At 67.7% G+C, this 83,499-nt stretch carries 69 protein-coding genes and 1 pseudogene; 45 read left to right on the plus strand and 25 right to left on the minus strand.

Annotated features, from left to right (window positions below):
• The 4 genes from M7H19_RS14410 to M7H19_RS14425 form a co-directional block, all read right to left on the minus strand.
• Positions 1-356: ATP-binding cassette domain-containing protein (locus M7H19_RS14410; protein ID WP_298181577.1), on the minus strand; the 356-nt coding region annotated here is incomplete at its 3' end.
• A complete protein-coding gene (locus M7H19_RS14415; protein ID WP_298181580.1) occupies positions 353-1,324 on the minus strand; it encodes a MetQ/NlpA family ABC transporter substrate-binding protein in 972 nt (323 codons plus the stop codon). The genes M7H19_RS14415 and M7H19_RS14410, both read right to left, overlap by 4 nt.
• A 314-nt stretch (positions 1,325-1,638) precedes the next feature.
• Positions 1,639-3,960 (minus strand): glycoside hydrolase family 3 N-terminal domain-containing protein, encoded by a 2,322-nt coding sequence (locus M7H19_RS14420; protein WP_298181583.1) that lies wholly within the window; start codon positions 3,958-3,960, stop codon positions 1,639-1,641.
• Positions 3,957-5,012: a LacI family DNA-binding transcriptional regulator gene (locus M7H19_RS14425; RefSeq protein ID WP_298181586.1), complete on the minus strand. Its 1,056-nt coding sequence runs from the start codon at positions 5,010-5,012 to the stop codon at positions 3,957-3,959. Before M7H19_RS14425 ends, M7H19_RS14420 begins: the two co-directional genes overlap by 4 nt.
• 159 nt (positions 5,013-5,171) lie before the next feature.
• On the opposite strand from M7H19_RS14425, the gene M7H19_RS14430 reads away from it, so the two are divergent.
• From M7H19_RS14430 to hisS, 5 genes are all read left to right on the plus strand, one after another.
• Positions 5,172-6,479, plus strand: coding sequence for an extracellular solute-binding protein (locus M7H19_RS14430; protein ID WP_298181589.1), 1,308 nt, complete (start codon positions 5,172-5,174; stop codon positions 6,477-6,479).
• A gap of 89 nt (positions 6,480-6,568) precedes the next feature.
• Positions 6,569-7,411: a sugar ABC transporter permease gene (locus M7H19_RS14435; protein WP_298181744.1), complete on the plus strand. Its 843-nt coding sequence runs from the start codon at positions 6,569-6,571 to the stop codon at positions 7,409-7,411.
• A gap of 2 nt (positions 7,412-7,413) precedes the next feature.
• Positions 7,414-8,241 carry a carbohydrate ABC transporter permease gene (locus M7H19_RS14440; RefSeq protein ID WP_298181746.1) on the plus strand — a complete coding sequence of 276 codons (828 nt, stop codon included), beginning with the start codon at positions 7,414-7,416 and terminating at the stop codon, positions 8,239-8,241.
• Positions 8,242-8,303: 62 nt separating this feature from the next.
• Positions 8,304-8,882, plus strand: a complete 579-nt coding sequence (locus M7H19_RS14445; RefSeq protein ID WP_298181748.1) for a hemerythrin domain-containing protein — start codon at positions 8,304-8,306, stop codon at positions 8,880-8,882.
• A 280-nt stretch (positions 8,883-9,162) separates the two neighbouring features.
• The gene (hisS, locus tag M7H19_RS14450; RefSeq protein ID WP_298181592.1) at positions 9,163-10,461 is read left to right on the plus strand and encodes a histidine--tRNA ligase; all 1,299 of its coding nucleotides are present in this window, start codon (positions 9,163-9,165) and stop codon (positions 10,459-10,461) included.
• A 58-nt stretch (positions 10,462-10,519) separates the two neighbouring features.
• Here the strand turns inward: hisS and M7H19_RS14455 are convergent, their stop codons facing one another.
• Positions 10,520-12,061, minus strand: coding sequence for an MDR family MFS transporter (locus M7H19_RS14455; RefSeq protein WP_298181750.1), 1,542 nt, complete (start codon positions 12,059-12,061; stop codon positions 10,520-10,522).
• Between the two features lie 154 nt (positions 12,062-12,215).
• Here M7H19_RS14455 and M7H19_RS14460 point away from each other — a divergent pair, with 154 nt between their 5' ends.
• A complete protein-coding gene (locus tag M7H19_RS14460; protein ID WP_298181597.1) occupies positions 12,216-12,833 on the plus strand; it encodes a TetR family transcriptional regulator in 618 nt (205 codons plus the stop codon).
• Between the two features lie 98 nt (positions 12,834-12,931).
• Here M7H19_RS14460 and ilvA read toward each other — a convergent pair whose 3' ends face one another.
• On the minus strand, positions 12,932-14,245 hold the full coding sequence (gene ilvA / locus M7H19_RS14465; protein WP_298181600.1) for a threonine ammonia-lyase IlvA: 1,314 nt from the start codon (positions 14,243-14,245) through the stop codon (positions 12,932-12,934).
• A gap of 270 nt (positions 14,246-14,515) precedes the next feature.
• On the opposite strand from ilvA, the gene M7H19_RS14470 reads away from it, so the two are divergent.
• The 3 genes from M7H19_RS14470 to M7H19_RS14480 all read left to right on the plus strand — a co-directional run bounded on the left by M7H19_RS14470 (position 14,516) and on the right by M7H19_RS14480 (position 18,042).
• Positions 14,516-16,588 (plus strand): acyltransferase family protein, encoded by a 2,073-nt coding sequence (locus M7H19_RS14470; protein ID WP_298181752.1) that lies wholly within the window; start codon positions 14,516-14,518, stop codon positions 16,586-16,588.
• 101 nt (positions 16,589-16,689) lie between these two features.
• Entirely contained in the window at positions 16,690-16,956 is a 267-nt protein-coding gene (locus M7H19_RS14475) for a GlsB/YeaQ/YmgE family stress response membrane protein (protein ID WP_298181603.1), read from the plus strand.
• A gap of 117 nt (positions 16,957-17,073) precedes the next feature.
• Positions 17,074-18,042 carry an NADPH:quinone oxidoreductase family protein gene (locus M7H19_RS14480; protein ID WP_298181606.1) on the plus strand — a complete coding sequence of 323 codons (969 nt, stop codon included), beginning with the start codon at positions 17,074-17,076 and terminating at the stop codon, positions 18,040-18,042.
• Positions 18,043-18,096: 54 nt separating this feature from the next.
• Here M7H19_RS14480 and M7H19_RS14485 read toward each other — a convergent pair whose 3' ends face one another.
• The 3 genes from M7H19_RS14485 to M7H19_RS14495 form a co-directional block, all read right to left on the minus strand.
• Complete coding sequence (locus tag M7H19_RS14485) at positions 18,097-19,638, minus strand: arylsulfotransferase family protein (RefSeq protein ID WP_298181608.1); 1,542 nt, start codon at positions 19,636-19,638, stop codon at positions 18,097-18,099.
• A 243-nt stretch (positions 19,639-19,881) separates the two neighbouring features.
• The gene (locus M7H19_RS14490; protein ID WP_298181610.1) at positions 19,882-20,112 is read right to left on the minus strand and encodes a hypothetical protein; all 231 of its coding nucleotides are present in this window, start codon (positions 20,110-20,112) and stop codon (positions 19,882-19,884) included.
• Between the two features lie 176 nt (positions 20,113-20,288).
• Positions 20,289-21,551, minus strand: coding sequence for an FAD-binding oxidoreductase (locus M7H19_RS14495; RefSeq protein WP_298181612.1), 1,263 nt, complete (start codon positions 21,549-21,551; stop codon positions 20,289-20,291).
• Positions 21,552-21,686: 135 nt separating this feature from the next.
• On the opposite strand from M7H19_RS14495, the gene M7H19_RS14500 reads away from it, so the two are divergent.
• Positions 21,687-23,225 (plus strand): PucR family transcriptional regulator, encoded by a 1,539-nt coding sequence (locus M7H19_RS14500; protein ID WP_298181615.1) that lies wholly within the window; start codon positions 21,687-21,689, stop codon positions 23,223-23,225.
• 18 nt (positions 23,226-23,243) lie between these two features.
• On the opposite strand, the gene betT is transcribed toward M7H19_RS14500, so the two are convergent.
• Positions 23,244-25,385, minus strand: coding sequence for a choline BCCT transporter BetT (gene betT, locus M7H19_RS14505; RefSeq protein ID WP_298181618.1), 2,142 nt, complete (start codon positions 25,383-25,385; stop codon positions 23,244-23,246).
• A gap of 181 nt (positions 25,386-25,566) precedes the next feature.
• On the opposite strand from betT, the gene M7H19_RS14510 reads away from it, so the two are divergent.
• The 11 genes from M7H19_RS14510 to M7H19_RS14560 all read left to right on the plus strand — a co-directional run bounded on the left by M7H19_RS14510 (position 25,567) and on the right by M7H19_RS14560 (position 42,075).
• On the plus strand, positions 25,567-27,036 hold the full coding sequence (locus M7H19_RS14510) for an aldehyde dehydrogenase family protein (RefSeq protein ID WP_298181620.1): 1,470 nt from the start codon (positions 25,567-25,569) through the stop codon (positions 27,034-27,036).
• 175 nt (positions 27,037-27,211) lie between these two features.
• Positions 27,212-27,589 (plus strand): PASTA domain-containing protein, encoded by a 378-nt coding sequence (locus tag M7H19_RS14515; protein WP_298181623.1) that lies wholly within the window; start codon positions 27,212-27,214, stop codon positions 27,587-27,589.
• Positions 27,590-27,790: 201 nt separating this feature from the next.
• The gene (locus M7H19_RS14520) at positions 27,791-29,449 is read left to right on the plus strand and encodes a GAF domain-containing protein (RefSeq protein WP_298181626.1); all 1,659 of its coding nucleotides are present in this window, start codon (positions 27,791-27,793) and stop codon (positions 29,447-29,449) included.
• A 113-nt stretch (positions 29,450-29,562) separates the two neighbouring features.
• Positions 29,563-29,871 carry a hypothetical protein gene (locus M7H19_RS14525; RefSeq protein WP_298181629.1) on the plus strand — a complete coding sequence of 103 codons (309 nt, stop codon included), beginning with the start codon at positions 29,563-29,565 and terminating at the stop codon, positions 29,869-29,871.
• Between the two features lie 379 nt (positions 29,872-30,250).
• Entirely contained in the window at positions 30,251-30,472 is a 222-nt protein-coding gene (locus M7H19_RS14530) for a lipopolysaccharide assembly protein LapA domain-containing protein (RefSeq protein ID WP_298181632.1), read from the plus strand.
• Positions 30,473-30,524: 52 nt separating this feature from the next.
• Positions 30,525-31,382, plus strand: a complete 858-nt coding sequence (locus M7H19_RS14535; protein ID WP_298181635.1) for an MEDS domain-containing protein — start codon at positions 30,525-30,527, stop codon at positions 31,380-31,382.
• 223 nt (positions 31,383-31,605) lie between these two features.
• A complete protein-coding gene (locus M7H19_RS14540; RefSeq protein WP_298181638.1) occupies positions 31,606-32,796 on the plus strand; it encodes an RtcB family protein in 1,191 nt (396 codons plus the stop codon).
• Between the two features lie 208 nt (positions 32,797-33,004).
• Positions 33,005-33,841 carry a PRC and DUF2382 domain-containing protein gene (locus M7H19_RS14545; RefSeq protein ID WP_298181641.1) on the plus strand — a complete coding sequence of 279 codons (837 nt, stop codon included), beginning with the start codon at positions 33,005-33,007 and terminating at the stop codon, positions 33,839-33,841.
• A gap of 425 nt (positions 33,842-34,266) precedes the next feature.
• Positions 34,267-35,532 carry an MFS transporter gene (locus M7H19_RS14550; protein ID WP_298181754.1) on the plus strand — a complete coding sequence of 422 codons (1,266 nt, stop codon included), beginning with the start codon at positions 34,267-34,269 and terminating at the stop codon, positions 35,530-35,532.
• Between the two features lie 195 nt (positions 35,533-35,727).
• Positions 35,728-36,330: an NAD(P)H:quinone oxidoreductase gene (wrbA, locus tag M7H19_RS14555; RefSeq protein WP_298181644.1), complete on the plus strand. Its 603-nt coding sequence runs from the start codon at positions 35,728-35,730 to the stop codon at positions 36,328-36,330.
• A 246-nt stretch (positions 36,331-36,576) separates the two neighbouring features.
• Positions 36,577-42,075, plus strand: a complete 5,499-nt coding sequence (locus M7H19_RS14560) for a carboxyl transferase domain-containing protein (protein ID WP_298181647.1) — start codon at positions 36,577-36,579, stop codon at positions 42,073-42,075.
• 43 nt (positions 42,076-42,118) lie between these two features.
• On the opposite strand, the gene M7H19_RS14565 is transcribed toward M7H19_RS14560, so the two are convergent.
• Positions 42,119-42,721, minus strand: a complete 603-nt coding sequence (locus tag M7H19_RS14565) for a TetR/AcrR family transcriptional regulator (protein WP_298181649.1) — start codon at positions 42,719-42,721, stop codon at positions 42,119-42,121.
• Positions 42,722-42,874: 153 nt separating this feature from the next.
• Here M7H19_RS14565 and M7H19_RS14570 point away from each other — a divergent pair, with 153 nt between their 5' ends.
• A complete protein-coding gene (locus tag M7H19_RS14570) occupies positions 42,875-43,567 on the plus strand; it encodes a hypothetical protein (RefSeq protein WP_298181652.1) in 693 nt (230 codons plus the stop codon).
• 260 nt (positions 43,568-43,827) lie between these two features.
• Here M7H19_RS14570 and M7H19_RS14575 read toward each other — a convergent pair whose 3' ends face one another.
• On the minus strand, positions 43,828-44,736 hold the full coding sequence (locus tag M7H19_RS14575) for a sulfite exporter TauE/SafE family protein (RefSeq protein ID WP_298181655.1): 909 nt from the start codon (positions 44,734-44,736) through the stop codon (positions 43,828-43,830).
• Positions 44,737-44,982: 246 nt separating this feature from the next.
• Between M7H19_RS14575 and M7H19_RS14580 the strand changes: the two genes are divergently transcribed.
• From M7H19_RS14580 to hpnH, 9 genes are all read left to right on the plus strand, one after another.
• Positions 44,983-46,185 carry an ROK family transcriptional regulator gene (locus tag M7H19_RS14580; protein WP_298181657.1) on the plus strand — a complete coding sequence of 401 codons (1,203 nt, stop codon included), beginning with the start codon at positions 44,983-44,985 and terminating at the stop codon, positions 46,183-46,185.
• Between the two features lie 157 nt (positions 46,186-46,342).
• Positions 46,343-47,305, plus strand: a complete 963-nt coding sequence (locus M7H19_RS14585) for a universal stress protein (RefSeq protein ID WP_298181660.1) — start codon at positions 46,343-46,345, stop codon at positions 47,303-47,305.
• Between the two features lie 459 nt (positions 47,306-47,764).
• Complete coding sequence (hpnC, locus tag M7H19_RS14590) at positions 47,765-48,667, plus strand: squalene synthase HpnC (RefSeq protein WP_298181663.1); 903 nt, start codon at positions 47,765-47,767, stop codon at positions 48,665-48,667.
• Positions 48,664-49,530: a presqualene diphosphate synthase HpnD gene (hpnD, locus tag M7H19_RS14595; protein WP_298181666.1), complete on the plus strand. Its 867-nt coding sequence runs from the start codon at positions 48,664-48,666 to the stop codon at positions 49,528-49,530. Before hpnC ends, hpnD begins: the two co-directional genes overlap by 4 nt.
• Positions 49,527-50,906 carry a hydroxysqualene dehydroxylase HpnE gene (gene hpnE, locus M7H19_RS14600; protein ID WP_298181669.1) on the plus strand — a complete coding sequence of 460 codons (1,380 nt, stop codon included), beginning with the start codon at positions 49,527-49,529 and terminating at the stop codon, positions 50,904-50,906. Before hpnD ends, hpnE begins: the two co-directional genes overlap by 4 nt.
• Positions 50,903-51,910, plus strand: a complete 1,008-nt coding sequence (locus tag M7H19_RS14605) for a polyprenyl synthetase family protein (protein ID WP_298181671.1) — start codon at positions 50,903-50,905, stop codon at positions 51,908-51,910. The genes hpnE and M7H19_RS14605 overlap by 4 nt, the downstream gene beginning before the upstream one ends.
• On the plus strand, positions 51,907-53,805 hold the full coding sequence (gene shc, locus M7H19_RS14610) for a squalene--hopene cyclase (protein ID WP_298181674.1): 1,899 nt from the start codon (positions 51,907-51,909) through the stop codon (positions 53,803-53,805). Before M7H19_RS14605 ends, shc begins: the two co-directional genes overlap by 4 nt.
• A gap of 2 nt (positions 53,806-53,807) precedes the next feature.
• A complete protein-coding gene (locus M7H19_RS14615; protein WP_298181677.1) occupies positions 53,808-54,440 on the plus strand; it encodes a hypothetical protein in 633 nt (210 codons plus the stop codon).
• Positions 54,437-55,447, plus strand: a complete 1,011-nt coding sequence (gene hpnH / locus M7H19_RS14620) for an adenosyl-hopene transferase HpnH (RefSeq protein WP_298181679.1) — start codon at positions 54,437-54,439, stop codon at positions 55,445-55,447. Before M7H19_RS14615 ends, hpnH begins: the two co-directional genes overlap by 4 nt.
• A 6-nt stretch (positions 55,448-55,453) precedes the next feature.
• On the opposite strand, the gene M7H19_RS14625 is transcribed toward hpnH, so the two are convergent.
• The 3 genes from M7H19_RS14625 to M7H19_RS14635 all read right to left on the minus strand — a co-directional run bounded on the left by M7H19_RS14625 (position 55,454) and on the right by M7H19_RS14635 (position 58,914).
• The gene (locus M7H19_RS14625) at positions 55,454-56,194 is read right to left on the minus strand and encodes an SDR family NAD(P)-dependent oxidoreductase (RefSeq protein ID WP_298181681.1); all 741 of its coding nucleotides are present in this window, start codon (positions 56,192-56,194) and stop codon (positions 55,454-55,456) included.
• A 9-nt stretch (positions 56,195-56,203) separates the two neighbouring features.
• On the minus strand, positions 56,204-57,460 hold the full coding sequence (locus M7H19_RS14630; RefSeq protein WP_298181682.1) for a WS/DGAT domain-containing protein: 1,257 nt from the start codon (positions 57,458-57,460) through the stop codon (positions 56,204-56,206).
• A gap of 221 nt (positions 57,461-57,681) precedes the next feature.
• A complete protein-coding gene (locus M7H19_RS14635) occupies positions 57,682-58,914 on the minus strand; it encodes a PucR family transcriptional regulator (RefSeq protein ID WP_298181683.1) in 1,233 nt (410 codons plus the stop codon).
• Positions 58,915-59,330: 416 nt separating this feature from the next.
• Here M7H19_RS14635 and M7H19_RS14640 point away from each other — a divergent pair, with 416 nt between their 5' ends.
• Genes M7H19_RS14640 through M7H19_RS14660 form a run of 5 tightly spaced genes read left to right on the plus strand, consistent with a single transcriptional unit; the run spans position 59,331 to position 64,225 of the window.
• On the plus strand, positions 59,331-60,140 hold the full coding sequence (locus M7H19_RS14640) for an ABC transporter ATP-binding protein (RefSeq protein WP_298181684.1): 810 nt from the start codon (positions 59,331-59,333) through the stop codon (positions 60,138-60,140).
• Positions 60,137-60,904, plus strand: coding sequence for an ABC transporter ATP-binding protein (locus tag M7H19_RS14645; RefSeq protein WP_298181687.1), 768 nt, complete (start codon positions 60,137-60,139; stop codon positions 60,902-60,904). Before M7H19_RS14640 ends, M7H19_RS14645 begins: the two co-directional genes overlap by 4 nt.
• Before the next feature lie 40 nt (positions 60,905-60,944).
• Positions 60,945-61,823: a branched-chain amino acid ABC transporter permease gene (locus M7H19_RS14650; protein ID WP_298181690.1), complete on the plus strand. Its 879-nt coding sequence runs from the start codon at positions 60,945-60,947 to the stop codon at positions 61,821-61,823.
• Positions 61,824-62,897, plus strand: a complete 1,074-nt coding sequence (locus M7H19_RS14655; RefSeq protein ID WP_298181692.1) for a branched-chain amino acid ABC transporter permease — start codon at positions 61,824-61,826, stop codon at positions 62,895-62,897.
• Positions 62,894-64,225 (plus strand): ABC transporter substrate-binding protein, encoded by a 1,332-nt coding sequence (locus tag M7H19_RS14660; protein ID WP_298181694.1) that lies wholly within the window; start codon positions 62,894-62,896, stop codon positions 64,223-64,225. The genes M7H19_RS14655 and M7H19_RS14660 overlap by 4 nt, the downstream gene beginning before the upstream one ends.
• A 5-nt stretch (positions 64,226-64,230) precedes the next feature.
• Here M7H19_RS14660 and M7H19_RS14665 read toward each other — a convergent pair whose 3' ends face one another.
• The 4 genes from M7H19_RS14665 to M7H19_RS14680 all read right to left on the minus strand — a co-directional run bounded on the left by M7H19_RS14665 (position 64,231) and on the right by M7H19_RS14680 (position 70,092).
• Positions 64,231-65,379 carry a cysteine--tRNA ligase gene (locus M7H19_RS14665; RefSeq protein WP_298181696.1) on the minus strand — a complete coding sequence of 383 codons (1,149 nt, stop codon included), beginning with the start codon at positions 65,377-65,379 and terminating at the stop codon, positions 64,231-64,233.
• Positions 65,380-65,486: 107 nt separating this feature from the next.
• Positions 65,487-65,996, minus strand: coding sequence for an ATP-binding protein (locus M7H19_RS14670; RefSeq protein ID WP_298181699.1), 510 nt, complete (start codon positions 65,994-65,996; stop codon positions 65,487-65,489).
• A gap of 180 nt (positions 65,997-66,176) precedes the next feature.
• Positions 66,177-69,044, minus strand: coding sequence for a patatin-like phospholipase family protein (locus M7H19_RS14675; protein ID WP_298181702.1), 2,868 nt, complete (start codon positions 69,042-69,044; stop codon positions 66,177-66,179).
• A 619-nt stretch (positions 69,045-69,663) separates the two neighbouring features.
• The gene (locus M7H19_RS14680; protein WP_298181705.1) at positions 69,664-70,092 is read right to left on the minus strand and encodes an Hsp20/alpha crystallin family protein; all 429 of its coding nucleotides are present in this window, start codon (positions 70,090-70,092) and stop codon (positions 69,664-69,666) included.
• A gap of 268 nt (positions 70,093-70,360) precedes the next feature.
• Between M7H19_RS14680 and M7H19_RS14685 the strand changes: the two genes are divergently transcribed.
• Positions 70,361-71,350, plus strand: coding sequence for a DUF3048 domain-containing protein (locus M7H19_RS14685; RefSeq protein WP_298181707.1), 990 nt, complete (start codon positions 70,361-70,363; stop codon positions 71,348-71,350).
• A gap of 42 nt (positions 71,351-71,392) precedes the next feature.
• On the opposite strand, the gene M7H19_RS14690 is transcribed toward M7H19_RS14685, so the two are convergent.
• From M7H19_RS14690 to M7H19_RS14700, 3 genes are all read right to left on the minus strand, one after another.
• A complete protein-coding gene (locus M7H19_RS14690) occupies positions 71,393-72,331 on the minus strand; it encodes a universal stress protein (RefSeq protein ID WP_298181710.1) in 939 nt (312 codons plus the stop codon).
• Between the two features lie 129 nt (positions 72,332-72,460).
• On the minus strand, positions 72,461-73,198 hold the full coding sequence (locus tag M7H19_RS14695) for a site-2 protease family protein (protein WP_298181712.1): 738 nt from the start codon (positions 73,196-73,198) through the stop codon (positions 72,461-72,463).
• Positions 73,195-74,205: a glyceraldehyde 3-phosphate dehydrogenase NAD-binding domain-containing protein gene (locus M7H19_RS14700; protein ID WP_298181715.1), complete on the minus strand. Its 1,011-nt coding sequence runs from the start codon at positions 74,203-74,205 to the stop codon at positions 73,195-73,197. Before M7H19_RS14700 ends, M7H19_RS14695 begins: the two co-directional genes overlap by 4 nt.
• A gap of 148 nt (positions 74,206-74,353) precedes the next feature.
• Here M7H19_RS14700 and M7H19_RS14705 point away from each other — a divergent pair, with 148 nt between their 5' ends.
• Together M7H19_RS14705 and M7H19_RS14710 are read left to right on the plus strand one after the other, a co-directional pair.
• On the plus strand, positions 74,354-75,292 hold the full coding sequence (locus M7H19_RS14705; protein ID WP_298181717.1) for a universal stress protein: 939 nt from the start codon (positions 74,354-74,356) through the stop codon (positions 75,290-75,292).
• Positions 75,289-75,768, plus strand: a complete 480-nt coding sequence (locus M7H19_RS14710; RefSeq protein ID WP_298181720.1) for a universal stress protein — start codon at positions 75,289-75,291, stop codon at positions 75,766-75,768. Before M7H19_RS14705 ends, M7H19_RS14710 begins: the two co-directional genes overlap by 4 nt.
• Positions 75,769-75,787: 19 nt before the next feature.
• Here the strand turns inward: M7H19_RS14710 and M7H19_RS14715 are convergent, their stop codons facing one another.
• Positions 75,788-76,237, minus strand: coding sequence for a universal stress protein (locus M7H19_RS14715; RefSeq protein ID WP_298181722.1), 450 nt, complete (start codon positions 76,235-76,237; stop codon positions 75,788-75,790).
• Positions 76,238-76,565: 328 nt separating this feature from the next.
• On the opposite strand from M7H19_RS14715, the gene M7H19_RS14720 reads away from it, so the two are divergent.
• On the plus strand, positions 76,566-77,336 hold the full coding sequence (locus M7H19_RS14720) for a hypothetical protein (protein ID WP_298181724.1): 771 nt from the start codon (positions 76,566-76,568) through the stop codon (positions 77,334-77,336).
• Positions 77,337-77,391: 55 nt separating this feature from the next.
• Entirely contained in the window at positions 77,392-79,128 is a 1,737-nt protein-coding gene (locus tag M7H19_RS14725; RefSeq protein ID WP_298181727.1) for a GAF domain-containing protein, read from the plus strand.
• Positions 79,129-79,136: 8 nt separating this feature from the next.
• Here M7H19_RS14725 and M7H19_RS14730 read toward each other — a convergent pair whose 3' ends face one another.
• Entirely contained in the window at positions 79,137-79,796 is a 660-nt protein-coding gene (locus M7H19_RS14730; RefSeq protein WP_298181730.1) for a response regulator transcription factor, read from the minus strand.
• 178 nt (positions 79,797-79,974) lie between these two features.
• On the opposite strand from M7H19_RS14730, the gene M7H19_RS14735 reads away from it, so the two are divergent.
• Entirely contained in the window at positions 79,975-80,958 is a 984-nt protein-coding gene (locus tag M7H19_RS14735) for a nitroreductase (RefSeq protein ID WP_298181732.1), read from the plus strand.
• A gap of 31 nt (positions 80,959-80,989) precedes the next feature.
• Here M7H19_RS14735 and M7H19_RS14740 read toward each other — a convergent pair whose 3' ends face one another.
• Complete coding sequence (locus tag M7H19_RS14740) at positions 80,990-81,733, minus strand: SDR family NAD(P)-dependent oxidoreductase (protein ID WP_298181735.1); 744 nt, start codon at positions 81,731-81,733, stop codon at positions 80,990-80,992.
• Between the two features lie 109 nt (positions 81,734-81,842).
• On the opposite strand from M7H19_RS14740, the gene M7H19_RS14745 reads away from it, so the two are divergent.
• The 3 genes and pseudogenes from M7H19_RS14745 to M7H19_RS14755 all read left to right on the plus strand — a co-directional run.
• The gene (locus M7H19_RS14745) at positions 81,843-82,553 is read left to right on the plus strand and encodes an MBL fold metallo-hydrolase (RefSeq protein ID WP_298181738.1); all 711 of its coding nucleotides are present in this window, start codon (positions 81,843-81,845) and stop codon (positions 82,551-82,553) included.
• 162 nt (positions 82,554-82,715) lie between these two features.
• Complete coding sequence (locus tag M7H19_RS14750; protein WP_269429564.1) at positions 82,716-83,156, plus strand: Rrf2 family transcriptional regulator; 441 nt, start codon at positions 82,716-82,718, stop codon at positions 83,154-83,156.
• Between the two features lie 79 nt (positions 83,157-83,235).
• Positions 83,236-83,499, plus strand: a pseudogene (locus tag M7H19_RS14755) (globin domain-containing protein); the annotation flags it as partial.

The following is an 83,499-nucleotide window of genomic DNA, read 5'->3' on the forward strand; positions in this document are numbered from 1 at the left end:
TTCAACGGATAGGCGACGTTGCCGAACACGGTGCGCGAACGCAACAGGTTGAACTGCTGGAAGATCATGCCGATCCCCCGGCGGACCTCCCGCAGTCTGCGTTCGCTCAACGTGGTCAGGTCGATGCCGTCCACGATGACCTGACCGGACGTGACCCGTTCCAGGGCGTTGATCAGTCGCACCAGGGTGCTCTTACCCGCACCCGAATAACCGATGATCGCGAAGATGTCGCCAGCCTCGATGGTGAGATCGATACCGTCGAGGGCGGTGACCCGGCCTCGGCCCGCCGTGGTGAACACCTTGGTGACGTCACGAAGTTCGATCAGTGGTGTCGCCGGTCGCGTGTCGGAGCTCATTTCTGTGCCGCCCTCACGGTGTCGGACAGCCGGTCGAGGATGTCCTCCAGCTCCTGTTTCGAACGCTGCACCGGAACGGACGTGTCACGTGACTCGGCCCGCACCGCATCCAACACGTCGGGGTGGTGGAACAGCTCGACGACCCGGCGATAGGTCGGGCTGTCCTTGTCTTCGGCACGCGCCACGACGATGTTGATGTAGGGCTCGGAGGCGTCGCTGCGCGGATCGTCGGAGAACAGCGCGGTGCTGGGATCGAGGCCGGCGTCCATGGCGAATCCGTTGTTGACGATGGAGGCGTCCACCGAGTCCAGTACGGCCACCGTCTGGGCGGCGTCCACCGGGGTCACGCTGACCTTCGACGCGGCCTGGTCGATCTCGGCGGGCGTGGACAGCACGTTGCCGCCGTCCTTGAGACTGATCAGGCCCGCTTCCTGCAGGACCAACAGGGCCCTGGCCTGGTTGGTGGGGTCCTTCGGGATCGCCACCGTGCCCCCGTCGGGGATCTGCTCGACGGCGGTGTGTTTGTGGGAGTACAGCGACAACGGCACCACGTACGTCGATCCGACCGGCGTCAGGTTGTCCTGGTTGGACACGTTGTAGTTGGCGAGGAACAGTACGTGTTGGAACAGGTTGAGGTCCGTCTGCCCCTGCGACAGCGCGGGGTTGGGCTGGTTGTAGTCGCTGAAGTTGACGACTTCGAGGGTGATGCCCTCTTCGGCGGCGAGCTGCTTGAACGGCTTCCAGTACTCGGAACCGGCTTCGGTGGTGCCGATACGCACGGTGACCGAGTCGCTCGGGCCGGACGAGTCGTCGCCGCTCGTCAGCACGACGGTGATTGCCACCAGCGCGGCGACCAGCACGACTCCGAGGACGACGAAGGGGCCTTTGCTCCTGCGCGGTCTCTCGGGAAGCCGGATCTCGGCGGGATCGCCGCCGTTGTTACCACCGGATATGTTGTCGCTTGCCATTTCACCTTCCTGGGACTGCCACTGGCGCGCCCGCTTCGGGTTTCGCCGCGCGGGCGACGGTCCCCAGAGTGGCCGAGAGTGACGGTGGTGAGGAAGGTCGTCTCACACGGTGGTCCGGATGGGGCGGAAACGGTGAGAGTTAAACCACACCCAGCACGCAGTGTGACGTTTCGACGGCTCCACGGTGACCGCTCGAGCGCGGCGTGTGCGCGCCCGAGCGGTCTCGGTCGGCCTCGGTGCCGAGCACTCGGGCGCGTGTGCTCACACCACCCTAACCAGGGCGAGCGTGTGCGGGCTCGGTGAAAGTGCCGACATCACGCCGTGTGCGTGGTCACGGTGACCGGGGTGGAGAGCACCCGCTCGTGTCCGACCTCACGCACCGGACCGGTCAATTCGAACGACGCCGAGCACGGCAGATCGACCGCGGAACGGCCCACGAGGACCTCGATGCGACCGGGCTCGACGATGCGGCGCAGATCGAGTCCCGTGAAGCTCGTGCGGTCCGCGTGAAGCGTGAACGTCACCCGCGCCGTCTCGCCCGGGTCGAGGTCCACCCGGGCGAAGCCCGCAAGCTGCCGCACCGGGCGAGCGACCTGCGCCTGCACGTCGTTCAGGTACAGCTGCACGACCTCGGAGCCCGCACGGTTCCCGCTATTGCGCACGTCCACGGTGATGTCGAGACCGCCGTCGGTCGGTACTCGGTCGGCCGACAACGCCAGCTCGCCGTAGTCGAAGGTGGTGTACGACAGGCCGTGGCCGAACGGGAAAGCGGGGGTGGGGTCGAGGTTGCTGATGCCTTCGCTGTTGCCTCCGAGCGGCGGATGCAAGTAGGTGGTGGGCTGACCACCCGGGTGACGGGGCACCTGCACGGGCAGACGGCCCGACGGCACCGTGCGTCCGGACAGGATCGTGGCGAGCGCAGCGCCGCCCTCCTCGCCGGGCATGAACGCCTGGAGCACGGCGGCGGCGCGGTCGGCGTGCTCGCCGAGGGCGTACGGGCGGCCGGAGACGACCACCACGATCACGGGTGTTCCCGTATCGAGCAGCGTGGACACCAGCTCGTCCTGCACGCCGGGCAGCCGCAGGTCGGGGGCATCACATCCTTCGCCGGACGTGCCCGCACCGAACAGGCCGGCCCTGTCGCCGACGACGACGATGCACACCTCGGCCTCGGCGGCGGCCTCGGCCGCTTCGACGAAGCCGGAACGGTCCCGGTCGGCGACCCCGCAGCCGGGCACGGTGCGGATCTCTGTGTCCGGCAGCTCGGAGCGCAGGGCCTGTGCCAGCGACGGAACATCCACCCCCAGTCCCAGATCGGGGTATCGAGGCAGTACATGGTTGGGGTAGGAGTAGCAGCCGAGGAAGGCCAGCGGGTCGTCGGCGCACGGGCCGACCAGGGCGATCCGCTGCGTCGACCGCCGCAGCGGCAGGGTCCCGTCGTTGGTGAGCAGCACCACGGAACGTTCGGCGATCCGGCGGGCCAACTCACGGTGTGAGGGGGCGTCGAGGTCGACCGTGCCGTCCACCGTGGACTCGGGAGTCCAGTCCGGGTCGAGCAGGCCCAGCTCGGCCTTCTGCCGCAGCACTCGCAACACGGACCGGTCCACCAGAGCCTCGTCGACCTCGCCCCGGCGCACCCGCTCGACCAGATCCGGGCCGTAACACAGGGTGTCGGGCAGTTCCACGTCGATTCCCGCGGTCAGCGCGAGCACTCCCGCGTCCCCGGCGGTGTCGGCCACTCGGTGCATGGTCGCCAGGAAGGCGATGGCCCAGTAGTCCGACACGACAGTCCCCTCGAATCCCCATTCGTCGCGGAGGATGCCGGTGAGCAGGGTGGTGTCCGCGGCGGCGGGAACACCGTCGAGGTCGACGTAGGCGTTCATCACCGAGCCCGCGGCCGCGTCGCGCACGGCCATCTCGAACGGGGGCAGGAACACGTCGCGCAGTTCACGTGGGCCGACCGACACCGGAGCGTGGTTGCGAGCCGCGCGGGAGGCCGAGTAACCGGCGAAGTGTTTGAGCGTCGCGATCACTCCCGCCCGTTGGAGGCCCCGGACGTAGGCGCTGCCGAGCATGCCGACCAGGTACGGGTCCTCGCCCAACGTCTCCTCGACCCGTCCCCACCTGTAGTCCCGGACGACGTCCAGCACCGGCGACAGTCCCTGGTGGACACCGACCGCACGCATGTCCGCGCCGATCGCCGAGGCCATGCGTTCGACGAGATCGGGATCGAACGTCGCCGCCCACGCCAACGGCGCCGGATACACGGTGGCGCTGTAGGTGGTGAACCCGGTCAGACACTCCTCGTGCACGATCGCGGGCACGCGCAGGCGCGTGTTGTCGACGATGTCCCGTTGGAGCTCCACGACCCGCCCGGTGCCCTCGGCCACGTCGACCGGCGCGGTGCCGAACACTCGCGTGAGGTGCCCGAGGCCGTGCTCGCGGCGCTGTTCGAACGTGGCGGCTCCCTGGGCGAAGACGTCCTGCATGGGGGCGACGTTGCCGCTCACCTGTTCGTTGCCGGGCCACGCGCTGCCCAGCTGCGCGACCTTCTCCTCCAACGTCATCTCGGCCAGCAACGCCCGCGCGCGCTGAAGCGGTTCCGCCGACGTGTCCTGCCATGGCTGATCGGTCATCGTTCTCCTCGTCGAGGTGCCGTCGAGTCGCGCACGACGAGGTTCGTGGCCAGCTCGACGTGGTGTGAATCCAGGGACTCCCCGGCCGCCAGGCGCAGCAGTGTGCGGAGCGCGACGCGGCCCATGTCGGGCAGCGGTTGGCGGACCACGGTCAGCGCCGGGGTCGCGAGCGTGGCCAGGATGGTGTCGTCGAAACCCACCACACTGAGGTCGTCGGGCACCCGCAGACCGCGTCTGCGCGCGGCTTCCACCACGCCGAGCGCGGTGGTGTCGCTGGCCGCGAACACCGCGGTGGGGGGATCGTCCAGATCGAGCAACTGCGTGCCCATCTCCAACCCCGCCGGATAGCTGAACGCTCCGTGCCGGGTGAGTTCCGGGTCGGGCGTGACTCCGGCCTTCTCCAGCGCGGCACGGTAACCGTGCAGGCGGGCCTGCCCGCATGCCGCGCGCACGGGACCTCCGGCGAACCCGATGCGACGGTGCCCGAGCGACAACAGGTGTTCGGTGGCCGAGAGGCCGCCGGAGAAGTTGGTGGCTCCGACACTGGTGACCTCCACCCGGGGCAGGTTCAGCGGGTCGATCACGACCAGCGGCAGTTCCGCTCGGTCGAAGCTCTCCACCTGTTCCAGCGTCAGCTCCGAGGTGACGATGATGATCCCCTCGCGACCGGCGGCCTTCAACCGGTTCGCCCAGCCGTCGGGGGTGAACCGCGCCGGCCCGGTGCCACCGTCGGTGTCGGGAACGCGGTTCACCACGACGTCCACACCCGCTTCGGCTCCGGCTTCGGTGACCCCGCGCAGCACCTCCAGCGAGTACGGACTCACGAGATCGTCGAAGACGAGGTCCACGACTCTGGCGGGGGTCACACTGCGTTTGCCGACCGGAGGGACGTATCCGAGTTCCCGCGCGGCCTTCTCGACCCGCGCGCGGGTCGCCGAAGCCACGTCACCGCGTCCGTTGAGCACTTTGGATGCCGTGGGCAAAGACACGCCCGCGGCGTCGGCCACCATCGCCAGCGTCGCTCGTTGGGTGGCGCTGGAACCAGTTGGCACCGCAACCTCCGGTTTCGTTTTTCGAAAAGTTTCGACTGACTATAGCTGGAAAAATAAGAAAATCACTTCTTGACCTCGGTGGGCACCGCTTCTATTGTCGCTACCCACACCATAGTGTTTTCCGAAAAATTTCGGGCCCTTCGACGAGGAAGGCGTGTCATGGCACTGGGTATGAGACGTACAGCGTTACTCGCGGCGGGAACGGCTGTGGTCCTGACTCTGTCCACCGCGTGCGGGTCCGGCGGGCCGGGTGGGACGGGAGCGGGCGCGTGGGCCCTGACAGGCGGTGACGAGCAGACCATCCGCAGCTCCTTCGAAGCCTGGAACCAGGACAACCCCGACGACGCGATCGATGTCGAGTTCTTCGCCAACGACGCCTACAAACAGAAGATCCGAACCTCTCTCGGTGCCGGGGACGCGCCTACCCTCCTCTTCGGTTGGGGCGGTGGCTCGCTGCGGTCCTGGGTGGATGCGGACAAGGTCGTGCCGTTGTCGGAGCTCGTCGAGGACTCCGCGGCGCTCACCGACCGATTCCTGCCCTCGGTGCTCGACACGGGTGTCGTCGACGGTGAGACCTACGCGCTGCCGAACAACGGCATGCAACCCGTCCTGCTGTACTACAACAAGAAACTGTTCGACCGCATCGACGCCCAGCCACCGAAGACGTGGGACGAGCTGCTGGAACTCGTACCGCGGTTCCTCGAACAGGACATAGCGCCGCTGGCCATGGGCGGACAGAGCAAGTGGCCGCAGCTCATGTGGCTGGAGTACCTGGTCGACCGGATCGGTGGCCCGGAAGTGTTCGACGCCATCGAGGCCAACGAACCGGGCGCCTGGTCGCACCCTGCGGTGAAGCGGGCCGCGGAAATGATCCGCGAGCTCGTCGAAGCGGGCGGATTCGTCGAGGGATACAACTCGATCGCCGCCGACAGTGGAGCCGACGCGGCTTTGCTCTACACGGACAAGGCCGCGATGTACCTGATGGGGTCGTGGGCGTATCCGAGCATCATGGACTCGGCCCCGCGATTCATCGAGGACGGCCACCTCGGATACACGACGTTTCCCACGGTGGACGGCGGTGAGGGCGACCCCGCCAACATCGTCGGCAACCCGGCGAACTACTGGTCGGTCAGTGCGGATGCCACGGAACCGCAGAAGGACGCTGCCGCGACCTACCTCACCGAGGGGCTTCTGAACGACGACTACGTCGAGACGTTGTTGGAGAACGGGTCGGTTCCACCGTTGAAGGGCATCGAGAATCGACTGTCCACCACGGATGCACCCGACTACCTGTCGTTTGTGTACTCCCTGGCGAGTGAGGCACCCAACTTCGAGCTCTCGTGGGACCAGGCGCTGTCCCCGAGTCAGGCGGACGCGTTGCTGACCAACCTGGAGCAGCTGTTCACGGGGCAGAAATCGCCCGAAGAATTCTGTGCCGCCATGGATTCCACCGTCGAGCAGAAGTGAGAACCGTGGCCGAACCACGCGCCACGACGGCGCCCGTCTCCGACTCCGAAGCCGGTGCGGCGACCGGCCGTACCGGTCCGCATCCGATCATGGCCGTGCCCGCCCTGGCCTTCTTCGGTGTATTCGCGCTGATACCGCTGGTCGGTGTGGTCGTGCTCAGTTTCCTGCACTGGGACGGCATCTCCGCCATGGCCTGGGCCGGACTCGACAATTGGGCCGACGTGCTCACCGACCCCACGACGTTGCACGCGATCTGGCTCAGCGTGCAGGTCATGGTCTTCAGTTGGCTGGTGCAGACGCCCATCTCGCTGTTGCTGGGTGTGCTGGTCGCCGGACGCGGCCGCTACCGGGCTGTGCTCGGAGTGCTGTACTTCCTGCCGATGCTGTTGTCGTCGGCGGCCATCGCCATCTCCTTCAAGGCGTTGCTGGACCCGAACTTCGGCATGAGCCTGGCGTTCAACGCGCAGGTGCTGGCCCAGGACTGGCTGGGGGATCCCAGCCTGGCGTTGTACGTCGTCGTGTTCGTGATCGCCTGGCAGTTCGTGCCGTTCCACACCCTGCTCTACCAGGCGGGGGTGCGACAGATCCCGGTTTCGCTGTACGAGGCGGCGCAGTTGGACGGCGCGGGCCGGATCCGGCAGTTCTTCCACATCACGCTGCCCCAGCTGCGCTACACGATCATCACCTCGTCCACGCTCATGCTCGTCGGCTCGCTGACCTACTTCGACCTGGTGTTCGTGCTGACGGGTGGAGGGCCGGGTGAGGCGACGCGCATGTTGCCGCTCGACATGTACCTCACCGGGTTCTCGAGCAACGAGATGGGCAAGGCGAGCACGCTCGCCGTTCTCCTGGTGGTCACGGGGCTCGCGTTGGCCCTGGGGCTGTCCCGGTGGGCGAGTTTCCGTCGCGGTAGCCAACTGGAGGGGGCGTGATGATGACGAAGACGCAGGCGCGCCCCAATGTTCTGGGTGGGCTGGCCGGGTTCGCGTGGCTGCTCGTGGTGCTCGTGCCGGTCTACTACGTCGTGATCACGAGTCTGCGTGATCAGGAGGGGTTCTTCTCGTCCAACCCGCTCGCGCCGCCGGCTGAACCCACATTGGACAGTTACCGACTGGTGCTGGAGAACGACTTCCTGCGTTACCTCGGCAACAGTGTGGTGGTGACACTGGTAACGGTGGTGATCACCGTGAGTGTGTCGCTTCTGGCGGCCTACTACGTGGTGCGGGGCGGTGGCAGGCTGGCCCGGCTCACCTACCGTTCGTTTCTGTTGGGGCTGGCCATTCCGTTGCAGGCCACCATCATTCCGGTCTATTACCTCATCACGCAGATCCGGCTCTACGACACCCTGCTGGCGATCATCCTGCCGTCCGCCGCGTTCGCCATCCCCCTCACCGTGATCATCCTGGCGAACTTCCTGCGAGACGTGCCGAACGAGCTGTTCGAGTCCATGCGCCTGGACGGAGCGGGTCACTGGCGCATGGTGTGGAGCCTGGTGCTGCCACTCACCAGACCTGCGGTGGTCACCGTGGCGGTGTACGACGCGCTGCAGGTATGGAACGGGTTCCTGTTCCCACTGATCCTGACGCAGAGCCCGGACCAGCGGGTGCTTCCCCTGGCTCTGTGGAGCTTCCAGGGACAGTTCACCGTCAACATTCCCGCTGTGCTGGCTGCGGTGGTGCTGTCCACGTTGCCCGTGCTCGCGCTCTACATCCTCGGCAGGCGGCAACTGGTCGGGGGTCTCACCGCCGGCTTCGGACGCTGAACGTGTTCGCGGTTTGGGCCGTGCCGAAGCCGGGTAACAGGCGGCTCGACGTTGCCGGTCGGCTGAAGGGATACACGACGACTGTCTCGCAGGAGCAGGACCTGGTCAATGTGATCGTCAACGATCACCGAGAAGTGGAGCAGGTGTTCACGCAACTGGAGGAGCCGGGCGTGGAGCCGCAACGGCGGAAGGAGCTCGTCGACCATGTGATCGCCGAACTGGTGCGGCACTCGGTCGCCGAGGAGCAGTACATGTACCCCGCCGCGCGTCGGTACCTGGACAACGGTGACGAGATCGCCGACCACGAGATCTCCGAGCACGCCGAGGCAGAGCGGGTCATGAAGCGACTGGAGGGGATGGATCCCACCGACTCCGAATTCGACGGCCTGGTGCGGCAGCTCATCGACTCGATCCGACACCACATCGAGGACGAGGAGGGTGACCTGCTGCCGAAGCTGCGTGCCGCGTGCGACGAGCAGGAGCTGCGCGACCTGGGACAGAAAGTGGTCAACGCCAAGCGTGTCGCGCCCACGCGCCCGCACCCGATGGCACCGGACAAGCCGCCGGCCAACCGGATTCTCAACCCCGGAGCCGGCCTGGTGGACCGTCTGCGGGACAAACTGAGCGGTCGTGAGGTCTAGCTCCGGCCTCTGCGTCGTTTCCTTGCCATCTTTCTCGGGGTCCTGAAGCACGGCTTGTCGGGGCATGAGGGCTCGATGGGCATGCGCATCACCGGCCGTCTGAAGAAGACCCGTGCGTCGACACTTCTTCCGACGGAGAGTCTCGGCCGGGCCGCTCCACGTAACTGAATAACGGCCTATACGGCGAGCCTGGGGAGCCTTGGGCAGGGGTGTCGAGCATCACGGTGGCCGACACGCGACAATGGTCGCCGAGTCAACGACATCGGAGGACACGACAACCATGGCGAAGGCCGCCGAGCCAGCTTCAGGCACCCGGGACTTTCTCGCGGACGACGTGCGTCGCCGCAAGGCCGCGTTCGACACGGTCGCGGGTGTGTTCGAGCATTACGGGTTCGATCCGCTGGAGACTCCGGCGTTCGAGCGGCTCGAGGTGTTCCAGGGCAAGCTCGGCGAGGAGGCCAGCGCGCTGATCTTCAAGATCCTCAAGCGCGGGGTGCACGAGGCGACGGGGGAAGCCGATCTCGCGCTGCGTTACGACCACACGGTGCCGTTGGCGCGGGTCGTCGGCACATACGGCAGTCGGCTGCCGTCGCCGTACAAGCGGTACGTCATCGGCCCGGTGTGGCGGGCCGACCGACCCGCGAAGGGCCGGTTCCGCGAGTTCACGCAGTGCGACATCGACACGGTGGGTTCGGCGTCGCCGCTGGCGGACGCCGAGATCGTGTGGGCTATCCACGACGGACTGCAAGCGCTGGGAGTCGATGACTTCCGGATGCTGGTGAACAGCAGGAAGGCCCTGTACGGGTTGTTGGAGGCGTACGGCGTTTCCGAGGAACGAGGCACGGCCGTGCTCGGAACGTTGGACAAACTGGACAAGCTCAGCGCTGATTCGGTGGTGTCCGAACTCGTCGAGCGTGGGCTGGAGCAGCGGACCGCGCGTGAGCTCGTGGACGACGTGACCGCCACCGACATCGACCGTGTGCGTAAGCAGCTCGACACCACCGAGCTGGGCCGGGAGGGCTTGGTCGAGATCGACCGGCTCCTGGAGCTGACGTCGGGGCTGCCCGAGGGTCGTGTGGTGTTCACGCCACGCATGGTCCGGGGCCTCGACTACTACACGGGGCCGATCTTCGAGGTCGTCGCCACCGGATACCCGGGGTCCATCGCGTCGGGAGGCCGCTACGACGGTCTCGTGGCGAAACTGGGAGGACCGGACCTGCCCGCATGCGGTGGCTCGATCGGCATCGAACGCATCCTGGCCATTCAAGCCGACGAAGCCGAGGCCGGCGCAGGACTCGATGTGGCGCTCACCGTGCTCGGCGCGGAGGACGCGGTGTTGCGGATGGCGGCCGAACTGCGTGGCCGGGGGCTGCGCACGGGGGTCTACCTGGGCACGTCGAGCAAGCTCGGTAAGCAGCTCAAGTGGGCCAACGACCAGCGGGCGCGCACGGTGCTCATCCACGGCCCCGAGGAACAGGCCGCAGGAGAGGTCACGATCCGCGACATGACCAGCGGAGACCAGCTTCGCGTTCCCGTGGGCGAGGTCGCCGCGAGGGTGAGGGAACGACTCGATCGCTGAGAACGAGGGTGACCGCGACTCGGTTGAGTCGCGGTCACCCTCGGCGCGGGACGGGTTCTCAGTTCTTCGCGTCGTGTTCCAGGTCGAGGCTTGTGCGCAACGGCGCGGGTTTGAACACCAGAGCCGCGATCACCCCGACCACCGCGATGGCCGTCGAGATCAAGAAGATGTGGCCGGTGGCCTCGCCGTAGGCTGCGCGCACGATCTCCCGCACCGGCTCGGGCAGCGCGGCGAGGTTGAGGTTGCTCGTCTCGCCGGTGGCCTGCGGCGGGATGCCCAGCTCACGCAGTCCCGCGGTGATGTTGTCGTTGACCCGGTTGGCCAGTACGGCACCGAGTACCGAGATGCCGATGGCGCCGCCGAGTGAGCGGAAGAAGGTGATCGACGCGCTCGCCGCGCCGACATCACGCAGCGCCACGGTGTTCTGCACCGCGAGAACGAGGTTCTGCATCGACATGCCCACGCCCACGCCGACGGCGCCGAGGCCAATGAACACCACCGTGAGCGGTGTGTCGTAGTCGAGCGTGGAGAGCACGCCGAAGCCGATGACCAACACCACCGTGCCCGTGACGATGTGGCCCTTGAGTTTGCCGCTACGGCTGACCAACTGTCCCGAAACGGTGGAGGCCACGAACGTGCCCAGCATCATCGGGATCATGAGCAGTCCTGCTTCCATGGGGTTGTAGCCGCGGCTGACCTGGAAGTACTGGCCGAGGAACACGGCACCGCCGAACATCGCCATGCCCACCGAAAGGCTCGCCAGGATCGCCAGCGCGGGCGCGGGCTGCCGGATCACCGACAGCGGCAGCACCGGTTCGTCCACGCGCGCTTCCCACCAGACGGCGATGCCGAGAAGCACCAGGGAAGGGCCCACCATCGCGGCGGTCTGCCACGACAGCCAGTCGAACGAGCTGTCCACGAAGCTCACCCAGATCAACAGGACGCTCACGCCCGTTGCGATGAGTGCCGCGCCGACGTAGTCCACCTGCACGGTCTCTCGGTCCCGGAGGGCGGGCAGGTGCAACCAGCGCTGCAGGAGCGCCAGGGCCACGACCGCGAACGGGACGCCGACGAAGAAGCACCAGCGCCAGCCCAGCCAGGACGTGTCCGTGATGGCGCCGCCCAGGAGTGGCCCGCTCACAGTGGCCACCGCCATCACACCACCGAGCAGGCCGTTGTAACGTCCCCGGTCCTTCGGCGGAATCATCGCGGCGATGATCGTCTGGACGAGTGCCTGCAGCCCGCCGACACCGAGACCTTGGAAGGCGCGCGCCGCGATGAGTTGTCCCGCGTCCTGCGCGAAGCCGCTGACCAGCGATCCGGCCAGAAAGATCCCGATCGCGATTTGGACGAGTGCCTTCTTGCTGTAGAGGTCGGCCAGTTTCCCCCAGATCGGTGTGGAGGCGGTGGCCGCGAGCAGCGTCGCCGTGACCACCCAGGTGTACTGGGTCTGGCTGCCGTTCAGCGCCCCGATGATCCTCGGCAGGGCGGTGGACACGACGGTCGAGCTGAGCATCGCGACGAAGAGCACGAGCAGCAGCCCGATCAGTGGCCGTGCCACGCCGGTGCGTTTGTCCTCGCGGGACGAGGGTGGGGACATGGAAGAAGTCACGCAGCCTCCGCGCTGTTGTGTGAGCAAGGAACCGATGGCGGCAACAGAACATGGTTGCCTCTGGCAACTATCCTCGTGAACTTGCACACTGTGCAAGTTTGCTCATTGAGAATCATGTCACGTCCGTGCCTACGATCGGGGTGTGGACAGTGCGCTCGGATTGCGGGAACAGAAGAAGATCGCCACCAAGGCGGCGTTGCACGAGGCCGCCATCCGACTCGCCGTCCGGGACGGTTATGACGCCGTCACGGTGGAGGCCATAGCCGATGCGGCCGGGGTCTCCCGGCGTACGTTCTCGAACTACTTCGGTAGTAAGGAGGAGGCCGTACTCTACGGCGACAGCAGGCGATTGCGCGCGTTGCTCGACGCCGTCGCGGCCCGCCCTGCCGAGGACTCCGCGTGGACGGCCCTTCGGGCCGCGACCGACTCGGTGCTGCGCGAGCTCCAACGCCGCCGTCGCGAACGCCGGGACGACGACGGACCCGACTGGCTCACCCGGGCACGACTCATCCGATCGCACCCCGCGCTGCTGTCCCGGCAGGTCGCGACGTACGCGTCGTTCGAACGTGACCTCGCCGACGAGATCGTCCGGCGAATGCCCCCGGAAAGCGGCTCCGCCATGCGTGCCAGGATCATCGCCGCGTGTTTCCTCGCCGCCCTGCGCGTCGGCACCCAGACGTGGTTGGACCACTCCGATGACGCGTCGTTGCCGGAGATCACCGACCAGGCCCTCGCCGAGGCGGGGCGGTCGTTCGTGTGATGCGGAGTGCGTGGACGTCACCATCACCGACGCTCCCTTCACGCACTACCCAAGCGGGTATACCCACGTGAAGGGTTTCGACCCCGGTGCGGGAAGCGTTACGTCAGGAAGGTGAAAAGCGGGCTGTCCGGTTCCACCTTCTCGACGCGGTGCGGTGCCCGCCGCATGCGTTCCAGGAGGGCGGGCAGGTTCTCCGTGATTCCCAGTTCGATGCCCACGAGCGCGGGGCCGGTCTCACGGTTGTTGCGCTTGACGTACTCGAACAGGGTGATGTCGTCGTCGGGACCGAGGACGTCGTCGAGGAACCGGCGCAGCGCACCCGGCTCCTGGGGGAAATCGACGAGGAAGTAATGCTTCTTCCCCTCGAAGATCAGAGCGCGTTCCACGATCTCGGCATAGCGGCTGACGTCGTTGTTGCCGCCGGACAGCACGCACACCACGGTGGAGCCGCGGGGTAGGTTCAGCTCGGCCAGCCCGAGAGACGCCGACGCGAGCGCACCCGCGGGCTCGCTGATGATCCCGTCGGACTGATACAACTCGAGCATCTCCACACAAACCCGACCCTCGGGCACGGCGACGAGCCGGGGAGTGTGGCGCGCGGTGATCGCATACGTGTACTCGCCCGCCATGCGGACGGCCGCGCCGTCGATGAACGGGTCGACCGTATCCAGGGAGACGGGGCCGCCCGCTTCAAGCGCCCGTGCCATGCTCGTCGCGCCGAGCGGTTCGGCGCCCACCACGTCCACACCGGGGTGCCGTTTTCGAAGCCAGGCCAACGTGCCCGCGAGCAAGCCGCCGCCACCGACGGGGACCACCACCGCGTCGGGTTCGTGCCCGAGCTGTTCGATGATCTCCTTCGCCACCGTGCCCTGCCCGGCGATGGTGCGCGGATCGTCGAAGGCGGGGATCACCGCCGCGCCCGTGGAGTCCGCGTACGCCTGGGCGGCGGCCGCGGCGTCGTCGTAGGTTTCACCCTCGACCACCACTTGCACGTGCTTGCCGCCGAGCCAAGCCACGCGTTCCCGCTTTTGCCTCGGGGTCGTTCGCGGCAGGTACACCCGAGCCTCGATCCCGAGTGCGGCGCCTGCGTACGCCACGCCCTGGGCGTGGTTGCCTGCGCTGGCGCAGACCACGCCGCGTGAGCGTTGTTCGTCCGCCAGGCGGCTCATGAGGTTGTATGCGCCGCGCACCTTGTACGAGCGGACGGAGTTCGCGTCTTCTCGCTTGATCCACACGTCGAGATCGTGCTGCCGGGACAGGCGCTCGTTGCGATGCAGGGGCGTCGGCGGCAACACGTCCGTGAGTCTTTCGGCCGCCGCTTCGACATCGCGTGCGGTCACGATCGCGGTTGCCCCGGTCTGCTCGGCCACGTTCTTCTCCCCGTGCTCGACGGCGTGTGTGCCTCGACTCATTTGAGGCGAGCACGGTGCTCCCATTCATTCCTATTCGCCCTGTTCGGCTCGGAGCACCCGACGCCGTCCGCCGTCTCACGCTAGCAGGACGCAGGGGGCCACTGTGCGGTGACCGGCGACTTCCCATACCGTGGCCGGGCGGCATGCTCCGGGTACCACCCGCGAGGCGGTTCGCCCTGGAAAGGGGATACCGTGCCAGAGCTGCGTCAGCTCCACCAGGTCTGGTCGGTCGAGGCGACCTGGGTCAAAACTTGGGAGGACTCTCCGGCGATGACCACGTTGCGGGAAGCTCTGAACGACAAGAGCGCTTCCGTACCGGCACCATCACAGCAACGTAAGTTCCGTCCGGAACTGCAGGGGCTTCGGGCGCTCGCCGTGCTCCTGGTGGTCGTCTACCACGTGTGGTTCGACCGCATCTCCGGTGGCGTGGATCTGTTCTTCTTCGTCTCCGGCTTCCTCATCACCGGACAACTGTTCCGCGCGAGCATGCGAGGACGGATCGAGTTCCGTCCATTCTGGGGACGCATATTCAAACGGCTGTTCCCCGCGGCTTTGACGGTCCTCGCCGCGTCGATGGTCGCCGCTTTGGTGTGGTTGCCCGAGCATCGCTGGGTCCAGACCGCCAAGGAAGTCATCGCCTCGGCGCTGTACTTCGAGAACTGGCAGCTCGCCGCCGACTCGGCCGACTATTTCGCCCAGAACAGCGGCGCGAGTATCACGCAACACTTCTGGTCGTTGTCGATCCAGGGTCAGTTCTATCTCGTCTGGCCGTTGCTGATCGCGCTGCTGGCGGTGGCCGTCCGGCGTTTCCGCTGGAACATGTACACGACGCTGCTCACCACATTGCTGGTGCTGTTCGCGGTGTCGCTGGCGTATTCGGTGTGGCTGACGGAGGTGAACCAGCCTCTGGCCTACTTCCACTCGGCCACGCGGGTGTGGGAGTTCGCGTTCGGCGGCCTGTTGGCGCTGACCATCGACAGGATCGAGCTCCCGCGTTGGCTGGCGATCCTGTGCGGCTGGCTCGGGGTTGTCGGGCTCGTCTCCTGCGGCATGGTGCTGCAGGTCGGCACCATGTTCCCCGGTTACGTGGCGTTGTGGCCGATGGTCTCGGCCGCGCTGGTGCTGGTGGCCGGCGCGACCGGCAGCAAGATCGGCGCCGACCGGTTCCTGTCGTCGCGGCCGCTGATCTACCTGGGCAACATCAGCTATTCGCTGTATCTGTGGCACTGGCCGATCCTGTTGTTCTACCTGGTCGTGCGTGCCCAGGCGGAGATCGGCCCACGTGGTGGCGCCGGTGTGATCGCACTCTCGCTCGTCCTCGCCTCGCTCACCTACCACTTCATCGAGAACCCGGTCCGCAACTCCAGGATCGGGACGGCCACGCGGTGGGGCGCCTACCGGTTCGCCGTCCTCGTGCTCGTACCCGTCGTGGCCTCCGCGGGGGTGTGGCAGTACGTCACCGAGCAGCGGTCGTCCTTCGATCTCCAGGTCGACGACCTGGAGCACCCCGGTGCGCAGGCCATGGCGGTGGGCAGGCCGGCCTACGACCCCGAGGCGAGTGTCGTTCCACCGTTCGCCGCCGTGCCGAGTGAATGGGTCGCGTGGGGACCCGACGAATGCGAGGAAACGGACGTCGACGGTGAGAAGATCCGACACTGCGTGATGAACCCGCCAGAGGGAGTCGAGCCCACCCGCCGCGTGGTCGCGGTCGGTGACTCGCACGTCTTCCAGCTGTCGGGCGCGTTGCGCGAGATCGCGCGGGAACTCGACTGGCAGCTCTACCTGTTCCACAGGCCGGGGTGCCCGTTCACCGCTAACGAGGACATGCCCTCCAACCAGGCCTGTGTCGACTGGAACTCCCGTATTCTGCCCGAGATTATCGACCTCCGACCCGATGCGGTGATCACGATGGCCACCCGGGACGTGCGGGAGGGCCTCAAGGAGTGGACCCCTGCGGGTTACGTCGAGCAGTGGCGCAGGCTCGGCGAGGAGGGCATTCCCGTGGTCGGTATCCGGGACAACCCGCGGTTCGACTTCGAACCTCCCGAGTGTGTGCAGCTCAACGACTTCACGTCCGAGGAATGTTCGCGCCTACGGGGGCAGATGTATCACGCCAGGCCGCCGTACGAGGTGGTGGGCAACATGCCCGGCAACACCTCGTTTGTGGACCTGAGCGACTACTTCTGCACCCCGACCACGTGCCCGCCCGTGATCGGTAACGTGCTGATCTACATGGATGACAACCATGTCAGCAGGACCTACATGGAGACTCTCACGCCGATCCTGAAGCAGAAACTGCTCGACGTGCTCGCTTGGGAGGACACCTCGGCCAGACCGGGGTGAGACGCCCCTCGGGCGACCGGCGAACGACACGCGGGGAATACCCGCCCGGATCACACGGCTTCAGCGCCCTCCGGTGATCACGGAGTCCGTACGCTGAGTACATGGGAGTACTGGGTTGGCTGGTCCTCGGACTGTTCGCCGGTGCCATCGCGAAGCTGCTGACGCCGGGCCGTGACCCCGGCGGTTGCCTGGTCACCGTGTTGCTCGGTATCGGTGGCGCGTTGCTCGGCGGCTGGATCGGGAGAACGGCGTTCGACGTCGATCTCGGCACGTTCTTCGACCTGCGCACGTGGGGACTGGCGGTTCTCGGCGCGTTGGTGATCCTGCTGCTCTACCGCGTTCTGATCGGTGCGGGGCGCCGGGAATAGTCTGCCCGCAACGTGGTGGCGTTCACTTCGGGCTCGTCATGATCGTCGTGTCGGCCCTAGAGTGCCTTTCCGTGTCGCCCATCACCGACGGCGGCTGACCGGACGAAGGAGTCATACATGCGCGCTGCGCAGATCGTCACCCTCGACGGCCCTTCCGCTCTGCGGGTGACCGACGTCGACGAGCCCCAGGGCGCCGAGGACGCCGTAGTGATCGATGTGCACGCGGCCGGGGTGACGTTCCCGGACGTGCTTCAGACCCGCGGGCTCTACCAGTACAAGCCGGAATTGCCGTTCGTGCCGGGCACCGAGGTGGCCGGTGTGGTGCGTTCGGCTCCCGAGGACGCGCCTGTGCGTCCGGGCGATCGCGTGGCGGCGTTCCCCGGTCTGGGTGGTTTCGCCGAGACCGTGGCCGCTCCGAGTCACGCGGTGTTCCCCATCCCGGATCGGCTGTCGTTCACATCGGCCGCCGCGCTGCCCATGAACTACCTCACCGTGCATTTCGCGCTCACCCGACGCGGTGCCTTGCGCAAGGGCGAGACCGTGCTCGTGCACGGGGCGGGTGGTGGTGTGGGCACCGCTGCGGTCCAGCTGGCGTCGGCGTTGGGCGCTCGTGTGATCGCCGTGACGTCGTCGAGTGAGAAAGGCGACCTGGCCCGCGAAATGGGTGCCCAACACGTTGTGTCGCCCGAGGGCTTCCGTGCGGAGGTGAAGGAGCTGACCGGCGGCGCGGGAGTGGATGTGGTGGTCGACCCCGTGGGCGGCGACCGGTTCACCGATTCGCTGCGGTGTCTGGCGCCGGAGGGCCGACTGCTCGTCATCGGTTTCACGGCCGGGGAGATCCCCACCGTGAAGGTCAACCGGCTGTTGTTGAACAACATCGCCGTCGTCGGCGTCGGCTGGGGTGCGTTCTGGGCCACGCGACCGGAGTACCTGCGGGAACAGTGGGCCGAGCTGCTTTCGTTGCTGGAGGACGGTCTGCTCGACCCGCCGATCGGTGCGACGTACCCGCTGGACGACGCCGCCACGGCGTTGACCCAGCTGGACACCCGCGCCGCCAAGGGCAAGGTCGTGTTGCGGATCCGCTGAGGTCGTTCGAGGTCGGTTCGAGGTCGTCGCTTGAGCGACGACCTCGAACTTCCTCTATCCTTCCTCGCCCTCCTTGATCGGGTCGGACTGCGCGAGTTCCTTGCCGTCGTCGTCGAGCGCGATCACCGCGAAGTAGGGGCCGTCGTTGTTCACGACCACCGCCGTCTCGAAGCCGCTGCGGCGGGCCAGGGCGACCGGCTTCAACGAGGAACGCGAGGTACCTGCGAGCACCCGCCACTGTTCCACCTCGGTGGAGCCGTTCCAGCTGGCGTAAATCGTGCGGCCACCCGCCTTGTTGGGGCCGACGGCCAAAGCGGGTTTCTCCGCGGGACGGCCGGTCCAGTCGAACGTGCGCGCGCGATACGACTGATCGGGCTCGGGAAACTGGCTGTCGAGCACGATCTCACCCGAGGAGTCGAACTCCGACGTGTAGGGCTGTGAACCCCAACCGACGAGGGCGCCGCCGTGCTCCAACAGCTGCATGCTGCCCTGGTTGTCGGCACGCAAGCGGGCCGGGTGCACGAACTCCTGGTCCACCGACACCTTGCGGCGCTGATAATCCACCTTCAGCACCAGGCCTCGCGAATGTGGCCCCTGCGGAGGTGAGGAGGAGTTGTCGAACAGCGCGATGCGGTCGCCCGAGTGCAGCCGCGCGTCGTGTTGCCACGAGAATTGGGCGAGCTCCTCGACGTCGAAATCGGATTTCCTTCCGTTCAGGCGCCATTCGACCTCGCCGGTGGACCGCGAGATCTTGTACAACGCCCACGTGTTGCGGGCCGACAACACCAAGCCGCCGTCGGCGGTGGGTTCGATCGAGTTCAGGTGGATGTAGTCGAACGGGGCTTCTTCCGTACCGCGGTCACCCAGCTCGTGATAGGTCTCCTCGACCGCGACGTGGTCGAGGCTGTCCCACTCGAACAGCACCTCGCCGCTGGCGATGTCGACTTCCTGCACGATGCCCGCGTAGACCCAACCGTCGCCGGGGCCGTCGATGGAGGACAGGTCGGCCTGCGTGGCGTGGTAGCCGATGAGCAGTGCCGTGTCGTCCTCGGTGATGAGGAACTCGTGGAGGTCGGCCTTCTTGCCGTTGCCCATGCGGACTTCGGCGACCTGTTGGTAGGAGCTGTCGTAGATGACTCCGACACCTTCTCCGTACCCGGCGAGTACGCGGCCCTGCCACCAGGTCAGGACGGGCTCGCCTTGGTAGGTCTGACGTTTGAAGTCCATGGGGACGAGGTCGTGGCCCTCTCGGGGCAGGAACCAGATCGGCCGACCACGGCGATCGGCGATCATGAAGCCGGGTTGGCTGGGGCTGTTGTCCTGGTAGGCCTTGGGGGAGAGGAACAGGTACTCGGGCTTGGCCGGGGGCTTGTCGGTCTCGGTGATCGTCAGCTTCGGAGGGCGTAGGTCGGGGCGGGAGCGGAAGTGGTGCACTCCCGGAGGTGTGGTGAGTTCGTCGTTCGTCGGAGCGCTCGCCGTGTCGTCGCGCGGGAGGCGGTAGCCCACGTAACCGGATGTCAGCGGTACCGCGATACCTGCGCCGACCAGGGCGGCCCTGCGCAGGAAACGGCGGCGGGAGAGGTCACCGTCAGCCACGAGCAATCCTTCCTCGGCAGCGTTTTTTCCCTCGTTCGGATGATGGCCGAATTTCGGATTGTGCCATTGAGGTGGCTCAGGTGAAGAGGCACCCCCATAAGGGGGAGATCGGCAAAATTCTGTCGAGTCGGTTGCAGGGAAGGGCGAAGAGCGTCAGAGGGGGAGGGTGTCAGAGGGGCGGACACACGTCGGCGCCGACGGTGATCACCGTCGGCGCCGACGTGTTGCACTCTCATTCCATTGTCAATCGACCGGTACCACGTCGACGACCTTGTCGTGACGTACCCACACCGGTTCGGTCTCGTCGTCGGCATCGTCGGGTCGGGTCGGAAACCACAGAACCGAGGTGTACGGGTCGGAGATCGGGAAGGCGACGACCTCCCCGTTACGGAACAGTTTCTCCATCCCGACAGGCGTCCCCGCGAGGTAGGTGATCCGGTCACCGGCGACGATCTGGTTGGCGCTCTTGCTCATGACAGTCCCTTCCGGACACATATCCGGACCCCAGGCTGTGCTTTGTGTTCCTAACGGGATGAACATTAGGGCGGCCACGGTCGGGGTGAAAGTTGCATCACAAGGAAGGGTGACCATCGAACGGGCGGAATCGGTGTAAGGACGTAATACCGCGCCCAAACGACCACAACGGACGGTCAGCGGAGCGGGTCGACCGAACGCAGCGCTTCTGGCTGCTTCCCCGTGGCGATCTGTTCGGCGAGGAGAAGACCGGTGATCGGGCCCTGGGTCAGCCCCCACATGCCGTGCCCACCGGCCACGTACACGCCCGGGGCGTTGGTGGCGCCGACCAATGGTTTGCCGTCCGGGGTGACGGGTCGCGGGCCGACCCATTCGTCGGTGCGCTCGTCCCAGCGCACACCGTCCAGCAGATCACGGGCCGAGTCGATGATGGCCTTGATGCGGTCGCGGTCGAGTGGGTCGTCCGGTCCGCGGAACTCCATCGTGCCCGCCACTCGCAGCGCGCCGCGGTACGGAGTACAGGCCACCCGAACGTCCGGGAGATAGACGGGGCCCGGTACCGGCTTGTCCGTGGGAACCGTGAACGAGTAGCCACGGCCCGCGCGCACGGGCACCCGCACGCCTCCGCTGTGGGCGAGTCTGTTCAACCACGCGCCTGTGGCGAGTACGGCGACGTCGCCGGAGACCAGCTCACCGGACCGGGCTTCCAGGGTGACGGCGTGTCCCCGGGGACGGACGGCGTCGACCTCGAACCCGCTGCAGATGACGCCACCGCGTTCCCGCACGGAATCGGCGAGCGCGGAGACGAACGCACCCGGATCGATGAAGCGCTGCCCCTCCAGACGTACACCCGCGCCGATACGGGAGGAGGCCTGCGGAGCGGCTTCGGCCAGTTCGTCACCCGTGAGCCCTCGGTAGGTGATCTCGCCGCCCGCGGCCGTGATGCGTTTCAGCTCCTTCAGCAACCCGGTCGCCTGCCTCGGGAACTCGAACAACGCCGTGATGGGAGCACTGATCGTCGGTGCGGTGACTCCGCCGGAGGTCAACACGTCGAACGCTTCGAGACACTCGGCGTTGAAAGGCAGGTTGGCCCGGGCGGCCCGTTCCCAGGCGCTCCACCGGCAGTTCGCGGCGAACTGCGCTAGGAAGAGCCACAAGCCCACGTCCAGCTTCACGGGAACGTGGAGCGGGGCCTTGGGGTCGAGCAGGGAACTCAGGCCGTACCGCAGCACGTTCGGCTCGTTCAAGGGGATCGCCAGGCCCGGGGAGAGCCAGCCCGCGTTACCCCAGGAAGCCCCGGCCGCGACGCCGTCACGGTCGACCACCGTGACCTTGATCCCGCGGTCCTGGAGAAACCAGGCGGTCGACAGGCCGACGATGCCCGCCCCGACCACCACCGCCGTGCGGGGACCGCCATCGATTCGCATGTGTCCGTCCATGGCCGCCTGCCTCCTTGCTGTCTGTGCGCCGTTGCACTTCCAGGGTGACCGACCATTCGCGGAGTGCGTTTGTCGGAACGACACAATCCGGAGCACGTTCTTTGTTCTCGGCGTTCATCGAGGAACACTTGCGGAATGGTCACACTCGATCGGCTCATCAACGTCCTGAGTGGTTACGGTGTCCGTCCGATGGCGAACGTGCCGGCGAGAGACACCGAGTTGCACAGTGTCGTCGTCCATGACCCCGCGGAGTCGACGGTGTCCGTGGGCGATGTGGTGCTGGCCGTCGGTGTGCGCGAGCTGACCCGTGCGGTCGAGTTGGCCGTCGCCGCGCAGGCGGCCGTGGTGTTGGTGCACGATCCGGGCGGCTCCGCCGACGGTGCGCGGGAGGCGACGGCGACGGCCGCCGAGCACGGGGTGACGGTGCTGACCGTGGATCCCGCCGTGTCGTGGAGCCAGGTGTGTGGTGTGGTCTACGGCCTTGTGCTGGAAGGCGGGGAGGTCCGGTCGGGCAGGGGACCGAGCGATCTGTTCGCGTTGGCCGACGCCATCGCTTCCACCGTGGAGGGACAGGTCACCATCGAGGACCGGTTGTCCCGCGTGGTCGCCTATTCGTCACTGCAGCAGGGCGCGGACCCGGCACGCCTGGACACCATCCTGGGGCGGCGGGTGTCGGAGCCGGTGCGAAGGCTGTTCGAACAGCGCGGCGTTTTTCAGCATCTCGCCACGTCCGCCGAACCGCTGTTCGTGGCGCCGTCACCGGAACACGGACTGCGGGGTCGCATGGTGGCGGGAGTGCGTGCGGGCCGGGAACTGCTCGGGTCGGTGTGGGTCACGTGCGACGAGCCACTCACCGGGCCGCGGCTACGGGAGCTGCGGGACGGCGCCGAGGCAGTGGCGTTGCACCTGTTGCGTTCGCGGGTGAGCGCCGACCTGGAACGGCAGGTGGAATCGGAGCTCGTCATCGAGCTACTGGACGGTACGCCCGACGCGGCGTCGGTGTGCGGCAAGCTCGGCCTGCCACCGGAGACTTTTCGGGTGGTGGCGCTGCAGGCACACGCCGACGACGAGCGACATGCGGCCGTGCTGCTCGCCTACGACCGAGCCACCACGGGCTTCGGGTGGTCCCGGCCCGGCCGCAGCACTCTGTTCGGCAACACCGTCTACACACTCCTGCCGTGCGGGGACGACCCCGCTCCCGCGCGTGACTGGGTGGACGAACTGGTGCGTGACCTACCCGAGCACGTCACGGTGGCGGCGGGCATCGGAGGTGTGTGTGAACTGAGCGAGATCCCCGCGGGCAGGCGCGAGGCAGAAGAGTGCCTGGCCCTGCACGTCACCCGGCCCGACCGCGCGCCCCTGGAGTACGACGAGGCGTGGCACGAGATCCTCTTGCAACGTCTGCGCACGGCAGCCGAGGCCGGCAGACAGCCAACCCGGGGACCGATCGTGGAACTGACCCGGCACGACGCCGCCCACAACACTCGGTATGTAGCGACCCTGCGAGCCTGGTTGGAGACACAGGGTGACCTCGGTGCGGCGGCCGCGGCGCTCGACGTGCACCCGAACACCGTTCGCTATCGCATGCGCAGGATGAACGAGCTGGTGAGGTGGGAACTCGAGGACCCGAAGACACGGCTCGCCCTGCTGATCGCACTGGCCGCGAGCGGGTGACGGAGCGCATCCTTCCGGTCAGCCGGGCTCCTCGGACCCCGAGGGCTGATCCGTCGCTTGTGCCGTGTAATCGGGCAGGACCTCCCCGGCCTCGGTCTCCCGATGCAACCGCAGGAACTCCAGATGGCGTTCGTACTGGTCGAGGACATCGCCGATGAGCTGGTCGCGGGTGTAGCCCATGACGTTGTAGCCCTGTCCGCCTTCGGGAAGGTAGACCTCCACGCGGCAGTAGGTGTCGTCCCCGGTCACCGCTCGCGTGGCGAACGACGGTGTGGGTCGCACCACCGGACGCAACCGGTAGGCGAAGGACTGCTCGGCCCCCATCGGCACCCGCAGGGTCAGATGCGGCAGCCCGGTCGTGGCGTCGACGTCCTCGGTCAGGGCCGCTTCGACGTCCTGTGCCCGGAGTTCCTCGGTCACCTCCTGCAGAGCGGGTCGACACACGTCGTTCAAGAACCGCCTCGCCGCGCGCGTGCTGGGATAGCTGAGCACGCGCGCCAAACGATGTTGCCACGCGCCCGATACCTGGCCGGGAAAGGACACGGTGCGTACCGACAGTGACGAGGGCAGCGTGGCGCGCACCGCTTCCTCGCGGAAACGCTCCACCCGCAGGGCTTTGTGCAGTCCCCAGATGATCATCAGCATCACGAACGAGAACGGCAGCCCCATGATGATGGTGGCGCTGGTGAGCGCGTCCACTCCGCCGACGATGAGCATGGCCATGGTGAGCAGACCGGTCGCCAGCGCCCAGAAGACGCGCAGCCAGGGTTTGGCGTCTGTGAGGGGAGTGGGCAGCCGGGAACTGAGGTTGGCCATCACCAACGCTCCGGAGTCGGCGGAGGTGACATACAGCAGCAGGCCGACGAACGTGGCCACGCCCGCGCTGAAGACGACGCCCGGATATTGGTCGAGCAACCCGTAGAAGCCCTGTTCCGGCATGTTCATGGCCGTGGTGCCGAACTCGATGTTGCCTTGCCGCACGATGCTGAGCGCGCTGTTGCCCAGCACCGACAGGAACGTGAGGGTGAACAAGAACGGCACGATGAGTGTGGCGGCCACGAACTGGCGGATGGTGCGTCCCCGCGAGATCCGGGCCAGGAACAGGCCCACGAACGGGGCCCAGGCGATCCACCAGGCCCAGAAGAACAGTGTCCAGTCGTTGAGCCACTCGGCCGGGAACGGCTGGTCGTAGGCGAAGGTGTTCAGGGTCATCGCCGGGAACCGGCTGATGTAGTCACCGATGTTGAGGATCAACGCGTTGAGCAGACGTGCCGGTCCCTCCAGTACGAGTATGTACAGCATCAACACGCCCGCCAGAATGATGTTGAGCTGGGACAGTCTGCGGATGCCCTTGTCGACACCGGACATCGCGGAGGCTGTCGCCATGAGAGCGGCCAGCACGACCAGGCCGACCTGGGCCGCGATCCCCTCGGGAATGCCGAACATGAAGTTCAGCCCGTAGTTGAGCTGGACGACGCCGATGCCGAGGGACACCGAGATGCCGAAGACCGTGCCGAGAATGGCGGCGAGGTCCACGGTGTCGCCGATGCGGCCGTGGATGCGCTTGCCGATGATGGGATACAGGGCGGAGCGGATCGCCAGGGGCAGGCGGTAGCGGAACGCGAAGTATCCGAGCGACATTCCCATCAGCGCGTACATCCCCCATCCGGTGATGCCGTAGTGGAACATGGTCCACACGACCGCCTGTCGCGCGGCCTCCACCGTCTGACCTTCTCCTCCCGGTGGTTCGAGGTAGTGACTCACCGGCCCGGCCACGGAGAAGAACATCAGGTCGATACCGATTCCCGCGGCGAACAGCATGGCGGCCCACGAGAACACCCCGTAGTCGGGAGTGGAATGCTGTGGCCCGAGTTTCACCGTTCCGTACCGGGACACCGCCACGAACACCACGAACCCCAGGTAGAGCGTCGCGACGAGGAAGTAGTACCAGCCGAAGTTGGAGGAGACCCAACCGACGGCGGTGCCGATCACGTTCGATGCGCCGGTCGGAGTGATGATCGCCCACACCGACAGGGCGACGATCAACGTCGCCGAACCGGCGAACACCAGCCGCTTCAGTCCACCGTGGCCCTTTTCGGCAACGTCCGGAGTGGATAGTTCGCGTGCCCGTTCGGCTTCGTCTTCGCCATCGTTCGCCATTCGGTTCACTCCGTCTCTCGGTCATAGGTGTGAACCCGTCCCTCACGTGGCTCGTTCGTGCTGTGCATGGGGGTGCGGGCCTTTAAGGTCTGCCGTAGGGCGTCGCGAACACGCCTTCAACCGTAACGAGATCGACCAGATCGCGCTGGCCACGGCGCTCGCCGCCGGGAAAGTGACTTTCATGTCCACTCTGTTCATCGACGGACGTTGGACGTCCGCCTCCGCAGGAGCGACCCGTGACGTAGTCAATCCGTTCGACCAATCAGTGGTGCGCACAGTGGACGAAGGCGATGCCACCGATGCGCACGCGGCCATCCGCGCGGCCCGTAAGGCCTTCGACGGTGGGCAATGGAGTGATTGGACGGCGCGGCGCCGGGCGCAGCTGCTTCGCCGCATCGCCGACCTGTTGCAACGCGACCGGGCGGAGATCGCGAGACTGGAGACACTCGACACGGGTAAGACCCTGGTGGAAAGCGGCATCGATGTGGACGATGTCACCTCCGTGTTCGAGTACTACGCCGCGCAGGCCGAGTCCGATCCCGGCCGACTCGTCGACGCGGGGAACCCGGCTGTGCGCAGCCGCGTGGTGTACGAGCCCGTGGGTGTGTGCGCGCTGATCGCGCCGTGGAACTACCCGTTGCTCCAGATCTCGTGGAAGGTGGCGCCCGCGTTGGCGGCGGGCAACACGATGGTGCTCAAACCCAGCGAGATCACCCCGCTCACCACCATCAAACTGGCGGAACTCGCGGAGGAGGCGGGCGCCCCGCCGGGAGTGGTGAACCTCGTGCTGGGCGCGGGCGACCCGGTGGGATCGACTCTCGTGGAGAGCCCACAGGTGGATCTCGTGTCGTTCACGGGCGGGTTGGCGACCGGCCGTTCGATCATGAGTGCGGCGGCGGGCACCGTGAAGAAGGTGGCTTTGGAGCTCGGAGGCAAGAACCCGAACATCGTGTTCGCCGACGCCGACTTCGAATCCGCGATCGATTACGCGCTCATCGCGGTCTTCTTCCACTCGGGACAGGTGTGTTCCGCCGGCACCCGGCTGGTGGTGGAGGACTCGTTGCACGAGCGGTTCGTGGCCGAACTGGTGGAACGGGTCGAGCGGATCAAACTCGGAAACGGCCTCGACCACGACACCGAGAGCGGCCCGTTGGTTTCGGCCGAGCACCGCGCGAAGGTGGAGCGCTACGTCGAGATCGGGGTCGAGGAGGGCGCGCGGCTGCTCACCGGAGGCAAGCGACCCGATGATCCCGCGCTGGCACAGGGATTCTTCTATCTACCCACTGTGTTCGACGAATGCCGCGACGACATGCGGGTCGTGCAGGAGGAGACGTTCGGACCGATCCTGACCGTGCAGCGGTTCTCCGACATGGAAGAGGCTGTGCGGATCGGCAACGACACGACTTACGGCCTGGCCGCGGCGGTGTGGACCGGTGACGCGCGCAAGGCCGAGTACGTGGCCCGCGCACTGCGACACGGCACCGTGTGGATCAACGATTTCGGTCCGTACCTGCCGCAGGCCGAGTGGGGTGGATTCAAACGCTCGGGCGTCGGTCGCGAGCTGGGCCACGCGGGACTGTCCGAGTTCCAGGAGGCCAAACACATCTACGAGAACACCGCTCCCGAACCGCAGCGGTGGTTCGCGCGCTGACAACCGGACTCACTCGAGAGCGTGACCTGGCTCGGTGAACGTGCCACGATAGGGGTGTGGAACGGCCGAAGCGCCCGGTGGAAGAACGAACACCGAAACGCTTTGGCAGGCCTCGGACAACGGGGCCGCAACGGTGGACGTGCCCCACTTTCCCTCCCTCGTCGGAGGTCACGTCATGCGTGCAATCCACCGCAGGTTCTGCTCCATCGTCATCGGTATCGTCGGTATCGTGATCCTGGGCGTGGGAGCGTGTCTGCCGCTCCGGGCGGTCGACGCCGACTCGACAGCGCCGCCACCGAATCCGACGGTGATGCCGTCGTTGCGCGGGATCGTGCTCGGTGACGGAGAGGATGCCCTGCGGGCTCTGGGAATCGGCAACATCTCGGCCGTCCCGATCGACGGCCACATGTTCGTGTTCAACGACGACAACTGGGTCGTGCTGCGACAGACCCCCCGTGCGGGGGAGACCATCGACCGGGAAGCGGAGGTGACACTCGGCGTGAGAAAGACCCGGGAGGCCGAGTCCCGTTTCTGTTTCGACGGTGACTGCTGATCGTTGTTGTCCCCACGGTCGGCGCCGGTATCGGCCGGGATCCCTCGAGCATCCAGAGAAAGGGCGCTCGGTAGCGGTCCACCGAACGACCGAATGCGGACGGTGTGGCCGATGTTGCGCTGAGTTCCGTTGCGATGCGTGGGAATCCGGTCGTCCGAAGTAAGCCGGATTGGCGGCGCCCGACCGGGGTACACGCCCCATATGTCGAGCAGCGCCGACGCGGGAGGCAGGGAGCGGCACGCGGTGCGCTTCCAACCGGCCGTCAGAGAACGGGCCGGCTTCGAAGTCGACGAGCTGCTCACCGGTATACGGACTCACCTGACCGGAATCCTGCGCGACGGTGACCGATTGCAGTCACTGCTCGACGCGGTGTTGGCTGTCAGTGGGGAACTAGAACCGGACGCGACCCTGAGCCGCGTGGTGCGTGCCGCACTGGATCTGGTGGGGGCTCGGTCCGGCGCGTTGACGATGTTCGACGCCGAGGGTGGACCTGCCGAGACCGTGTCCGAGAATCTCGATCCCACTCAGCCGTCCCACGAGGTGCCGCAGTCCCGCGAACCCGACTCGCGTACGGCGCTGTCGGTACCCGTGCGAGTGCGGGGCGAGACGGTTGGCACGCTCTACGTCGACAGCAAGCGCGATGGTCGGGAGCTCAGCACCGATGACCGGGTCGTCCTGCGCGTGCTGGCGGCGGCCGCCGGGATCGCGGTGGAAAACGCGAGGGTGTTCGAACGGTCTCGGGTACGGGGCCGATGGTTGGAGGCCACCGCGACCCTGAACGCGGAGCTGCTCGGCGGGGCATCCCTCGACCGGTCGCTGCGACGGATCGCCGAGATCGCCGGGGAGCTGTCCGACGCCGATGCCACGGTGGTGCTGCTCGACGAGGCCGGCGGGGCGCTGTCCGTGGGAGCGGTGTCCGGCCCGATCCGACACCTGGACGACGGGACACTGCTGTCCCCGGGCCCCGTTCTCGCCGACGTGTCGCGCATGGTCGAGCCGGTCGTACTGGACGACCTCAGCGAAGTGGCCACGTCGCTTCCCTCTTCGGTCGCGCGGGAGTTCGGGCCCGCGGTGTTCAGCCCGTTACGGAACGACGAGGGCGTTCAGGGACTCCTGGTGGCGCTGCGGAGGAGGAACGCCACGAGGTTCATACGCCACGAGGTGTCGTTGGTGTCGTCGTTCGCCACCCAGGCCACGCTCGCGCTCCAGTTCGCCGACAAGCAGGAGAGCGAGCGAACGGTGGCTCTCCTAGCCGACCGTAATCGGATCGCCCAGGACCTGCACGACCACGTGATCCAGCGCCTGTTCGCGGCGAGTATGAGCCTGCAGGGCACGCTCAGGCAGACAAACGACCCCCACACCGCCGAGCGCATCGGTGATGCGGTGCGGCGACTGGATCTGACCGTCAGGGAGATTCGCACGTCGATCTTCGAGCTGCACTCGGTGGGTACGTCGGAAGACAGCCTGCGAAGGCGGTTGCTCGATGCGGTGCCCGCCTTACCCCGAGGGTACCCGACACCGTCGGTGCGCATCGGGGGAGCGGTGGACACGTTCGTTCCCGATTCGCTGGGACACGACATGGAGTTCGTCGTACGGGAAGCGATCCGGAAGCTCGCACGACACGTACAGGAAAGCGGAGCCACTCCGGAGATCGCGCTCAATGTGGAGGTCGGCGACATGGCCACGGTCGCCGTCACCGTGGGGGCTCCGGCCTCGATCCCACCGGATCTTCCGTGGCTCGAAGAACTGCGCCGTCGGGCTCACGTCCACGGCGGGAAAGTGATCGTCGACGACCACGATGGCACGGCAGGATTGCTTTGGACGGTGCCGTTGCCCGACCTGGACATCTCACCACCATGACGTGATGGCAAGGGTGGCTTTTTGAAGGGCTCGCCCGAGAGGAAGGACCTTCGACCCTGCACACGACAGGCGGTGGCTGAAACGCTGTCTACCGACTTTCGGGGGAGGACACCATGACGACAGCGGATCCCGAGGACCTCGCGGAGCAGGTGGCACAGCAGCTTGCGGCGGTGGTCATCGCCGCGCTCCGACCGGATACGACACCACCCGAGACGGGACTTGATCCGGTTTCGATTGGGGAAGCGGCTGATCGGCTCGGTGGTGAGCTCGTGGCGTTGCTGCGCCAACTGGAGTGTCGTCCGACCCGCTCCGACGACACCCTGCCGGGCATATCGAGGGGCGACAGCGCGGTGGCCAGGGCGGCACACCTGTCCGCACAGATCATGCTGTCGGGGATGTCCGACAGCGGCGATGCGGATTGACCGTTCGCAGAGGTGTATCCCGTCCGGAAACGGGGGAAATGGAGGCGAGGGCCGTTTCCTTCGACCCGCTGTCGTGGGACCACGGACCGGTGAAGTCCAGGACTGTGTATCCGATGTGGACCTTACTTCCGGAAATGTCGGAGATGCCGGTGAGCACCGCAGTCCGCTGTGACGGAGTCGTTTCGCCGCCTTTCCCGACGGGGCCGACGCAAGCGAGGCGAGTGAGGTCGCACTGCGGGCATCTCGTGGTCGGCCGACGATGAAACGATGAGCACTCCGGCCGATGACACATCACATGGGACCGGCGCAGACGAGCGTGTGTCGCCGACGAACCGCATCCGCACCCGATATCGGGGGTGTCTGGGCTAGCGCGATCGCAGTGACACTGCTGATCGTGCTCCTGCTCGTGTTCATCCTGCAGAACACCGGGTCGGTGACGGTGGAGTTCTTCGGGCTGTCCGGAGTCCTTCCGCTCGGTGTGTCGATGTTGCTGTCCGCTGTGGTGGGCGCCCTTGCCGTTGCCATGCTCGGTGCCGCCCGCATCATCCAGTTACGGCGGATGTTGCGAAGAGTCACCGCTGGTCGTCGAAGCCGTGGATGAGAAGGGACTTTCAGACCCATTCCCTTCCGGGTGAGCTGCTTAAGGTGGTCGTATGCGCAGGAAGAGCGCGCTTGTCGTGCCGGTGGGATACGGCTGGCACGACCACGCGTGTTGGTTTCACACCGGGATCGAGGCATGGCGCGAGATGCTCGTGCTGTTCTTCAGCGAAGGCGCGGTGCGTCGGGAACGGTTGCTCTACATCTCCGACAGAAGTGAGGACGAGCTGGCCGAGGACCTGAGTCTGCTACCCGCCCGCGACGAACTGTTGAGCTCGGGACATCTGCAGTTGTGGTCGTCGTCGGCCGTCCACGGTGCCACCGACGAGCCCACCGTTCTCGCGCAGGCCGCACGGATGCGGCAGGCCGCCGACGACGCGGTCGCGGCCGGATACCGATGCCTGCGGTTGGCCGTCGACGCGGCGCTTCCGATTCGGGACAGCGCCGACGCCGCCCACTTCGTGCACTCCGAGATGGTGTTCGACGAGGTGGCGGCGCGCTCACCGGTGTTGTTGCTGTGCGGCTACGACGGCCGGTACGTCGATCAGTCCGCTTCCGCCGCGCTCGCCTTCGTCCATCCCATGCGGCAGCGTGCCGTGTTCGGTCCCGGATGCGCCCTCTACGCCGACAGCGAGAACGCCCACAGCTGGCGTCTACAGGGTGAGCTCGACCTGGCCTCACGTGAGGTGCTGGAGATCGCGCTCAACGCGCTGCCTGTCCACGGCGACGTGCATTTGCGGCTCGACGGGCTGTCCTTCATCGATGTGAGCGGCACACACGCGTTGGCGAGGCTGGCCGAACGGATCGCGCCCCACCGGCTGGTACTGCACGATCCTCCCACCGCGTTGTCGCGGATAGTCGAAGTGTCCCACGACGCATTCCCCTCCCTGCGCCGCGTCGCGGCAGCACTATGAACCCGACTTCGGTCGCAAACAGGGAAGGGGGAGGAGCTCGGCTCATCCTGTGTCCAGCCCTGTGTCCGGCATCCTGCAGCCGGTGCTGTGTTCTGTTCCCGAACGGGAAGCCGTCGGGAATTGATCGCAAGCGCTGGACGTCCATAAGAGAGGATGGGGTTTTCGACCCCCAGTCGAACTGGGTGGGAACGGTAGGGCCGAGAAGACCGACGAGGTGATGAGCGTGCACACGACGATCGAGGGTGACAGGGTGGATATTCGTCTGTGGACGGACCCAGCGACGATCGAGGAGCAGGCGCTACGTCAGCTCCACAACGTCACCACTCTGCCCTGGGTCCACGGCGTGGCGGTCATGCCCGACGTCCACTACGGCAAGGGTGCCACCGTCGGCAGTGTCATCGCGCTGCGTGACGCCGTGTCCCCCGCGGCCGTCGGCGTGGACATCGGTTGTGGCATGTCGGCGGTACGCACCTCGCTGACGGCCTCGGACCTGCCCGACGACCTCAGCCCGCTGCGGAGGCGGATCGAGGCCGCTGTGCCGGTGGGGTTCGACATGCACCGCAACCCCGTCAACCCGGCCCGGGTACCCGGAACGGGTGGGTGGGACGAATTCTGGTCTCGATTCTCCTCACTGCACCCGGGTGTGCAGGACATGCTGGACCGCGCGCAGCGGCAGATGGGCTCCCTCGGGGGCGGCAACCACTTCATCGAGGTGTGCCTGGAGCAGGGTGGTGAGGACGACGGCCGGGTGTGGCTCATGCTGCACTCCGGCTCGCGGGGCATCGGTAACGAACTCGCTAAGCGTCACATAGAGATCGCCAGGAAGTTGCCGCACAACGCCGACCTGCCCGACCGCGATCTCGCCGCGTTCGTGACGGGCACTCCAGAGATGGAGGCGTACCGGAACGACCTGTACTGGGCGCAGGAGTACGCGGCCCGCAACCGGGCCACGATGTTGGCTCTTGTGAAGCAGTCCCTCGCCGACACGGTGCCGGGCGTGCGGTTCGACGAACCGATCTCGTGCCACCACAACTACGTGGCCGAGGAACGCTACGACGGCATGGACCTCATGGTGACCCGCAAGGGGGCGATCAGGGCCGCCAAGGGCGATCTCGGCATCATCCCCGGCAGCATGGGTACCGGCTCGTACATCGTGCGTGGGCTGGGTAACGACGCGTCGTTCCAGTCGGCCGCCCACGGTGCGGGCAGGAAGATGAGCCGCGCGAAGGCTCGTCGCTCGTTCACGGCTGCTGACCTCGCCGAGCAGACTCGGGGCGTGGAATGCCGGAAGGACTCGGGAGTCGTCGACGAGATCCCCGGCGCCTACAAGGACATCGACTCGGTGATCGAGGCGCAGTCGGACCTGGTGGAGGTGGTCGCCCACCTCAAGCAGGTCGTGTGCGTCAAGGGTTGAGTCAGGTTAGGCACGATTCATCACGGAGCGTGCGGGGCAGGCGGCCGCTTTCGCGGGTCGCCCACCCGTGTGGGTGATTGATGCGGGCGCCGAGTTTTGCGTTGGGCGTGGTGTCAAGACTGTGGGGAAGGGTTGGACGGCCCTCGCTGTTTGACCCTTTCCGTGATCGCATTCCGTGATCGCACGAGAACGAAAGGAGGCAGCGACCGTGGCCACGACACTGCGTCCGGAGGAACTCATCGACAACTCGGTTGTCGACACGGAGGGCCGCAAGATCGGCAAGGTCGGTACCGTCTACCTCTCCGACGATTCCCGGCAGCCCGAGTGGGTCACCGTGAAGACCGGTCTCTTCGGGCAGAAGGAGAGCTTCGTCCCCTTGCAGGGTGCCTACCTGGAATCGGACGGCATCCACGTCCAGGCGTCCAAGGAAAAGGTGTCTGAGGCGCCCCGAGTCGACACCCACACCGACCTTTCGGGTGAGGAAAGCGCGGAACTGTACACGCACTACAATCTTCCCGCCCCGAGAGCGGCGGTGTCCGAGGAGATGTACGAGGAGCAGGGCGGGACCGGCACCGAGACGCGTTCCGGACAGGGCGCGGCCGGCACCACCGGGACCCAGGGCCGCACCGGCGGACGAACAGGCCCCCGTACCGAGGGTGAGTCGATGGTGCGCTCCGAGGAGCACTTGCGGGCCGGCACCGAAGAGGTGGAAAGCGGCCGGGTCCGGCTTCGTAAGTACGTGGTGACCGAGGAAGAGCAGATGAGCGTCCCGGTGTCCCACGAAGAGGTCCGGATCGAGCGTGAACCGGTGAGCGAAGCCGACCGTTCGGCCCCCCATGACATCGGGGAGGAGGAACAGGAGGTGACCTTGCACCGCGAGCAGGCGCGGGTCACCAAGGAGAACGTGCCGGTGGAGAAGGTCCGTCTCGGCAAGGAGAAGGTCGCCGACGAGGAGACCGTTTCTGGTGAGGTCCGTAAGGAGAAGTTCGACATCGACGAGGAAGGTGGCCGACGCGGCCGAGGCGGCCGCGGCCGCAACACCTGACGCGACGTACACACGGCACGGCCGCGGGTTGGGGTTCGTCCCCGCCCGCGGCCGTGCCGTTTGCGCGCCGCGCCTTCCGCGAGAGCGCGTGGATGAGTGCGTACCCACCGTGACAACAGGACTGTCTGTAATGGACTCTTCGGCGCAGCGAAAACGACTGCTGTGAGGCCGATCCCTTTTTTCGCGGTCAAACCTCATTGTTGGCATCGCCACACGACAGAAGTGGGGACGGGATCGCAAGTCGCTGGGTAGCGTGAGGTCGCCCGCGACGGTGGGTGGTTCGAACGTTCCGCCACGCGGGTGTCCGCCATGCCATGGACGTCGTGCTGTGGACGTCGTGCCCGTCGCACCGCTTCGTACCGGTGCGGGCTTCGCGCCCTGTCTCGCGGAAGGACTGAAGGATCTTGCGGCGAAATCTGCCGCCGATGCTGCGCGCGTTCTCCAATCGGAACTATCGGCTATGGGCCTCGGCCGACCTGGTGTCGGTCACGGGGACCTGGATGCAGGTGCTCGGGCTGAACTGGGTCGTGATGGAACGTACCGGCTCGGCGACCTCCGTGGGACTGTCGGTGGCGTTCAGTACCGTGCCGGCGCTGGTGTGCGGCCCGTGGGCCGGTGCGTTGGCTGACCGCATATCGCCTCGGCGCATCATCGTGACCGGGCAATCGCTGCACGTGATGATCGCGTTGTTGCTGGCCTTCACGGTGTGGCAGGGCCTGCCGTTGCCCGCGCTGTTCGCGCTCACGGCGATCGCGGGATTGGTCGGGACCTTCGAAGGACCCGCTCTCGGCCGCTTCGCAAGCCAGGTCGTGCCGCGTTCCGATCTCGGTAACGCGTTGGCGTGGAACTCCGTGATCAACTCCGTGGGCCGGGTACTGGGCATGAGTCTTGCGGGCGTGCTCGCGGCGGTGATCGGCGAACCCGCCCTGTTCTGCGTCAACGCGGCCAGTTTCGGGGGCGTCATCGTCACCGTGTTGGTGATGCGTTCGTCCCAGTTCCACCCTCTTGCCAAGAGCACCCGCGAGTACGCCGGAGTCGTGGCGGGACTGCGGTACCTGCGCACCCAGCATGTGCTGCTGGTGCTGTTCGCCCTGGGGTTCGTCCTGTCGTCGCTCGGCCGTAACTACCAGGTGACGATGGCGGCGGTGGCGGAAGGGCCGTTGAACGCGGGGTCGGCGGGATACGGCACGTTGTCGTCGGTGTTCGCCGTCGGCACGGTGCTCGGCGGACTCGCCGCGGCTCGGCTCAAGGACTTCACCCTGCCGCTGCTGCTCGTGGTGGCGGCGGTGACGAGTGTGTTGCAGGCGGTCAGCGGGCTCATCCCCGGATTGGTCGGATTCGCTCTCGTACTCCTACCCATCGCGGCGGGTGCGGTAGTAATCGACACGGTGAAGAGCACCCGCCTGCAGTTGGACGCCGCCGACAGCATGCGGGGCCGTGTGTTGGCGGTGCAGGGGACAGTGGCCGGGGGCGCGGGCGCGCTCGGGGCGCCCGCCCTCGGCTGGCTGTCCGAACAGCTCGGTCCGCAGGAGGCCTTGCTCGTCGCGGGGCTGGTGACGCTCGCCGCCACCTGCGCGGCTGCGGTAGTGTTGCGGTCGTTGGCGCGTCGTCCGTCTTCCCCGGTCGAGCCCGAGGAGACGTTTTCGACCTCCGACGGCACAGAGCCTGCCCGTGCGTTGACGTCGGCGTGACCTCCTGCCTACGGCGACGAGGCCGGTGCCCGAAGGCCCACCCGCCCCGTTCACGGCTGTTCTCGGGTCCGACGCGAATGAGTGCTTTCGTCTTCGGTCACGTGGCGCCGTCATTTCGGGACCGAGCCGAGCGGGAACGTGTGGCAGACGTGTCGACCAGGACCGAGAGGTCGAGGCCTTCGAAGGAGAAGTCCGATGCCAGTCCGGGTGGCGGTGATCTACTACAGCGCGACCGGCAACGTGTACGCGTTGGCGCGGGCGGTGGCCGAGGGTGCGAAGGAGCGGGGCGCCGAGGTCGCGCTGCGTCGTGTCGCCGAGTTGGCGCCAGACACGGCCATCGACGCCAACCCGGCGTGGCGCGCCCATGTCGACGCGACCAAGGACACCGTTCCCGAGGCCACGCTCCAGGATCTGGAATGGGCCGATGCCTACGCCTTCGGCACGCCCACGCGTTTCGGTCTCCCGACCTCCCGGCTCAAACAGTTCATGGACCAGGCGGGTGGACTGTGGCAGGCGGGAACGATGGCCGACAAACCAGTCACCACGTTCACCTCGGCGATGAACCGCCACGGTGGTCAGAAGTCGACGATCCTGGCGGTGAACAATGTCTTCTACCACTGGGGCTGTCTGATCGTCCCGCCCGGTTACACCGATCCGCTACTCTATTCCGCGGGTGGTAACCCCTATGGCACGTCGTGGCCGTCCGGCGGAGGTGAGGGCCCCGACGACACCACTCTCGAAGCCGCCCGCTACCAGGGCGAACGACTCGTCCGATTCGCCGAGAAGCTCGTGTCCTGACTCGCCTACACCACCGAGTCCCCGCACGCTCGGCCGGAAGGGCTCTCTTCCCGAGCCCGCTGAGGGGGCCGGTGTGCCACTCGAGCTACCCTCATCACGTTTTTGGTGGTTTCCTACAAAGCCGCCTGGCCGGACGTGGTGAGTCCGATCATTACTGTCGACACGCCTTACCCACGAAAGTGACAGGGCGGCCGTTTCGTGGGCGGCCGACCTTGCGTGTTGTCTTCCAGGAGGGTGAGGGTTTCGGTGTTCCGTCGCGTCGCCATCGTCAACCGTGGGGAGGCCGCGATGCGGCTCATCCACGCCGTCAAGGAACGCAACGCCGAGGGTGGGGCGCGACTGGAGACCGTGGCGTTCTACACCGACGCCGATCGGGATGCCACCTTCGTCAGGGAGGCCGATCACGCCTACTTCCTCGGCCCCGCGTCCGCGCGCCCGTATCTGGACCTGGAGGTCCTGGAGCGGGCACTGCGGGAGACGAAGGCCGACGCCGCGTGGGTCGGCTGGGGATTCGTGGCCGAGGACCCGGCGTTCGTGGAGCTGTGCGACCGGCTCGGGGTGACCTTCGTGGGTCCCAGCGCGGAGGCCATGCGCAGACTCGGTGACAAGATCGGCGCGAAACTCATCGCCGAGGAGGTCGGGGTACCCGTCGCGCCCTGGAGTCGGGGCCCGGTGGACGACCTCGACGCCGCACACGCCGCCGCCGAACGTATCGGTTATCCGCTCATGCTCAAGGCCACGGCGGGTGGCGGTGGACGGGGTATCCGGGTGGTGTCGTCCGAGGCCGAGCTCACCGACGCCTACGAGCGCACCCGCGCGGAGGCCGAGCGTGCCTTCGGCAGCGGGGTCGTGTTCCTGGAACGTCTCGTCACCGGCGCCCGGCACGTGGAGGTGCAGGTCATCGCCGACGGGCAGGGCACCGCGTGGGCTCTGGGTGTGCGCGACTGTTCGGTGCAACGGCGTAACCAGAAGGTCATCGAGGAATCCGCGTCGCCGTTGTTGGCGCCCGAGCAGACCGAGGAACTCAAGGCGTCGGCCGAACGTCTGGCGCTCGCCGTGGGATACCGAGGCGCGGCCACGGTCGAGTTCCTCTACCACCCGGGCGAGAAGTTGTTCGCGTTCCTCGAGGTCAACACCCGGCTGCAGGTGGAACATCCGATCACCGAGGCCACCACCGGTATGGACCTGGTGAAGGCGCAGTTACACGTGGCCGCCGGGGGCACTCTCGACGGCGAGCGGCCGCGGGAGATGGGGCACGCGGTGGAGGCGCGACTCAACGCGGAGGACCCCGACCGCGACTTCGCTCCGGCTCCGGGACGCATCAGCCTGCTGAACTTCCCCGCCGGCCCGGGTATCCGCGTCGACACGGGAGTCGGGGAGGGCGACACGATCCCGGCCGACTTCGACTCCATGATCGCGAAGATCATCGCCTACGGCCGGGACCGGGACGAGGCTCTGGCCCGCCTGCGGCGCGCGGTGGCCGACACGAGCGTGCTCATCGAGGGAGGTTCGACGAACAAGAGTTTCCTGCTCGACCTGCTCGACGCGCCCGAGGTGATCGACGCGAGCGCCGACACCGGCTGGATCGACCGGGTGCGTGAGCAGGGACGGTTGCGGGTCACCCGTCATTCCGGTGTGGCGTTGGCGGTGGCCGCCATCGACGCCTACACGGAGGCCGAACAGGCCGAGCAGCAGCACCTGCTGTCCACCGCCCGTGGCGGCCGACCACAGGTACGGCACACCGGCAGCCGCACGGTGGAGCTGAAGCTGCGGGGCACGAGCTATCGAATGACCGTGGCGCGCACCGCGCCGTACCGGTTCAGAGCAGAGATCGAGGACGGGCCGACGACGCACACGGTCGACGTCGAGATCGAGCGGCACAGCGCCGCCGCGGGCCAGGTCGTGATCCACGGCCGCCGCTACCGGTTCGTCACGGGAACCCACGGACCCGTCCACGTGGTCGAGATCGACGGCACGGTCCACCGCATCAGCAGGGACGAGGGTGGTGTCGTGCGTTCGCCCGCTCCCGCCCTGGTGGTGGCGGCTCCCGTGGAGGTCGGCTCCGAGGTCGAGGCCGGCGCGCCGGTGCTCGTGCTGGAGAGCATGAAGATGGAGACGGTGCTGCGCGCACCGTTTCGGGCCGTGCTGCGGGAACGGCCCGTGTCGATCGGCAGCCAAGTGGAGGCCGGAGCGCCGCTGTTGCGGTTGGAGCCGCTCGACACCGGTGACACCGATTCGGGTGCCGGGGACCAACGCGGCGAGGACCTCGGACTGCCGGCTCGCGCCGAGGGGGCCGACGCCGGGCAGCGGGCGGAGCGCGCGCGTGCCGAGCTGCGCAGCCGGCTATTGGGTTACGACCTCGATCTCGACGACGAGACCCGTGCACTGGATGACTACCTCGCCGCGCGTGCCGAGCTCGTCGAGACGGGGCGCAGGCCGGTGGAGGCCGAGGCGGATCTGCTGCGGGTGTTCGCCGACCTCTCGGAGCTCGGTCGCAACAAGCCCGTGGACGGGGAGGGGGCGGCCGGCACTCGGCTGCACAGTCCTCGCGAGTACTTCCACACGTATCTGCAGAGCCTCGATGTGGACAGGGCCGGACTGTCGGAGGTGTTCCAGCAGCGACTGACCAGGGCGCTCGCGCACTACGGCGTGACCGAACTGGAGCAGGGCCCCGAGCTCACCGAGGCGGTGTTCCGCCTGTTCTGCGTTCAGCAGCGCGCGGGAGGCGACATCGGCGTGGTGACCGCCCTGCTGCGGCAGTGGCTTACGGAACCCGCGCCCGAACAGTCGGTGCGAGAGGCCGTCGGGCACGTGCTGGAACACCTGATCGTGGCCACTCAGGTGCGGTTTCCCGTGGTGGCCGACCTCGCCCGCAGCGTGGTGTTCCGTTGGTTCGCGCAACCGATGCTGCGCCGTAGGCGCGCCGAGCTCTACGCGAACGTGCGACGCCACCTCCGCTACCTCGACGCCCACCCGGACGCGGGCGACCGGTCCGAACGGATCGCCGAGATGGTGTCGTGCCCCGAGCCCCTGGTGCGGGTGCTCGGCCAGCGGATCCATCGGCAGGGCGCCGACCTGGCTCCGCTGTTGGAGGTCATGGCCCGGCGTTACTACTGGGACAGGTCACTGGCGAACGTGCGGGTGCGTCGGGTGGCGGACTTCCCGTGCGTGACGGCGGACTACGAACTCGACTCCGAGCGGGTGCGGCTGGTGTCCACGGCGGCGGATCCGCAGCACGTGGTCGACGCTTTGCACGCGGTCTCCGAGGCCGTCGGCGATCCGGCGGGGACCGGTTTCGTGGTGGATCTGTATCTGTCCTGGTCGGACGAATTCGCCGACGACGACACCGCCGCCGCGAAGCTGCTCGCCACACTCACCGAGGTGTCGCTTCCGGAGTCGGTCCGCCGGATCACCACCACGGTGTCGGGCCGAAGTGGCTCGGTGATGCACCACCACTTCACTTTCCGACCCTCGGCCTCGGGCCTGGTGGAGGACAAACTGCTCCGGGGCCTGCACCCACTCGTCGCCCAGCGGTTGCAACTGCGCCGGCTCAGCGAGTTCGACCTCACGCGGCTTCCCTCGGCCGATGAGGAGGTCTACCTGATGCGGTGTGTCGCACCGGACAACCCGTCCGACGAACGGTTCGTGGCGATGGCGCAGGTGCGTGACCTCACGCCGTTGCGCGATTCCCAGGGACGCTTGGTCGCGTTGCCCGCCGTGGAGGGGACGTTGGCCGCTTGCCTCGACGCCATCCGTGAACAGCAGGTGCGGCGGCCGGTGAAGAAGCGTCTCGACACCAACCGTGTCGTGATCTATGTCTGGCCTCCGATCGAGTTGTCCACAGAGGAGTTGCGTGCGGTGGCGCACCGGGTCGTGCCCACCACGACCGGTGCGGGGGTCGAGGAGGTCGAGTTCCTCGGCCGCCGCCGTGATCCGGAGACCGGTGCCACGCGTGACGTCGCGGTGCTCATCACTCACAACACCGGCTCCGGGGTGAGCGTGCGGATGACCACGCCGTCCACCGAGGTGATCCGGCCGCTCGACGCCTACGGGCAGAAGGTCCTGCGTGCCCGGCGGCGCAACACGGTGTACCCGTACGAGCTGGTCGAGCTGGTCGCGGGCAAGAACGGCACGTTCGTCGAGTACGACCTCGACGACGAGGGCGAGCTCGTACCCGTCGACAGGCCGAAGGGCGGTAACACGGCGGGGATCGTCACCGGTGTGGTCACCACGCCGACGGCGCTCCACCCGGAGGGCGTGACCCGCGTGGTGATGTTGGGCGATCCCATCAAGTCGTTGGGCGCTCTCGCGGAACCGGAGTGCACCCGGGTGATCGCGGCGCTCGACCTCGCCGAGCGCATGCGGGTCCCGGTGGAGTGGTTCGCACTGTCGGCCGGTGCGCGGATCGCCATGGACTCCGGTACGGAGAACATGGACTGGGTTGCGGCCGCGTTGAAGCGCATCGTGCACTTCACCCAGGACGGCGGGGAGATCAACGTCGTGGTGGCCGGTATCAACGTCGGCGCGCAGCCGTACTGGAACGCCGAGGCCACCATGCTCATGCACACCAAGGGCATCCTCGTGATGACGCCGGACTCGGCGATGGTGCTCACCGGCAAGCAGTCGCTGGACTTCTCGGGCGGAGTGTCCGCCGAAGACAACTTCGGGATCGGCGGCTACGACCGGGTGATGGGTCCGAATGGCCAGGCCCAGTACTGGGCGCCAAACCTCGCGGGTGCCTGTGACGTGCTCCTGGCGCACTACGACCACACTTACGTGGCGCCGGGCGAGAGCGGGCCTCGACGCGCCGAGACCATCGATCCCCGCGACCGAGACGTCCGGGACTACCCGCACAACGTGGTGGACAGTGACTTCACCACGGTCGGCGAGATCTTCTCGCCCGATAAGAACCCGGACCGCAAGAAGCCGTTCGACATCCGCACCGTGATGCGGGCGGTCGCCGACGCCGACCATCCCGTTCTGGAACGGTGGGCGGGCATGGCCGACGCCGAGACTGCCGTGGTGCAGGACGCCCACCTCGGTGGGTGGCCGGTCTGCCTGGTGGGCATCGAGTCACGGTCGGTGCCGCGCCGCGGCTTCCCACCGACGGACGGCCCCGACACCTACACGGCGGGCACGTTGTTCCCGCGTTCGTCGAAGAAGGTGGCGCGGGCCATCAATGCGGCCAGCGGAAACCGGCCGCTCGTGGTGTTGGCGAACCTCTCCGGTTTCGACGGTTCCCCCGAGTCGATGCGCAAACTGCAGCTGGAGTACGGGGCCGAGATCGGCCGCGCCGTCGTGAACTTCGAGGGTCCGATCGTGTTCTGCGTGATCTCGCGTTACCACGGTGGCGCGTTCGTGGTCTTTTCGAAGGCACTGAACCCGAACATGACGGTGCTGGCGGTGGAGGGCTCGTTCGCCTCGGTGCTCGGGGGTGCCCCGGCTGCGGCGGTGGTGTTCTCGGGCGAGGTCGCCGCTCGCACGGCCGCTGACGAACGGGTTCGGGAACTGGAGGAGCGGATCGCCCGGGCCGGTGACGAGGAGCGTGCCGAGTTGGCGACGCGACTGGCCGAGCTCAAAGCGTCGGTGAGGGCGGAGAAGCTCGGCGAGGTCGCGGCCGAGTTCGACAACGTGCACTCCATTCAGCGGGCCGTCAAGGTGGGTTCGGTGGACGCGGTGATCCCGCCCGAGGCGTTGCGTCCGGAGCTCATCGCCGCGGTGGAACGCGGACTGCGACGCCGTTGAACGGTGCGACTTCATCGCAGAGCGCGGACCGGCCGGTTAGGCGTCATTCCGCGGAATCGGTGGGTTCGCCGCCCGGGATGATCCTGCGCGCGATGCGCCGGAACGCGTCGAGGGGGGAGGAGTTTCCGAGGTCCTCGTCGAGGTTTCCGGTTCGAGCGAGGATGGCGAAGCCGTGTGCGAGTGACCACGCGGCGATCACGCCGGATTCGACCCCGTCGCCGTGCTGCCCGCGCGGCGACGGGGAGATGCCCGCGCGCAGGATGCGGCGCGTCCATTGTTTGGCGGCCAACAGCTCCGGGTCGTCGCGGTGGTAGAGCTCCGGTCGATACATCACCTCGAAGTGCGCCGGATACTCGGTGGCGAACTCCACGTACCGTGCTCCGAGCTCCGGCAGCGGCATGGGGGTGATGTTCAACGCCTCCCGCATCGAGTCGGCCAGGATCTCGTAGCCCTCGATCGCGATGGCGGTGAGCAACCCCGCCTTGTCCTTGAAATGGTGGGCGGGCGCGGCGTGCGACACGCCCGCGCGGCGTGCGAGATCACGCAGGCTGATGGCGACGGTGCCGTCGGTGGCGATGACCTCCACGGCGGCGTCGATGACGGCGCGTCGAAGATCGCCGTGGTGGTAACGGCGTTGACCGGGCATGTTCCCCAGTCTTCCGGACCGTCTCACCGACGCCCAGGTACGCGGCCACGGGTCGAGGGAGGAGGGCCGGATCGGGTGATGGGCTCCGGTGGCGTACGGGAGCGGCCCAGGCGGTCCGGGTATAGCCTCGCCCGAATTGGGTACGTCCCGGCCATGAGGGACTTCCAGGATGACGAGGTGCGAGGCGCGGGACCGTCGGTGGTGTGGCAGGGACCGGAGCAAGCGCCCGTGGTGCTGGTGCTCGATCCCGCCGGGGAGGCCAAGCACGACATGTTGCCCGCGACGTGGCGACCGTTGGCCGAGCATCTCCGCATCGGATGGTGTCGGTTGCCCGCGGAGGTGGGAGACGGGCCGTCGGTCGAGGACCTACTGGGCGAGATGAGTCAGCGGGTGCATCTGGTGGCGGCGGCGAGGGCGGCCGAGAGCGCGCTGCGACTGGCCGACGAGCACCCGAACCAGGTGCGGAGCGTGGTCGTCGTGGATCCCGCACCCGAGGCGATGTCGAGCACGGTGATGGCAGGGTCCGGGCCGGGACGGGGCGGCACCTATGCGGACTGGTGGAACACCGACACGGCCGCGTTGAGGCAGAGATTGATCGCTCAGGGTGTTCGAGTGGCGGCGTTCGTCAGCAGGGACACCGACCCGGCCGTCCGTGTGGAACCACCGGTGCCGCTCGGCCACCCCGATGTGGTGGGGCGGGTGATGCAGTTGTTGATGTCGTTCCAGGGGGATCGCGCCGACCCGGAACCCGTGGAACCCGAGCGGGGCGAGATCATGGAGGCGTGGCACACCGTGCAGGAGCGCTTCGGTCCGGCCCTCGAACGCGCCCGGCGCTCGGGCGGCTGAGCGCCGCCGACCGTGATCCTCCACCGAGTCACCGGTTCGTGTCGTAAGGAACGATTGACACCGGTGTTACGCCGATCGCTTCACCGTCGGTGGAATGTGAATTCTCGAATGGTTTCGCGGGCATATCGGAGGAATTGCCCTCCGAAGAAACCGGTTGCGACTTCTTTTGCTCCGCGATGGGCGATGAAGGCGGGAAAACGACGATTCGTGATCCGGGAGTCCTGCGTGTCGGTGGGCGGCTACCTCGAAACCAGGGTCTTCTACGGGCGTTCGAGTACGGGGGCTTCGTCGGCGCGGACATCGGTCCGTCGCTCCTTGCGTACCGAGGTCACGGCGGCGACGAGACCGCCCGCCCACAGCACGACGAGCGCGCCCAGTACGACGGTCGCCACAGCCGTGCTCGTGTCCACAGCGTTCAGTAGTGTCCGTGCGTTCGTGAACACGATGAGGCCACCGGCAGCGGCGCCGAGCACCCGAGGCGGCAGCTTACGCACCAGCCATGCCGCCAAGGGGGCCGCCAGGATGCCGCCGAGCATGAGCCCCACCACGACGGTGTAGTCCAGGTGGTCCTCCTGCGACAGGGAGAACAGGAAACCGAGGCTGGCCGCGAGCGCCACGATGAATTCGGACGTGTCCACCGAGCCGACAACCTTGCGTGGTTCGAGCCGTCCGGACGACAGCAGGGTCGTCGTGGCCACGGGCCCCCAACCACCGCCCCCGCTCGCGTCGACGAATCCGGCGACGAGGCCCAGCGGGCCGAGGAACCGGGCACTGGGACGCCGCGTCTCGACCAGCGTTCCCAACTTGAGGAACGCGAAGCGCACCAGTACGTAGAGTCCGAGCAACAGCAGCACCGTGGTGATCCATACCTCGGCGAACGCCATGGGCAGGGACGTCAGCACGTACGCCCCTAAAGCGGCGCCGACGGCGCCGGGAGCGGCGAGGATGCCGACGGTGCGCCAGTCGATGTTGCGGAAGCGCCAGTGCGAGGCTCCCGAGGCCAGCGAGGTGCCCACCTCGGCGAGATGGACCGCCGCCGAAGCGACGGCGGGAGCGGTCCCCACGGTGACGAGCGTGGTGGTCGCCGTCACCCCGAACGCCATTCCCAGCGATCCGTCCACGAGTTGGGCGAGAAACCCGGCGAGTCCGAACAACAACAGAGTCTGCATCTGGTCCCCAATTTCCCGGTGGCCACAGGCATGGCGTCATCCGGGATGAATGAGCGGGTCGTCGAGGGCTTTTCGAGCTTGCCAGGAAAAGGCGAACGGCTCCAGCGGGTTCCCACATCCTGGATATCGCGACATTGCGAGCGCAATTAAAGAAAACGCTGAAAATAAATGTGTTCACATGGTGATAGGTGTTGACGCCACCGCATCCGGACGGGTGGTCTGTGGTGCGGTGGAAGTGAGGTCGGTGTGACGAGAAGAGTGCTCAGCGCGGTCCGTGGTGGGTCGGGGGCGGGTGGCGTTCGGGAAGGGAACGCGGCTGCGATCCTGAGCGTGATCCGCGCGTACGGTCCCTTGTCGCGTCGGGCGATCGCGCGGCACACGTCTTTGAGTATGCCCACGGTGAGCAGGCAGGTCTCGACGTTGATCGACCTCGGGTTGTTGAGCGAACCTTCCGACCCGCCGTTGACCGGTGAGGTCGGAAGGCCGACGGTGCCGGTCGATCTCAACAGCAACGTGATCGCGGCGTGTGGTGTGCACATCGGTGTCACCACCACCACGTATGGGCTGAGCACTCTTCGCGGAGAGCTGTTGGACAGCGAACGTATCCCCACTCCGCAGGGGGCACCGGAAGAGGTGCTGCGGTGCGTCGCCCGGAAGGTCGGGGTGTTTCTGGGCAATTGGCCGGAGCGTCGGATCATCGGTATCGGATTGGCGATCGGGGGACAGGTCGACGTCGAACGCGGCTTGCTCGACCACGGGCCACTGGGGTGGCGTGGGGTGCCCGCGCGCGTGATTCTCGAGGAGGTCACGGGTCTGCCGGTGCATCTCGACGGACACGTGCCCGCCATGGCCACGGCGGAGCTGCTGTTCGGGGAGGCCACCCACGCTCGGAGCGCGTTGTACTTCTACGCGCGGGAAATGGTCGGCGCGGCTGTGGCCGTGGGGGGAGTGTTGCATCGTGGACCGGGCCAGTCGGGAAGCATCGCCCATCTTCCCGTGGGAAGCGATGTGCCGTGCCCGTGCGGGAGGACCGGGTGCCTGGAAGTGACGGTCTCGGAACGGGCCGTGTCGGAACGGGCCGTACGTGCCGGTGTGCTCGACCGGCCGGACATCCGGTCACTGCGGTCGGTGGCGGAAGCGGGTGACGTGACCGCGCACCGAATCCTCACCGAACGAGCGCACGCCCTCGGTCGAGCGGTGGCGTTGTTGCGCGACGTCGTCAACCCCGATCTCGTGGTCCTGGGCGGGCAGGCGATCACCGATGCACCCGCGTACCTGGACGCGGTGTACGACGCCTACGCGCGTACCACGGCGCTGCCGGACGCCGGGCTGGTCACGGTCACCCGGTTCGGTCCCGACGTGCAGGCGATGGCCGCCTGCGCGGGCCTGCTCGCCCAGCTCTACGAGCGTCCGTTCTCGGTGGTCGGCGTGCCGGAGAACCGTCGCTGAAGCCCTTACCCACGCGCACTCGTCCGCAATGTCCCTCGGCGAGGCGATCCGGTTCGGCGTGGGTCCGAAGTCCTGGTCCGGAAGGGACCAAGGACGGTGGCGCGCTCGGTACGTCGACTCCTACCGTCGATCGTGCGTGTCGTCGAAGGGAGCGGGCATGGCGGAGAAGAGCGGGGAGGGGACGCGACCCGCAGCCGAGGCTCGACGCGCCGACCCCGCGGCCGAGGGCGCGATAGTGGTCGGCGTCGACGGATCGGAGGCGGCGACGCGGGCCGTGCGGTGGGCGGCCGAGAGGGCGGCGTGGCGAGCGGTGCCGTTGCATGTGGTGCACGCCTACGGGCTGATGTCCCGGTACTTCGTCATGGATGTGCCGGTGCCGCCCAGCGTGATCGACTCCGCGGTGGAGGAAGCGCACACGATCCTCGATGCGGCAGTGGCCGAGGCCAAAGCGGTGGCATCCGATGTGGAGGTGCACCCGCAAGCCATGAACGAGTCGGCGGTTCCCGCGTTGTTGCATTGGTCCCGTGGGGCGGAGCTCGTGGTGCTCGGCGCTTCCGGTTTCGGCGGTTTCACCGGGATGCTGGCCGGGTCCACCGTGGTGGCCGTGGCTGGGCACGCGGCCGCTCCAGTGGTCGTCGTCCGCTGTGGTGCGGACAGGGTCGCGCCACCGTCGTCGGGACCGGTCGTTGTCGGGGTGGACGGCAGCCCGTTGAGTGAGAGCGCCGTCGCCCGCGCGTTCGAGGAAGCGGCACTGCGTTCCGCGCCGCTCGTCGCGGTCCACGCCTGGGTCGATGTCGAGGACGAGAGCGTGCTGCGTCGGGCCAGGCTGTTCTTCACCAACACACCGGAGGAGCAAGAGGTACGGGCGCTGCTCGATGAGCAACTGGCTGCCTGGGAGGAGAAATATCCCGGCGTGTCCGTGGAACGGGTGATGGTGCGGGATCGGCCACGCAGGCAGCTGCTCGAACGGTCCGGCACGGCTCAGTTGGTCGTGGTGGGGAGCCGAGGCAGGGGTGGTTTCACCGGGATGCTGCTCGGTTCCACGAGCCAGGCGCTGATTCACCACGCTGGATGTCCCGTGATGGTGGTGCGACCACGGGAATCCGGTGACGGGGATTGACCGGCGGTGGTGGGAAGCTTTTTTCGGGTGTCTTCTCCGCGAATCGGGTGAGCCCTCGATCGAGAAGTAGTTCGCAAGTCCGGGGATTCGTTTTCCCACGGTCAGGTAAGTCCTATGTAGATCTTCTGAATGAGATCGGTTTCGCCCACGGCGTCTAGGGAAGAGACTGTGGACAGTGGGTGAAACCGGATCCCTCCATGGCTTGCCCCGTGTTCCCGTGTATCCGCGCACGCGGATCTTCAGGCACCGTGGGGTTGCCACAGAACTCTTGTGGGAGTTCGTAAGGCACTCCCGGAGGGATGCGGGGGTCCGAGATCGCTTGTGGCACAGGGGATGGCCGTGCCATCACGGCGTGTCCGAGTCGCCGCGACACCTCGGTACTGGCCGAAGGTTCGAGAAACCGATGTTTTGCTTTCGGAGTTGCCCCGATACGAGACCCGAACGACAATAGGACATCAGATGCGGTTGGCCGGCCAACGGGCCGAACGGGACGAGGCGAGGCCCATGCATGCCGAAACGGCACAGGCGTCACCGCCGTTGGAGTGGTTGCGCGTGCGAGCGCGGCAGGAGAATTTCCCTGTCGCCCTTCACGTGCTGCCGCCCCGGTACCGGCGGCACCTACTCACGTTGTACGCATTCGCCCGGATGGTGGATGACATCGGCGACGAGGCTCCGGGAGACCGCCTCTTCCAACTCGATCGGGTATCCGCCGCGCTCGACCGGCTGTACGCCGGGCAGGCCAGCGACGATCCGCTGTTCCAGCGACTGGCGCACACCGTGTCGGTGTGTGAACTACCGCGCTCCGAGTTGGAGCGGCTGATCGAGGCGAACCGCCGTGACCAGGTGGTGCATCGCTACCACACGTTCGACGAGCTGCTCGAGTACTGCGCGCTGTCCGCCGAACCCGTGGGCCGCTTGGTGTTGCGGGTGTTCGACACGCACACCGAGCGACACGCTCACCTGTCCGATCGGATCTGCAGCGCGCTGCAGGTGTTGGAGCACTGCCAGGACGTGGCCGAGGACGCTTGCGCGGGACGGATCTACCTGCCCCGCCAAGACCTCGACCGGTTCGAGGTCACCGAGGGCGACCTCATGGCCGCGCGAGCGAGTACGGGTGTCCGGGCAGTCGTCGCGTTGCAGGTGCAGCGTGCCGTACGGCTGCTGGACGAGGGTGCGCCGCTGGTGGGCGGCTTACGCGGGGTGGCGCGGTTGGCCGTCGCGGGTTACGTCGCCGGAGGCAGGGCTACGGCTCGGGCACTGGTCGATGCGGGGTTCGACGTGCTCGCCCGCACACCGCGCCCTCGACGTTCACACGTCCTTCTGTCCCTGGTGAGCTCGTTGGGCCTCGGTGATGCGCGATGAATCCGGAGAGGGCGTACGACGACTGTGTTCGCATCACACGTGAGCAGGCTCGTAACTTCTCCTACGGGATCAGACTGCTGCCGACGCCCAAACGTAACGCGCTCAGCGCGGTCTACGCCTTCGCCCGAAGGATCGACGACATCGGCGACGGCGACCTCGCCCGCGAGGTCAAGCTCAAAGGACTGGAGAACGCCCGCGCGGACCTACGCGCGCTGGAGTCCGGGGCCACCGACACCGACGATCCCGTGCTCATCGCCCTCGCGGACGCGGCGCAGCGTTTCGATCTGCCGTTGGACGCGTTCGACGAGTTGATCGACGGGTGTCGGGCCGATGTACTCGGAGTCAGGTATCCGACGTTTGCGTCATTGGAGCAGTACTGCCGATACGTCGCCGGTTCCGTCGGAAGGCTCTCCCTGGCGGTCTTCGGCAGTCCGGATCGGGGTCGCGACGCCGTGGTCGCCGATGATTTGGGAGTCGCGCTTCAGCTGACCAACATCCTGCGTGACGTGGTCGAGGACCTCGACAACGGCCGGGTGTATCTGCCCGCCGACGAGCTGGCGCGGTTCGGGTGCACACTCGATCGGGACGACGACGGCGCGTTCGTCGACGATCCCGACGATCTCGTGGCGTTGCTGGAGTTCCAGGCCGTCAGAGCACAGGAATGGTACGAGCGGGGACTGTCCCTGCTCGATTCCCTCGATCGGCGCAGTCGCGCGTGTTGCGCGGCGATGGCGGGGATCTACCACCGACTGCTCACCCGCATGGCGCTGCGTCCGGACCGCGTGCTGCGCGGCCGCACCAGCCTTCCGGACTGGGAGAAGGTTCTGGTGGCGGGTGTGGCCCTGGCCGGAGGCACACCGTGACGGCGCCGTGCGCACAGCCCCGAGCGAGTGGGGCCGGCCCCACGGAAGCGCACGTGGTGGTGGCCGGCTCCGGGTTGGCCGGTCTCACCGCGGCCTGCGATCTCGCCGACGCCGGGTTCGCGGTGACCTTGGTGGAGGCTCGTGCACGACTGGGTGGGGCGACGTTCTCCTTCCAGCGAAACGGTATGACTGTCGACAACGGACAGCACGTCGTGCTTCGGTGCTGTACCGCCTACCAAGGTCTGCTCGATCGGTTAGGCAGTTCCGCGGGCATGGACGTGCAGGATCGTTTTCACGTGCCGGTGATCGCCCCGGGTGGTCGGTTCTCGGAGCTACGTCGCACCGATGCCCCGGCACCACTGCACCTGGCGTCCGCGATCGCCCGGTACAAGGCGTTGCGCCCGGCCGACCGCGTACGGGTTCTCCGGGCCGCGCTGGCGCTGCGGTCGCTCGATCCGGACGACGCCGCGCTGGATTCACACAGTTTCGGTGACTGGCTCGTCCGCCACGGCCAGAACGACGCGACCCGGGACAGGTTGTGGAACCTGATCACGGTTGCCGCCCTCAACGGTGATGTGTCGCAGGTGTCGCTGGCATCGGCGGCGAAGGTGTTCCGTACGGCGTTGCTCGACGCCGCGGACGCCGCGGACATCGGGATACCGCGCTGGCCTTTGGAGGATTTGCACGTGCGGCCCGCGGAGAAGTACCTACTCGAACGCGGTGGCCAGATACGGACCCACAGCCCGGTGCGGGGCGTCGCGCCCGTGCGCGGGCGGTTTCTGGTGCGACTGGACGACGAAGTGCTCGATGCCGACGCGGTCGTGCTCGCCGTGCCTCCCGAGACGGCGGCTCGCGTGTGTCCCGAGCGTGCGGGGCTGCAGCAATGGCGTCTCGCGAGATTGGGTGTGGTCCCCATCGTCAACGTGCACGTGGTGTACGAGCGTCCGGTCACCGACCTCTCGTTCGTCGCGGCGGTGTCGTCCCCCGTGCAGTGGGTGTTCGATCGCACCGCCGCGGCCGGACTGACCGAAGGGCAGTACCTCACGGTGTCGCTGTCGGCGGCCGAAACGTGGCTCGCCGCCCCGGCGTCGACGCTGCGCGAGGTCTTTCTCGCCGAACTCGGCCGGTTGTTCCCCGATGCGGCGACGACACCGCACTCCAGGTTCTTCGTCACCCGGCAGCGGCGGGGCACTTTCCGCCAGAGCCCGGGGTCGAACAGATTGCGTGCGGACCAACACACGGCGTTGCCCGGCCTCGTCCTCGCCGGCTCTTGGACCGCAACAGGTTGGCCCGACACTATGGAGGGAGCCGTGCAAAGTGGACACCGAGCCGCCGACCTGGTCTTCACTCAGTTGGCTGGAGGTGTGAGCCGATGACCGCGACCTTACCGTCCGAGGTGAACGCCGCCCAGCAGCTGGTGCAGCCCGCACTGCGTGAGGCGGTCGCCACTCTCACACCCGCGATGCGGCGTATCGCCAGCTACCACCTCGGTTGGACCGACGAGTACGGCGACGCCGTGGACGGTGACGGAGGGAAGGCGCTGCGGCCCACGCTCGCGCTGCTCGCGGCCAGAGCCGTGGGAGCTCCGCCGGAATCGGCGCTTCCGGGTGCCGTGGCCGTGGAGCTGGTGCACAACTTCTCACTGCTGCACGACGACGTCATGGACGGTGACACCGAGCGTCGGCACCGGCCCACCGCGTGGCGATTGTTCGGTACTCCGGCCGCCATCCTGGCGGGTGATGCGCTGTTGACACTCGCCGTGGAAGTGCTGGACTCGGTAGGGAAGCGCTCCGCCAGCCGGCGCCTGACCGCCGCGGTGCACAGGCTGATCGAGGGGCAGAGCGCCGACATCGAGTACGAAAGTCGCATACTCGTCAGCGTCGAGGAGTGCCTGCACATGGAGGACGGCAAGACCGCGTCACTCATGGCGTGTGCGGCCGAACTGGGTGCACTGCTGGGTGGCGCCGACGATCGTGCCGTCGCGGCACTGGGAGATTTCGGACGCAACCTGGGAATGGGTTTCCAGCTCGTCGACGACCTGCTCGGCATACTCGGCAGCCCGGAAACCACCGGTAAACCCGTGCTGGCCGACCTGAGAGTGCGGAAGAAGTCCGTTCCCGTGGTGGCGGCGTTGAATTCGGACACCGACAGTGCGTCGGCCCTGCGGGAGTTCTACCGAAGGGAGCGCCCGCCCTCCGATGCCGACGTGCGCACGATGGCGGCGCTGATCGAGGACACGGGTGCCATCACCTGGACCCGCGATCGTGCTCACCGCTACATCGCCGCAGCCGAGTCCAGCCTCGCCACGGTGAATCCACCCGAGGACATCCATGCGGCGTTGGCCGACCTCACCCGTTTCGTCGTGGAGCGTGACCGATGACCGATGTGCTGACCCGTGAACTGTCCTCGACACACGACCGGGTGCGGAGTTCCGTTTCCTCCGCGCGCCGATACCTGCAGTCGTTGCAGCGTGAGGAGGGCTGGTGGAAAGGTGACCTGGATACCAATGTGACGATGGACGCCGAGGACCTCATGCTGCGGCAGTTCCTCGGTATCACCGACGAGCGGATCACCCAGGAGACCGCGCGCTGGATCAGGTCCTGCCAACGTGCCGACGGAACGTGGGCGATCTTCTACGGAGGCCCTTCCGACCTGTCCACGACCGTCGAGGCCTACGTTGCCCTGCGACTGGCGGGCGACCCGGTGGACGCCGAACACCTGCGGAAAGCTCGCGAGTACATTCTGGACAACGGTGGGATCGAGTCCACGCGGGTGTTCACGCGGATCTGGTTGGCGTTGTTCGGGGAGTGGTCGTGGAGCGAATTGCCGGTACTGCCGCCGGAGATGATGCTGCTTCCCGACTGGTTCCCGTTGAACATCTACGACTGGGCGAGCTGGGCCAGGCAGACGGTGGTGCCGTTGACGATCGTCGGTTCCCACCGGCCCACCAGGGACCTCGGTTTCAGTGTCCGTGAGCTGCGTACCGGTGTCCGTCCTCGGGAGGTGGAGTCACCACTGTCCTGGGCGTCCGTGTTCCACGGCCTCGATTCGGCGTTGCACCGGTTGGAGAAGTTGCCGCTGAAGCCTTTGCGGAAGGTAGCGCTGGAACGGGCGGAACGCTGGATCCTCGACCGGCAGGAGAGCGATGGAGGCTGGGGTGGCATCCAGCCGCCGTGGGTGTACTCGATCCTCGCTCTGCACCTGCGTGGGTATCCGCTGGATCACCCGGTGCTCCGCAAGGCGATCGACGGGTTGGAGGGCTTCACCATCCGTTACCGCACGGAGAACGGGTGGATACGCAAACTGGAGGCGTGCCAGTCGCCGGTGTGGGACACGGCGCTGGCGATGACGGCGTTGTTGGACGCGGGAACGCCGCCGGACGATCCTTCCCTGGTCAGGGCCGCCGATTGGATTCTGGGCCAGGAGATCCGGGTCGGCGGTGACTGGCAGGTGCGCAGGCCAGATCTGACCCCGTCGGGATGGGCGTTCGAGTTCGCCAACGACAATTACCCGGACACCGACGACACGGCCGAGGTGGTGCTCGGGCTCCAGCGGGTGAAGCACCCCGACCCTCAGCGGGTGGACGCCGCGGTGGACCGGGCCACCGAATGGCTGGTGGGCATGCAGTCCTCGGACGGAGGGTGGGGGGCGTTCGACGCCGACAACACCCGAACGCTGTGCGAGAAGCTGCCGTTCTGCGACTTCGGTGCGGTGATCGACCCGCCGTCGGCCGATGTGACAGCGCACATCGTGGAGATGTTGGCGGCCCGGGGAATGGCCGACAGCGAAGCCGCGCAGCGCGGCGTGCGTTGGCTGCTGGATCACCAGGAAGTGGACGGGTCCTGGTTCGGACGGTGGGGAGCCAACCACATCTACGGTACGGGTGCGGTGGTTCCGGCCTTGGTGGCGTGTGGCATTTCGCCCCAGCACGAGGCCGTGCGCGCGGCAGTGCAGTGGCTCGTGGCTCACCAGAACGCCGACGGTGGCTGGGGCGAGGACCTGCGTTCCTATGTAGACCGTACCTGGGTGGGTCGAGGTGATTCCACACCGTCGCAGACCGCGTGGGCGTTGCTGGCGCTGCTCGCCGCGGGTGAACGAGGTGACGCCGCGCGAAGGGGCGTGGAATGGCTGATGGCCACGCAGCGTCCCGACGGCGGATGGGACGAGCCGCAGTTCACCGGCACCGGATTCCCCGGCGACTTCTACATCAGCTACCACATGTACCGGGTCGTGTTTCCGCTCAGCGCGCTCGGTCGGTACCTCGGAAAGAGGTGACGATGCCGGGACGGGCTGACGATGTGCTCGTCGTGTGCCCACTGGCCGTGGAGTCGGTGAGTGTGTGGTGGGGGCTTCGAGGCGGAGATGTCGTACGCGCGGGGATGCGTGGACGCCGACGGTCGGCGGTATTGGCGGCGCTGCGACAGCGTCCCGAGGTCCCCGTGGTCGTGGCGGGAGTGGCTTGCGCGCTCACTCCTGCAGCTCGTCCGGGTGACTTCGTGGTCCCCGACGTGGTGCGGTCGTCGCGCGGTACGTGGCGGTGTTCCTCAGCGTCGTTGCTGGCCGCGGCCCTGCACGGAATCGGACGCATCGTCCATCGTGGCGATCTCGTGGAGTCCGACCGGGTGGTCTGGCGAGTGCGGGATCCCGCACCCGCCGACGGTTCCGTGGCGCTCGACCTGGAATCCGGGCTGTTGACGGAGCTGGTCGGCGACGGAAGGCCCGTCGTGGTGCTGCGTGCGGTGGTGGACACCCCGGAACGGCCGTTGGCGAGTCCGGCGACGGTCTCGGGCGGCGCCACGGCACTGGCGGCGCTGACGGCCGCGGGGCCCGCGCTACGGGCGTGGGCGGCGGCCGTCACACGGCGGACGTGGATGAACGACAGCTTCGTGAAGGAGGTGCGGCACCGATGAGCATGCCGTGGCACCAGAGTCTGCGCATCGCGCGCTATCTGATGGCTCAGAAATTACGTCGACGTTCAAAGTTCCCGTTGATCGTGGAACTGGAGCCGTTGTTCGCGTGCAATTTGGGTTGTCCCGGTTGCGGCAAGATCCAGCACCCGGCGAGTGTGCTGAAACAGCGCATGCCGGTGGAACAGGCGGTGGCCGCCATCGAGGAATGTGGCGCGCCGATGGTGTCGATCGCGGGTGGCGAACCGTTGATGCACCCCGACATCGACACCATGGTCAACGAATTGGTGCGCAGGAAGAAGTACGTCTTCCTGTGCACGAACGCCGCCCTGCTCCGGCGTAAGATCGACAAGCTCGACCTGAAGCCGTCGCGATACTTCGCGTTCGCCGTGCACGTCGATGGTCTGCGTGAGCGCCATGACGCCGCCGTCGACAAGGAAGGCGTGTTCGACGAGGTGGTCGAGGCCATCGCCGAGTTGAAGCGCCGCGGTTTCCGCGTCACCACGAACACGACCGTGTTCAACACCGACACGCCGCAGACCTTGACCGAGGTGCTCGACTTCCTCAACGACGAGATCGAAGTGGACGAGATGATGGTCTCGCCCGCCTATGCCTACGAGAAGGCGCCCGACCAGGAACACTTCCTCGGGGTGACGGAGACCCGGGAACTGTTCCGCAAGGCGTTCGCGAACGGCAACCGCAAACGCTGGCGGCTCAATCACTCGCCGCTGTTCCTCGACTTCCTCGAGGGCAAAGTGGACTTCGGTTGCACCGCGTGGGGTGTGCCGTCGTACTCCCTGTTCGGCTGGCAGAAGCCGTGTTACCTCATGAGTGACGGCTACGCACGCACCTACGCCGAGCTTTTGGAGACCACCGATTGGGACTCCTACGGCCGGGGCAAGGATCCTCGCTGCGCGAACTGCATGGCGCACTGCGGTTACGAACCCACGGCCGTGCTGGCCACGCTCGGCTCGCTCAAGGAGTCGTTGCGGGCCGCCCGGGGCCTGTGAGCCGCCTCAGCCGAATCGGTGTTGCAGCGCGTCGGTGAGACGCGGAGCGACACCTCGCAACCTCGCGGGGAAGCGGAGCCAGCGTGGTACGAACACCTCGGTTTGGCGACGTTCCACCGCACGTACGATCCGGGCCGCCACCGTCTCGGCGGGAACGGGACGAGGGAACCGCCGTGAGTACGGGGTGCCGCGCCGGGAGAAGAACGCCGTGTCGACCGCCCCCGGCACCACCACCGACACACCCACACCGTGTGGTTCCGCTTCGTGGCGCAGGCTCGCGGCAAGCACGTTCACGGCCGCTTTGGTCGCGGAGTACACGGCCTCGTCGGCGACACCCATGTGCCCGGCGATCGAGGAGACGAACACGAGGTGACCGCCTGAACGTCGCCGCATGCCGAGCAACGCGGCGTGTGCCAGTCGCATCGGGGCGAGCACGTTGACGCGCACCAGCGACTCCATGTCGTCGGCGGCCATCCCTGGCAGGTGGCCCGCCCAACCCAGTCCGGCCGCCGCCACGAGCACATCGGCCTCGCCCGCCTCGGCGAGCACGGTGTCGGCGGCGTGGGGATCAGCCAGATCGGCGACACACGACGTCCCACCGATACGCCGTGCCAACTCGGTCAAGGCCGCGGCGTTGCGGCCCGCCACCACGACGCGACATCCGCGCGCCGCGAACGCTTCCGCTGTCGCCGCGCCGATCCCCGACGAACCACCGGTGATCAGCACACGCGTGCCCGGCCCGATCACGTGCCCTCCTCAAGCAACGACATCCGTGACGAGATCGGTCATCCGCTTGGTGAGTGGACCGGCGAGCGGTCCCGACTCGGGTGCGACCGTGACGCACAGCGTGATCCACGGCCCCCATGTCAGCGCACCCCAGGCCAGCCCGGTGCCCGGTGCGAGCGCCAGTACGGGATAGGCCTCCGACAGCACCGAACCGTGCCAACGCACCTCCCGTCGTGGCCCGGGCATCACGGTGCCGACCCCGTTGAACCAGGTCTCCCGGTACACGTGTCGAGCGGCTGCCCGGTGCAGGGCCGGAGGGAGGACACCGAGCAGGTGCACGACGAGATTGGCGGCCACGGGCACGCCCGCGTCGATGTGGGACCGCATCGTCGAGGCCACTCGACGGACACGGTCGCCGAACTCCATCGTCCCCACGGGCAGGTCGACGGACACGGCACCGGTGTGGTTGCCCGCCACGCGCAGGCTGTCGGTGCCCCGCACCGACCACGGCACCATGAGCCGGAACCGTTCGGATCCTCCCGTGCCGGCGTCGTGCCATGCCTGCGCGAACACCGCGAGAAGGAATTCGGCCACGCTCACCTCGTGCGCTCGGGCGGCCGTACGGACGGCTCGCCCCGGCAGTCGCGCGAGCACGTGGTTCCTCCGCGCGTCGGGTAGGGGGCCGTCCGTCGGCGAGTTCGGTGACCGTCCTGCCGTCGCCAGGGCGCGCAGTCCTGTGACGATCGGACGCATTCCCGCGCGGAGGAAGGACACTCCCGTGCGCGACGCCGGTGGCGCGGGCGCGGCCGCCCAGGACAATCGTGCCGCGTCGTCGGTGTCGGACAGCAGCGCCTGCATCACGGCCATGCCGTCGCCCAGGCAGTGGTGGAGTTTCACCAGGAGCGCTCTGCGCCCGTCGGCGAGCCCGGTGACCAGCCTCGCCGCGCTAACGGCCCGGTCGGCGCGCAGCGGCGTGGAGAAGAACTCGTCGACCGCGACAGACAGCTCCGCAACCGATTCCGCATCCACACGGGACAAAGCTGTTCTGCCCGGCACCGGGACCCAACGTGCGGGGCAGGTGGCGGTGGCGGGGGCAATTCGGCCGAGTGCGCCCGGCATCGTGGTCAGTATGGTGGCGGCGTGTTCGGTCGTCAGCTCCGGACCCGGCTCGAACACCAGTACCGTCCCGACATGCTGAGGGGTTGCCGGGGTGTCGACGTGTGCGAACAGGGCGTCGGACGCCGGGAGAGGTCGAGGACCGGGCCACGGCGTAGTCGAGGTCCGCATCAGACCAGCTTGCCACGCCGCGAGTGGGGCCCATGGTTTCGACGCACAGCGCTCACCCGGCCGGACGAGAGTGCGGACACGGCCGGGGATTCCCTTGAGATCCGGGCGGCTCCAAGTTGTCCGAGAACCGAGGGCCGCCGGTGGTTTTGAGAAGGCCGGAAGGATCGGAGGTGGGTGGGGCGTGGAAATGGTCGCCGCTGCTTTTTACAGCCTCAAGGGCTTCAATGAGCACTGCCCCGGCGCAGGGCCAACAGGCCCAGCGTGAACAGCAGCAGGTCCCGCGGTCGGGACGGTGAACGGTCGGTGATCGACTTGATGCGTTGGAGGCGGTAGATCACGGTGTTGCGGTGGCAGTAGAGCCGCTGCGCCGCCCGGGTGGGTGAACCACCGTTGTCGATCACCGCTTCCAGCGTGGTGAGCAGGGTTTCCCGCTCGTGTTCGGGCAACGTGAGCAGGTTGCCGAACGCCACCTGCGCCAGCCGGTTCGTCAATTCGGGACTGCCGACGAGCAGTGCCTCGGGAAGATGGTCGTCGAGGAACGCCACGCCCGGCCCCGACAACGTGTTCGCCGCCGTGCGGGCGAGTGTGTAGGCGTCACCGACGTGGGCGAGGGAGGGGATCACGGGAGAGGCTCCGACCCGGCCGGACACCACGGGACGTAACGCGTCGAGCGCGGCGGAGGGGGAGTGGTCGCCCAGCGCGATCAGGCCGACGATGTCCGTGGGCCGGACGTGCCACGACGACACGATGCCGTGCGAGGCGAGCGTGTCCCGTGGCGAGCGAATCGGTTCGTCGGCGGGGGCTTCCACGGGAGCCACCACACACAGCATGGGGCCACGGGTGGGCAGGCCGAGCGCGGTGGCGGCTTCTTGGGCGAATGCGGCGTCGGTGCCTTTACTGTCGAGCAGGGCGTTGAGGAACGCGTGGCGTTTGCTGAGCTCTTGGCTGCGCAGTCGTGATTCCTCCAGCCGGTACTCGTCCACGAGCGCGGCGGAGCTGGTGTCGATGACGCGCCAGACATAGCCTGCCGCGGCCAACAACTCTCGGTCGTAGCGGCCCTGGAACCGTTCCCGTGACGCCGACAGCAGTCCTTCCCAGATGACCTGGCCACCCAACCGGTAGGCCCGCAACACGGCTTCCAACGGCACGCCTTCGCGGGCCCGGAGACGGCCGGTCTCCCGCGAGGTGTCCTGTGGGTTGACACCCTTCGGTACCAATCCACCGAGTGTCTGAAGACCCCGTTGGATATTGGACTTGAGGTTCTCCCGCAGCGCGTCGGGTGCCGCGGCGCCCAGTTCGGCGTAGGCGGGTTCGGCGCGCAACACCATGAGGGTCAGCCGGTCCGCTAGGACGTCCAGTTCCTTCAGCAGCGCTGTGCTGAGCAGGCGCAGGGCGGCTCTCGCGGGCGAGGAGACCTCGCCTTTCGTCGAGTGACCCGCTGCTGCCGTTGCCATCGAAATCGACCATGGCATGTCTCACGGCGTCACGTCCACTGTTTCCGGTACGAAGCCCGAACTCGAGGTGAGAACCGGGTGATGTGCCGCCGTCCTGCGGGTGTCACGACACGGTGTGCGGTGCGTCCGGCGTTCCCGTGCGTCGTGCACAGCGGAACCGGGGCCTTCCCGCGCGTTCCACCGTGGTGAGGGGTGGAGACACAGTACGAATCCGCGACTCGTCGACGGGTTTTCGCGTGTTCCCGACACGTTCGTGCCACGGCGAGCCGACAGGGTCGGGCGTTCCGCCCAATTCGTCGTCGAAATGCTGGGCGGTGTGCCTATGGCCGCCGTTGGGCGTCCGACACGAAGCTGTTGCGTGTCCCGCCCGGCTGGCGAGCGGGCGGCGACGAAGCCCAGCGGCGAAAGGGGCGAACGTGCGGCGGGAAGACCCGGTTGACACCGGCGGGACACGGCCGGAGCATCCTCTGTTCGAGATCCAGGGCGTCACGGTGCGCTTCGGTGGTCTCACCGCGCTGTCGGACGTGTCGCTCACGGCCCGACCGCGAGAGATACACGGCGTGATCGGCCCCAACGGCGCGGGTAAGACCACCCTGTTCAACGTCTGTTGCGGGTTCGTGCGGCCCACTGCGGGAGAGATCCGTGTGCGGGGCGAGACGGTGCCCCACCCCCGCCCGCACCAGCTGGCGTCGCTCGGCGTCGCCCGCACGCTCCAGGGCCTCGGACTGTTCCGGGGATTGTCGGTGCTCGAGAACGTCATGGTCGGCGCCGACCGGTTCCGCCGAACGGGCTTCGCCCCCGCGCTGTTGGGACTGCGGCGTTCGGTGTCCGACGAACGGGCACTCCGAGCGAGAGCGGAAGCGGTGCTGCGGGACCTCGACATCCATACCTATGCCACTGCGCTGCCGGACAGCCTGCCGTATCCCGTGCGCAAGCGCGTGGCATTGGCCCGTGCCCTTGCGTCGGAACCGGAACTGCTGCTTCTCGACGAACCGGCGAGCGGCCTGGGACACGACGACATGGGCGAACTCGGCGAGCTCGTGCGCGCGCTGTCCGACCGGATGGCGATCGTGCTCGTCGACCACCACATGGACCTCGTGATGTCGGTGTGTGACCGGATCACCGTCCTCGACTTCGGCAGGGTGATCGCGTCGGGAACTCCGGACGAGATCGCCGAGGACCCCGCCGTGGTGACGGCGTATCTGGGGGAGGAGGCCCACGTATGAACAGCATGCTGGACGACCGGACCGTCCGTGCGGACGGTGCGGCGCGAACCGGGTTGTGCGTGTGGGGACTGACCGCGCGCTACGGTCCGGTCACCGCGCTCGACGACGTGGACCTCACCGCTCCCCCCGGACAGGTCACCGCCGTCCTGGGGGCGAACGGCGCGGGGAAGACGACGTTGTTGCGCACGGTGTCGGGACTGCTGCGGCCACAGGCGGGCCGGATCGAGCTCGGTGGGGTGGACCTCACCGGAGCGAGCGCCGAGGACATCGCCAGAGCCGGGATCGCCCACGTCCCCGAGGGGCGTGGGGTGATCACGGAGCTGACGGTGGAGGAGAACCTCCGCCTCGGGGCGCTGCTCGGCTCCGCCCGCTCGTCGGTGCGTACCCCGCCCACGATCGCCGACGTGTACGCGTTGTTCCCGTCGCTGCAGCGACGCAAGGGGCAGGCGGCGCACTCACTGTCCGGTGGTGAGCGGCAGATGCTCGTGATCGGCCGGGCGCTGCTGTCGGCACCCGAGACGTTGCTGCTGGACGAACCGTCGCTCGGCCTGGCCCCGCGGGTCGTCTCCCGCATCTTCGCGGTGTTGCGGGAGCTGGTCGACACCGAGGGGCTCACGGTGCTGCTCGTCGAACAGAACGCGCGCAGCGCACTGTCCATCGCCGACAACGGAGTGGTGCTCAACCTCGGCAGGGTGGTGGCGCGGTCGGACGCCGCGACACTCGCCGCGGACGACGAGCTGCGCCACGCCTACCTCGGTTTCTGATGTCGTCCCCCGTCCCTCACCTCGACCCCGGGATGCCCGTATGCAGCGATTCGTCGACCTCACCCTCAACGGCATCAGCCAGGGCGCGATCTACGCCGCGTTCGCGTTGGCCCTGGTGCTGATCTGGCGTTCGACCCGCATCGTCAACTTCGCGCAGGGCGCGATGGCCATGCTCACCACCTACCTCGCGTTGGCCCTCATCGAGAGCGGCCAGCCGTATTGGGTGGGGTTCGCGGTCGCGCTTGCCGCCGGATTCGTGCTCGGAGCCGTGCTGGAACGCGTGGTCATCCGGCCGGTCGAGGGCGGCCCCGAGCTGAACGCCGTCATCGTCACGCTCGGGTTGTTCGTCGCGCTCCAGGCGCTGGCCGCGGTGCTGTTCGGCTCCGCCTACGAGTCCTTCCCGGCTCCGTTCTCCCTCACCGGGTTCTCCGTCGGGGGCACCACGGTGGCGTTCACGCCGTTCAACGCGTTCGTCGTGCTCGCGGTGCTCGCCGTGATGCTCGCGCTCGTGGCGCTGTTCCGGCTCACCGACCTGGGGTTGCGGATGCGCGCCTCCGCGTTGCATCAGGAGGTGTCGCGACTACTCGGAATCCGTGTCGGACGCATGCTCACGCTCGGCTGGGCGTTGGCAGCCGTGGTGGGGTCACTGGCCGGCCTGCTGATCGCGGGGGGAAGTCTGATCCACCCCGCGTTCATGGAGCCCGTGATCGTGTTCGGGTTCGTGGCCGCGGTACTGGGTGGTCTCGACAGCCCGACCGGTGCGGTGGTCGGAGGTCTCCTCGTCGGACTCGCACTGTCCTACGTGTCCGGCTATCTCGGCAGCGAACTCGTGGCGCTCTCGGCACTCGCGATCCTCGTCGTGGTGCTGCTCGCCCGACCCGAGGGACTGTTCGGCCGTACGACCGAGAGGAAGGTCTGAATGACCCAGCCGACCGCTACCCGGACGGTGAGCGCCCTGCGGTGGTTCGTCCCGTCGTCCTCCCCGGCACGACACCTCCTGGGCACCGCTCTCGCTTTGGTGACCGTGGTGTTGGTGTTCGAGAACGTCTCCGCGTTCCGACACGCCCAACTCGCGGCCATGGCCTATTACGCGATCGCCGCGGCGGGGCTGACCGTCCTCACCGGACTGAATGGCCAGATCTCCTTGGGCCACGGTGCTCTCATGGCGGTGGGAGCGTACACCACCGCTTTGCTGTTGCGCGACGGTGCACTGCCGTTCGGGGTCGCCATGCTCGCCGCCATGGTGTTCACCGCGCTCGTCGGAGTGGTCGTCGGCGCGGCCGCCGCGCGGCTGAAAGGTCCGTACCTCGCCGGGGCCACACTCGCGCTCGCGGTCGGACTACCGGGATTGGCGGTGCACTTCGACGGTCTTCTCGGGGGTGAACAGGGGCTCGCCGTGAACGCCCCGACACCCACGCAGTGGTTCGACGACGCGATGTTCTTCATCACCGGAACCGATCTGGGCCAGCAGAAGTTCCTCGCCTACGTGGCCTGGGGAACGCTGTTGCTCGTCCTGTTGTCGTTGGCCAACCTCGCGGCCGGACGGTACGGGCGGATGTGGCGGGCCGTGCGGGACGACGAGGTGGCCGCCGCGTTGGCAGGGATCGACCTCGGTCGGGCCCGGGTCCTGGCGTTCGTGGTCAGCGCCGCCTGCGCGGGGCTCGCCGGCTCCGTGCTGGCGATGGTGGTGGGCCTGACTGCTCCGAGCGGGTTCACGATCGTGTTGTCGCTGTCCCTGCTCACGGCGGTGGTGGTCGGCGGGCTCGGCAGCCTCATCGGCGCGGTGCTGGGCAGTGCCCTGCTGGTGTTCCTCCCACCCACGGTGACCGACCTGGGGACCGAGCTCGGCCTGGACGCCGTCAGTGCGGCGCAGCTCGCCCCGCTTGTCTACGGGATCGTGCTGGTGGCCGCGATGCTCGCCGCTCCGTCGGGAGTGGCCGGACTCGGTCGCCGCGTGTGGAACCGGGTACGCAACGGAAGGAGCGAGGGATGAGAGCGACACCGAGACCGAGGGCGGTGACACGGGCGGTACTCGCCGGGTTGGTCGCCTCGATGGTGTTGTCGGCATGCGGTGCGGGTGGACGACCCGACGCGGAGGCGGGCGGCACGGAGATCGGTGTCACCGAAGACACGGTGACCGTCGGCGCCCACTTCCCCCTCACGGGTGTCGCCGCGCCCGGCTACAGCGAGATTCCCACCGGGACCAAGGCGTACTTCGACTTCGTCAACGCCCAGGGCGGTGTCCACGGCCGCACCATCGAATACCTCTACAAGGACGACGCCTACAACCCCACCAACACCAGCCAGGTGACGAACGAGCTCGTCCTGAGCGACGAGATCTTCGCGATGGTCGGCGGGCTGGGCACCCCGACCCACAGCGCGGTGCTCGACTTCCTGCACGACAACGAGGTGCCCGACCTGTTCGTCTCGTCGGGATCGTTGCTGTGGGACCAGCCGGATCGCTATCCGGGCACGTTCGGCTGGCAGTCGGACTACGAGATCGAGGGCAAGATCCTCGGCAAGTACCTCGCCGAGAACCACGCGGACGCCAAGGTGGGCCTGCTACTGCAGGACGACGACTTCGGCGAGGACGGTGAGAAGGGCATCCGGGCGTACATCGACTCGCAGGTCGTCGCCGCGCAGCGGTACGCCCCAACCGCCAACGACATCACTCCGCAGGTCAGTGCGTTGAGAGACGCCGGCGCGGAGATCGTCGTGGGATTCACCGTGCCTTCCTACACGGCACTGAGCCAGCTGTCCGCCCAGCGCCTGGACTACCGGCCCCAGTGGGTCTACAGCAATGTGGGCTCGGACTCCGCGTTGGTGGGGTCGCTGTTGGCCCGGTTCTCCGAGGGGAAGGTCGACGACGCGAGTTCGCTGGAGGGCGCACTGACCACCGAGTACCTCGCCGGTGTGGAGGACACCGACGACCCGTGGGTGCGGTTGTGGCAACGGGTGTGGGCCGAACACAGGGGTGACGGCGAGCTCACCAACTACCGGATCTACGGCATGGCTCAGGCGTACACCTTCGTACAGGCGTTGCAGGCCACGGGACCGGAGCCGACTCGCGAGGGCCTGGTGCGGGCTCTTGAGACGGTGGGCGGTGACTTCGCCGGTCCCACCTTCGCGCCCTTCCGCTATTCGGCGGACTGCCACGCCGGAGTGTCGGGGGTGCGGGTCGCGAGGATCGTGGAGGACGGCACGGAGGTGTTGACGCCCGTGCTGCTCACCGACAACGGCGACGCGCCCATCACCGAAGCGGACATCGAGCACGCCCCGCCGCCGGAGGGCGGGATACCGGACGTCGAGCCGATGAACTGAGTGGGTCAGGACAAGCCGAATGCGGCGGTCAGGACGCGGGCCGCCGTGCCACCCTGCTCGATGGCGACGTCGAGGGCGGCGGAGACGTCGAGATCCCGAGCGAGTAGCCGCCGCAGCTGTTCCAGGCTGGTGTCGTCGGTGTGACCGACGTGGCGACCCGCCGCCTGGTGCAGGTCCTCCAGTCTCGCGGCGGCCACGTTCAGGACACCGGGCGCGTAATCCCACGGCTCCGCCCATGGCCGGTCGATGATCGCCAGGCGTACGACCGAGGCCGGGTGGGTTTCCAGGAGGTCCCGCACCAACACGATGTTGCCGGACGATTTGGCCATCTTCGCGCCGTCGACGGTCACCGTGCCGACGTGGAACCAGTTCCGGGTGTACGGGGTAACGCCCGTGAACGCCTCTGCCATCGCCGAGTGATAGGCGTGGTGCGGGAATCGGAGATCGGCGCCGCCCGCGTGGAGGTCCACGCACGGACCGAACGTCGATGTCGACATGACGACACACTCGGCGTGCCACCCCGGCCTGCCCGGGCCCCACGGTGAGTCCCACGCGGGATGTCCCGGCTCGGTGGGCTGCCACACGGCGACGTCGAACGGGTCGTCCTTCACCGGGTCGTCCGGTCGGTCACCGTATTCGCGTGCCAATCGGAGGGCGGTCTCCTCGTCGAGCCGGGACCGTGCCACCACGCTTCGGCCCCGGAAGTACACGCCGCCGTCACGCACGTACGCCGCGCCCGAATCCGCCAGCGCACCGGCCAGACGGATCACCGTGTCGACGTAGCGGTGCGCTCGCGGTTCGTGGTCGGGCATCCTCACGCCGAGGGCGGACATGTCGTCGGTGAATCGGAGTTCCTGGAACGCCGCGTAGTGGTCGTAGCGGATCCCCGCTTGTCGGGCCGCGTCGTCGAGGACATCGTCGATGTCGGTGACGTTGCGACACAAGACCGGTTCCACTCCGAGGACACGCAGAACGCGCCGCAGGGTGTCGACCCACACGAATGTCGCGGCGTGTCCGAGATGGGTCACGTCGTAGGGCGTGATGCCGCACGCGTAGACGCGGGCACGGTCGAGCAGCGGCGTCGAGCGTCTGCCCAGAGTGATCACCACGGCTCCGGCAGCGGGCCGCCACCCGGTCAGGGATTCGAGCGTCATGGCCTCATGGTCGCGCTTGTGAGCTCATCTCGCCGTCTCGGCGCCCATGCCGAACCCGCGCGGAACGTGAGGCCGCTACCGACTGTGCAACCCGTGGCGTGCGTGGACTACCAGTTCCGGTTCTGCAGGCCCACGAGGATGCGGTCGACGACACCTGGGTCCGGGCCGTTCGGCTCGTCCGAAGCCGGTTCGGGCACCTGCTCGGTGCGTCGCTCGTCGCGACGGGGCAGCCGCACCTGCTCCGCCGTGATGCCGTCGGGCAGCGGGATCTCGCACCACACGAGCTTGCCCCGGCCCTCCAGGGGGACGGCCTCGGTCGGATAGCCCTCCACGGTGGGAGCGTCGTCGTACACGTGTGCGAGCTGGTCGTCTTCGATCTCCACGACCAACGAGTTGCCCGACAGTCGCAGCCGGACGGTCACGAACCCGGGAGCCTTCTCGTCGGTTCTCTCCACCACCGCGGCGACCAGCTGGCGGGCCACGCGAGCGGCCTCGTCGAACAGCTCACGCAACGACCACTCGGTGAGGGAGAAACGGACGAAGAGTTCGGTGCACTTGACGGCACTGGGCAGCGCGACGAGGCGGAGATCGTCGAACTGCGCGGTCTGGGAATTCACGAAAGATCCTTCCACTGTCGCTTCCCATCAGGTGCCGGCTGGTCGGCGAGACCCAGTATCTTGCCGTATTCGTTGATCGGCGTCGAGCCCCCGTGGCCCGGGGGAGACGTCACCCACTGCGACCGCTCGGAGACCAGCCGTGGACAGCCTACCTTGTGCGAACCAAGAGTTGGCCATCGGTCAATTTCGTTGGGCGGTGGAGGTCGATACGTGAGTCTCCTCGGGGTCGAGCGCCGTCTGCACCGTCTGCGCTGTCTGCGTCGTCGTTCGTGCCGGGCTTGACGGTGGCTGCGCCATACGGTGTCGCACGGCCAACCCGAGTTGGGTGCCCAGCTCAGTGTAAGAGGCGAACTGGCCGTGGTCGAACCATTGGTCGCCGGTGCTGTCCCCGGGAAATTCCGGGTGGTGGACGGCGTACGACTGCAGCGAGTACGGCAACGACGGCCACAGCACGCCGCGTGCCACGATCAGCTCGCCTGTGACGCCTTCGTCGAGTCCGCTTTCGGGCGGGTAGTAGATGGTGCCGGTGATGACGGGGGAGACGGCCATCCGGTCGGCCAGGGGATGGTCGGGATGTTGCGACCGGGCCGAGCCGGGGTCGGCGCACCACGGGTCGTGCAGCTCCACCCGCACCCCCAACTCCTGTCGGGCGAGTTCCAGCGCCTCGGCGAGCGTGCGGGCCGAGGGCGGGGCGTCGTTGCTCGCGTCGATGCAGTAGATCCGGGTGCAACGGCGTCGGAAGAGTTCCACCAGCCCGAGGTTGTCGTAGTGGGCGCCGTCGCTGATGTGTAGGAGCCGGTCATGATGGACGTGTCGGCCGAACACCTCTTTCAGCAGATAGGGCAGTCGCCGGACCTTCGGCAGCCACGGGTAGGTCCAGTCACCCCGGCGCGCGGCCTCGCGGGCCTGCCGGACGAACCCCGGGTTGGGCAACCAGGCGCCGAGCCGAGCACCCGACACGGCGAGCAGGACCTGGAACCAGCGGCTCATGCGGCCCATGGCCGAGGCGAACGCGGCACCGCTCAGTGCGACGGCACCCTGGACGGTCAGGTCGCGGCGGATACGACCGGTGGCGATGCGTTCCAGGTCGTCGGTGCGAACCCAGCCGATGTCCGGCCCGCCGGTCCATTTCGCGCTCATCGTGAACGACACGGCGCTGAGCCCCGGGGGCGTGCGGTGCTCACCCTTGAGGTTTGCGGCCGCGGCGAAGATCGTTTCGGGGAAGCGGACCCCCTCGGCCACCACACCGTAGGCCGAGAGAGTGGTGACCTCCGACGGCTCGTAGGGGACGGCCACCACCTGGCCGTCGCTGTGTCGGCGCTGCACGCGCAGGGCGAAGGCTCGGGCCAGCCGCTCGCGGTAGAACGGGTGCAGGCTGAGCGAGGTCACGTCGAAGACACCACCGAGGACCGCGACCACGCCGAGCGTGATGAGCGCGGTCCACATGGCCTCGCTCCGTCCCTCGGTCATGACGGCGGCTCCGAGGAGCAGCAACCACAGCAGGGCGAGCGCTCCGGTGGTGAGGATGACGAGGAGCCGCCGTAGCAGGCCGTCGGGCACGGACAGGCTCGACGTGCCGGCTGTGCCGGACTTACTCCTGCGGAGGAAGCCGAACCGGTTTCGCAGCACCACCCGATGTCGCCACGCCATCGCCGACACGGCACTGAGGTAGGTCAGTAACACCACACCCACGGATGCCCCCACGTCCACGGCTCTGTCGGTGTGGGACAGCAACCAGGACGCCGCCCAGGCGAGAGACGGAACGACGACCGCCACACCCGCCACGAGCCAGGCGAGCACGGCGAAGTCGGTCGCCAGCCGCGCAGTGCCGTTGGGACGACCGTCCCTGTCTCGGCTGAACACTCCGAACAGGAACGCGGCCACCGCGAGGGCGACCACCGCGACGGCAGCACCGAGCCGGGGTGTGGGGTAGCTGATGGTATCGGCCGACAGTGACGTCAGCGGCACCCGTTGGTAGAGCCAGCCCGCGGCGACGCCCAGGACCAAAGCCGGTCCGAAGAGGACCGCCAGGGACAGCAGGAGTCCCCGGGCCACGCGGCCCAGAGTGGCGAGCACCTCGCCGACGGTGTCGGCGAGATAGCTGGAGTGGCGCCGGAGATGGTTGTGTTCGGCGGTGCCGTCGGTGAACACGGTCTTGGGGTCACGGAGCACCGTGCCCGACGGTGGCAGTGATCCTGCTCCGGTGAGAGCCTGTTGGAACGCGCCGGCCGTGTAACCACCGCCGGAGACCGAGACCAGGTAGCGCGCGTCCAGCAGTTCCTCGCGCAGCGACCGCAGGGCGCCCAGGGCCACGTACGCGGCCCGAATGCCTCCGCCGGAGAGGCAGAAGCCGGTGGTGTGCATGCCCCGCCGCCACCGTTCGCTGATGAGCTCCGGTCGCACGTCGGGCACTGTGTAGGCCTGGCGCCAACGGGTGGCCCGGGCCTCCGAGTCGGTGGGGTGGGGAGGGTCGTCGGGAGTGATGGGGCGGGGTGGCACGGTGTCCAACACGTGTTCCGCGCGGCGCGTCAGTTCCTGCGGGGAGTGGACCACACACCGCCACACCAGCACGGCAGCGCCCGTGACCGCGATGATCGCGGCGGGGAACAGCGCCGAGTACTTCACCACGGCGAGCGCGGTGACGGTGTGGGCGAGCACCGAGTCCGCCGCCACCGAACCGCCCGCGACCAGCAGTGCGATGTTCTCGACGACGTGGGTGGTGAGTGCCACGACGGTGGCGGTCAGGTTGAACCGGACGGCGGCACGCGCGGACGGAGTGCGCCACACCCATCCGGCGGCGGCGGTGCCGAGGTAGAGGCCGGCTCCGTAGCAGAGGGCGAGGGCGAACCCCCACCAGGCCGCGGAGGTCACGGCCGAGGGGTCTCCGGTTCGTGCGGCATCACCGGTCGTGGGGAACTCCACGGCGATGAGGGCGCTGCCGGTGTGCCACCACCCTCCCACCACGGTCAGCACGATGGCGGCGAGCGCCAGTCCGGCCGCGACCGGACGCGGTGGGACGTCCCGGTGGACGGGACCCGGCACCGACATACCTGCCACCCCCAGTTGTCCTCGGCTCTTTCTCTTCCAGTGTCGATCACGCGGGTCACGTCGCCGTCACCGGTAGGGGTCCGCCCGAATCGTCTCACCCCGGGCGTGTCCGGAACACGGCCGAACGAGCGGTAACGCGGCCGAATGGGGGCACTCGGAACGGCCACGTGGTGGAACCAGCGATTTGTATAACGCCCTATACGCAGCGGCTGAGGTGCTCGGATGCGAAACGAGGACGGAAGACGGCGGGACCCGAGAGGCCGAGGGGAGAACTGTCCATTGGGATGGCTGTGGACGGTCCTCGGCGGTGTCGTCCGTGCCGCTTCTGGAGATCGAGGACCTCCAGAAGCGGGAGGATGGCTCGGAGGCTGTGCTGTGTGGACACCGAGTGGCGCTGTATGGAGGCTGTGTCCGCCGGATAGCGCTGCGAACTCGGTATGGGAACTCTGTGGACTGTCGAACGCGGGCGCCCGCCACACCCGAAGTTCCACCGGCTCCGGTGACGATGTCATCAGGTCACCGGGCTGTGTGTGGGGCGCCCGCCGGAAGTGCCGAGCGGGGACGCCCGCGAAAATGCGGTTGAGTCCTCCGCTCGGCCAGTCCGGGACGTGTAGCCGTGTCAGCCGTGCCGAACCGGGATCTGCCGGCCCTTCTTCTCCTCCGGCTTGCTCAACTTCACGCGTACCGTGAGGATGCCGTCCTGGTAGGAGGCGTCGATGCTGTCCTCCTGTGCTCCGTTGGGCAACGCCACGGTGCGGGTGAAGGAGCCGTAACGGAACTCGGACCGGCCGTTCTCCGCCTGTTCTTCGGAACGTTGAGCCTCGATGGTCAGCAGGTTGTCGTGGACGCTGATGTCGAGATCGTTCTCCACGTCGATCCCCGGGAGTTCGGCCCGGATGATGTACGTGTCTCCCTCGATCTTGTCCTCGATCCGAATGCTGTGCATGTCCATCGCCGGTCGCAGACCGCTCAGGCTGGGCAGCATGTCGAACATGTCGCGGAAGTCGGGGAACAGGGAACGGCTGAAAGGCCGCGTAGGCAGACTCATGGAGGATTCCTTCCTTGTCGACTGGCTCGGGCCTCATCTCCCATGACAACCGTTTCGCCCGTCACCCGGCGAGGGACTTCCGCACACCGTGCCGCTGACCTAAGTCCCTTCACCCGAACCGGTGTACCCGAGACGCTGGTGGGAGTCGTACTCCATCCGACGTCTTCGGCGGTGTTCGTTCGGGCCCGCTGCCACGAGCAGGTCCTCCGCTGAAGTGACCGGGCGCTGGGCTCGTTCTCCGCCGGGAGGCGTCGAGGAGGTGATCCGAGTGCCGACTCGACCTCGCCGCGGGCTGTTGGCGGTTCTCGCCCTGATGCTGTGTGCCGCGTTGGTCGCCATCACCTGGGTGGTGACGTCCGGCGAGGACACCGAGCGTTCGACGGACTCGGCCTCGCGCCCGCCGCCCACCACGTCACAGTCCGACACCGCGCCGGGCCCACCGGCCGGTCAGGTCCCCGTCACCGTGGTGAAGATCGACAACGTGGAGTCGGCGCGCCCGCAAAGTGGCCTGGACACCGCCGACGTCGTCTATGTCGAGCCGGTCGAGGGCGGGTACACCCGGTTGGCCGCCGTGTACGCGGCGGAGGTTCCCGAGGTCGCCGGTCCCGTGCGTAGCGCGCGGGAGACCGATGTCGAACTGCTGGCCCAGTACGGGAATCCCTCGTTGGTGTTCTCCGGAGCCGCACCCGAGATCGAACCCGTGCTGGTGGAGTCGGACGTCAGACTCGTGCGGCACAGTGACCATCCCGACGCGTTCTACCGCGAACCGGCTCGGCCTTCGCCGCACAACCTGTACGCGCGGCTTTCGCTCCTGCCCCGCGTCGACGGGCCGCGACCCGAGCAGGTGCTGCCTCGCGGTGATGCCCCCTCGGACGGGAGGCCGACCGCTGAGCACACGGTCGCCTACGAGCACGAACGGTACGGCTTCACCTGGTCGCCGGAACTGCGGCGTTGGCGGGCCTCGCTGGACGGGGAACCGCTGACCTCGGTCGGTGTCGGGCTGGTGAGCACGGCGACGGTGGTCGTGCAACGCGTGGACATCGTCGCCGACGAAGACGTACGTGACGCGGCCGGTACGCCGTCACCCGTCGCGCGGACCGTCGGCACGGGACCGGCGACGGTGCTTCGCGACGGTCGGGCCTTCGAGGGCACGTGGTCACGTCCGTCGGCGGAGGAGGGCACGCGGTTCACCACCGAGTCGGGGCAGCCGTTACCGCTGGCCGACGGGCCGGTCTGGGTGCTGTTGGTGCCGCGCTGATGCCCCACGGTGCCGAGACCTCGAACCGCCGAGACCGCGGGTTCAGGCCGGGTGACGGCCCGGTTTCTCGGGCCGCACGATCATGACCGGACAGGAGGCGTGCTGGATCAGCGCCTGGCTGGTGGAGCCCAGGAGCATGCCGCGGAACCCTCCGCGGCCCCTGCTGCCGACTACCACGAGCTGCGCCGACCGGCTGCGCTCCAGCAGTTCGTCACGCGGGCGGTCCCTGACCACCTCACGCTGGACACGCACACCGGGGTGGCGTTCCTCCCAGGACCTCAGATGGTCGGAGAGCAGCCGACTCTCGTAGTCGTGGATGGGTTCCCAGTTGTAGTACAGCTGCTGATCCTTGAACAGGGCGGTGTCGGTGTCGCTCCAGGTGTGGACGGCGACCAGGTCGACCCCACGCAACGAGGCCTCCTCGAAGGCGTAGCCGATGGCCTGGTCGCTGAGTTCGCTGCCGTCCACCCCCACCACGACGGAGCGTGTGTCGTCGGCGACGGCATCGGGATAGTCACCGCGTACCGAGACCACGGGGCAATGGGCGTGGGTGACCAGTCCCAACGTCGTGGACCCGACTATGAGCCCGGTCAGTTTGGTGCGGCCCGACGACCCGAGCACCACCATGCGTGCCGTACGAGAGGCGCGCAGCAGACAGGGGATCGCGGCGTCGGTTTCGAAACGTGCCTCCACCCTGGGGACGCCCACTTCCGTGGCGATGTCCTCCGCGGTGCGCAGCGCCTGTCGTTTCTGTTCCTGTAGCTCCTCCTTGAACGCCTCCGGCGGAGGCACGGTGAAGCCGATGATGTACGGGTTGCTGAACCCGGAGGCGTGCACCAGGTGTAACGGTGCTTGCCGTTGCGTGGCTGTGAGAGCGGCCCAGCGGGTCGCTCTCATCGAGGCCTCGGTGTCGTCCACACCGACCACGATCGGCGCAATCGGCGCACTGCCGTTGTCGGGTCCGCTGTCAGGATTGGTCATCGGGCGCTCCCGGTTCACCGCGTCACGGCCTTCTCCCGAGCGTGAGTTCGGAAGAAGGCGGCTTTCTTGTCCTTCTCTGTCATCTCTGCCATCCCTGCCAATCGAATGCCCCACCGTGGACGTCGGAACTCAAGGGGAGACCGGGTCGGTGTTCGGGTGGAGACGCTCGACACCGGCTATCCCGAGCAGCGCCCAACCGAGGACCGCCAACCAGATCCCCACGAACTGCCCGAACAGGACCACCTCCACCACGCCGCCCGCGACCAGAGCCGCGCCGAGCGTCTTGCCGCAACGGTCCGCCACCTGGCCGGCGTGCTGTCGATCGTTCGTGCGAGCCCACACGAGTGCCCGCACGAGTCCACCGCCGTCCAACGGTGCACCCGGAAGCAGCGCGATTCCGGCGAACACGAGGTTGGCCGTACCGAGCCAGAGCAGGGACACAAGCGGCACGGAAGGCAGCACCGGGTCGACGAGCAACGCCAGCAGCCAACACGCCAGTCCGAGGGCAGCGCTGGTGCCGGGGCCCGCGGCCGCGATCAGAGCTTCGGCCCGTGGACTCGGTGGCGTTCCCGCCCGCTCCGCCGCTCCGCCGAACAGCCACAGGGTCACGCGCCGGGTGCGGACGCCGTATCGCCGTCCGACGAGCGCGTGGGCGAGTTCATGTACCACCACCGACGCGAGCAACGCGAGCGTGACGGCCAATCCGCCGAACCAATACCGCACCGTGGGCTCGTCCGGGGCCGTCACGGGCAGTAGGCCCAGCGCCAGCACCGAGGTCAGGACCGTGACGGCGACGGTGGCGGAGAGGTGCAGTTCCAGACGCACGTCGCCGATCCGGCCCAGCGAGAAGGAGGAACGCCACATCATCGGCCACCCGGGTTGATCAGTTCGGCGAGGTCGAGCAGGCGGTTCGCGTACCCCCACTCGTTGTCGTACCAGCCGAACACCTTCACGAGGTCAGCGCACGTCGTGGTGAGCTCGGCGTCGAACACGCACGAGGCGGAGGAGCCCACCACGTCCCGCGAGACCAGCGGCTCGTCGGCGTAGCGAAGTCGGGGACCCAACCACCCGTCGGCGGCCTCGGTGAACGCGCGGTTCACCTGACCCGGTGTGACGGAGCACCCCACCATGACGGTGAGGTCGGCCAGCGACCCGTTCTCCACCGGAATACGCACGGCCACGGCCTCCGTCGCGCTCGCCAGCTCGGGCAGCAGCGCCCCGACCGAACGCGACAAGCCGGTGGTCGTCGGCACGATGTTCACCGCCGCGGACCGGGCCCGGCGTAGGTCGCGATGTGGCTGGTCCAACAGCGACTGATCGGTGGTGTAGCTGTGGATGCTGGTCAGCACTCCACGGCGGATACCGAACGTGCGGTGCAGGACGAGCAACATCGGCGTGACACAGTGCGCGGCACCGGAGGCGGCCGACAGCACGTGGTGGGTGTTGGGGTCGTATTCGTCGTCGTTGACACCGACCGCGATGGTGGCGTCGGCGTCCGGATGGAACGCGGCCACGATCACCTTGCGAGCACCCGCGTCGAGGTGGGCGGCGGCATCCCGCCGGGCGGAGGCGGGCCCGGTCGTCTCCACCACCACGCCCGCGCCGGAGTCGCTCCAGTCCACATCGCCGGGCCGTTCGCCCGCGGTGAGGCGGATCCGGTGATCGCCCACGCACAACGTCCGGCCGCGCACGTGCACCGGGTGGTCCAGCGTGCCGTACGTGGAGTCGTGCTTCAGCAGATACGCCAGCGTATCCGGGTCGGCGGGATCGTTCACGGCTCCGACCTCGACGTCGGTGCCTTCGCGGGCGAGCACACACCGCATCAGCGCCCGACCCACCCGGCCGAATCCGTTGATGCCCAACACCAGGGTCAAATCAAGTCCCTCGCCGTTCTCGACATACCCAGAGGATGGCCGGATCCGGACGCGGCCAAGCAGGGCCGAAGGGCCTTTCGTCCCCTGTGGTCGGGCCGGTTCTCTGGTCACCCTGGTCAACGAGAAGCCGTCATGGAGGGAGTGGCCGATGACGGACGAGGGCGCGAACGTCGTTGTGGGAGTGGACGGCTCGGAGTCGGGGCTACGGGCCACGGCATGGGCGGCTCAGACCGCGGCCCAGTGGCACAGGCCGTTGCTGCTGACATCAGTGTTGACCCCGCCCACGCCGTACGGCACCGGAATCGGATTACGACCGGACCGTTTCGTGGAGCTGGAAACGGAAGGGCGCGCGTGGCTCGACGAGGCACGCGCTGTGGCGGAGCGAACAGTCGCAGGGCTCGACCGCACCGAGGTCGAGACCGAACTCGTCGTCGGTGGTGTCTCCGAGGTGTTGAGCGAACGAGCCCGTGAGGCTTTCCGCGTGGTGGTCGGCGGAGATCGTCCGGCGGGGGAGACGGGAACATCCGCATCCACGGCTGTGGCGTTGCTGTCACACACATCCTGTCCGCTGGCGGTGGTGAGATGGGGCGGCGACGAGAACGCGGAACCGCCGCGACACGGCCCGGTCGTGGTCGGAGTGGACGGTTCGCCGGCGAGCGCGGAGGCGATGCTCGTCGCGTTCGAGGAGGCGGCCACCCTCGGTTCCACGCTCGTGGCCGTGCACGTCGAGGGTTCGTCCGCCCGGCAGCGCCTGCGCGGGCGGCACCGAAGCACCTGGCACGCAGGAGAGGTCACCGACCGGATGATGCTCACCGAGCGATTCGCGGGTATGCGGCAGTGGTATCCGGAGGTGGACGTGGAGCCCGTGGTGACGCGCGGCGGCCCCACACCCACGTTGCTGAAGCACGCCGAGTCGGCACGGCTGCTCGTGGTCGGCACGAGCGGGCACGCCCAGCTCGGCGGAAGACTGCTCGGTTCCACGAGCCATGCGCTGGTGCGTTCCGCTCCGTGTCCGTTGCTCATCGTGCCCGACCCGGCCCGCACGCCCGAGCGACATGCTCGGTGGAGGGAGAAGACAGGCTCATGAGCAGGATCGTCGTCGGCGTGGACGGTTCGGAGCCGAGCACGGTCGCACTGGAATTCGCATTCGAGGCAGCCGGGACGAGGCGCTCGGAGCTGGTGATGGTGCGCACGTGGAGCGGTGTCCTCCTCGACGACGTCGTACCTCGCGGCCCGTTGAGGGTGAACCCCGCCGAGATCGAGGCGAACGAGCGGTCCGCGTTGGAGGAACAGGTGAGGCCGTGGCGGAACACCCATCCGGATGTTCCCGTCGAGACCGTCGTGGTCAAGGGACGGCCCGCGCGCACATTGCTGGGCTACGCCGACCGGGCGCGGCTACTGGTTGTGGGGAATCGAGGACGCGACGGGATCCAGGGCATGCTGCTGGGATCCACCAGCCGCGCACTCGTCACCCAGGCCCCGTGTCCAGTGGTCGTTGTCCGACGTGTGGAACAGAGGGCGCAGAGGCGAGAGGAGCCGGCCGAAGAGTCGGTGGGGCCGTGACCGGGATCGACCGGGACCGTCAGCGGGCGGGAGCGACGGGCACGAGCACCAGCGGACACACCGCGCGCCGGACACATTCGATCGTGACCCCGCCCAAGGGGACCGCGCTGAGGCCGCGAGGGCCGTTCGTGCCCAGCACGAGCAGGTCGGCCTGCCCGGCGGCGGACAGCAGCTCGTCCGCCGGAGCGCCGGTGACGACCAGCTCGTCGACCGGTGCCGTGGTGACGACCATGTTGATGTCACGGCGCAGCGCCGCGCGTACCGTGTCCTCGTCCCGCCGTATGCCGCGTGGGCGCAACGCGAACTCCGACCCGCGTAACAGGTCGGGCTCTTCCCTGACCGACATCGCCAGCACTCGGCCGTGTGTGAGTTCGGCCTCCGAACATGCCCACCGCAACGCCTGACGTGAGGCGGGGGAGCCGTCGAGGCCCACCACGATGACCCTGCCGGTTTCCGTGTTCCCGGGCATGCTTTCAGACTCCGGGCCGACTTCGCGCCTGTGCAGAGTCGGAGGTCCCGAGGGCCTGGCGGAAGAAGCTGTGGGGAACCCTCGGCGGCTGTTTCCTCGGACGCTCACGTTTCTGCCAGCACTCCGTCACTCCGCGGATCCCTTGCGTAGTGGGGACCAAGGACCCCAACGGAACAGGTCGAGCGCCGCTGTAGCCGGGGATTAGGGGACGGAAGTGTGGAGGCCGAAAGCGACATCGCTGATATCGCGGCAGACGCAGCAGGGGTGATTCCCCGCGCATGGCCGGCCGAGACGCGTCGGCCCGGTCGGAGGAGAGGAGGGAGCGGTCGTGACCGCTGGACTTCCCGTTCTACCGGCCGCGGGACACGTGTGGTCGGAACAGGAGCGAAGCGTGCTCCGCCGTGCCGAACAGCACGCCCAGCGGTGCGGACTGGTCGAGCCGTGGAGCGTGCGGGTCCACGACGACCGGATCGAAATCGTCGAGAACGTGCCTGCCCCGCTACGCGGCCATGTCGGCGCCGACCGAAACGGCGCCATCGCGTGCGGCTGCGCGCTCGCCGTCGTGACCTGCGCGGTGCGGATTCTCGGGTGGGCACCCGAGACGGTGCTCTTCGGTGATCCGGACCGGGCTGAGCTGGTGGCCACCGTGGTGGCGCACCAGCGGTATCGGCCCTCACCTGCGGATGTCGGCCGGTTCCGTGCCGTGTTCGAGCAACACGGCCGGAGTGATGCGTTCGAACCGGCGGGCCCGGCGCAGTTGCCGCTCGCCGTGCGCGACACCATCGTGCGCGCCGGAACGGTCGCCGGCGTCCGCATGGTGCCCGTGGCCGCCGTCGTGGCGGCACATCGCAAACGTGGTCTGGAAGCCGGACTGTTGGTGGTCACCACGACGGATGGCAGACGCGGGCAGCTCCTCGCCGGGACGGCGTTGCAGCGGGCGCGGTTGTCGGCCACGGCACTCGGTCTTCCGTCGAAACCGGTGATCGAACCATTCGAGACCCGGGAGTTCCGACACCGCCTGGTCAGGCATTCCGGAGTAGAGGGTTGTCCCCAATCGCTGCTCGTGCTCGGCCGGTCACCCGCCTCGTCCGACGCTTGAGACCCGCATCGGCAGGGAATACGGTCGCAAGCCATAGCCGCGATCGGAGAAGCCGATGGCAGTGGAGGAGCCCGCGAACGGGCGGCCGGACGACCTCCGGTTCCGAGCCCGCGCCGCCCTTGCGAGCCTGAGCCTCGACGAGTCGCCGCACGAGGCACAGGCACGTCTCGGTGAGATCGTCAGGATGCGTGACCGTCTCGAAGGCTTGCTGGAATCCGTGTTGGCGGTGGTGTCGGGACTCGAACTGGATTCGACGTTGCAGCGCATCGTCCGAGCCGCCACCGAACTCGTCGGCGCACGCTACGGGGCGCTGGGGGTGCTGGACGAGAAGGGGTCGCTCGTCGAGTTCGTCTACGCCGGCGACGACGAGACCAGGACGAAGATGGCGCCCCTGCCCGAGAGCAGGGCTTTGTCGGATCTGCTTTCGCGTAGTCGAGGCCCGGTACGACTACCGGATCTGTCCCGACAGCCGGCGTGGGCGGACCCACCCGGTGACCACTCGCCGAGGCACAGTTTCCTCGGTGTGCCCGTGCGGGCACGGGGCGAGGTCTTCAGCAACCTCTACCTTCTCGAAAAGCGTGGCGACGCCGAGTTTACCGTTGAGGACGAGGTAGCGCTACAGGCGTTGGCCGCTGCGGCGGGGGTGGGGATCGACAACACGCGGCTGTTCGAACAGTCCCGGATGCGGGAACGGTGGCTCGGCGCGGTGACCGAGATCAACGGCGAGCTGCTCGGTGGCGCCTCGGTGGAGGCCACACTGGACCTGGTCGTGCGTAGGGTCTGCGAACTGGTCGATGCCGAGGACGCGTTCATCCTGCTGGCTTCCGATGAGGATTCCGCTGCCATGTCGGTCGGTGTGTCAACCGGAAGGTGTAGTTCCTCCTTGACCACACTGTCAGTCGATCTCCGGGAGTGCTCGGTCATCGCGGCGGCCATGCGGGAGGAACGGCCACGCCTGCTGCCCGAACTGGAGTCGGCTCTGCCCGACGATCCTGCTGTCACGTCAGCCGGACTCGGACCCGGAGCAGTGGTTCCGCTGACGAGCGCGACGGGACTGGGAGGGGCGCTCGTCGTCGCTCGCTCCAAGGGAGCGGCCGCGTTCACCACTGAACAGCTGCCGATGCTGACCGCACTGGCCGGGCAGGCGGCCGTCGCCCTGGAGTTCGCCGAGAAACAACGCAGCCAGTGGTTGGCCGACCTGTTCGACGAACGCGACCGCATCGCCCAGAACCTGCACGACCACGTCATCCAGAGGCTTTTCACCACCGCCATGAACTTGCAGGGAACGCTGCGCCGCATCGACGACCGGAATGTGCGACTGCGAGTGGAGCAGGTGGTCGAACAACTCGACACCACCGTGCGGGAGATCCGCACCTCCGTCTTCGACCTGCACACGGTCGGTGTGCACGGTGAGAGCGGTTTACGGCGACGCCTGCTCGACATCGTGGAGGAACTGACGGCCGACACCGATGTCACACCCACCATGCGGCTGTCGGGCTCACTCGACATGCTCGTGCCCCGCCGAGTGGGTGAGCACGCCGAGGCCGTGGTGCGCGAAGCGGTGAGTAACGCACTGCGGCACTCCGGTGGTGAGACGGTCCGCGTCGCGGCGGAAGCGGACGAACACAGACTGTCGGTCGAGGTGGCCGACAACGGAGTGGGCATGCCGGAGAACGCGCACCGAAGTGGACTGGAGAACCTGTGGAAAAGGGCTCGGCAGTGCGGCGGAGAACTCGTCGTCGACCACGAACCCGGTGGCGGCACCCGGGTGGTGTGGCGGGTACCGCTGTAGCTTCAGGGTCATTGTTCCGGCGGACGCTGATGCCCTTGTGTGCGTAGTTCGGTGGCGAGCACGGCGGCCTGGGTCCGGCGTTGCATATCGAGCTTGCCGAGCAGGCGGGAAACGTAGTTCTTCACGGTTTTCTCCGCCAGATAGAGGCGCGTGGCGATCTCGCGGTTGGTCAGCCCTTCGCCGATGAGGTCCAACACGGCACGTTCCTGCTCCGACAGGTTCGCGACCGGGTCGGAGCCCACCCGTTCGCGTCGAATGCGATTCATGAGCGCCGAGGTGGTCTTGCTGTCGAGCAGCGACCCACCGGAACCGACCGTGCGCACCGCCGACACGAGATCGGAACCCAGCACCTGCTTGAGCACGAAACCGGAAGCGCCCGCCATGATCGCGTTGAACAGTGCCTCGTCGTCGGCGTAGGACGTCAGCACCAGGCAGCGCAGTCCCTCCACGGTGGACAGAAGCTCTCGGCACAGCTCCACACCGTTGCCGTCCGGCAACCGTACGTCGAGCACGGCGACATCGGCGCCGGCGCCGGGAATACGAGCCAACGCCTCACCCACCGACGCCGCCTCCCCGACGATCCGCATGTCGGGCTCAGCCTCCAGCAGATCGGTCAGGCCCCGGCGCACGATCTCGTGGTCGTCGACGAGGAAGACACTGATGGCCACTCAAGACAGCCTAATCCTCGCCGAGGCTTTCCACAGATGTGCGAGTCGCCGTTTCCGTGGGAGTTCGGGCCCTCCGCACCACGTGGGTGACACGGCATCGCCCGACAAGGCCGTTCGACCCTGTACCGGAGGACTTCGGCACCGTGGCGAAACGCCCACGACCAGGAATCGTTCTGGTATGGGCAAGCACGAGTGGTCGGCGGGAGAAACCGAGGTACTCGCCAACGCGGTCGTTTGGGCACCTTCTGTACACAACATCCAGCCGTGGCGTTTAGAGTTCACCGACGACGAAGTCGTCGTTTTCGAACGCACCGATATCTCGTTGCCGTACCACGACCCGGAAGGGAAGGACCGTTCGGTCTCGTACGGGGCCGCCGTGGCGAACCTGGAGATCGCCATGCGGAGGCTCTCGCTGCGGCCGGGCGTGCGGCTCCTCCCCGACGGCACCGACAGCGAGGTGGTGGCGAGGCTGAGCGTCGAGGGGAGACAGGATCCCACGGAGGCCGAGTTGCACCGGTACTCGGCCATCCGACGTCGACGCAGTTACCGCAGACCTTTCATCGGCCCACCCCTGCCCGCTCGCGAGATCGACCGGATCACGGCGTCGGCCGACGACGACGCCGTGCACATACGGCCGGTACGCGGTGACACCGAGATCGATGCGCTGGCCGACTTGTTGGAGTACGCGGGGGTCACGCTGAAAAGCGATCAGGGCTACCAGCGTGAACTGTCGATCTGGACGATCCGGGACGAGGACTCCCGCACCCATGGCGCCGGTGTCTCCAGAAGCGCATCGCCGCCGACCACATTGCCGTGGGCCGGGCTCCCACGGCCGGGCACGGCGATCCCCGACCGTCGGACACTGGTCGAAAGACTCGGCAACGAGACGGTGTTGGTGTTCTCCACGGACACCGACGACCGCGCCGCGCATATGCGTACCGGCCTAGCCATGCAACGTACGTGGCTCTCGGCTGTGGAACGCGGTTTCGCCGCGGCCGTGCAAACGCATCCACTGCACCTGTCCGAGGCGCGGCGACGATTCGTCGAACGACTCGCGTTGACCGGATGTCCGCAGCTGCTCATGCGGGTGGGCAGGCCTTTCGGGGCCTTGCCGCAGAGTCTGCGCCGACACGCGGCCGAAGTGATCGCCTCCGACGACTGACCCGGACCCGGGGCCGTCTTCCTTCCGGCCCTCAACGGGGTAGCCGCCGCCAGATGAGGCGGGGAAGCAGCTTCATGATCGCGAACGCCGGACGTAGGACGGCGGGTACCCACACGGTGTGCTTGCGGGCTCGCAGCGCCTCGACGGTGGCGTCGGCGACCTGGCCCGGCGTACTGGAGAACGGCGCGGGCTTCATGCCCCGCGTCATCCTGCCGATCACGAACCCCGGTCGCACCAGAAGTAGGCGAACCCCGCTGCCGTGCAGGGCGTCGGCGAGTCCGGAGGCGAACCCGTCGAGGCCGGCCTTCGCCGAACCGTAGACGTAGTTGGCGCGGCGCACCCGCACGCCCGCCACCGAGGAGAACACCACGAGCGTGCCGTGCCCTTGCTGCCGCAGCAGATTCGCGGCGTGAGTGAGCACGCTGACGTGTGCCGTGTAGTCGGTGTGCACGATGGCCACGGCGTGAGCGGCGTCGCGCTCGGCTCTGGCCTGGTCGCCCAATACACCGAACGCCGTCACCACGATGTCCACGGGGCCGTGCTCGGCGACGATGTCACCCAGCACCCGCTCGTGGGAGTCGAGGTCGTCGGCGTCGAACTCCACTCTCTCCACCGTGTCGGCGCCCGCTTCGCGAAGCGCCCGCTCCTCGGCATCGAGGTCCCCGCTGCGCCGCGCGGCGAGCACGAACGAACGCGCCCCCTGCCGCGCCAGCCGCGTCGCCACGGCGAGACCGATCTCACTGCGTCCCCCGAGCACCACCACCGTCCCCGTCATGCCGAGCAGTGTGCCCTACCGTGTCCGCAGGTTGTGTAGCCGTGTCCGCAGTCCGCGTAGTCGCGTTCTGCGTAGTCGTCTGTCCGACGGCGCGGCTACCATGCGGCGCATGTCCGAGCGCTTGTACTTCCGACAGCTGTTGTCCGGGCGGGACTTCGCCGTCGGCGACCCGGTAGCCACTCAGATGCGCAACTTCACCTACCTCATCGGTGACCGCGACACCCGGGAGGCTGTGGTGGTGGACCCGGCGTACGCCATCGACGACCTGCTGGCCGTGTTGTCGGAGGACGACATGCGGTTGGTGGGCGTGTTGGCGACACATCACCACCCGGACCATGTCGGTGGTGATCTCTTCGGATTCTCCCTGCCGGGGTTGCCGGAGCTGCTGTCCCGCGTCCAGGTGCCCGTGCACGTGGCCTCCGATGAGCTGGAGTGGGTGCGGCGCACCACGGGCGTGTCGAAGACCGATCTCGTCGCCCACGACCACGACGACCGTCTCGACGTGGGAGCGATCCCGATCCGCCTGTTGCACACGCCGGGGCACACGCCGGGCAGTCAGTGTTTCCTACTCGACGGTGCGCTGGTGGCGGGGGACACGTTGTTCCTCGACGGCTGTGGCCGCACCGACCTGCCCGGAGGCGACGTCGACGCGATGTACCGCAGTCTGCGCTGGTTGGCGGACCTGCCCGGCGACCCGGTGGTCTATCCGGGCCACTTGTACTCGGCCGAACCGTCAGCGTCGCTGTCGGAGGTCCGCCGCACCAACATGGTGTTCCGCCCGCGGTCGCTGGAGGAATGGCGCGCTCTTTTCGGTAACTGATCCTCGCCGGCACCCGCGTTCCTGGCCGACACCGAAGTCGTGGTGAACGAAGCGCATGCGCGTGTGGTCGCTGCGTAGCGATCTTCGGCCGGTGTTATGGCCTGCCTGACAGAAAATGGAATTTTCCATACCACTTTTCCTACCGTCAGTGTCGTGCGACTGATGAAGGGAACGGATCTCGCACTGCGCATCGTCATGCGCCTCGCGGTGGTGGGGGAGCGGGAATCCGCGCCCACGACCCGTGAGGTGGCCGACGCCGTGTCCGTCCCGTACAGCCATGCCGCGAAGGTCGTCACCCGGCTGCAGCGTCTCGGTGTCGTGGAGGCACGGCGGGGGCGCAGCGGTGGGCTGGCGTTGACCGCGGCGGGGCGTGCCGCATCGCTCGGTCGGCTCGTCCGTGAACTGGAGGGCGTGGGCGATGTGGTCGGTTGCGAGGACGACCCGCCTTGCCCGTTGCGGACGGCATGTCGGCTGCGGGCGGCGTTGAGGTCCGCTCAGGACGCCTTCTACGCCGCGCTCGATCCGCTCACGATCGAGGACCTGGTGGCCGAGCCGGCGGGTCCGGTCCTGTTGGGACTGCCCCTTCGTTCCCGAAGCGGCTGACGTCGTGGCGTTTCGTGGTGCTTCCAGACCTCATCAGTCCCTTAAATACGAATCTGGAATACCAATTTGGAGATCGGTGATGCTGTCCCCGAAGTCGGCCGAGGCCGTCCGTGCCACCTTGCCCGCGGTGAGCAGGGCGATCGGTGAGATCGCTGAGGTCTTCTACCGCAGGATGTTCACCGCCCACCCGGAGCTGCTGCGTGACCTGTTCAACCGGGGTAGTCAGGCCGTCGGTGAGCAACAACAGGCCCTGGCGGGATCCATCGCGGCGTTCGCCACGACGCTGGTGGAACAGCCGGACACCCTTCCGGAGACGATGCTCGACCGCATCGCGAACAAACAC

Origin of the sequence: Saccharomonospora sp. (assembly GCF_027317685.1) — a bacterium.
Lineage (GTDB): Bacteria > Actinomycetota > Actinomycetes > Mycobacteriales > Pseudonocardiaceae > Saccharomonospora.

What these genes read in the sequence shown, in the direction of transcription:
- M7H19_RS14715 (WP_298181722.1), bottom strand. Translation starts at nt 76,237, where the DNA reads ATGCCCGGGAACACGGAAACCGGCAGGGTCATCGTGGTGGGCCTCGAC.
- hisS (WP_298181592.1), top strand. Translation starts at nt 9,163, where the DNA reads ATGGCGAAGGCCGCCGAGCCAGCTTCAGGCACCCGGGACTTTCTCGCG.
- M7H19_RS14630 (WP_298181682.1), bottom strand. Translation starts at nt 57,460, where the DNA reads ATGCGGACCTCGACTACGCCGTGGCCCGGTCCTCGACCTCTCCCGGCG.
- M7H19_RS14575 (WP_298181655.1), bottom strand. Translation starts at nt 44,736, where the DNA reads ATGCAGACTCTGTTGTTGTTCGGACTCGCCGGGTTTCTCGCCCAACTC.
- M7H19_RS14695 (WP_298181712.1), bottom strand. Translation starts at nt 73,198, where the DNA reads ATGATGTGGCGTTCCTCCTTCTCGCTGGGCCGGATCGGCGACGTGCGT.
- hpnH (WP_298181679.1), top strand. Translation starts at nt 54,437, where the DNA reads ATGAGCATGCCGTGGCACCAGAGTCTGCGCATCGCGCGCTATCTGATG.
- wrbA (WP_298181644.1), top strand. Translation starts at nt 35,728, where the DNA reads ATGCCAGTCCGGGTGGCGGTGATCTACTACAGCGCGACCGGCAACGTG.
- M7H19_RS14735 (WP_298181732.1), top strand. Translation starts at nt 79,975, where the DNA reads ATGGGCAAGCACGAGTGGTCGGCGGGAGAAACCGAGGTACTCGCCAAC.
- M7H19_RS14665 (WP_298181696.1), bottom strand. Translation starts at nt 65,379, where the DNA reads ATGACGCTCGAATCCCTGACCGGGTGGCGGCCCGCTGCCGGAGCCGTG.
- M7H19_RS14705 (WP_298181717.1), top strand. Translation starts at nt 74,354, where the DNA reads ATGACGGACGAGGGCGCGAACGTCGTTGTGGGAGTGGACGGCTCGGAG.
- M7H19_RS14570 (WP_298181652.1), top strand. Translation starts at nt 42,875, where the DNA reads ATGAGGGACTTCCAGGATGACGAGGTGCGAGGCGCGGGACCGTCGGTG.
- M7H19_RS14510 (WP_298181620.1), top strand. Translation starts at nt 25,567, where the DNA reads ATGTCCACTCTGTTCATCGACGGACGTTGGACGTCCGCCTCCGCAGGA.
- M7H19_RS14420 (WP_298181583.1), bottom strand. Translation starts at nt 3,960, where the DNA reads ATGACCGATCAGCCATGGCAGGACACGTCGGCGGAACCGCTTCAGCGC.
- M7H19_RS14480 (WP_298181606.1), top strand. Translation starts at nt 17,074, where the DNA reads ATGCGCGCTGCGCAGATCGTCACCCTCGACGGCCCTTCCGCTCTGCGG.
- hpnD (WP_298181666.1), top strand. Translation starts at nt 48,664, where the DNA reads ATGAATCCGGAGAGGGCGTACGACGACTGTGTTCGCATCACACGTGAG.
- M7H19_RS14435 (WP_298181744.1), top strand. Translation starts at nt 6,569, where the DNA reads ATGGCCGTGCCCGCCCTGGCCTTCTTCGGTGTATTCGCGCTGATACCG.
- M7H19_RS14565 (WP_298181649.1), bottom strand. Translation starts at nt 42,721, where the DNA reads ATGCCCGGTCAACGCCGTTACCACCACGGCGATCTTCGACGCGCCGTC.
- M7H19_RS14550 (WP_298181754.1), top strand. Translation starts at nt 34,267, where the DNA reads ATGCTGCGCGCGTTCTCCAATCGGAACTATCGGCTATGGGCCTCGGCC.
- M7H19_RS14675 (WP_298181702.1), bottom strand. Translation starts at nt 69,044, where the DNA reads ATGTCGGTGCCGGGTCCCGTCCACCGGGACGTCCCACCGCGTCCGGTC.
- M7H19_RS14470 (WP_298181752.1), top strand. Translation starts at nt 14,516, where the DNA reads ATGACCACGTTGCGGGAAGCTCTGAACGACAAGAGCGCTTCCGTACCG.
- ilvA (WP_298181600.1), bottom strand. Translation starts at nt 14,245, where the DNA reads ATGAGTCGAGGCACACACGCCGTCGAGCACGGGGAGAAGAACGTGGCC.
- M7H19_RS14635 (WP_298181683.1), bottom strand. Translation starts at nt 58,914, where the DNA reads ATGGCAACGGCAGCAGCGGGTCACTCGACGAAAGGCGAGGTCTCCTCG.
- M7H19_RS14515 (WP_298181623.1), top strand. Translation starts at nt 27,212, where the DNA reads ATGCGTGCAATCCACCGCAGGTTCTGCTCCATCGTCATCGGTATCGTC.
- M7H19_RS14475 (WP_298181603.1), top strand. Translation starts at nt 16,690, where the DNA reads ATGGGAGTACTGGGTTGGCTGGTCCTCGGACTGTTCGCCGGTGCCATC.
- M7H19_RS14650 (WP_298181690.1), top strand. Translation starts at nt 60,945, where the DNA reads ATGCAGCGATTCGTCGACCTCACCCTCAACGGCATCAGCCAGGGCGCG.
- betT (WP_298181618.1), bottom strand. Translation starts at nt 25,385, where the DNA reads ATGGCGAACGATGGCGAAGACGAAGCCGAACGGGCACGCGAACTATCC.
- M7H19_RS14710 (WP_298181720.1), top strand. Translation starts at nt 75,289, where the DNA reads ATGAGCAGGATCGTCGTCGGCGTGGACGGTTCGGAGCCGAGCACGGTC.
- M7H19_RS14585 (WP_298181660.1), top strand. Translation starts at nt 46,343, where the DNA reads ATGGCGGAGAAGAGCGGGGAGGGGACGCGACCCGCAGCCGAGGCTCGA.
- M7H19_RS14645 (WP_298181687.1), top strand. Translation starts at nt 60,137, where the DNA reads ATGAACAGCATGCTGGACGACCGGACCGTCCGTGCGGACGGTGCGGCG.
- M7H19_RS14525 (WP_298181629.1), top strand. Translation starts at nt 29,563, where the DNA reads ATGACGACAGCGGATCCCGAGGACCTCGCGGAGCAGGTGGCACAGCAG.
- M7H19_RS14750 (WP_269429564.1), top strand. Translation starts at nt 82,716, where the DNA reads ATGAAGGGAACGGATCTCGCACTGCGCATCGTCATGCGCCTCGCGGTG.
- M7H19_RS14500 (WP_298181615.1), top strand. Translation starts at nt 21,687, where the DNA reads ATGGTCACACTCGATCGGCTCATCAACGTCCTGAGTGGTTACGGTGTC.
- M7H19_RS14430 (WP_298181589.1), top strand. Translation starts at nt 5,172, where the DNA reads ATGGCACTGGGTATGAGACGTACAGCGTTACTCGCGGCGGGAACGGCT.
- M7H19_RS14680 (WP_298181705.1), bottom strand. Translation starts at nt 70,092, where the DNA reads ATGAGTCTGCCTACGCGGCCTTTCAGCCGTTCCCTGTTCCCCGACTTC.
- M7H19_RS14615 (WP_298181677.1), top strand. Translation starts at nt 53,808, where the DNA reads ATGCCGGGACGGGCTGACGATGTGCTCGTCGTGTGCCCACTGGCCGTG.
- M7H19_RS14655 (WP_298181692.1), top strand. Translation starts at nt 61,824, where the DNA reads ATGACCCAGCCGACCGCTACCCGGACGGTGAGCGCCCTGCGGTGGTTC.
- M7H19_RS14495 (WP_298181612.1), bottom strand. Translation starts at nt 21,551, where the DNA reads ATGGACGGACACATGCGAATCGATGGCGGTCCCCGCACGGCGGTGGTG.
- M7H19_RS14415 (WP_298181580.1), bottom strand. Translation starts at nt 1,324, where the DNA reads ATGGCAAGCGACAACATATCCGGTGGTAACAACGGCGGCGATCCCGCC.
- M7H19_RS14455 (WP_298181750.1), bottom strand. Translation starts at nt 12,061, where the DNA reads ATGTCCCCACCCTCGTCCCGCGAGGACAAACGCACCGGCGTGGCACGG.
- shc (WP_298181674.1), top strand. Translation starts at nt 51,907, where the DNA reads ATGACCGATGTGCTGACCCGTGAACTGTCCTCGACACACGACCGGGTG.
- M7H19_RS14535 (WP_298181635.1), top strand. Translation starts at nt 30,525, where the DNA reads ATGCGCAGGAAGAGCGCGCTTGTCGTGCCGGTGGGATACGGCTGGCAC.
- M7H19_RS14690 (WP_298181710.1), bottom strand. Translation starts at nt 72,331, where the DNA reads ATGACCAATCCTGACAGCGGACCCGACAACGGCAGTGCGCCGATTGCG.
- M7H19_RS14520 (WP_298181626.1), top strand. Translation starts at nt 27,791, where the DNA reads ATGTCGAGCAGCGCCGACGCGGGAGGCAGGGAGCGGCACGCGGTGCGC.
- M7H19_RS14440 (WP_298181746.1), top strand. Translation starts at nt 7,414, where the DNA reads ATGACGAAGACGCAGGCGCGCCCCAATGTTCTGGGTGGGCTGGCCGGG.
- M7H19_RS14745 (WP_298181738.1), top strand. Translation starts at nt 81,843, where the DNA reads ATGTCCGAGCGCTTGTACTTCCGACAGCTGTTGTCCGGGCGGGACTTC.
- M7H19_RS14490 (WP_298181610.1), bottom strand. Translation starts at nt 20,112, where the DNA reads ATGAGCAAGAGCGCCAACCAGATCGTCGCCGGTGACCGGATCACCTAC.
- M7H19_RS14740 (WP_298181735.1), bottom strand. Translation starts at nt 81,733, where the DNA reads ATGACGGGGACGGTGGTGGTGCTCGGGGGACGCAGTGAGATCGGTCTC.
- M7H19_RS14660 (WP_298181694.1), top strand. Translation starts at nt 62,894, where the DNA reads ATGAGAGCGACACCGAGACCGAGGGCGGTGACACGGGCGGTACTCGCC.
- M7H19_RS14605 (WP_298181671.1), top strand. Translation starts at nt 50,903, where the DNA reads ATGACCGCGACCTTACCGTCCGAGGTGAACGCCGCCCAGCAGCTGGTG.
- M7H19_RS14725 (WP_298181727.1), top strand. Translation starts at nt 77,392, where the DNA reads ATGGCAGTGGAGGAGCCCGCGAACGGGCGGCCGGACGACCTCCGGTTC.
- hpnC (WP_298181663.1), top strand. Translation starts at nt 47,765, where the DNA reads ATGCGGTTGGCCGGCCAACGGGCCGAACGGGACGAGGCGAGGCCCATG.